The organism is Devosia soli, from assembly GCF_000970455.1.
In the GTDB taxonomy this organism is placed as follows: domain Bacteria; phylum Pseudomonadota; class Alphaproteobacteria; order Rhizobiales; family Devosiaceae; genus Devosia; species Devosia soli.
This window is the reverse complement of the sequence record NZ_LAJG01000022.1, coordinates 1-113162: the sequence shown is the minus strand read 5'-3', so window position 1 is coordinate 113162 and position 113162 is coordinate 1. Positions and strand designations below refer to the sequence as shown.

112 protein-coding genes (1 of these 112 running past the window's edge) are annotated in these 113162 nt (G+C 62.1%); 51 read left to right on the top strand and 61 right to left on the bottom strand.

The window, feature by feature from the left end; all coding sequences use genetic code 11:
* Positions 1–31, bottom strand: partial view of a gamma-glutamyl-gamma-aminobutyrate hydrolase family protein gene (locus VW35_RS11420; RefSeq protein ID WP_046143346.1) — the start only. 737 nt of this gene lie to the left of the window's left edge; only the first 31 of its 768 coding nucleotides appear in the window; it begins with the start codon at positions 29–31; its stop codon lies off the left edge, out of view.
* Positions 32–129: 98 nt separating this feature from the next.
* Here VW35_RS11420 and VW35_RS11415 point away from each other — a divergent pair, with 98 nt between their 5' ends.
* The 4 genes from VW35_RS11415 to phnN all read left to right on the top strand — a co-directional run bounded on the left by VW35_RS11415 (position 130) and on the right by phnN (position 4570).
* Positions 130–1491, top strand: a complete 1362-nt coding sequence (locus VW35_RS11415) for a glutamine synthetase family protein (RefSeq protein WP_046143187.1) — start codon at positions 130–132, stop codon at positions 1489–1491.
* Positions 1491–2795 (top strand): NAD(P)/FAD-dependent oxidoreductase, encoded by a 1305-nt coding sequence (locus tag VW35_RS11410; protein ID WP_046143345.1) that lies wholly within the window; start codon positions 1491–1493, stop codon positions 2793–2795. Before VW35_RS11415 ends, VW35_RS11410 begins: the two co-directional genes overlap by 1 nt.
* A gap of 75 nt (positions 2796–2870) precedes the next feature.
* Entirely contained in the window at positions 2871–4019 is a 1149-nt protein-coding gene (locus tag VW35_RS11405; RefSeq protein ID WP_046143186.1) for an alpha-D-ribose 1-methylphosphonate 5-triphosphate diphosphatase, read from the top strand.
* Entirely contained in the window at positions 4016–4570 is a 555-nt protein-coding gene (gene phnN, locus VW35_RS11400) for a phosphonate metabolism protein/1,5-bisphosphokinase (PRPP-forming) PhnN (protein ID WP_046143185.1), read from the top strand. The genes VW35_RS11405 and phnN overlap by 4 nt, the downstream gene beginning before the upstream one ends.
* 107 nt (positions 4571–4677) lie before the next feature.
* Here the strand turns inward: phnN and phnF are convergent, their stop codons facing one another.
* Positions 4678–5403, bottom strand: a complete 726-nt coding sequence (gene phnF, locus VW35_RS11395; RefSeq protein ID WP_046143184.1) for a phosphonate metabolism transcriptional regulator PhnF — start codon at positions 5401–5403, stop codon at positions 4678–4680.
* Between the two features lie 76 nt (positions 5404–5479).
* Between phnF and phnG the strand changes: the two genes are divergently transcribed.
* The 11 genes from phnG to phnE (VW35_RS11335) all read left to right on the top strand — a co-directional run bounded on the left by phnG (position 5480) and on the right by phnE (VW35_RS11335) (position 15448).
* On the top strand, positions 5480–5935 hold the full coding sequence (gene phnG, locus VW35_RS11390) for a phosphonate C-P lyase system protein PhnG (RefSeq protein ID WP_046143183.1): 456 nt from the start codon (positions 5480–5482) through the stop codon (positions 5933–5935).
* On the top strand, positions 5935–6519 hold the full coding sequence (phnH, locus tag VW35_RS11385; protein WP_046143182.1) for a phosphonate C-P lyase system protein PhnH: 585 nt from the start codon (positions 5935–5937) through the stop codon (positions 6517–6519). Before phnG ends, phnH begins: the two co-directional genes overlap by 1 nt.
* Positions 6520–7602: a carbon-phosphorus lyase complex subunit gene (locus VW35_RS11380; protein ID WP_046143181.1), complete on the top strand. Its 1083-nt coding sequence runs from the start codon at positions 6520–6522 to the stop codon at positions 7600–7602. It begins immediately after the preceding gene.
* Between the two features lie 193 nt (positions 7603–7795).
* Positions 7796–8671: an alpha-D-ribose 1-methylphosphonate 5-phosphate C-P-lyase PhnJ gene (locus VW35_RS11370; protein WP_046143179.1), complete on the top strand. Its 876-nt coding sequence runs from the start codon at positions 7796–7798 to the stop codon at positions 8669–8671.
* Positions 8668–9444, top strand: coding sequence for a phosphonate C-P lyase system protein PhnK (gene phnK / locus VW35_RS11365; RefSeq protein ID WP_046143178.1), 777 nt, complete (start codon positions 8668–8670; stop codon positions 9442–9444). Before VW35_RS11370 ends, phnK begins: the two co-directional genes overlap by 4 nt.
* A 151-nt stretch (positions 9445–9595) precedes the next feature.
* Positions 9596–10297: a phosphonate C-P lyase system protein PhnL gene (phnL, locus tag VW35_RS11360; protein WP_046143177.1), complete on the top strand. Its 702-nt coding sequence runs from the start codon at positions 9596–9598 to the stop codon at positions 10295–10297.
* Positions 10294–10905, top strand: coding sequence for a DapH/DapD/GlmU-related protein (locus tag VW35_RS11355; RefSeq protein ID WP_046143176.1), 612 nt, complete (start codon positions 10294–10296; stop codon positions 10903–10905). Before phnL ends, VW35_RS11355 begins: the two co-directional genes overlap by 4 nt.
* A gap of 276 nt (positions 10906–11181) precedes the next feature.
* On the top strand, positions 11182–12009 hold the full coding sequence (gene phnC / locus VW35_RS11350; protein ID WP_046143175.1) for a phosphonate ABC transporter ATP-binding protein: 828 nt from the start codon (positions 11182–11184) through the stop codon (positions 12007–12009).
* Positions 12010–12071: 62 nt separating this feature from the next.
* A complete protein-coding gene (phnD, locus tag VW35_RS11345) occupies positions 12072–12980 on the top strand; it encodes a phosphonate ABC transporter substrate-binding protein (protein WP_046143174.1) in 909 nt (302 codons plus the stop codon).
* Positions 12981–13130: 150 nt separating this feature from the next.
* Positions 13131–14102, top strand: coding sequence for a phosphonate ABC transporter, permease protein PhnE (gene phnE, locus VW35_RS11340; protein ID WP_046143173.1), 972 nt, complete (start codon positions 13131–13133; stop codon positions 14100–14102).
* A 2-nt stretch (positions 14103–14104) separates the two neighbouring features.
* The gene (gene phnE / locus VW35_RS11335; protein WP_046143172.1) at positions 14105–15448 is read left to right on the top strand and encodes a phosphonate ABC transporter, permease protein PhnE; all 1344 of its coding nucleotides are present in this window, start codon (positions 14105–14107) and stop codon (positions 15446–15448) included.
* Between the two features lie 5 nt (positions 15449–15453).
* On the opposite strand, the gene VW35_RS11330 is transcribed toward phnE (VW35_RS11335), so the two are convergent.
* Complete coding sequence (locus VW35_RS11330; RefSeq protein WP_046143171.1) at positions 15454–16695, bottom strand: ROK family transcriptional regulator; 1242 nt, start codon at positions 16693–16695, stop codon at positions 15454–15456.
* Positions 16696–16933: 238 nt separating this feature from the next.
* Here VW35_RS11330 and VW35_RS11325 point away from each other — a divergent pair, with 238 nt between their 5' ends.
* From VW35_RS11325 to VW35_RS11310, 4 genes are all read left to right on the top strand, one after another.
* Entirely contained in the window at positions 16934–17953 is a 1020-nt protein-coding gene (locus tag VW35_RS11325) for a sugar ABC transporter substrate-binding protein (RefSeq protein ID WP_046143344.1), read from the top strand.
* Between the two features lie 73 nt (positions 17954–18026).
* On the top strand, positions 18027–19103 hold the full coding sequence (locus tag VW35_RS11320) for an ABC transporter permease (protein WP_046143170.1): 1077 nt from the start codon (positions 18027–18029) through the stop codon (positions 19101–19103).
* Positions 19100–19876, top strand: coding sequence for an ATP-binding cassette domain-containing protein (locus VW35_RS11315; RefSeq protein ID WP_046143343.1), 777 nt, complete (start codon positions 19100–19102; stop codon positions 19874–19876). The genes VW35_RS11320 and VW35_RS11315 overlap by 4 nt, the downstream gene beginning before the upstream one ends.
* Positions 19877–20662, top strand: coding sequence for an SDR family NAD(P)-dependent oxidoreductase (locus VW35_RS11310; RefSeq protein ID WP_046143169.1), 786 nt, complete (start codon positions 19877–19879; stop codon positions 20660–20662).
* Here the strand turns inward: VW35_RS11310 and VW35_RS11305 are convergent.
* The 6 genes from VW35_RS11305 to VW35_RS11280 all read right to left on the bottom strand — a co-directional run bounded on the left by VW35_RS11305 (position 20659) and on the right by VW35_RS11280 (position 26907).
* Positions 20659–21249, bottom strand: a complete 591-nt coding sequence (locus VW35_RS11305) for an NAD(P)H-dependent oxidoreductase (RefSeq protein WP_046143168.1) — start codon at positions 21247–21249, stop codon at positions 20659–20661. The genes VW35_RS11310 and VW35_RS11305 overlap by 4 nt on opposite strands.
* Entirely contained in the window at positions 21249–22652 is a 1404-nt protein-coding gene (locus tag VW35_RS11300; RefSeq protein ID WP_425283768.1) for an FAD-binding oxidoreductase, read from the bottom strand. The genes VW35_RS11305 and VW35_RS11300 overlap by 1 nt, the downstream gene beginning before the upstream one ends.
* Positions 22646–23959 (bottom strand): cytosine deaminase, encoded by a 1314-nt coding sequence (locus tag VW35_RS11295; protein ID WP_052951671.1) that lies wholly within the window; start codon positions 23957–23959, stop codon positions 22646–22648. Before VW35_RS11295 ends, VW35_RS11300 begins: the two co-directional genes overlap by 7 nt.
* A gap of 184 nt (positions 23960–24143) precedes the next feature.
* Complete coding sequence (locus tag VW35_RS11290; protein WP_083982693.1) at positions 24144–25013, bottom strand: ABC transporter permease; 870 nt, start codon at positions 25011–25013, stop codon at positions 24144–24146.
* The gene (locus VW35_RS11285) at positions 25010–25774 is read right to left on the bottom strand and encodes an ABC transporter ATP-binding protein (RefSeq protein WP_083982726.1); all 765 of its coding nucleotides are present in this window, start codon (positions 25772–25774) and stop codon (positions 25010–25012) included. Before VW35_RS11285 ends, VW35_RS11290 begins: the two co-directional genes overlap by 4 nt.
* Before the next feature lie 131 nt (positions 25775–25905).
* Positions 25906–26907, bottom strand: a complete 1002-nt coding sequence (locus VW35_RS11280) for an ABC transporter substrate-binding protein (protein ID WP_046143166.1) — start codon at positions 26905–26907, stop codon at positions 25906–25908.
* Positions 26908–27118: 211 nt separating this feature from the next.
* Here VW35_RS11280 and VW35_RS11275 point away from each other — a divergent pair, with 211 nt between their 5' ends.
* From VW35_RS11275 to VW35_RS11265, 3 genes are all read left to right on the top strand, one after another.
* A complete protein-coding gene (locus VW35_RS11275) occupies positions 27119–27508 on the top strand; it encodes a RidA family protein (protein ID WP_046143165.1) in 390 nt (129 codons plus the stop codon).
* A gap of 8 nt (positions 27509–27516) precedes the next feature.
* Positions 27517–28317, top strand: coding sequence for a creatininase family protein (locus VW35_RS11270; protein ID WP_046143164.1), 801 nt, complete (start codon positions 27517–27519; stop codon positions 28315–28317).
* 137 nt (positions 28318–28454) lie between these two features.
* Positions 28455–28697, top strand: coding sequence for a hypothetical protein (locus VW35_RS11265; protein ID WP_046143163.1), 243 nt, complete (start codon positions 28455–28457; stop codon positions 28695–28697).
* Between the two features lie 12 nt (positions 28698–28709).
* Here the strand turns inward: VW35_RS11265 and VW35_RS20630 are convergent, their stop codons facing one another.
* Complete coding sequence (locus VW35_RS20630) at positions 28710–30716, bottom strand: response regulator (RefSeq protein WP_052951670.1); 2007 nt, start codon at positions 30714–30716, stop codon at positions 28710–28712.
* Between the two features lie 273 nt (positions 30717–30989).
* On the opposite strand from VW35_RS20630, the gene VW35_RS11255 reads away from it, so the two are divergent.
* The gene (locus tag VW35_RS11255) at positions 30990–32477 is read left to right on the top strand and encodes a PAS domain S-box protein (protein ID WP_046143338.1); all 1488 of its coding nucleotides are present in this window, start codon (positions 30990–30992) and stop codon (positions 32475–32477) included.
* A gap of 4 nt (positions 32478–32481) precedes the next feature.
* On the opposite strand, the gene VW35_RS11250 is transcribed toward VW35_RS11255, so the two are convergent.
* From VW35_RS11250 to VW35_RS11230, 5 genes are all read right to left on the bottom strand, one after another.
* A complete protein-coding gene (locus tag VW35_RS11250; RefSeq protein ID WP_244465883.1) occupies positions 32482–33183 on the bottom strand; it encodes a DUF2270 domain-containing protein in 702 nt (233 codons plus the stop codon).
* Complete coding sequence (guaD, locus tag VW35_RS11245; RefSeq protein ID WP_046143162.1) at positions 33180–34580, bottom strand: guanine deaminase; 1401 nt, start codon at positions 34578–34580, stop codon at positions 33180–33182. The genes VW35_RS11250 and guaD overlap by 4 nt, the downstream gene beginning before the upstream one ends.
* Before the next feature lie 75 nt (positions 34581–34655).
* On the bottom strand, positions 34656–35615 hold the full coding sequence (locus VW35_RS11240) for an ABC transporter permease (protein WP_046143161.1): 960 nt from the start codon (positions 35613–35615) through the stop codon (positions 34656–34658).
* Positions 35616–35618: 3 nt separating this feature from the next.
* The gene (locus VW35_RS11235; RefSeq protein ID WP_046143160.1) at positions 35619–37139 is read right to left on the bottom strand and encodes a sugar ABC transporter ATP-binding protein; all 1521 of its coding nucleotides are present in this window, start codon (positions 37137–37139) and stop codon (positions 35619–35621) included.
* Between the two features lie 41 nt (positions 37140–37180).
* Positions 37181–38113, bottom strand: a complete 933-nt coding sequence (locus VW35_RS11230) for a substrate-binding domain-containing protein (RefSeq protein ID WP_046143159.1) — start codon at positions 38111–38113, stop codon at positions 37181–37183.
* A gap of 117 nt (positions 38114–38230) precedes the next feature.
* On the opposite strand from VW35_RS11230, the gene VW35_RS11225 reads away from it, so the two are divergent.
* Entirely contained in the window at positions 38231–39682 is a 1452-nt protein-coding gene (locus VW35_RS11225) for a xylulokinase (RefSeq protein WP_046143158.1), read from the top strand.
* Here VW35_RS11225 and VW35_RS11220 read toward each other — a convergent pair.
* Together VW35_RS11220 and VW35_RS11215 are read right to left on the bottom strand one after the other, a co-directional pair.
* On the bottom strand, positions 39679–40503 hold the full coding sequence (locus VW35_RS11220; protein WP_046143157.1) for a DUF1206 domain-containing protein: 825 nt from the start codon (positions 40501–40503) through the stop codon (positions 39679–39681). The genes VW35_RS11225 and VW35_RS11220 overlap by 4 nt on opposite strands.
* A 58-nt stretch (positions 40504–40561) precedes the next feature.
* Complete coding sequence (locus VW35_RS11215; RefSeq protein ID WP_152662565.1) at positions 40562–40816, bottom strand: hypothetical protein; 255 nt, start codon at positions 40814–40816, stop codon at positions 40562–40564.
* Positions 40817–40899: 83 nt separating this feature from the next.
* Between VW35_RS11215 and VW35_RS11210 the strand changes: the two genes are divergently transcribed.
* Both VW35_RS11210 and VW35_RS11205 read left to right on the top strand, forming a co-directional pair.
* Positions 40900–41235, top strand: coding sequence for a hypothetical protein (locus VW35_RS11210; RefSeq protein WP_244465882.1), 336 nt, complete (start codon positions 40900–40902; stop codon positions 41233–41235).
* A 31-nt stretch (positions 41236–41266) separates the two neighbouring features.
* On the top strand, positions 41267–41890 hold the full coding sequence (locus VW35_RS11205; RefSeq protein WP_046143156.1) for a hypothetical protein: 624 nt from the start codon (positions 41267–41269) through the stop codon (positions 41888–41890).
* A 3-nt stretch (positions 41891–41893) separates the two neighbouring features.
* On the opposite strand, the gene VW35_RS11200 is transcribed toward VW35_RS11205, so the two are convergent.
* The 4 genes from VW35_RS11200 to VW35_RS11185 form a co-directional block, all read right to left on the bottom strand.
* Positions 41894–42913, bottom strand: coding sequence for a LacI family DNA-binding transcriptional regulator (locus VW35_RS11200; RefSeq protein ID WP_046143155.1), 1020 nt, complete (start codon positions 42911–42913; stop codon positions 41894–41896).
* A 70-nt stretch (positions 42914–42983) separates the two neighbouring features.
* Entirely contained in the window at positions 42984–43319 is a 336-nt protein-coding gene (locus VW35_RS11195) for a hypothetical protein (protein WP_046143154.1), read from the bottom strand.
* Entirely contained in the window at positions 43316–44203 is an 888-nt protein-coding gene (locus VW35_RS11190; protein WP_046143153.1) for an NAD(P)-dependent oxidoreductase, read from the bottom strand. The genes VW35_RS11195 and VW35_RS11190 overlap by 4 nt, the downstream gene beginning before the upstream one ends.
* Before the next feature lie 20 nt (positions 44204–44223).
* Positions 44224–44973, bottom strand: a complete 750-nt coding sequence (locus tag VW35_RS11185) for an SDR family oxidoreductase (RefSeq protein ID WP_046143152.1) — start codon at positions 44971–44973, stop codon at positions 44224–44226.
* A 93-nt stretch (positions 44974–45066) separates the two neighbouring features.
* Between VW35_RS11185 and VW35_RS11180 the strand changes: the two genes are divergently transcribed.
* Both VW35_RS11180 and VW35_RS11175 read left to right on the top strand, forming a co-directional pair.
* Complete coding sequence (locus VW35_RS11180) at positions 45067–46020, top strand: 2-hydroxyacid dehydrogenase (RefSeq protein WP_046143151.1); 954 nt, start codon at positions 45067–45069, stop codon at positions 46018–46020.
* On the top strand, positions 46017–47054 hold the full coding sequence (locus tag VW35_RS11175; protein ID WP_046143150.1) for an L-idonate 5-dehydrogenase: 1038 nt from the start codon (positions 46017–46019) through the stop codon (positions 47052–47054). The genes VW35_RS11180 and VW35_RS11175 overlap by 4 nt, the downstream gene beginning before the upstream one ends.
* Here VW35_RS11175 and VW35_RS11170 read toward each other — a convergent pair whose 3' ends face one another.
* The 13 genes from VW35_RS11170 to VW35_RS11110 form a co-directional block, all read right to left on the bottom strand.
* Positions 47055–48950, bottom strand: a complete 1896-nt coding sequence (locus VW35_RS11170; RefSeq protein WP_052954037.1) for a LysR family transcriptional regulator — start codon at positions 48948–48950, stop codon at positions 47055–47057. It lies immediately after the preceding gene.
* Between the two features lie 71 nt (positions 48951–49021).
* Complete coding sequence (locus VW35_RS11165) at positions 49022–50635, bottom strand: HAL/PAL/TAL family ammonia-lyase (RefSeq protein ID WP_046143148.1); 1614 nt, start codon at positions 50633–50635, stop codon at positions 49022–49024.
* Between the two features lie 38 nt (positions 50636–50673).
* Entirely contained in the window at positions 50674–51957 is a 1284-nt protein-coding gene (locus VW35_RS11160) for a Zn-dependent hydrolase (protein ID WP_046143147.1), read from the bottom strand.
* Positions 51954–53330, bottom strand: a complete 1377-nt coding sequence (locus VW35_RS11155) for a dihydroorotase (protein WP_046143146.1) — start codon at positions 53328–53330, stop codon at positions 51954–51956. Before VW35_RS11155 ends, VW35_RS11160 begins: the two co-directional genes overlap by 4 nt.
* A complete protein-coding gene (locus VW35_RS20625) occupies positions 53323–53844 on the bottom strand; it encodes a TIGR02444 family protein (protein ID WP_161796898.1) in 522 nt (173 codons plus the stop codon). Before VW35_RS20625 ends, VW35_RS11155 begins: the two co-directional genes overlap by 8 nt.
* Before the next feature lie 10 nt (positions 53845–53854).
* Entirely contained in the window at positions 53855–54844 is a 990-nt protein-coding gene (locus tag VW35_RS11145; RefSeq protein WP_052951667.1) for an ABC transporter ATP-binding protein, read from the bottom strand.
* Positions 54834–55859 (bottom strand): ABC transporter ATP-binding protein, encoded by a 1026-nt coding sequence (locus tag VW35_RS11140; RefSeq protein WP_046143144.1) that lies wholly within the window; start codon positions 55857–55859, stop codon positions 54834–54836. The genes VW35_RS11145 and VW35_RS11140 overlap by 11 nt, the downstream gene beginning before the upstream one ends.
* A 1-nt stretch (position 55860) precedes the next feature.
* Positions 55861–56781, bottom strand: a complete 921-nt coding sequence (locus VW35_RS11135) for an ABC transporter permease (protein WP_052951666.1) — start codon at positions 56779–56781, stop codon at positions 55861–55863.
* Positions 56778–57725, bottom strand: a complete 948-nt coding sequence (locus VW35_RS11130; RefSeq protein WP_046143143.1) for an ABC transporter permease — start codon at positions 57723–57725, stop codon at positions 56778–56780. The genes VW35_RS11135 and VW35_RS11130 overlap by 4 nt, the downstream gene beginning before the upstream one ends.
* Positions 57726–57813: 88 nt before the next feature.
* Positions 57814–58746: an isocitrate lyase/PEP mutase family protein gene (locus VW35_RS11125; RefSeq protein WP_046143142.1), complete on the bottom strand. Its 933-nt coding sequence runs from the start codon at positions 58744–58746 to the stop codon at positions 57814–57816.
* 123 nt (positions 58747–58869) lie between these two features.
* Positions 58870–60489, bottom strand: coding sequence for an ABC transporter substrate-binding protein (locus VW35_RS11120; RefSeq protein ID WP_046143332.1), 1620 nt, complete (start codon positions 60487–60489; stop codon positions 58870–58872).
* Between the two features lie 90 nt (positions 60490–60579).
* A complete protein-coding gene (locus tag VW35_RS11115) occupies positions 60580–61161 on the bottom strand; it encodes a UbiX family flavin prenyltransferase (RefSeq protein WP_046143141.1) in 582 nt (193 codons plus the stop codon).
* A gap of 3 nt (positions 61162–61164) precedes the next feature.
* Complete coding sequence (locus tag VW35_RS11110) at positions 61165–62505, bottom strand: UbiD family decarboxylase (RefSeq protein WP_083982689.1); 1341 nt, start codon at positions 62503–62505, stop codon at positions 61165–61167.
* 421 nt (positions 62506–62926) lie between these two features.
* Between VW35_RS11110 and VW35_RS11105 the strand changes: the two genes are divergently transcribed.
* A complete protein-coding gene (locus VW35_RS11105) occupies positions 62927–63346 on the top strand; it encodes a response regulator (protein WP_046143140.1) in 420 nt (139 codons plus the stop codon).
* A gap of 11 nt (positions 63347–63357) precedes the next feature.
* Here VW35_RS11105 and VW35_RS11100 read toward each other — a convergent pair whose 3' ends face one another.
* From VW35_RS11100 to VW35_RS11090, 3 genes are read right to left on the bottom strand one after another with little or no spacing between them, the layout of a single operon-like run.
* Positions 63358–64050 carry an ABC transporter ATP-binding protein gene (locus VW35_RS11100; protein ID WP_046143139.1) on the bottom strand — a complete coding sequence of 231 codons (693 nt, stop codon included), beginning with the start codon at positions 64048–64050 and terminating at the stop codon, positions 63358–63360.
* On the bottom strand, positions 64047–65279 hold the full coding sequence (locus VW35_RS11095) for an ABC transporter permease (protein WP_244465879.1): 1233 nt from the start codon (positions 65277–65279) through the stop codon (positions 64047–64049). The genes VW35_RS11100 and VW35_RS11095 overlap by 4 nt, the downstream gene beginning before the upstream one ends.
* The gene (locus VW35_RS11090; protein WP_052951665.1) at positions 65254–66306 is read right to left on the bottom strand and encodes an efflux RND transporter periplasmic adaptor subunit; all 1053 of its coding nucleotides are present in this window, start codon (positions 66304–66306) and stop codon (positions 65254–65256) included. The genes VW35_RS11095 and VW35_RS11090 overlap by 26 nt, the downstream gene beginning before the upstream one ends.
* Positions 66307–66420: 114 nt before the next feature.
* Between VW35_RS11090 and VW35_RS11085 the strand changes: the two genes are divergently transcribed.
* The gene (locus VW35_RS11085; protein ID WP_046143137.1) at positions 66421–67047 is read left to right on the top strand and encodes a TetR/AcrR family transcriptional regulator; all 627 of its coding nucleotides are present in this window, start codon (positions 66421–66423) and stop codon (positions 67045–67047) included.
* Here VW35_RS11085 and fni read toward each other — a convergent pair.
* Positions 67044–68060: a type 2 isopentenyl-diphosphate Delta-isomerase gene (gene fni / locus VW35_RS11080; protein ID WP_046143136.1), complete on the bottom strand. Its 1017-nt coding sequence runs from the start codon at positions 68058–68060 to the stop codon at positions 67044–67046. The two genes, VW35_RS11085 and fni, sit on opposite strands and share 4 nt — an antisense overlap.
* A 154-nt stretch (positions 68061–68214) precedes the next feature.
* On the opposite strand from fni, the gene VW35_RS11075 reads away from it, so the two are divergent.
* The 5 genes from VW35_RS11075 to VW35_RS11055 are packed head-to-tail and all read left to right on the top strand — an operon-like array spanning position 68215 to position 72607.
* Positions 68215–69141 carry a polyprenyl synthetase family protein gene (locus tag VW35_RS11075; RefSeq protein ID WP_046143135.1) on the top strand — a complete coding sequence of 309 codons (927 nt, stop codon included), beginning with the start codon at positions 68215–68217 and terminating at the stop codon, positions 69139–69141.
* Positions 69141–70097 (top strand): ABC transporter ATP-binding protein, encoded by a 957-nt coding sequence (locus VW35_RS11070; RefSeq protein WP_046143134.1) that lies wholly within the window; start codon positions 69141–69143, stop codon positions 70095–70097. Before VW35_RS11075 ends, VW35_RS11070 begins: the two co-directional genes overlap by 1 nt.
* Positions 70094–71296: an ABC transporter permease gene (locus VW35_RS11065; RefSeq protein WP_046143133.1), complete on the top strand. Its 1203-nt coding sequence runs from the start codon at positions 70094–70096 to the stop codon at positions 71294–71296. The genes VW35_RS11070 and VW35_RS11065 overlap by 4 nt, the downstream gene beginning before the upstream one ends.
* Before the next feature lie 31 nt (positions 71297–71327).
* Positions 71328–72068, top strand: a complete 741-nt coding sequence (locus tag VW35_RS11060; RefSeq protein WP_200896891.1) for a fatty acid desaturase — start codon at positions 71328–71330, stop codon at positions 72066–72068.
* A 5-nt stretch (positions 72069–72073) separates the two neighbouring features.
* Entirely contained in the window at positions 72074–72607 is a 534-nt protein-coding gene (locus tag VW35_RS11055) for a sterol desaturase family protein (RefSeq protein WP_046143131.1), read from the top strand.
* Here the strand turns inward: VW35_RS11055 and VW35_RS11050 are convergent, their stop codons facing one another.
* The 4 genes from VW35_RS11050 to VW35_RS11035 all read right to left on the bottom strand — a co-directional run bounded on the left by VW35_RS11050 (position 72608) and on the right by VW35_RS11035 (position 76542).
* Entirely contained in the window at positions 72608–73531 is a 924-nt protein-coding gene (locus VW35_RS11050) for a phytoene/squalene synthase family protein (protein ID WP_046143130.1), read from the bottom strand.
* Positions 73528–75021 (bottom strand): phytoene desaturase, encoded by a 1494-nt coding sequence (locus VW35_RS11045; protein WP_046143129.1) that lies wholly within the window; start codon positions 75019–75021, stop codon positions 73528–73530. Before VW35_RS11045 ends, VW35_RS11050 begins: the two co-directional genes overlap by 4 nt.
* Complete coding sequence (crtY, locus tag VW35_RS11040) at positions 75018–76196, bottom strand: lycopene beta-cyclase CrtY (protein ID WP_200896890.1); 1179 nt, start codon at positions 76194–76196, stop codon at positions 75018–75020. The genes VW35_RS11045 and crtY overlap by 4 nt, the downstream gene beginning before the upstream one ends.
* 79 nt (positions 76197–76275) lie before the next feature.
* Positions 76276–76542: a DUF6894 family protein gene (locus VW35_RS11035; protein ID WP_046143128.1), complete on the bottom strand. Its 267-nt coding sequence runs from the start codon at positions 76540–76542 to the stop codon at positions 76276–76278.
* A gap of 201 nt (positions 76543–76743) precedes the next feature.
* Here VW35_RS11035 and VW35_RS11030 point away from each other — a divergent pair, with 201 nt between their 5' ends.
* Positions 76744–77442, top strand: coding sequence for a phosphatase PAP2 family protein (locus VW35_RS11030; RefSeq protein WP_046143127.1), 699 nt, complete (start codon positions 76744–76746; stop codon positions 77440–77442).
* Positions 77443–77564: 122 nt separating this feature from the next.
* Here the strand turns inward: VW35_RS11030 and VW35_RS11025 are convergent, their stop codons facing one another.
* The 5 genes from VW35_RS11025 to VW35_RS11005 all read right to left on the bottom strand — a co-directional run bounded on the left by VW35_RS11025 (position 77565) and on the right by VW35_RS11005 (position 84007).
* Positions 77565–79616, bottom strand: coding sequence for a methyl-accepting chemotaxis protein (locus VW35_RS11025; protein ID WP_046143126.1), 2052 nt, complete (start codon positions 79614–79616; stop codon positions 77565–77567).
* Positions 79617–79729: 113 nt separating this feature from the next.
* Entirely contained in the window at positions 79730–80515 is a 786-nt protein-coding gene (locus VW35_RS11020; RefSeq protein ID WP_046143125.1) for an SDR family oxidoreductase, read from the bottom strand.
* On the bottom strand, positions 80512–81438 hold the full coding sequence (locus VW35_RS11015; protein ID WP_046143124.1) for a dihydrodipicolinate synthase family protein: 927 nt from the start codon (positions 81436–81438) through the stop codon (positions 80512–80514). The genes VW35_RS11020 and VW35_RS11015 overlap by 4 nt, the downstream gene beginning before the upstream one ends.
* 21 nt (positions 81439–81459) lie before the next feature.
* Complete coding sequence (locus VW35_RS11010; protein WP_046143123.1) at positions 81460–82320, bottom strand: amidohydrolase family protein; 861 nt, start codon at positions 82318–82320, stop codon at positions 81460–81462.
* Entirely contained in the window at positions 82313–84007 is a 1695-nt protein-coding gene (locus VW35_RS11005; RefSeq protein WP_046143328.1) for an IlvD/Edd family dehydratase, read from the bottom strand. The genes VW35_RS11010 and VW35_RS11005 overlap by 8 nt, the downstream gene beginning before the upstream one ends.
* A 215-nt stretch (positions 84008–84222) precedes the next feature.
* Here VW35_RS11005 and VW35_RS11000 point away from each other — a divergent pair, with 215 nt between their 5' ends.
* Both VW35_RS11000 and VW35_RS10995 read left to right on the top strand, forming a co-directional pair.
* Positions 84223–85212, top strand: a complete 990-nt coding sequence (locus VW35_RS11000) for a Gfo/Idh/MocA family protein (protein WP_046143122.1) — start codon at positions 84223–84225, stop codon at positions 85210–85212.
* A gap of 33 nt (positions 85213–85245) precedes the next feature.
* A complete protein-coding gene (locus tag VW35_RS10995; protein ID WP_046143121.1) occupies positions 85246–85905 on the top strand; it encodes a GntR family transcriptional regulator in 660 nt (219 codons plus the stop codon).
* Positions 85906–86080: 175 nt separating this feature from the next.
* Here the strand turns inward: VW35_RS10995 and VW35_RS10990 are convergent, their stop codons facing one another.
* Entirely contained in the window at positions 86081–87682 is a 1602-nt protein-coding gene (locus VW35_RS10990; protein ID WP_046143120.1) for a GH39 family glycosyl hydrolase, read from the bottom strand.
* A 308-nt stretch (positions 87683–87990) separates the two neighbouring features.
* Between VW35_RS10990 and VW35_RS10985 the strand changes: the two genes are divergently transcribed.
* The 5 genes from VW35_RS10985 to VW35_RS10965 all read left to right on the top strand — a co-directional run bounded on the left by VW35_RS10985 (position 87991) and on the right by VW35_RS10965 (position 93725).
* Complete coding sequence (locus VW35_RS10985; protein ID WP_046143119.1) at positions 87991–89898, top strand: ABC transporter substrate-binding protein; 1908 nt, start codon at positions 87991–87993, stop codon at positions 89896–89898.
* A 70-nt stretch (positions 89899–89968) separates the two neighbouring features.
* On the top strand, positions 89969–90973 hold the full coding sequence (locus VW35_RS10980; RefSeq protein WP_046143118.1) for an ABC transporter permease: 1005 nt from the start codon (positions 89969–89971) through the stop codon (positions 90971–90973).
* 2 nt (positions 90974–90975) lie between these two features.
* A complete protein-coding gene (locus tag VW35_RS10975) occupies positions 90976–91833 on the top strand; it encodes an ABC transporter permease (RefSeq protein WP_046143117.1) in 858 nt (285 codons plus the stop codon).
* A gap of 3 nt (positions 91834–91836) precedes the next feature.
* Positions 91837–92862 (top strand): ABC transporter ATP-binding protein, encoded by a 1026-nt coding sequence (locus tag VW35_RS10970; RefSeq protein WP_046143116.1) that lies wholly within the window; start codon positions 91837–91839, stop codon positions 92860–92862.
* Complete coding sequence (locus tag VW35_RS10965) at positions 92859–93725, top strand: ABC transporter ATP-binding protein (RefSeq protein ID WP_046143115.1); 867 nt, start codon at positions 92859–92861, stop codon at positions 93723–93725. Before VW35_RS10970 ends, VW35_RS10965 begins: the two co-directional genes overlap by 4 nt.
* A gap of 2 nt (positions 93726–93727) precedes the next feature.
* Here the strand turns inward: VW35_RS10965 and VW35_RS10960 are convergent, their stop codons facing one another.
* The 4 genes from VW35_RS10960 to VW35_RS10945 form a co-directional block, all read right to left on the bottom strand.
* Positions 93728–94234 (bottom strand): hypothetical protein, encoded by a 507-nt coding sequence (locus VW35_RS10960; protein WP_046143114.1) that lies wholly within the window; start codon positions 94232–94234, stop codon positions 93728–93730.
* Positions 94235–94295: 61 nt separating this feature from the next.
* Positions 94296–94940, bottom strand: coding sequence for a DUF1345 domain-containing protein (locus VW35_RS10955; RefSeq protein ID WP_046143113.1), 645 nt, complete (start codon positions 94938–94940; stop codon positions 94296–94298).
* Positions 94941–95007: 67 nt separating this feature from the next.
* Complete coding sequence (locus tag VW35_RS22280; RefSeq protein WP_152662563.1) at positions 95008–95391, bottom strand: hypothetical protein; 384 nt, start codon at positions 95389–95391, stop codon at positions 95008–95010.
* A gap of 145 nt (positions 95392–95536) precedes the next feature.
* Positions 95537–96523, bottom strand: a complete 987-nt coding sequence (locus VW35_RS10945; RefSeq protein ID WP_046143111.1) for an ABC transporter substrate-binding protein — start codon at positions 96521–96523, stop codon at positions 95537–95539.
* 99 nt (positions 96524–96622) lie between these two features.
* Between VW35_RS10945 and VW35_RS10940 the strand changes: the two genes are divergently transcribed.
* The 3 genes from VW35_RS10940 to VW35_RS10930 all read left to right on the top strand — a co-directional run bounded on the left by VW35_RS10940 (position 96623) and on the right by VW35_RS10930 (position 99845).
* On the top strand, positions 96623–97639 hold the full coding sequence (locus VW35_RS10940; RefSeq protein ID WP_200896889.1) for a FecCD family ABC transporter permease: 1017 nt from the start codon (positions 96623–96625) through the stop codon (positions 97637–97639).
* The gene (locus VW35_RS10935) at positions 97636–98676 is read left to right on the top strand and encodes a FecCD family ABC transporter permease (RefSeq protein ID WP_052951663.1); all 1041 of its coding nucleotides are present in this window, start codon (positions 97636–97638) and stop codon (positions 98674–98676) included. The genes VW35_RS10940 and VW35_RS10935 overlap by 4 nt, the downstream gene beginning before the upstream one ends.
* 101 nt (positions 98677–98777) lie before the next feature.
* The gene (locus VW35_RS10930) at positions 98778–99845 is read left to right on the top strand and encodes a glycoside hydrolase family 43 protein (protein WP_046143110.1); all 1068 of its coding nucleotides are present in this window, start codon (positions 98778–98780) and stop codon (positions 99843–99845) included.
* 149 nt (positions 99846–99994) lie between these two features.
* Here the strand turns inward: VW35_RS10930 and VW35_RS20620 are convergent, their stop codons facing one another.
* From VW35_RS20620 to VW35_RS10905, 5 genes are all read right to left on the bottom strand, one after another.
* Positions 99995–101092, bottom strand: a complete 1098-nt coding sequence (locus tag VW35_RS20620; protein ID WP_052951661.1) for a FecR domain-containing protein — start codon at positions 101090–101092, stop codon at positions 99995–99997.
* An 88-nt stretch (positions 101093–101180) separates the two neighbouring features.
* Positions 101181–101690 (bottom strand): hypothetical protein, encoded by a 510-nt coding sequence (locus tag VW35_RS10920; protein WP_046143109.1) that lies wholly within the window; start codon positions 101688–101690, stop codon positions 101181–101183.
* Between the two features lie 285 nt (positions 101691–101975).
* Entirely contained in the window at positions 101976–102245 is a 270-nt protein-coding gene (locus VW35_RS10915) for a helix-turn-helix domain-containing protein (RefSeq protein ID WP_046143108.1), read from the bottom strand.
* Positions 102246–102301: 56 nt separating this feature from the next.
* Entirely contained in the window at positions 102302–102559 is a 258-nt protein-coding gene (locus VW35_RS10910; RefSeq protein ID WP_046143107.1) for a helix-turn-helix domain-containing protein, read from the bottom strand.
* Positions 102560–102645: 86 nt separating this feature from the next.
* Entirely contained in the window at positions 102646–104109 is a 1464-nt protein-coding gene (locus tag VW35_RS10905; protein WP_244465878.1) for a sensor histidine kinase, read from the bottom strand.
* Between VW35_RS10905 and VW35_RS22010 the strand changes: the two genes are divergently transcribed.
* The 5 genes from VW35_RS22010 to VW35_RS10885 all read left to right on the top strand — a co-directional run bounded on the left by VW35_RS22010 (position 104042) and on the right by VW35_RS10885 (position 108068).
* Positions 104042–104227: a hypothetical protein gene (locus VW35_RS22010; protein ID WP_244465895.1), complete on the top strand. Its 186-nt coding sequence runs from the start codon at positions 104042–104044 to the stop codon at positions 104225–104227. The genes VW35_RS10905 and VW35_RS22010 overlap by 68 nt on opposite strands.
* Positions 104228–104237: 10 nt before the next feature.
* Complete coding sequence (locus tag VW35_RS10900) at positions 104238–104813, top strand: response regulator transcription factor (protein WP_152662562.1); 576 nt, start codon at positions 104238–104240, stop codon at positions 104811–104813.
* 200 nt (positions 104814–105013) lie between these two features.
* Positions 105014–107353 carry a flagellin N-terminal helical domain-containing protein gene (locus VW35_RS10895; protein WP_046143105.1) on the top strand — a complete coding sequence of 780 codons (2340 nt, stop codon included), beginning with the start codon at positions 105014–105016 and terminating at the stop codon, positions 107351–107353.
* A gap of 64 nt (positions 107354–107417) precedes the next feature.
* A complete protein-coding gene (locus VW35_RS10890) occupies positions 107418–107819 on the top strand; it encodes a flagellar biosynthesis repressor FlbT (protein WP_046143104.1) in 402 nt (133 codons plus the stop codon).
* Positions 107820–107822: 3 nt separating this feature from the next.
* Positions 107823–108068 (top strand): helix-turn-helix domain-containing protein, encoded by a 246-nt coding sequence (locus tag VW35_RS10885; RefSeq protein ID WP_046143103.1) that lies wholly within the window; start codon positions 107823–107825, stop codon positions 108066–108068.
* A gap of 167 nt (positions 108069–108235) precedes the next feature.
* On the opposite strand, the gene proX is transcribed toward VW35_RS10885, so the two are convergent.
* From proX to VW35_RS10865, 4 genes are all read right to left on the bottom strand, one after another.
* Positions 108236–109252: a glycine betaine/L-proline ABC transporter substrate-binding protein ProX gene (gene proX, locus VW35_RS10880; RefSeq protein ID WP_046143102.1), complete on the bottom strand. Its 1017-nt coding sequence runs from the start codon at positions 109250–109252 to the stop codon at positions 108236–108238.
* Positions 109253–109339: 87 nt separating this feature from the next.
* Positions 109340–110272 (bottom strand): ABC transporter permease, encoded by a 933-nt coding sequence (locus tag VW35_RS10875; protein WP_046143101.1) that lies wholly within the window; start codon positions 110270–110272, stop codon positions 109340–109342.
* A gap of 41 nt (positions 110273–110313) precedes the next feature.
* Positions 110314–111570: a quaternary amine ABC transporter ATP-binding protein gene (locus VW35_RS10870; protein ID WP_046143100.1), complete on the bottom strand. Its 1257-nt coding sequence runs from the start codon at positions 111568–111570 to the stop codon at positions 110314–110316.
* Between the two features lie 393 nt (positions 111571–111963).
* On the bottom strand, positions 111964–113162 hold a 1199-nt coding region (locus tag VW35_RS10865; RefSeq protein WP_046143099.1), incomplete at its 5' end, for a chloride channel protein.

Genomic DNA, 113162 nt, shown 5'->3' with positions numbered 1-113162 from the left:
TAACGCCGATGACCGGCTTTTTCAGCGCCATTCCGCTCTCCCGTTCCGCTTTGCGGCCCGACCGCTTCCCGTAACGCAACCAGGCCTGATAGGGTAAAAACGGAATTCAAGAAAAGTCGACGGATCAACATGAGTAGCCAAGCTACCGCCAACACCGACATCGTTACCTGGCTCGAACAGAACCCGCAGATCGAAGTGCTGCATACCGCCGTGTGCGATCTCAACGGCATCATGCGCGGCAAGCGGCTGCCGATCGATCAGGCGCGGCGCATCGCCGAAAACGGCATTCGCATGCCGCTTTCCATCGTTGGCGTCGACGTCTGGGGCGAGGATATCATCGGCAATCCGATGGTCTATTCGAGCGGCGACGTCGATGGCATCTGCAGCCCCACCGGACGCGGCGCCCTGCCGATCAACTGGACGACGCGGCCAAGCGCCATGATCCCCCTCTGGCTCTTCCAGGACACGCAGACACCCTTTCTCGGCGATCCGCGCCAGGCTCTGGCCCATGTCATTCGCCGCTATGCCGAAATCGGCCTCCGGCCGGTGGTGGCGACCGAGCTTGAATTCTATCTCGTGGATCCAGATGCCGAATCCGCGCAGCCGCCGATCTCGCCCTATACCGGCAAGCGCCTCGATTCCGACGCCATTCTCTCGCTCGATGAGCTCGAGGATTTCGGCGAGTTCTTCCGCGACGTTTATCTGCAATGCGAGCAGCAGAACGTTCCGGCCGATACCGCCGTCGCCGAAAACGGCGTCGGCCAGTTCGAGATCAATCTGCTCCATACCGACGGGTTGAAGGCAGCGGACGACGCGGTGTTGTTTAAGCGCATCGTCAAGGGCGTCGCGCGCAAGCACAAGCTGGTCGCGACCTTCATGGCCAAGCCATACGGCACCCGCTCGGGCAATGGCTTCCACGTCCATTTCAGCCTCAATGATGCAGCCGGCAACAATGTCTTCGACGACGGCACCGAAACCGGCTCCGACGTAATGCTGCACGCGGTCGGCGGGCTGCTCGCGGGGATGGCGGAAACGACCCTGCTTTTTGCGCCGCACTTTAATTCCTATCGGCGCTTGCGTCCCGATACGCATGCGCCGAGCGCCATCTCCTGGGGATACGAAAACCGCACCACCGCGGTTCGCATTCCGGGCGGCAGCCACAAGGCCCGCCGCATCGAGCATCGCGTCTCGGGCGCCGACGCCAATCCTTATCTCGTTCTTGCCGGCGTCCTCGGCGCGGCCCTTGTCGGCATAGAAGATCACATCAAGCCGCCAAAACCCTTCAAGGGACGCGCCTATTCCGAGCGCCTGCCGAAGCTGCCGGCCGACTGGGCCTCGGCGGTCAATGCATTCGAGGACGGCGAGATGGTGCCACGTATTTTCGACCAGACGCTGCAATCGATGTTGCTGGCCTGCAAGCGGCAGGAGATTGCCGGCTTTGCCTCGCAGGTCACCGACCTCGAATTTTCCGCTTATCTCGAGGTGGTATGATGGCCGCAGAAGTCCCTCACGCCAATTCGCCCTACCCGCCAAGCTACTATGCGGCCTCGCGCAACACCATCCGCCAGCCACGGCGCCTCGAAGGCGAGGTCGAAGCCGATATATGCGTCGTGGGCGCGGGCTATTCGGGTCTTTCGACAGCCATTCATCTGGCCGAACACGGTTTCAAGATCGTCATGGTCGAAGCAGCCCAGGTCGGCTGGGGCGCCTCGGGCCGCAATGGCGGACAGGTGGTCAATGGGCTCAATGCCAGCCTCGGCACCATTGGCCGGCGCTATGGCGAAAAGACTGCCGCCTTCGTGGGCGGGATGGTGCAGGAAGGCGCCGGCATCATCTTTGGTTGGGTCGACCGCTACGGCATCAACTGCGATCTCAAGCGCGGCAATATCTATGCTGCCTATACCGCCCAGCACATGAAGGATCTCGCGGCCAAGAAGGCGCTCTGGCAACGCTATGGCATGGACGATCACGAACTGCTCGACCGCGCCGCCATCCGCCAGCACATCGGCTCCGAGGTCTATGAAGGCGGCATGATCGACCATTCGGGCGGCCACATGCACCCGCTCAACCTGGTTCTGGGCGAAGCAAAGGCGCTCGAAACCCTCGGTGGTGTGATTTTCGAACAGTCGCCCATGACAAAACTCGAGCAGGACGCAACCAAGGCTGTGGTTCATACCGAAAAAGGCAGGGTAACGGCCAAGACTGTGGTGGTTTGCGGCAATGCCTATCTGGGCAATGTCGTGCCGGAACTGACGGCGCGCGTCATGCCCGTTTCCACCCAGATGATGGCCACCGCACCGCTCGGCAAAGAGCGCGCGGAGGCGCTACTGCCCACCGGCATGTGCGTCGAAGACGTGCGCTACATCCTCGACTATTTCCGCATCAGTGCCGACTACCGGCTGATCTTTGGTGGCGGCGTCGTCTATGGCGGCACCGATCCGGCGGACGTTGAAGCAAAACTCCGGCCCAATATGGAAAAGGTGTTTCCCCAGCTCAAAGGCGAGCGGGTCGACTTCGCCTGGAGCGGCAATTTCGCTCTGTCCTTTTCGCGCGTGCCGCAGATGGGGCGGCTCGGCAACCGCGTCTATTTCGCCCATGGCTATTCCGGCCATGGCGTGACCGGCTCGCATCTTTTCGGGCGCATCTTGTCAGAGGCCATTCGCGGCGACATGACGCGCTTCGACACCTTTGCCGCCCTTCCCTGGATTCCTTTCCCCGGCGGCAGACTTTTCCGGGCGCAATATTCAACGCTCGGCTCCTGGTGGTATGCGCTCAAGGACAAGCTCGGACTTTGATTGAGCACTGTCGCCGCGCTGTCATGATTGTGGGCTAGCGCGAAGCCCCGAAACGAGAAGTTCAAGGCCAGGATAATGAATCAGATCGGCATCGACGAAACCGAGCTCACCAATGCGCGCGTGGTGCTTGCAGACCAGGTACTGCACGGCGCCGTGGCCATGGCTGGCGGCGTCATCACCGATATCGGCCCGGCCTCGCATCGCGGCACGGATCTCAATGGCGACTATCTGATACCGGGCCTTGTCGAACTTCATACCGACCACCTCGAAACCCATTATGCGCCGCGCCCAAAAGTGCGCTGGAACCCGGTGGCCGCCGTCCAGGCGCATGATGCGCAGATTGCCGCTTCCGGCATCACGACCGTGTTCGACGCCATTCGCGTCGGTATCGACGAGCACGCCGACATGCGCATGGAAGAGCTGCGCATTCTCGCCGATGCCGTGACAGCCGGCGTCACCGCCGGGCGGCTGCGGGCCGAGCATCTCATTCACCTGCGCTGCGAAGTGTCCGCTCCCGATTGTCTCGAGAGTTTTGAGGCGATCATGGATCATCCCCTCGTCCGCCTTGCCTCGCTGATGGACCACGCGCCGGGCCAGCGTCAGTTCGCGAGCCCCGATGCCTACAAGATCTACTACCAGGGCAAGCTCAAGATGAGCGACCAAGCCCTGGCGGAATTCATCGCCCGGCGTTCGTTTGAATCGAGCACCTATGCCGACAAGCACCGTCTGGCGCTGGCCGAACTCAGCGCCTCGCGCGGGATTGCGCTTGCCAGCCACGACGACGCAACCCGCGCCCATGTCGAGGAAGCCAAAAGGCTCGGCATCCGCATCGCCGAATTCCCGACGACATTTGAAGCTGCAGAAGCGTCGCGCGCGGCCGGCATGGCCATCCTCATGGGCGGGCCAAATGTGGTGCGCGGCGGTTCGCATTCGGGCAATGTTTCGGCGCGCGATCTGGCGGCGGCGGGGCTCCTCGATATTTTGTCGTCCGACTATATTCCGTTCTCGATGCTGCAATCGGCATTCTGTCTTGCCGGAGAGGTGCCGGGGATAAGTCTGCCGCAGGCTATCAACATGGTGACAAAGAACCCGGCTGACGCCGCGGGCCTTTCCGATCGCGGCGAAATCGCCATCGGCAAGCGCGCCGACCTTGTGCACCTGCGCATCGAAGACGGTATCCCGATCGTTTTGACCGTCTGGCGGCAGGGCCGCCGCGTCATATGAGCGGGACTTTTGTCGCCGTTGTCGGCTCGAGCGGGGCCGGCAAGGACAGCGTGATGAACTTTGCGCGCGAGCGGCTCGGGCACGAGATCAGCACCGTGCGGCGGGTCGTGACGCGGCCGGCCGATGGCGGCAGCGAGGATCATGAAAGCCTTTCGGAAGCGGAGTTTCTGGCCGCAGAAAGCCGGGGAGACTTCGCGCTGAGCTGGGAGGCACATGGGCTGCACTATGGACTGCCGATCTCGCTCGACCGCGACCTCGGCGAGGGGCGAGTTGTCGTCGCCAATCTGTCCCGGGCGGTTATTCCGGACTTGCTACGGCGCTACCCGACGGCGCTGGTGGTCGAGGTCTGGGCGGAGCCGGAGGTTATCGCGCGGCGGCTGGCTGGGCGCGGGCGGGAAGATGCTGGGGAAATCCGGCGGCGGATGGACCGAAGCGTCGGCGTGAGACTGCCGGCGAGTACGGTGCGAATTGAGAATTCCGGTGCGCTGGAAGTGGCTGGGGAGCAGTTTGTGGGGCTGCTGAGGGACTTGTTGCGGGTGGGTGCTTATTGACCCCCACCTAGCCTCCCCCTGGTAGGGGGAGGGACCGTTCCTTGGCTTACGGGCACCTCGGCAGACTCGATCTGTCCCGCCTTTATGGCGAGGTTAGGAGGCGGCTGTCACACCACCAATTCCATCCGCTCCGCTGGAAAGCGGCTCAGTGCGTAAGACAGCGGATTGCCTTCGGGGTCGGCGTTGACCGCTTCGGAAACCAACACGATGGCGCCGGGGGCGAGGCCAAGGAGGCGGGTTTCTTCGACGTCGGCGTGGCGGGCGGAGATGCGGGTCATGGCGCGGACATAGTCCGGGAAACCGTAGCTTTCGAAGGCGCGGGTGATCGAATTGAGCTCGGTGAGGCGGGCGGCGAAATCTGGAAACTGGCGATAGGCGAGCCAGGTGGTGGAGCGCGAAAGCGGCACGCCATCGGCGAGCGAGACGGCTTCGAGCCGCACGACCTTGGCGCCGGGTTTTAAGCCGAGGGCTTCGGCGACCTGGGCGCTGGCATTGTCGATGCGATCGCCCAAGGTGTTGGTGACCACGGTGTTCGCCTGGCCCTTTAGACCTTCGCGGAATCTGGTGCGCTTGCCGATGGGGTAGCTGAGGCGGCGGATGCTTTTCACGAAAGTGCCTCGGCCTTGTTCGGCGATGACGACGCCTTCTTCAGCCAGCACCGCCAAGGCGTGGCGGACTGTGTGGCGATTGGCGGAAAAGCGTTCGGCGAGAAGGGCTTCGGTAGGAAGTTGGTCGCCATTTGCGAGCTTGCCGCCGACGATGTCGAGGCGGATGGCGTCGGCGATCTGACGCCACAAAGCGACCCCACCCGCGGCTGACTGCGATTTTGTCATTGCACTTTCACACACGAAGCGTAGAGCGGGACTAGTGAGATTAATTGTCTACTTTATTAGACAAATTGAGGCAAGCATGACGAGCGAGATCTCTCCCGAGCAGCGGGCAAGAAAGCGGGCGCTGGATGTTTTGGCGGCGGCGCCGGCCAAGGCGTTGGCCGAACGCTGGGCCGCGTTTGGCGAACAGCCGCAGCATCAGCGTATTCGCGGGCCGGAGACCGGTTTGGTCATGATCCGCGGCCGGGCGGGCGGCGGCGGGGCGCCGTTCAATCTTGGTGAGGCGAGCGTGAGCCTGGCCAGTGTCCGGATTGTAACCGGGGAAGTCGGGCACGGGTATTGCCTGGGGCGCGACCTCGATAAAGCCGAGGCCATCGCGGTGATCGACGCGCTGCGCCAGCGCGATGCCGGTCGGGTGGATGCTGAAATTATCGCGCCTTTGGAGGCACTTGCCGCTAAAGCCGATACAAAGAAGCGCGATGAGGTGGCGGCCACGCGGGTCGATTTCGTCACCATGGTGAGAGGGGATAACTGATGCTGTCCCATGATTTTGGCGCCGGTTTTGCCGATCCGGTGCGCGATGCGCAGGCGGTTTTCAGAGCCATCCTCGACGCCTTCGCGAACCCCGGAACCCCGCAAAACCTGCCCGCAATCGATACTGAGATGGGGAGATTGGGTAGCATTACGTTAACGCTGACCGACCACGACACGGCGATCTGGCTATCGCCGGCGCACGACACGGACGCCGTGCGCGGGTTCGTCGGGTTTCATACCGGAGCCAGCATTGTCGCCGATCCGGCCAAGGCCACCTTTGCGTTTGTGGCGCGCGGCGATGCGCTACCCGATCTCGCTCGGTGCAATCTTGGAACACAGGAATATCCGGACCGCTCGACGACGATCGTCGCCGAAATGTCGGCGCTGAGCGGTGGGTCGCTGCTGGTGCTGCGGGGGCCAGGCATTCGCGACACACAGGAGATTAGCCCCATGGGTCTGCCCGGGGACTTCGTCGCGCAGTGGCGCGAAAACCGCGAACTGTTTCCGCGCGGGATCGACCTGTTGCTGGTGGCCGATGGCAAGGTGATCGGCTTGCCGCGCTCGACCCGGATTGTGGAGGCTTGAATGTACGTTGCTGTTAAGGGCGGCGAGGCCGCTATTGCCAATGCGCATCGCCTGCTGGCGGATCGGCGGCGCGGGGATCGGTCGGTGCCGGCGCTGCGGCTCGACCAGATTGTCGAGCAGCTTGGCCTCGCGGTCGATCGGGCCATGGGCGAGGGTTCGCTTTATGACCGGGAGCTGGCGGCGCTGGCGCTGTTGCAGGCGCGGGGCGATCTGATCGAAGCGATCTTTCTGGTGCGGGCCTATCGCACGACGCTGCCGCGGTTTGGGTATTCGGAGCCGATCGATACCGGGGCGATGAAGATCGAGCGGCGGATATCGGCGACGTTCAAGGACTTGCCGGGCGGGCAGATGCTGGGGCCGACGTTTGATTATACGCACCGGCTGCTGGACCCGAGCATTGTCGGCGAAGATGCCGAAGTGCCGGCGGTTCGCGAGGGAGACGAGGAACAGGCGCCACGGGTGACGGATCTGCTGGGGCGGCAGGGGCTGATCGAGCCGGATGGCGAATTGCCCGAGGGGCACGAGGTTGGCGATCTGACGCGCGAGCCGCTCGATTTTCCTCTGAACCGGGATTTGCGACTGCAGGCGCTCGCGCGCGGCGACGAGGGCTTTCTGCTGGCGCTCGGCTATTCGACGCAGCGCGGCTATGGGCGGACGCATCCCTTTGTCGGCGAAATCCGCATTGGCGAGGTGGAGGTCGAATTCGACATTCCCGAACTGGGCTTTGCGGTGAGCCTGGGACGCGTTCGCGTGACCGAGTGCCAGATGGTCAATCAGTTCAAGGGCTCCGCAGAAATCCCGCCGCAGTTTACGCGCGGCTATGGGCTGGTGTTTGGGCAGGCGGAGCGCAAGGCGATGGCTATGTCGCTGGTCGATCGGGCGCTGCGGGCCAAGGAGTTTGGCGAAGATATTACGGCGCCGGCACAGGACGAAGAGTTCGTCATTTCGCACTCGGACAATGTGCAGGCGACGGGGTTCGTCGAGCATCTCAAACTCCCGCACTATGTGGATTTCCAGGCGGAGTTGGATTTGATCCGGCGGATGCGGGCGGAGTTTGAGGGGAAGCAGGAGGCGGCGGAGTGATGTTCGTTTTCCAGAATGCCGGCCCTTCCTCCGCCGACACCACCGGGCTTGTCCCGGTGGTCCATGGGATGTGGAAGCACCCGATGGATTGCCGGGACAAGCCCGGCAATGACGAAGAAGGGGAGGTTTCGTGGGTAGCAAACAGAGGTAGCCGCTTTCGCGGGAATGACACCGTGATGTTGGGAGTAGTCCAATGAAAGCCGTCGCGAATTACAATTTTGCTTATCTCGACGAGCAGACCAAGCGGATGATCCGGCGGGCTATTTTGAAGGCTGTCGCCATTCCTGGCTATCAGGTGCCATTCTCGTCGCGCGAAATGCCGATGCCTTATGGTTGGGGCACGGGCGGGGTGCAGGTGACGGCGTCGATCATTGGGCCGGACGATGTGCTCAAGGTCATCGACCAGGGGGCGGATGATACGACCAATGCGGTGAGTATCAGAGCGTTCTTTGCCAAGGTGGCGCGGGTCGCGACGACGACGCATACTGCCGAGGCAACGATCATTCAGACGCGGCATCGTATTCCGGAGCGGAAGCTCGAGGCGGGGCAGATCCTGGTTTATCAGGTGCCTATCCCCGAGCCGCTGCGCTTTCTCGAGCCGCGGGAAACCGAGACGCGAAAAATGCATGCGCTCGAGGAATATGGGCTGATGCATGTCAAGCTCTATGAGGACATTGCGCGGCATGGGCGGATTGCGACGACCTATGCTTATCCGGTCAAGGTCGAGGGGCGGTACGTGATGGATCCGAGCCCGACGCCGAAATTCGATAATCCGAAAATGCATCGGAGCGAAGCGCTGCAGCTGTTTGGGGCCGGGCGTGAGCACCGGATTTATGCGGTGCCGCCGCATACAGATGTCGTGAGCCTCGATTTCGAGGATCATCCTTTTGAGATCCAGCATTTCGAGGAGCCCTGTGCGCTGTGTGGGGCGGAGGGGGTCTATCTCGACGAGGTCATTTTGGATGACCGGGGCGGGCATATGTATGTGTGCTCGGATACCGACCACTGCGAGGAGCGGCGGGACGCGGGGTTTGTTGGGGTTCTGGGGATGCAGGAGGCTGCGGAATGAGCGACGAACCGCTGCTCAAGGTTAAGAACCTGACGAAATATTACGGCGCGCGACTTGGTTGTGCCGATGTCAATTTCGAGCTTTATCCGGGCGAAGTGCTGGCTATCGTTGGCGAGAGTGGGTCGGGGAAGACGACGTTGCTCAGTACGCTTTCGGCAAATCTCGAACCGACGTCGGGCGAGGCGCTTTACCGGATGCGGGATGAGAGCTGGCGCAATATTTATGAGCTTTCCGAAGCCGAGCGGCGGTTTCTGACGCGGACGGATTGGGGCTTTGTGCATCAGAACCCGGCCGATGGGCTGCGGATGACGGTATCGGCGGGTGCCAATGTCGGTGAGCGGCTGATGGCGGTTGGGGATCGGCATTATGGCCGCATTCGCGACACGGCGCTGGATTGGCTGGGGCGCGTGGAGATTGCGGCAGATCGGATCGACGATCAGCCGCGCTCGTTTTCGGGCGGGATGCGGCAGCGGTTGCAGATTGCGCGGAATTTGGTGACCGGGCCGCGGCTCGTGTTCATGGATGAGCCGACGGGTGGGCTCGATGTGTCGGTGCAGGCGCGGCTGCTGGATTTGTTGCGGCAGCTAGTTGGGGAGCTTGGGCTTTCGGCGATTGTCGTGACGCATGACCTAGCGGTGGCGCGGCTCTTATCGCATCGGATGATGGTGATGAAGGGTGGGCATGTGATCGAAGCCGGGCTCACCGACCGGGTGCTCGATGATCCCCGCGAGCCTTATACGCAGTTGCTGGTCAGTTCGATCCTGCAGGTTTGAGCATATCAGTTTCTAGCACCGGCCTGCGCCTCCCCCTCGACGGGGGAGGTTGGGAGGAGGTGCGGGAGCCCGGATATCGTGGCTCTCATCCCCCCTCCCTGACCCTCCCCGCATGGGGGAGGGTGTCGACTGACACATCGGAGTTCGAAAAATGACCGCTCTATCCGTCAGAAATCTGGCGAAGACTTTCACCATGCACCTTCGTGGAGGCCTCAGCCTGCCGGTGGTGGAGAATGTAACCTTTGCGGTCAGTGCCGGCGAATGCGTTGTGCTGGGTGGGCCATCGGGGGCGGGGAAGTCGTCCATTTTGAAGATGGTCTATGGAAATTATGGGGTCGATCGCGGCGCGGTGATGATCGCGCATGACGGCGCCTTGGTGGATTTGGCGAGTGCCGATCCGCGTACGGTGCTGACTTTGCGGCGCGATGCGATCGGCTATGTGAGCCAGTTTTTGCGGACGGTGCCTCGGGTTTCGACGATCGATGTCGTGGCGGAGCCGCTGGTGGTGCGTGGGGTCGATAAGGCCGAGGCGCAGCGGCGAGCGGGGGAAATGCTGGCGCAGCTCAATCTGCCGGAGCGGCTATGGGAGCTGCCGCCGGCGACGTTTTCGGGCGGTGAGCAGCAGCGGGTCAATATTGCGCGCGGTTTTATCACGCATCACCCGGTGCTGTTGCTCGACGAACCGACGGCGTCGCTCGATGCGGCCAACCGCGCCGTGGTGGTCGGCATGATCGCGCAGAAGAAACGCGAAGGGGTCGCGATGCTCGGGATTTTCCACGATGAAGAGGTTCGGGCGGAGGTGGCGGATCGGATCGTCGATGTGACGGGCTTTGCGCCGAAGGTGGCCGCATGACCCGGCTTGGCGACACACCATCTATTCATCCGACGGCGCAGGTGAGGGATTCCGAACTCGGGCGTTATGTCGAGATCGGAGCGGGCTCGCATGTGAGCCGGTCCAAGATCGGCGACTATTCCTATTGCGTCGAGAACACGCAGATCGCTTACGCGGACATCGGAAAATTCGCCAATATCGCGAGCCATGTGCGGATTTATGCGTCCATGCATCCGATGGAGCGGGCTTCGCTCCATCACTTTACCTATCGCTCGGCCTGGTACTTTGAGGGCGAGGAGGACGACCAGGACTTTTTCGACTGGCGCGCCAGCAATGGCATTCGCATCGGGCACGATACCTGGATCGGGCATGGGGCGGTGGTCATGCCGGGGGTGACGATCGGCAATGGGGCCATCATCGGGTCCAATGCCGTGGTGACCAAGGACGTGGCAGATTTTGCCATTGCCGTGGGTGTGCCGGCGCGGACGATCAGGCAGCGGTTTTCCGATGATGTGGCGTCAAGGCTCGATGCGATGAAGTGGTGGGATTGGAGCCACGAGAAACTGCATCAGGCGCTGCCGGATTTTAGGGCGCTGGGGATCGAGGCGTTTTTGGAGAAGTATGAGTGACCCCCACCTAGCCTCCTCCCCTCAAATTGCTCCACTGGAGCAATTTGCCCTACGGGACGTTTTGGAGCCTGGTAGGGGGAGGGATCTGGTCGGTGGCTCACTGACGTTAAGGCAAGCTCGATGCGTCCCTCCCCCTACCAGGGGGAGGTCGGGTGGGGGATTGCGCGCCAACCCACGGCGCACCGGTGAATAGTCATGGAACCGTCACCGATCATACATGGGGGCGTTACACGCGCGCTTTAGGTGATCCCCATCTGAAATGGCTGGGGCGCCGACATGCTCAAGATTTCGCACGTTACACGACGCTTCGGTGACAAGGTCGCCGTCGATGATGTGACGCTCGAGATCCCGCAAGGGCAGATGGTGGGCATTATCGGCCGCTCGGGCGCCGGCAAGTCGACGCTCTTGCGCATGATCAACCGGCTCAACGATGTGTCGTCGGGTTATATCGATTATGACGGGGTGCGCACCTCGGAGCTCAAGGGCAAGGCGCTGCGGGCCTGGCAGCGCGATTGCGCCATGATCTTCCAGCAGTTCAACCTCGTGCCGCGGCTCGATGTCATCACCAATGTGATGCTAGGGCGCCTCAACGGCCGCAATCCCGTGCTGAATCTCCTCCAGGTGTTTTCGCCGGACGAGCAGTTCGAAGCGTTGAAAGCGCTGGAGCGGCTCGATATCGCGCAGACCGCGACGCAATGGGCGCAGACGCTTTCCGGTGGGCAGCAACAGCGCGTCGCGATTGCGCGGGCGCTGATGCAGAAGCCGAAGATGATCCTAGCCGACGAGCCGATCGCCTCGCTCGATCCGCGTAATGCGCAGATCGTCATGGATAGCCTGCGCGACATCAATGCCGAAGGCATCACCGTCATCACCAATCTCCACACGCTCGATACGGCGCGCGCTTATTGCGAGCGGATCGTCGGCATGGCCGCGGGCAAGGTGGTGTTCGACGGCACGCCCGACGAGCTGACGACCGATGTCGCTCGCACAATCTATGGCGCCGATGGCTTGAAGGAGGCCTTTTCCGAAAGCCTGACCTCAACCGCGATTGCGCCGGTAAGCATCCTGCCGCGCACGCCGACCAACGCGCAGCAGGCACCCTGAAACTCGGCCCCTTTTTCAAGAAAGCCGAGATTACCCAAACGCGTCACCAAAGGAGACCTCCCGTGTCCGCGATCCGTAAACTGCTTCTTGCTTCCGTCGCGCTTTCCATGTCGACCGCAGCCTTTGCCCAGGACGGCCTCGTCCTCCGCATCGGCCTTGATGGCGGCGAAAACGAAGCTGACCAGCTCCGCCGTTCCGAATGCGTTGCCGAGCCGCTGAAGGCTGCAACCGGCGCTACCGAGGTCCAGTTCTTCCCATCGCCGGACTATAACGGCGTGATCCAGGGCCTTCTCGGCGGCACCATCGACATCGCCATCATGGGCGCTTCGTCCTATGCCGCGATCTACCTGCAGGATCCGGAAGCCGTTGACCCGGTTCTGACCACGCAGCAGGAAGACGGTTCGACGGGCTACCACACGATCATGGTTGCACGCTCGGATTCGGGCATCACCGATCTGGCTTCGACCAAGGGCAAGAAGCTCGGCTTTGCCGATCCGGACTCCACCTCGGGCTACCTGATCCCGTCCGTCGCCCTGCCGGCCGACCTCGGCATGCCGATCGCTGAATTCTACAGCGAAACCGGCTTTGGCGGCGGCCACGAAAACCTCGTGCTCGGCGTTCTCGACGGCACTTGGGACGTTGGCACCACTTTCGGTTCGGGCCAGGGCGACTTCTCGGAGGGGTATACCTCCGGCAACCTCCGCATCATGGTCGACAAGGGCCTCCTCGACATGGACGACCTCGTCGAAGTCTGGCAGTCGCCGATCATCCCGAACGGCCCGCTGATGGTGTCGAACAAGCTGCCCGCCGACATCAAGGAAAAGGTCACCGCCATGTTCAAGGCGCTGCCCGAGACCGATTTCGAATGCTTCGATGCATTCACCGCCGGCGGCTACACCAACTTCGTCGACGCCGACCAGACCATGTACCAGACGATCATCGACGCCCGTAAGTCAGTTATCGGCGGCTGATTTTTTGATCTTTAGCCGCGGTCGCAAACTGCCACCGCGGCTTTCACACATGCGATGTCTTCCCCGCGCAGGCGGGGATCCATCCTGAAATCTCAAGATGGGCCCCGGCCTTCGCCGGGGTGACATCCAGTTGGTGGGGGCGCCGCGCCTATGGCAGACATCGGTCATCAATCCGGACTTTCGCCCGCCGGCGAAACTATCCTGCGGCATTATCGCAGCCAGGTGATGACGCGCCGGGTCTATTCGGTGATCGCCGTCCTCGGCATCATCATCGCGCTCTTCGCGGCGATGAGCTATGCCAATGCGGCGAACTCGGGGAAGTTCTTTGAACGCCTTCCCTATATGTTCGACTTCATCAAGAATTTTCTGCCGCGCGATCCGTTCGAGATCTTTCGCGCCATGTTCGGCCTCGAGTCACCCTTTTTCGATGGCTCGGCCAAATATGACTACACCTCGTCCAACATCTATTTGACCGACAGCTTCTACATCCCGAACTTCGTTTATCAGCTGTTGGTGACGGTCAATATCGCCGTGGTCTCGACCATTATCGGCGGGTCGCTCGCCTTTGTGCTCTGCTTTTTTGCCGCGACCAATCTCGTTGGCGCGGGACCGGTGCGCTGGGTGGTGCGGCGCATCATGGAAATCTTCCGCGCCTTTCCCGAAATCGTCGTGGCCGGACTTCTTACTGCCGTCCTTTCCATCGGGCCGATCGCGGCGATTGCGGCGGTGTCGCTGCATACGATCGGCGCGCTCGGGAAGCTGTTTTTCGAAGTCGTCGAGAATGCCGACATGAAGCCCGATGAGGGGTTGAAGTCGGTGGGGGCGAGCTGGCTCGAGCGCGTGCGCTTTGCCATCGTCCCGCAGGTCATGCCCAATTTCGTCTCCTATGCCCTCTTGCGCACCGAGATCAATGTGCGCGCTTCGACAATCATCGGCGCGGTGGGTGGCGGCGGGATCGGCGAAGTGTTTCGCCTCTCGATCGGGCGCGATTATGCGGCTCAGACCTATGCCATCATCATCCTGCTGCTCGTCACCATCATCGCCATCGACCAGTTTTCGGGCTGGCTGCGGCGGCGCCTAGTGGGTGACCAGAGCTTTGATTTCGGAAAGGCGAGCGTTTAAAAATGTCGGCGATCAGTGCTGCCGAGCGCGCTCGGCTCGAAAACAAGTTCCCCGAGGTGTTCAAGACCTCGTTCTTCAAGCGCCATGGCCTTGTGTTCGGCATTGCGCTGACGCTGGCCTATCTCGTTTTCTGCTGGTTTTTCTTCAATGTCGGCCCTGCCCTTTCCAACGGCAAATGGGACCGCGCTTCTATTTATGTGCAGGACTGGTTCTCATGGCGCGCCCAGCCGCGGCTGCGCTTTGGCGAGGATGGCGTCGTCACGCCCCAATGGTCGAGCCGGGCCCAGTATCCGGCTAATGCCACGATCGACTGGCTGACCCCGAATGCCGATGGCAGCATGACTGTTACCTTCGGTAGTCAGGCCGACCGGCTCGACATCACGACGCAGCAGGTCGATGTCTATCTCAATGGCGAAGTCTGGCCCGTGACGATCACGGCGGATGCGGCGCTGGCGCCTGAAGGCGCGCCGGCAGCGATCCAGCAGGATCGGCAGAAGGTGGTTGTTGATTTCGGGTTCGAAGGGCAGGCCGAGATCCGCGCCAACCAAGTTGCGGTGCAGCGCCGGTTCTTCGGCTGGGCCAATTTCCTTTACGATCCGAAATCCCCGCTCTGGGGTCACGATCTCTTCTCGACCATCGGGCTGATCCTTTCGGGCGACCGGATCAATCCCGAAATGAGCAATGCAAGCTATGTGCTTGACCAGTGGCTCAACAACCAGGCCTGGCAGCATGGCGACATTCTCGTCAAACTGCTCCAGACCCTGGTCATGGCGTTTGTCGGCACGCTGCTTGCGACCCTCCTCGCCTTCCCGCTTGCCTTTATTGCGGCGCGGACCATCACGCCCAACCGGGCGGCCAACTGGGGGATGAAGCGGTTCTTCGACTTCATCCGCTCTGTCGACATGCTGATCTGGGCGCTGTTTTTTACTCGCGGCTTCGGGCCAGGGCCAATCCCGGGGATCGCCGCGATATTCCTCACCGATACCGGGGCGCTCGGAAAAGTCTATGCCGAGGCGCTGGAAAACGTCGACGACAAGCAGCGCGAGGGCATGAAGTCAGTCGGCGCCAGCCCCGCCGCCGTCAACCGCTATGGCGTCGTGCCGCAGGTGGCGCCGGTGTTCGTATCGCAGTCGCTCTACTTCTGGGAATCCAACACCCGTTCGGCCACCGTTATCGGTGCAGTCGGCGCCGGCGGGATCGGCCTGAAACTGCTCGAAGCCATGGGCACCAATTCCGACTGGGACAAGGTTGCCTATATGGTGCTGCTGATCCTTTTCGTCGTCTTCCTGTTCGACAATCTTTCCAACGCTATCCGCTCGCGGCTGATCGGACCGGGAGCGCATTGAGCCGATCAGGAGCGTGCGCTGAACGGATTGTCCTTGAAGAGAACTTCGCGATCCTGGGTAAAATTGGCAAGGAGCGGAATGGCCGCGCCGCCGAGGGCACGGGCGCTGGTGCCCAACGTGCCTTCGACGATCGTAAAGGCCGATAGCCCCTGTCGATTGCTCTCCCCGAGTGCATCGCGCGTCGCCCCGATGATCCGCGCGCGCACGGCAGAAGGCACGGCGCCATCGATGACGACGGTCTCGACATCGATTACCGCAACGGCCGAGAGGATGGCATTGGCAAGATGATGGGCCACCTGCCCGATCCACCGATCGAGCGCCGGACCAAGATCGTCGCCCCAATCGTCGGGGGATTGCCAGAGAATCTCGGCACGGCGACCCTGCCGGATGAGTTCACGCTCGAGCACATAGATCGAGGCGACATTCATCAATTGCGCCGCGTGCCCGCCCTGTCCCGATCCTGCCGGCATCGACCCCAGGGCGCCGGCATTGTTGGTGCGGCCCGGAAACAGATGCCCATTGAAGACGAGCCCGCCGCCAATGAACGAGCCGATGAAGATATAGAGATAATCGACATATTCGGCGCCGCGGCCGAACATCAACTCGGCCGCGCAGGCTGCGGTGATGTCGTTGTAGAAATAGACCGGCCAGGGACAGGTTTTGGCCAAGTCGGCGCGAATGTCGGTCTTGCGCCAGACATCGATGTCTTCGCGCGGCGCCCCTATTTCCTCGGGCCAGGTCCACATCTCATAGGGGGAGGCGATGCCGAGCCCGGTCACGCGCGCCAGCACTTCCGCGGGCAGGTTCGCCTGGAGATCGGCGAGGCCCTTCTCGGTGAACGCCCGGATGATGGCGGGCGTGGGATAGGCATAGGTCTGGTGAAGAAAACGCTGCACCTCTCCAGTGAAGTTGATCAGCGATAGATCGACGCTCCGGCGCCCGATCTTGAGGCCGATCGAATAGGCGCCTTCTGGATTGAGCGAATAGGGGACCGAAGGCTGGCCGACCTTGCCACGCACTACCGCCTCGCGCCGCAAGAGCCCATCGTCTTCGAGCTGATTGGCGATGATGGAAATTGTTTGGGGCGAGAGCCCGGTCATGCGGGCGATATCGGCCTTTGGCAGGCTGCCGTGGCGGCGTACCAGCGATAGCACCAGGCGCTCGTTGTAAAGCCGCACGCCGCTCTGGTTCGTGCCGCGGCTGAGGTCGTCCGACCGCCCCCTGATCGTCCTGACGGCGCCAGCCACTTAATCTACCTCCGCCTGCTGCTACCCCCGCCTATCGCAGGTTGTGTCAAAATGCCAGCGGCTCTGCCGCTATCAAACGTCAGCATTTGCCGCCCTGTCAATTAATAAATCCATCGGATTAATTTATTGACAGGCGCTTTTGAGCGTGATGATCATCGCCTTCAAGCAGGGCGGGAGGAGACCGAGACCTGCTGAGCTGGCCCGACCGGACAAACCGGCGCGCCCAGGAGGAGAACACATGAACAGGTTATTCAAAGCCGCTGCAGCGGCCGCCTTGCTGTGCACTCTCGTAGGCGGAACTGCTGCCTATGCACAGGATATCGTGGGACTGATCACCAAGACGGAAGGCAATCCCTTCTTCGTCAAGATGCGCGAAGGCGCTGAAGCCAAAGCCAAGGAACTCGGCCTCGAGCTGCGCACGTTCGCGGGCGATTTCGATGGCGACAACGAAAGCCAGATCGCGGCCATCGAGAGCCTGATCGCCGCCGGCGCCAAAGGCTTTGCCATCGTGCCCTCGGATTCCTCGGCTATCGTGCCGACCATCCAGCAGGCGCGCGATGCCGGGCTCCTCGTCATCGTGCTCGATACCCCTCTCGATCCCATGGACGCGGCGGACGCGACCTTTGCAACCGACAATCGCCAGGCCGGCCGGCTCATCGGCCAATGGGCTGCCGGCACGCTGGGCGACAAGGCTGCCGATGCCAAGATCGCCTTCCTCGACCTTGCCACCAACCAGCCCACGGTCGACTACCTGCGCGACCAAGGGTTCATGGAAGGCTTCGGGATCGATGTGAAGGACCCGAACAAATATGGCGATGAAGACGATGCCCGCATCTGCGGCCATGAAGTGACCGCCGGCTCCGAAGAAGGCGGCGTCACCGCCATGGAAACGCTGCTGCAGCGCTGCCCGGACATCAATGTCGTTTATGCCATCAACGAACCGGCCGCAGCGGGCGGCTATCAGGCGCTGCAGGCAGCCGGGGTGGAGAATGTGCTGATCGTTGCTGTCGATGGCGGTTGCCCGGGCGTTCAAAACGTCAAGGACGGAATCATCGGCGCCACGGCGCAACAGTATCCGCTCGACATGGCCTCGCTTGCTATGGAGGCGATCGCCAAGTTCGCCAAGGATGGCACCAAGCCTGAAGTCGATCCCAAGCTCGGTTTCTATGACACGGGCGCGCGCCTCGTGACCGACAAGCCGGTGGCGGGTGTGGAATCGATCGACACCGCCGAAGGCGCCAAGCTCTGCTGGGGCTAAGTCCCATTCTCCCCTCCCCGGCCCTTTGTCGGGGAGGGTTCTGTTCAGACCCAATCCAGCGGAGAGCCTCGGCATGAGCGATGACGCCACCGGTTCGGCCACGGCGGAGCGCGGCCTCGGCAATGCCAGTCACGGCGTTGCCAGTTTCGATGAGGACGCCCCAAGCCCCCTGCGCCGCATCCAGCAGTTCTTTCACCAGAATCCCACCGCCATCCCGGCGATCATCCTGATCGTCGCCGTGGTCATCTTCGCCTTCGTCACCGGCGGCAAGTTCTTCGGCGCGCTCAATCTTTCGCTGATCCTGGCGCAGGTGACGCTGATCGCCCTTCTGGGCACGGCGCAGACGCTCGTGATCATCACCGCTGGCATCGATCTTTCCGTCGGTGCCATCATGGTTCTGTCTTCGATCATCATGGGCAAGCTCGCGGTCGACTATCAGGTGCCCGTCGTCCTGGCCTTTCCCATCGGTCTCCTGACCGGCCTTCTCTGTGGCCTTGCCAATGGCATCCTCGTGACGGCGCTCAAGCTGCCGCCCTTCATCGTGACGCTCGGCACCTGGAGCATCTATGGCGCCCTGATCACGCTTGTTTCCAACGCCGCGACGATCCGCTCACAGGCGCTCGACCAGTTTGCGCCCTTTCTCAAGTCCATGGGGGCGCGCATACCCGTCGGGGGCGGTGCCTTCCTGATGTATGGCTCGATCCTGATGATCGCCGTCGCGGCGCTCGTCTGGTATATGCTAAGCCGCACTGCCTTCGGGCGCCACGTCTACGCCATCGGCGACGATTCCAATGCGGCCCGGCTTTCGGGCATCCAGGTCAACCACACGCTCGTCGGCGTCTATGCGATTGCCGGGCTCCTTTGCGGCATTGCCGGCTGGGTGCTCATCGGTCGCGTCGGTGCCGTTTCGCCTCTCGGCAACCAGACGGCAAACCTTGACGCGATCACCGCTGTGGTTATCGGCGGAACGTCGCTTTTTGGCGGGCGCGGCTCGATCGTCGGCACGCTCTTCGGTGCGCTGATTGTCGGGGTCTTTGATTCGGGCCTGTCGCTGACCGGCGTCGATCCGCTCTGGCGGCAGTTGACCGTTGGCGCGCTGATCATCATCGCCGTTGCTATCGATCAATGGATCCGGAGGGTTTCGGCATGAGCGAACCCGTACTCGAGGCCCGTGGCCTCACCAAGCGCTATGGCCGCGTCGTGGCGCTCGACAATGCCGATTTCGATCTTCGGGAAAACGAGATCCTGGGGGTCATCGGCGACAATGGCGCTGGCAAATCGACCCTGATCAAGGCGCTCTGCGGCGCCGTCGTGCCCGATGGCGGCGAAATCCGGCTCGGGGGCAAGACGGTGTCCTTCCGCTCGCCGCTCGAAGCCCGGCTTGCCGGGATCGAGACCGTCTATCAGGACCTGGCGCTCTCTCCGGCCCTCTCGATTGCGGACAACATGTTCCTGGGCCGGGAACTGAGAAAACCAGGCATCATGGGATCGGTGTTTCGGGGGCTCGACCGCACGAAGATGCAAAAGATCGCCCGGGAAAAGCTCTCGGAACTGGGGCTGATGACCATCCAGAACATCAACCAGGCCGTGGAAACCCTCTCCGGTGGCCAGCGCCAGGGGGTAGCCGTGGCGCGGGCAGCGGCCTTTGGCAGCCGCGTCGTCATCATGGACGAGCCGACGGCGGCCCTTGGGGTCAAGGAAAGCCGCCGGGTGCTCGAACTCATGCTCGACGTCAAGCGGCGCGGGCTGCCGATCGTCCTTATTTCGCACAACATGCCCCATGTCTTCGAGGTCGCCGACCGCATCCATATCCACCGCCTCGGCAAGCGCATCGCCGTAATCAACCCCAGGGATTTCTCGATGTCCGATGCAGTGGCCATCATGACCGGCGCCATGAAACCTCCGGCGGGCGTGGAGGCCTAGATGGATCTGGGACTAAAGGGCAAAGTCGCCGTCATCACCGGCGGCACGGTCGGCATCGGCCTGGCGGTGGCCGAGGGCTTGGCGGCCGAAGGCGCACATGTCGTGCTTGTCGGCCGAAAGGCGGATCGCGCACATGAGGAAGCGACGCGCATTGCCGGACTGCACGGCGTCGAGGCGATTGCCATTCCCGCCGATATCGCAACGAGTGCCGGATGCGATGCTGTCATAGCGGGGGCCAGCGAGAAATTCGGCGGCGTCGATATCCTGATCAACAATGCCGGCACCGGATCGAACGAGACCATCGAGGAGGCCGAAGACGCCAAGTGGCAGTTTTATTGGGACCTGCACGTGATGGCCGCGGTGCGCCTTGCCCGCGGCTTTGTGCCGACCATGCGCCAGCGCGGCGGCGGGGTCGTCCTCAACAATGCTTCGATCTGCGCCGTGCAGCCGCTTTGGTATGAGCCGATCTACAACACCACCAAGGCAGCCTTGATGATGTTTTCAAAAACGCTCGCCAATGAGGTGGTCAAGGATAATATCCGGGTCAACACAATCAATCCCGGCCTCGTCCTCACGCCCGATTGGGTCAAGACGGCCAAGCAGATTGCCGGGGAAAGCGGGTATGAAGCTCATCTCCAATCGGTCGCCGACGAGGCGGGCGGCATGAAGCGCTTCGCAACGCCTGAGGAACTGGCGAACTTCTTCGTCTTTCTCTGCTCGAACAAGGCGAGCTACTCGACCGGCTCGACCTATTTCGTCGATGGCGGCTGGCTCAAGACCGTCTAGAAGGCCGCCATGCGGTTTCGCACTTGCCCGAGAAAGCCTTTGAGGCCGGCCGGGGTCACATTGTTCATGTCGTAAAGCGCGAGATAATCGGGCCGGGTGCGGAACGTCGCCCAGCCCCAGCGCATGGCGATGCGCCGCGGCGGATCGCCCATGACCCATGTGCGCCAGCGATTGCCGCCATAGGTGGTGACAAAGGCGACCTTCTTGATGTTGGTGAGGCATGGCACGAGCTTGCCGCGGTCCCCACCGCCTTCCATGGTGAAGGACACGCCGGGCACGAAGATGCGATCAAAATAGCCTTTTAGGATGGCAGGATAGCCATAGTTCCAGACCGGATGGACGATGACGAGGGCTTCGGCGGCCTGTAGCCGATCGACATAGGGTTTTATCGAAGGAGTAAGGTTGCCCGGCACGTCATGATAGGCAAGGCGCTCTTCGCGCGTGAGGACGGGGGTAAAACCATCCGCATAAAGATCGAGCGCATCGACCTCATGCTCGGCGCTCTGCAATCCCTCGATCGCCGTGCGAAAAAGCGTTCGATTGAAGCTTGTCTCGACCGGATGAGCATGGATGACGTGAACGCGCATCAGGCGGCATGCACCGGATTAAGACCATCGAAGAGCCAAGCCTTGCCGGAGGAAAAATCGAAATCCGGGTTTTCCCAGGCGATCATCTTGCCGGGGTTGAGAATGCCCTTGGGGTCCGCTTCCTTCTTGAACTCCAACTGCTTCTGGTCCGTCCGCTTCATCCCGCCCTCTTCGAGCGTAAACCGGTGCGGATTGAAGACGTCGCAGCCGTTTTCCTCGTGGATGCGAATGATCTCTTCGAGCCGTTCCTCGCTCGTGTAGCGCACCATCGGCAGGCCGGCATAGGTGATCAGTCCATCCTGCCGCGTCATCTCGATATGCATGGGCAATTCGTCGCCCAGAATGTCGACGATTTTTTTGACATGTTCCAGCGTCGGATAGCGTGTCTGGAGATATGTGATCGACGGATCGACCTTGAGCGCGCGCAAGGTCGTATGGTTCCAGGCGAGCTCATAGATCGGCGGCAGGCGCTTCAATTCTTCATCGCTTGCCTTGTCGGCGCGATAAAGCATTTCGCCCTTGTGATGCGCGACAAAGAGCGCCAGCGCTTCGACCGAAACCGGGGCGACCATGATCAGGACAACCGATTGCCCTTCCTTGATATAGGGCTTGTGGCGGTTGAAGAACGCTTCCGGAATTGGCGCGGCACAGGGCGAGAGTTCCTTGAGGAGTATCCCGTCTTGCCGCGCGAGCTTTTCGGAAAACGCTGCCGCCTCCATGAAATCGTCGAAGCCGACCATGACGTCGATCCAGTCATGCGCCTCGGTCAGCGGCATCTCCGCTTCGACGATGATGCCATTGGTGCCATAGGCGTGCGCGACCTTCAAAATATCTTCGCCGACAAGATCGAGCTCCCGCGGCTCCGCCTCGCAGGTGATGATCTTCAAACCAAGAATAGAACCCAGGGCCCGCAACCCACCCCAGCGGATCGACCCGACCCCGCCCGAGCCGCCAGCGATGAAGCCACCGAGGGAGGCCATGCGATAGGTCGAAGGATGAAACCGCAGCTCGCCGCCCACTGCCGCCTTGGTCTCGTGATCGAGCTTTTCGAGCACCGCGCCAGCTTGCGCCCGCACGCGATCCTTCTTGATGTCGAGCACCTTATCCATGTTCATCAAGTTGAGCATCGCCCCGCCCGAAAGCGGCATGGCCTGCCCATAATTGCCCGTGCCCGCCCCACGCGGCGTAATCGCCACGCCATGCTTGAACGCAGCGCGCAGCACGGTCTTCACTTCCTCATTGCTGCGTGGCGACACCACCACCTCGGCCGTCACATGGTCGAGCTTGGCCTTGAGCACGGGCGAATACCAATAATGGTCGCGGCTGCGCTGCTGCACGATGCGCGGATTGTCTTCTTGCGGAATGTCGCCGAGTTCGGCGCGGAAAGCGGCAATGCTCATGATTGGCCCATCAAGTCGTCAAGTTCACGATAATCGGGAAGGGTGGTGTCGATCGCCTGTCCGGCACGGATGACGGTGCGGTCGACCTGGGGCCGCGACATCAGTTCGGTCCAGCTGCGCCCCTTGAAGAGAACGAGGTCGGCCGGCGCCCCTGCCGCCAGTTCACCCTTGTAACCAAAGCCGGCAATGGCAGCCGGATCGGCCGAGACCACCCGCGCCCAGCCAAAAGCTTCAGCTTGCGGATGATCGAAATGCAAAATCCGCGCCCCCTCGCGAAACACTTCAAAGCCGTCGAGATCGCCATAGGCGTAAAAGGGGTCGCGCGTATTGTCCGAGGCGATGGCAACTTTAACGCCCGCCGCCTTGAGTTCATTGACGAGAGTGACGCCGCGCCAGCGCGGTGTCCGCACGCCGTCACTATTGTCGCGATCTTGCAGATACATGTTGCACATCGGCAGCGAGACCACGGCAATCCCCGCGCGCGCCACCTTATCGATGACGCGTTTGGCCGTTTCGTCGTCCTGAACGGCGAGCGAACAACAATGCCCCGCTGTCACCGAACCGGTAAAGCCGCTTTCGATGACTGCATCGGCGAGGCATTCGAGCGCATTAGCTGCCGGGTCCGGACTCTCGTCGGTGTGGAGATCGATATCGAGCCCGAGCGTGCCCGCAATCTCCACTAACTTCCGCATGATCAGCGGATTGTCCGGATGCACAGCAGTGGAGCCGCCAAGGATGCCGCCCGCCGCCTTGGTCGCTTTCGCGACGGCCCGAAGCTTGTCCGCATCAAGGATCGTATCCGGACCCATGAGGCCGGCGCCCTGGAGTTCAATCCGCCCGGCCCAGCGCGCGCGCATGGCTGAAAAAACGTCCCAGGTGATTTCGTGCTGCGGCGGCGCCATGTCGAGATGGGTGCGGATCGCTGCCGTCCCATGCGCATAGGCACAGCGCAGCGAAAAATCCATGCGCCGCTCGACGTCCCTCGCGGCCCAATTGGCTTCGCGATCGGCGAGCACGGCCAGCAACGCTCCCATCCAGGTGCCGTCCGGGTTTTCCTTTCGCGGCCAGATGTGTCCCTTGTCGAGATGGGTATGAAGATCAACCAAGGCAGGCAGGACGATATCGCCGCGCATGTCGATCTTTTGTGGCACGGTCGCCGACCCTGCCGTCCCGATCGCGACGATCTTGCCGTCGGCGATCGAGAGATCGACCTTTCTGAGCGCACCCGAAGCAGGCTCGCCCACGACCGAAGCCGGCACGCCGGCATTGACGATGGCATAGTGGCCATGGGCCGGAACCGACAAACTCAAAGCCGATACCTCCCCGCCAGCACGGACGCCAGCCGTCCACGCAATCTGGCAAGATCGAGAAGGCGTCCTTCCCCCTTCACCCAGGAAAGAGGTGCCGGAGCGTCATTGCCGGGCGGAACATCCACACTCGGCGGGATAGGGAGCGGCGCCGCCCATCCCATGAAGATTGCTTGTACGTTCACCTTCAATTCTCCCGCTTGAGCGCGCTTTCGTGCCAGCGATGCAGCATGGCCCAGGAAATCAGCGAAGTCAGCGTGAAGATCGCGACGCCCGTCACCATGAGCAGCACCAGCGCCGCATAAAGCCGCGGATAATTGAGGCGATAGCCGGATTCGAGCAGACGAAATGCCAGCCCCGACCCCTTGCCGGCCGAACCCGCCGCGAACTCGGCGACGACTGCAGCGATCAGCGAAAGACCGCCACCGATCCTGAGGCCCGCGGCGAAATAGGGTAGCGACGAGGGCAGTTTGAGATGGATCAGCGTCTGCCAGCGGCTCGCGCCATAAAGCTCGAAGAGGTTGAGAAGGTTATGGTCGACGCTTTTGAGCCCGGCGACCATGTTCGAAAGGATCGGAAAAAAGGCGACGACGAAGGCGCAGGTCAGCAGCGCTGATTGCGTATCGGGCATGTAGATGATGAGGAGCGGCGCGATGGCGATCATCGGCGTCACTTGCAGGATCACCGCGAAAGGAAACAGCGCAAGTTCGATCCAGCGGCTCTGCACCAGGATGATGGCGAGGCCGACCCCGCCGATAAGCGCGATCCCGAGCGCCATCATGGTGATCCGCAGGGTGACGAGCAGCGATGGCGCGAGCGTGCCCCAATCAGTAAAGAGCGCATTCACCACATCGAGCGGCGCCGGCATTATATAGCGCGGCACCTGGTTGATCATGATATGCGCCTGCCAGGCGGCGATGGCGAGCAGCACCATGAAGACCGGCACGACGATCGACAAGACGCGCTCGCCGACGCTCGAGCGGCTGACCGGAATGACGACCTGGCTGTCGGTGCCGGCCTCGGTCGAGGCCTTGTCGAAGGAAACGGCGTCGCTCATCTGGCCTGGGCTCCCCGCATGATGGCTTCCTGAAGCGCGCGCGACACGGTGTCCGTCGTCGCGCGATATTCTTCGGAAGTGCGATAATGTTCGTCGCGCACTGCCGAGGTTTCAAGCGGCAGGTCGGCATAGACCTGGCCGGGCCGGGCCCGCATGACGACGATGCGATTGCTCAGAAACGCGCTTTCGAACACCGAGTGCGTCACGAAGATCACCGTGATGCCGGTTTCGCGCCAAAGCCGCAGCACGTCGTCATTGAGCTTCTGGCGCGTGATTTCATCGAGCGCCGCAAAAGGCTCATCCATCAGCAAAAGCTTTGGCTTGGTCACCAGCGCCCGCGCGATCGAGACGCGCATCTTCATGCCTCCCGAAAGCTCGCGCGGATAGGATTTGGTGAAATCGGCAAGACCGACGGAAGCCAGGACTTCCATGATCGCAGGATGGGCATCGGCCTTGGAAACACCGCGCAGGCGCAGCGGCAGATAGACATTGCCCCACACCGTCTGCCAGGGCATCAGCGTCGGCTCCTGGAACACGAAACCGACATCGCCTTCCGGCAGGCCCTTCTTGCTGATCTTGGACGATGGCCAGTCGATCGTGCCCGAACTCGGCGCGCCGAGGCCGGCGATGATGCGCAAGGCCGTCGATTTGCCGCAACCGGAAGGGCCGAGCAGGCTCAAAAACTCGCCGCGCTGCACATCGAGCGACATGTCCTTGAGCGCCAGAGTGCCGTTTGAAAAGAGCTTGCCGACATGTCGCATCGACACGACAAGCTGGGAAGCGTTGGATGGCGCCGCTGTTGCTGGCGCGGAAATCGTCAGGTCAGTCAAAGCAATCGCCCATTCTAGGGTCGGAGCGGCGCGGACGACATGCCCGCGCCGGGATCGGGATTTTACTTGAAGAGGTCGACGCCAAGACCCTGGCAGACATATTCGGTCGTATAGGCCTGGGTGACATCGATCCCGGCTTCGAAGACGCCGGCGGTGACCATGGAGTCGTAGAAAGTTTTCCAGCCTTCATCGGTCATGCAGCCGATGCCCTTGGTTTCGGCATCGCCGGAAACGGCAATCCCATATTCCTTCATCTTCTCGATGCCATAGGCGATCTGGTCGTCGGTCATTTCGGGATTGTCGGCCTTGATCAGGTCGTTGGCGGCTTTGTTGTCGCCATAAAGGTAATTGGACCAGCCGATGATCGTGGCCTCAACGAAGCGCTTGGCGATATCGGGATGCTCGTCCACCCAGGGCTTCATCGCTTCAATCGTCGTCGAATAAGGCGCATAGCCATTGTCGGCGAGGAGCCAGACATCGGGCGCAAAGCCGGCTTCACGTTCGATGGCCAGCGGCTCGGACGTCAGGTAGCCCTGCTGGATCGCCATGTCGTCGGCAAGGAAAGAGGCGGGATTGAACTGGTAGGGTTCGTATTTTTCGTCGACGAATTCGGGCCATTTCGACTTCATCCAGGTGAAGTAGCCGGTAAACCCATCAGCACTGAGGATATATTTGCTGGCGCCGGCGAGTTCGGGGAAGGTCGCGAACTTGCCCGGATGCGACATCAGGATCTGGGGATCCTTCTGGAAGATCGCGGCCAGCGTGATGGTCGGAATGCCTTCCTTGACCGCGTTGATCGCGCCGGTGGCGCCGCCCATGTAGAATTGCACCTGACCCGAAACAAGCATCGGCCGGCCCGGCGATTGCGGCCCGCCCTGCATAATGGTGACGTCGAGTCCGTATTTTTCGTAAGTGCCGTCGGCCACGGCTTGGTAGTAGCCGCCATGTTCGGCCTGGGCGAGCCAATTGGTCGCGAAGGTGACCTTGTCGAGTTCCTGGGCCGAGACCTGCGTCGCGGCGAGCGCCATGACGGCGACGATCGTCGATTTGAGTGTTGCGTGCATCTGCTGCGTTCCCTGTGCCCCGTTTCCCGGGCTTGATGAGTTGGACGATCTCCTTCGCCCTGACCTCCACCATTCCGCATCGCCGGGCCAAATGGAACTCAAAAAATAGGCAGCCGAAAAGAATGCCTGCTATGCATGCAGAAAATTCATTTTGGGTCTGGTCAAGCGCTTTACTGCTGACTAGCATTCCCCGCGCAAGCTTTGGATAACCATGATCACCGCGCTCAGCCCCCAGGACATCCACCCGCCTTTTGCGCCCTATAGCCATGGCATCGTCGTGCCACCCGGCCAGCGCTTGGTTTTATGCTCAGGGCAGCTCGGGATCGCGGCAGACAGGACGGTCCCGCCAGATTGTGCCGGACAAACAAAACTCTGCTTTGAAAATATCGCGGCTATCCTGCGCGAAGCCGGGCTCGGCCTTGAACACATCATCCGCATCAATGCCTATGTCACCGGGCGCGAGCACCTGCCCGACTATATGGGTGTGCGGAACGCACTTTTTGCCGCGCCCTATCCCGCCTCGACGCTGATGATCGTCTCCGGCTTCGCCCGGCCCGAATTCGTCGTCGAGATCGAAGTCATCGCCGCCGGCCCCGCCTGAGGAATTTTATGATGCGCAAGATCTGGTGGACCGATTTTTCGGCCAGCGAATTCGAAGGGATTGACCCGGAAAAGACCATTGCCATCCTGCCCATCGCGGCGGTGGAGCAGCATGGCCCGCACCTGCCGGTGGGCACCGATACGATCATCAATACCTCGATGCTCGAACTTCTGGCCGAACGGGCGCCCGCCGATCTCGACCTGCGCATCCTGCCGGTTCAGGCGATCGGCAAATCCAACGAACATATCTGGGCCAAGGGCACCATCACCCACACGGCCACCAACCTGATCGATGGCTGGACGCAGATCGGCCTTGAAATTGCCCGTGCCGGCGTGAAGAAACTGATCTTCATCAACTCTCACGGCGGCAACGAAGAAATCATGGGCATCGTCGCGCGCGAGCTGCGGGTTCGCGCCGGCATGCTCGCGGTCAAGAGCGGCTGGCGCTTCACCCCGCCCGATGTCCTGACCGATCTCGAACGGCGTCACGGCATCCATGGCGGGGATTCGGAGACTTCGCTCGTTCTTCACTTCAAGCCGCATCTGGTCGACATGACCAAGGCGCAGAATTTTGTGTCGATCGCGGCGCGGGACGAGCAGCAGTTTCAGTATCTGCGCCCCACCGGCGCCTTTGGCCATGTCTATGCCTGGATCGCCTCGGACATCAATCCATCGGGCGCTGTCGGCGACGCGAGCGCCGCAACGGCCGAAAAAGGGCGCGTGATTGCCGAAGCCAATATCGCAGGCATGATAAATGTGCTGCGTGAGATGGTCGCGATGCCGCTGCCGGGAAAAGCAGCGGACAACTGAGCGGCAGCGACCAGCTCTCCAAAAGATCAGCGCCGCTGCGTCCTGCTCAAGCCGACGACCGGAGCGTTTTTGGCACGAGGACGTTAGCCTCGACACGCCAGGCATTGTCTGTGCCCTGGCAGCAAGAGGAGGCTCCAATGGCCGTCTATACGAGCAATGAAGACCACCAGCCCAAGGGCGACCACAACCGGCGCCTGGCGCTTGGCATGGACATCGCGGTTTTTGCCGCCGAAGCCGGGCTGACCCAGGAACAGGTGCACGACTACGAATTCAGCGCCATCGACCACGAATTCGATGCGGCAGTGGCCGAAAAGTATGAAGCTGCACTCGAACGGCTCGAAGCCAACCCACCCGCGACACAGCGCGTGCGCAATCAGTAAGGCCGGCGCGCTTTAGCGATGGCGGTCGAGGGAGACGACATTGCCCTCGTCCACCACGCGATTGGCGATGGCTTCGAGAAGCGTCTCGCGGACAAAGGGCTTTGCCAGTACCCGGAACTGCGAGGCGGCGCCCTTTTCGAGTTGATCGCTATAGCCCGTCATCAGGACAATGCTGAGATCGGGCCGCAGCTCGGCAGCTCGCCGGGCAAATTCGAACCCTGACATGCCCGGCATCGTGATGTCGGTCACAAGCGTATCGAAGGATTGGGCTTTTAGGCGCTCGAGCCCTTCGGCGCCGGAATGAGCCATATCGACATGAGCGACAGTTCCTTCCAAGAAGGCGGCAACGCCATGGGCAACGATCGGATCGTCGTCGACGACAAGCACCCTTTGCCCACGCGCCGGACGGCGAACGATCGGGACCGCTGGGGTTTCTGTCTCGACTGCCGGCAGCAGCAGATGGATGGCCGTGCCCGCGCCCGGTACGCTCGCTGCAAAGGCCGTGCCGCCGAAACGGCGCACGAAGCTATAGACCTGGCTAAGGCCAAGACCGGAAGAGGTTGCGCCCTTGGTCGTGAAAAACGGATCAAAGATCCTGGCCATGTGCTCCGCCTCGATGCCACGGCCGGTATCAGCGAGCATGATGTGGACATGGCGCCCGCGCACGCCCTGGGCTAGACGCTCGGCACGCTCGACATTCTTGACGGAAAATTTGAGCTTGCCGCCGCGCGGCATGGCATCCTGCGCATTTGACGCCAGATTGACGAGGGCAATTTCGAGCGCCTGCGGATCGACCTTGATCGGCCAGACGCGGGGGTCGAGATCGCGTTCGAGTACGATGTCGTCGCGCATGGTCTGGGCGATGAGGGCCGCAAGGTCCGCGTAGCGATCCTGCAGGCGCAAGACTTCCGATCCCGTATCGCTGCGCCGGGTGAAGCCGGAAAGCCGCTGCACCGACGACTTGGCCCGCTCAAGCGACTCGCGCATGAGACCGACAACCTGGGCAAAGCGCGCTTCATCGGTGCGGCGGCGTTCGAGCTGGTCGAGCCCTGCCTGAATGCCCATGAGGAGATTGTTGAAATCGTGAGCCAGCCCACCGGCAAGCTTGCTCAGCGCATCGAACCGATGGCTGCTAGCAACGATCTCGGACTGGTGACGGCGATAGGCCAGCTCGCGCCGAAGCAGGACGGCGGCGAGAAGGCTGAAGGCGACAGCGATGATGCCGCTCGCAAGAACGATCCAGAAATCGAGGCGCTCGCTGGCATTATATGCGGCGACCGGCATGCCGACCACGGCGTGCCAAGACGTGCCTTCGATTGCGACCTTATCGGTGCGATAGCCCGCATCCTCCAACGCAACCGCAGATGCTGAGATGGCGGTCGGACCTCCAGCAATGGCCTGGCCGGCGCCATCGACAAGACGCGCCTCCCACCCTGGCTGGAGAGCCGTATTGTCGAGCGTATGTTCGAGCGAGGACGGGCGGATGACGGCGGAGAGAACATAGACGAGCTTGCCATCGCGGATGATCGGAACGCGCAAGGCAAAACCCGGTTTGCCGGCGGGACCGGTGACCATCTCGCCGACCTGCGGATCAAGGTCGTCGACCACCTTCTGGTGGCTCGCAAGATCGATGACGGTATGCGTTGCGACGGCGGGCGGCGGCGACACGAAAAGCAGATGGCCAGCCGGATCGCTGACGCGAACGCTCGACCAATCGGGCAGGCGCACGCGCAGACGCTCGACGATATCGGAAAAGCTGGCTGTATCGATCGGCGGATCGAGGCGCGGGCTCTCCGCCAGCATCGCAAGCAACTGCTCCTGGGTGTAGAGTTCGCGCTCAATTGCGATAGCCGCCCGCCCGGCCGCTCTGCGCAATTGTTCATCAAGGCGCTGCTGTTCGGCGCGCTGATTGGATGGAATGAGAAGCGTCGCGAGAACGACCAGCGGGGTTATGGCTGCAAGGACGAGGAGGGCCAAAGAGCGCAAGCTCGAATAAAACCCGCCCGCTGGCATCTTCATGGTGCTCGACCTTCGCCCGAAATGCCGCTGCCGCGAACTTGACGGCGCAGATTATGGTTAACCCCGAGCGGTTTGCAACGTTTATCGCGTGAGCTGCAGGTTTCCCCACTGGATCTCGAGAGGGGTTTATGAGGCCAGCCCAGCGGCATCCTCCAAGAGCAAAGATGGAGCCTGCAAAGTGCGCGATGGCGCGCCCGCCTAAGGTTGCCCGCTCGATAAATTCATCGGCGCACAATGGCGCAGCAGGCGGTTGCAGGTTATAGCTGGCGCGCCATGAACAAGAACCAAGAACGCATCGAAGTCGAGCTGCACAAGTCCGCAGCGTCCAACGACCCATTCGCAGCAGCGGTGCGGGCGACGCGCATGCCGATGCTGATTACCGACCCGGACCAGCCCGACAATCCCATCGTGTTTCTCAACGACGCTTTCACCAAGCTCACGGGATATACGCGCGACGAGGTTTTGGGCAAGAACTGCCGCTTTCTTCAGGGCGCGGCCACCAATGCCGATGACGTGACGCGCGTGCGCAACGCCATTGCGCGGCGCGAGCCGATCGAAATCGACCTGCTGAATTATCGCAAGGACGGGTCGAGCTTTTGGAATCGGCTGCTGATCAGCCCAGTTTTCGATGAAAATGGCCACCTGACCTATTTCTTCGCCTCCCAGTTCGACGTCAGCCCGGATCGTAACCGGCTCGCCGAACTGCAGATGTCGCAGGGGGAATTGGAGTCCGAAGTCGAGCGGCGCATGCTTGACGTGACGGCCGCCGAAGCCCGCCTGCGGTTCATTCTCCAGGCAGCTGGGATGGGCGTCTGGACGCTCGATCTCAAATCGAAGCGGCTGGTCGTATCGGCCCGCTTCAAGGCCATTTTCGGCCGGGCGCCGGGCGAAAGTTTCAGCTTTGACCAGATGCTGGCCGCCTTCGACGAGACCCATCGCCTCGCCTGGCAGCAGGCCCATGACCGTGCCGTCGAAACCGGCGAGGAAGTTGTGGTCGAATGCCGCCTCGAGACCCCGCTTGGCGAAAGCCGCTGGGTGGAGTTGCGCGGCCAGGTGAGCCACGATCTCGTCGACGAAGCGGCGATCATGTCCGGCGTTGGCCTAGACATCACGGAACGCAAGGAAGCCGAGGAGCATCGCAAGCTGCTTGCTCGCGAGCTCAGCCACCGTGTCAAGAACACATTGGCGACGGCGCAAGCCGTGTTTGTGCAATCGCTGAAATCCGCCGAAAGCGTCGAGGATGCGCAGTCGCGCGCGCTTGGCCGCGTCCAGGCTCTGGCCAGTGCGCAGGATCTGCTGACCCAGGAAGGCTGGAGCAGCGCCACCTTGCGCGATGTCGTCGAAAAAAGCATCTTCCCGTTTCACACCGGCAATATTCGCGTCGCCGGGCCGCGCCTGATGCTCGGCGCCAAGGCGGTGTCGACGCTTTCGCTGGCGCTGCACGAGCTGGCGACAAATTCGGTCAAATATGGCTCGCTTTCCACCGAAAACGGCTCGGTGACGATCACATGGACGCTTGAACAGGGCGACGAGCCATCGCTGCACTTTTATTGGAGCGAAATGGGCGGCCCCAAGGTGGAGCCACCAAAGCGCCGGGGTTTCGGTTCGCGGGTTGTCGAGCAGATCGTCCAGGCCGAACTCAAAGGCCATGCCGCGATCGAATTCCGGCCCGATGGCCTGAAATATGAAATCCTCGCCCCGGTATCCGCCCTGATCGACGACTTCGACCCCTATTCCGGGCGCCCAACCGCAAGCAACTGAGCATCTATACCCTGACTTCGTCACCACCGCGCTCGCGGCTTGAATAGGCGACAAAGAGCAGGACGGCATAGAAGACGGCGACGATCCCAACCATGAACCAGCCCGGCACCGGGCCGGTCGACGCCTGCGCGACCAGCGTAGCGACCGGACGGACGGGATCGAGATGCACGCCCGATTGAAGATCGGGCGAGGCGATCTTGAGAAGCCAGGCCAAAAGCAGGATCAGGAACATCCAGATGTAGTTGCGCCTCAGGCGCCGCCCCATGGCGCGCCAGAAGGTGATGCGGAATCGTGGATGCTTGAGATCCTGCGCCAGCATCTGCAGCCACGGCTCGGCCCCCGCCTGGGGCTCTGGGCCAAAGAACTGCGCGAAATAGTGGCGCTCGAACTGGCGCACGCGCATGCGATAGACATCGAAGAACCGATAGCGCCGGGCTTCTACGCCGAGAAGCAGCATGAGGATAACCATGGCAAAGAGCACGAGGCCATGGTGGGCGCTCGGCGTCGACAGGGTCACCGAGAGCATGGCCGCCATGACCGTGATCGCCCAATTGGTCGTGAGATCGAGCCGCGAGCGCCAGTAATTCATGCGGCCCATCTCGGCGCGATAATAGTGGATCATCGCATTGGTCGCCTCGGCCTGGCTTTGCGGCAGGGTGGCAAGGGCGACCGGGTTCATGATCGGGGTGGAATCGGGACCGGTCATCTGGTGGGACCATCCGCAATGGCCGCTGTGCCGGCGACTTCATAGCCATCGACGAAGACGGACGATATATTGGCGCGGGTGGCGCCATGGATGATCTTTTCAAAGATCGCCTCGGGCGCAACCGTTTCAAAAAGGCGTATGCCGCCCGCGCGTGCACTGGCGTCGATCAGGACCACATCGAAGCGGCAACCCTTTTCCAGCCGTCCCACCGGCAGGTCGAGCACATCGGCGCCGCCGGCGGTCGCCAGGTGAAAAGCAGTGACGAGATCGACGGCAGAATTGGGCCGGCCGCGCCGGTCTTTGGGCAGCGCCGGATCGACGCCTTCTTCGAGCATGCGCGACGACCGGACGGTTGTGAGGCACGCGTCGAACATCGAACGGGAGGGACCACCCGAAATGTCCGTACCGAGCCCGACACGGACCTGGCGCTCGAGCGCCTCGCGCAGCGGAAAAACGCTATTGGCAAAATAGATATTGGAAAGGGCACAATGCGCGACGCCCGAGCCGCGGCTCGACACCCGATCCATATCGGTGTTGTCGAGGAAATTGGCGTGGGCAAGGACGGTGTGGCGGGTCAGGAGCCCAAAGCCGTCCAGCGCCTCGGCATCGGTCTTGCCGAAGCGGGAAAGGGCATGGCCATGGGCCCAATCGCTTTCCGAACAATGGGTCTGGATATGGCAGCCATACTCGCGCGCAAGCGCCCCAAGCCCTTCCAAGGCAGCTTCCGAACATGACGGCGTAAAGCGTGGCGTGACAACCGGCAGGACGCGCCCTTCCCCATTATCAGGATGGGAGCGGATGTGATCGATGACGGCGCGCGTGCCCTCTATCGCCGTTTCGGCATCGGCGTCGCGATAATAATCAGGGCACGAGGCCGGATCGTCCATAGCGACCTTGCCGACCAACGCCCGCTGGCCAAGCTCGAGGCAGAGATCGGCCAGAAGCGCGCTGGCTTCGACATGCTGGGTGGCGAAGTAAAGCGCGGTGGTCGTGCCATTGGCCAGCAGGTCTTCGACAAGGACGCGATAGCGCTTTTCGGCCAGATCGAGATCGGCATATTGGGCTTCGAGCGGAAAAGTATAGGCGTTGAGCCAGACTTCGAGCGGCTTATCGAGTGCAAGGCCCAGTTGCGGATATTGCGGGGCGTGGACATGGAGATCGACAAAGCCGGGCAGGCCATAGGTGCCTCGCGGGAGGCGGAGGATCCGCTCGCCCATAGCGGCTTCGGCCATACTGCGTTCCGGCGCGTCCGGGCCAAGCACATCGATGATGCGGCCCTCGTCATCGAGGATGATCAGCGTATCGAAAAGAACGGCAAGGGTGCCGACTGTCGGCGCGTGGAAAAAATCGCCGAGGATGGCGCGACCGCGCAGGCTTGAACGACGGGCCTTGCTCATGACTGACTCTCGGCGGCTTGGGGAACGACGTTTAGTGCCATGAGCTTACGACTGCTCCCAATACCGGTTCAATCTCTAGCGGCGCTTCTGGCCGAGCGAGCCTGCACCGACGGCAACGAGGATCAGCGCGCCGACAAGGACCTGGCGGATATAGCTATCGACGCTCAACTGGGTGAGGCCATTGTCGAGGACACCGAGCACGATGACGCCGACGACGGTGGCAAGAATGCGCGGTTCGCCGTGTCGGCTCATGGTGGTGCCGAGAAAAACCGCGGCGATGGCATTGAGCATGAGGCCACTGCCCTGGACCGGATTGGCCGACGCAACGCGGCTCGCATACATGAGGCCTCCCGCGGCGGCGGCGAGGCCGGTCAGCGAGAAGGCGATGAGGCGTAGACGCTTGACGGCGATGCCGCTCAGATGCGCCGCTTCCATATTGCCGCCCATGGCGTAAAGGCGGCGGCCAAAGGTGGTTTGTTCAAGAAGGATCCAGACAACGAGGATCACGAGAATCGCGATGATCGAGAGATTAGGAAGGCTCACGGCGACACCGCCCCAGTCGCCGAGCGGAATGCCACCGCGCGCGAAATTGCCGAAGTCTTCGGGGATGGCGCGACCCGAAATGGTCTTGCCGCCGCTGACGACGAAGGCGAGGCCGGAAAACATGGTCATGGTCGCAAGCGTCGCGATGAAGGGCAGGATGCCGACGAGGCTGACCATGGCGCCATTGAAGGCACCACCGAGAAGGCCGACGGCGAGCGCAATCGAAACCGCCGCCCAGATCGGTTGACCGGCGGCCATCATCAGGGCGGCGACGATGCCGGCAAGGCTAGCGGCGGAGCCGACCGAAAGATCGAAATCGCCCATGACCATGACGACCGTCATGCCGGCGGCGACCACCATGAGCATGGAAGTCTGCTGGGTGATGTTGAGCCAGTTGCGCGCGGTGGGGAACGTGGCGGGCAGCATGACGGAGAAGAAGACGAGGATGGCGACGAAGCCGATCAGGGTGCCGTAGCGGCGAATGAAGACCATGTCTTAGGCAACCATGCCGGTGGTCCGGCCATAACAGAGATTGACGAGATCGTCTTCACCCAGACCTGCGGCGTCGACAATGGTGGTGATGGTGCCATCGCGCATGATGGCGATGCGATCGCAGATGCCGATGAGTTCGGGAAGGTCCGACGAGACGAGGATGACGCCTGCGCCCTTGGCGGTGCGTTCGCGGATGATGGAATAGATGTCGAACTTGGCGCCGACATCGACGCCGCGGGTCGGTTCTTCGAGAAGCAATAGGCGGGGATCACCAGCGACCGCCTTGGCGAAGACGACTTTTTGCTGATTACCACCGCTGAGTTCAATGACGTCCTGGGCCGGGCCGACGGCTTTGAGGCGCATATTGGCGCCGAGATCGGCGGCGAAGCGCTTTTCACGGCCGGGCGTCAACCAGGTACCGGCGCGGCTCTGCCGCTTCAAATGGGCGAGCGTGATGTTCTGGTAAATGGGCCGGCGCATGACGAGGCCTTCGGCGCGGCGCTCGCGCGGCACATAGGCGACGCCGCTTTGCCAGGCGGCAGCAGGGGAAGCGGGCGCGTAGGGGGCATTGTCGAGGGACATTGTGCCGGACGTGACGCGGAAATCTCCGAAGATGGCGCGGATGAGTTCGCCTTGGCCAGAACCCGAGAGGCCGGCAATGCCCAGTACTTCGCCCGCGCGAAGAGAGAAGCTGGTGGGTTTGAGGCCCAGCGTGGCAAGGTTGGTGGCGGCAAAAACAGTCGTGTCGCGTGGCTCGGCGACGGCCTTTGGATAGGCTTCCTCCACCTTGCGGCCAATCATCAGGGCGACGAGATCGTCGTGGGTAATGTTGGCCAAGGCGCCGCTATCGATCGAGCGTCCGTCGCGGAGCACCGTCGCCTTATCGCAAAGGGCCATGACCTCGTCGAGGCGATGGGAGACGTAGAGGACTGAACTGCCCGAGGCGCGGATTTCGCGGAGCACGCGGAAGAGGCGCTGGCTTTCGTCCGCCGTCAGCGCGGCGGTCGGCTCGTCCATAACGTAGAGTTTGGCGTCATCCAGCAGCGCGGCGGAAATGCGGACAAGCATCTGATCGCCGAGGCCGAGTTCACCAAGGTTCTGGCGCGGATCGATGTGGTCGATGCCGAGACGGTCGAGGGCGCGCTGGGCCTGCCGATTCAACTCCACCCAATCGACCAGGATGCTGGCGCGGCGTGGATAGCGGCGGCCCATAAAAATGTTTTCGGCGACCGAGAGGGTCGGCACGACGTTGAATTCTTGGTGGATGAAGCGCAGGCCCAGGCGATAGGCAGCCTTGGTCGACTCGATCGTGACCGGGGCGCCATCGATGGCGATGTGGGCCGTGTCCGGGGCGACGACACCGGCAAGGATCTTGATCAGCGTCGATTTGCCGGCGCCGTTTTCGCCCATCAGCGCGTGAATTTCGCCCGGCGCGACGACGAGACTGGCCCCGGACAGCGCCGGGATGCCGGCATAGGCCTTGGTGACGGAGGTGGCGGATAAAAGTGGAACGGGAGAGGCCATGATGGGCCCCTCCCCTAGCGGATTTTCGGACAAAAGACCAATTACTCGGTGGCGTTGGCCTTGGTGATCAGCTTCGTCGGCACGTAGGTGACCGACTGCAGGATCTCCTCGCCAGCCAGCACGCGGGCGACGGCATCGGCGGTGGCAGCGCCGATCCCCGAAAAATCCTGGGCGACCGAGGCTTCGAAATTACCGCCGGCGGCAATGGCCTCGCGGGCCTGGGGATTGGCGTCGATGCCGGTGATGACGATGCCTTCGCCGGAGCGACCGGCATCTTCGATGGCCTGCAGCGCGCCGAGGGCCGGCTGATCCCATGCGGCCCAGACCGCTTTGATGCTGCCCGGCTCGGGATTGGCCGACAGGATCGCTTCCATCTTGGCGCGGCTATCGGCAATGCCGCCATCGGAGACGTCGGGCGTCACGCGATCGAGCACCTTGATATCTGGATAATTGCCAAAGACCGCATCAGCCACGACGCCACGCACCTGCACCGGCGGGAAGGCCTCGAACACGAACATGACGACATTGCCTTCACCCTTGATGCGATCGGCAACATAGGTCGAGGTTTCGGCGGCCATGGCATAGCCATTGGAGGTTACATTGGTAACAAGCAGCGGATCAGCGCCCGCATCCATGCCGAAGACCGGAATGCCGGCATCCTTGGCGGCCTGGAGACCGGCAGTGACCTGGGTCGGGTCGACATTGATGACGATGGCATCGACGTTCTGGACCACGAGATCTTCGATGCGGCTGATGACTGCGGCGACGTCGCCGGCCGTGTCGATGACATTGACGTCCCAGTCGTTTTCGTCGGCGACGGCCTGGAAGGCCTCGACATAAAACTGAGTGCCGGGCTGAGCCATATAGGGCGTAACGATTGCGACCTTGGCCTGCGCGAAGGCAGCGCCTGTGCCCAGAGCCGTGGTGGCGAGAAGAATCCCGGCCAGAGCCAGAGTGGATTTATTGAGCGACACGGATGAGCCCTCCTGCTATCTCCGCCAGCGGGGCAGCGGGCGGTTGTTTTCCTTGTGCTTCAAGGCACTATAAGGGGCGCATGCCGGACAGCAAGCGGGATTTGGGGGAGAACGGGCATGGATTTCTGCCTGATCGGGATCGATGTCGGAACGACGGCGACCAAGGCGACGCTGATCGATGGAAGCGGCCGGCAATTGGCGGGCTTCGAGCATCCCCACCCCACGCTGCGCAGCGTTCCCGGCATGGCCGAACAGCGGCCGGACGATTGGCTCGAAGGCGTCTTCGGCGCGCTCGGCCATTTTTCGGGAGTGGTCGACCCCTCCCGCGTAATCGGCATCGGACTGACTTCGCAGGTCAATTCCCATGTTTTTGTCGATGCCCGCGGAGATGCGCTGCGGCCGGCGATCACCTGGCAAGATACCCGGGCGGCCGAGGATGCATCCCTTCTTGATCGACAGGTGAGTGCCGAGCAAAAGACAGTTTGGTTCGGTGGGCCGGTTCCGATCGATGCGAGCCATGCGCTCTCGCGCATGGCCTTCGTGGCACGAACCGAGCCACAGAACTGGGCCGCGACGCGGCATGTGTTGCTGCCCAAGGATTTCGTGGCTCTCAAGCTTACAGGCGAAGTAGCCAGCGATGCCATCGCCGCGGTCGGGCTGGTCGACACGGATGGCGCCTATGTGAAGTCGCTCCTTGCGCTCGTGCCGGGCGCGGCCGGCAAGCTGCCAGCTCTTTTCCCGTTCCAGCACATCGTGGGCAGGATTGCTTCGGACCGGCCCTTCGCAGGAACACCCGTCATGGTCGGCGCGATGGATGCCTGGGCCGGCATGTTCGGGTGTGGCGTCGTTGATGATGGCGATGCGATGTATCAATCGGGCACCAGCGAGATTCCGGGTATCGTTTCGGACACGGTTGTTCCTACCCCCGGCGTGATCCTCTTCCCGCCCTATGACGGCATCCGTATGCATGCGGCGCCCACCCAATCGGGCGGCGCTTCGATGACCTGGCTTTCAAACCTTCTCGGCCGCACCCCGGCAGAACTGATCGAGCGGACAGCCGGCGTGATGCCGGAGATGACGACGCCCATCTTTCTGCCGCACCTGGCGGGAGAACGTGCGCCGGTCTGGGATGCCGGCTCGCGCGGCGTCTTCGCGCGGGTCGACGCCAATGCGGGGCCCGAGCAAGTGACCCTGGCCGTGATGGAGGGGGTGGCACATTCCGTACGCTGGGCGTTCGAAACGCTACAAAATTCTGCAGCCGTCGATCCGGATATAATCAATATCAGCGGGGGCGGTGCACGGTCCGACCTTTGGTGCCAGATCCGTGCCGACGTGCTTGGCAAGCCGCTGAGGCGAACAGACATCCCGGCAGCCGCCGCCCTCGGCGCCGCCATTATTGCAGGTGTCGGCAGCGGCGCATTTGCCTCATTGAGCGCGGCGGTGCGCAACCTCGTCCGGTTCGATCGGACCTTTACGCCAAACCTCTCCCGCAAAGCGTTTTACGCAGAGCGCTTCGGGCACTACCGAGCGCTCTACGAAGATCTCAAAGCCTTCAACCGGCGCTTTTAGCCAACCGGCACATGTAGCCCGCGCGGCGCGGAGGGCATGTTTGGCGCGTCGATGTGGCGGTAACGCGCCTGGATAATGCCATAGATGCCGAAAGCGATGAGCCCGAGCGCCATGATCGCATAGAGCCAATTGCCGAAAGGCAGCTGGTGGAAGTAATCGAGCGCCTCGCGAATGCCACCAGCCTGTTCGGGCGAGACGGTGAAAGCGGCATAGACGACGAAGCCGCCGATAACGGCGATGACGAGGCCGCGTGCGATAAGCCCGAAGCGCGACACCTGTACCAGGAAATCATTGTGCGCCGGCAGCGAGAGGCGATGCTGGAATTTCCCGCTTGCCCCATACCAGATCTGCACCATGCCCGCCGCCACGATGCCGGCGCCGGCAATGCCCAGCAGGAACGGCCCGAAAGGCTGCTGCATGAGCCAGGCCGAGGCATTTTCTTCACCATTACCACCACCGCTACTACCGCCGCCTTGCCAGGCAAGACGCGCCGCCGTCAGCAAGAGGAAGATATTGGCGCCGGCACTGATGAGGTTGCCGGAGCGGGCCATCAGGCCCTTGGGACTGTCATCTTCGTGGTCGGCGTTGAGAAAGCCCTGCGCCAGCTTCCACAAAACATAGCCCAGAAGGCCAATGGCGATGAGGCCAAGGACAATGCGACCAAACGGCAAACCAAGAAGGCTCGAAAGCGCGCTATTGGTATCCTCGGAGCCGCCGCCCCAGAAGGCAGAGGCGAGCGTCAAAATACCCAGCAGGCCATAGACGACGCCACGGGCGCCATAACCAAAGCGGGCGAGCGTTTCGAATTTCTGGTCGGGCATCTCGATCTCCTTGCTGATCGAGCAACGGAAGATGACAGCGCTCGTTCCCTCTAAACCGTCAAACCGATCCTTTGATGCGGTCGATGATCTGGCTCAGCATGCGCTGGCCCTCATCGCTAAAGACGAAGCGCTGCTCCTTGACGGAACCGAGCCCCATTTTGGTCAGTTCGTCGACGGCTGCGGGATCGGCACGATGGCCAGCGCCATCCGCCGTAGTGACGCTGGTGATTGCATCGCCGCTTTCCAGCTGATGGTAGGCGGCGAAGGCAAAGACGGCGAGTGCCTTGTCGGTAAGGTCTTTCAAGGTGGTCACCGGTCTCTCCATAGCAGTGTGTGCTGCCTAGGAACGGCAGGGCGGACCTCGCGTTCCCCTCGATCTTTAATCGCGGGGCCGCGTTGAGAATTTCATCGCATGACCACAAGAGCCCGCTACGGACCCCCGACGGCCGCTATATCATCGTGCGTGGCCGGCTGTGGCGGTCCACGAACCCTCGCCTTGCCGAGCCGGAGCGCGAGCGCCTGGTCAAAAGCCTGATGGAAGCGAGGCGACAAGTGCGATCGAAGGACCCGCAGCTACGGGCCGATGCCCGTGCGGCAGTTGACGCGGCAAAACGCGGCCTCGGCGAGCGTGGCCCCGTTTGGTGGACGGACGGCGCACCGGATTATAACCGCAAGCTTGCCAGGAACACGCCCTATGCCGACTGGTTTGCCGCGCGCGAGAAAGAGATTTGAACCGGATTCGCCGCGCGCCTATTTAGTCACCATGGCCAAGAGTAAACCCAAACTGACGCCCAAATATATCGCCGAATGGCCCTTGCCGGGCAGCGCGACGCTAGGATCGTCGGTCAGGGCACGCGGCATCGCTCTCGAAATCCGAGCCAAGCTTCCCGCGGCGGCGAAGAAACATCTCGACGTGTCCGGCACGAGCCTGGTGCTCGCCATGCCCGAAGGACTTGAGACCGAATTTAACAGGGCATCGGCTGTTGTCGCGGCGCAGATCGGCGGGGTGAGCGACTATCCCGTCATTCCGCGCGAGGTCGAAGACATCTTATCGATCAAGACCAGCGAGCGGCATCGCTGGCTCAAGGACGGACGCCTGCCGAGCGCTGGAACGAGAACAGTGAAGCTGCGTGGCCGGGCGAGGAAGATCACCTTTCATGTCTTTGATCCACGGGTGATCGAAGACATCCTCAACGACGACCGCATCGAAACCTGGCGCGAAGAGGACGCAATCACCAAGGCCGAAAATCGGCGCAATGCACTCTGGAAGGCCAAATTGAAGCGGGCCGAAGCGCGTGCTGCCTCCGAAAAACCGAAGCCTGGCCCGGAAGACGCCCCACGCCTGGCCGGCTGGGAGGAATTCGAGCGCGAAGGCCTGTTGCGCTGACGCTCAGCGCGGTGCCGAGGCGCGGACGAGAAGCTGGGGCTCCAGCCTTGCCGACCAAGCGGCGGCACCGGTTTCAAGCCCGAGCGCTTGAAGCACGATATCGGCCGCCTGCCGCCCGATGCGTTCCGGAAACGGATCGATGGTGGTGATCGGCGGCACAGAGATTTGGGCAACTTCATAATTACCGAAGCCGGCGATAGCGATCTGCCCTGGAACATCGACGCCCATGCGCTGGCATTCGGTGAGCGCTCCGAAGGCGACGAGATCGGAGACGCAGACAATAGCGTCGGTGTCGGGGGCATACTCCAACAATGTCCGGGTGGCGATGGCGCCTTCGCGCATGGATACCGGCGCCTTGCCGGCATCAACAAGGCGCGTGACGTCCATGCCGCGGCGTTTGACTGCAGCGACAAAGCCAGCGCGGCGGTCCGCGCCGCGGAAGTCTCCCCCTGCCTCACCGCCAACAAAGGCAATGCGGCGGCGGCCGCTGGTGACCAGATGGTCGACCAGCATGGCAGCGGCATCGGCATTGGAGAAGCCGACCACGTGGCCGATTGGTTCAGACGGAAGATCCCAGGTTTCGATGACTGGAATACCGGCGCTTTGGAGCAGACGCCGGCAACGCGGGGTGTGTTGACCACCCGTTACCACAATGGCTTCGGGGCGTCGGCGGAGGAGCTGTTCGACGAGGATCTCTTCCTGCTCGATATCGTAATCGGTGTAGCCAAGGAGCGGCTGCAGGCCGTGCGCTTTCAACCCATCGGAGAGGCCGCGGACGGTGTCAGCAAAGTTGGCGTTGTTGATCGAGGGAATGGTGACCGCAACAAAGCCGGTGCGCTGCTGGCGAAGATTGGCGGCGGTGCTGTCGAAAACATAGCCGAGCTCCTCGACAGCCTGACGAATAGCGTCGCGCGTCTGGGCATTGACCGAAGTGCCATCGCGCAAGGCACGGCTGACGGTCATGGGCGAAACGCCGACCTTGCGGGCAATGTCCTGCATAGTCGGCGGTTTGCGTGGCGGCATCAGCGGTTCCGGAAAGGGTTTTTGGCGGCGGCCAAATGATCAGGGCGCGTCGTGCCGGACAAGCGCAATCTCAGAGTTCTTCGTAGTCTTCGGCGTCCATCACGTGGTGGTGGATACGGCCGGTGAAGAAGCGGGCAAGGACGCTTTCGGTGGCAGCGCGTGCCTTGGTGCGAACGGGGCTAGCAAGTGCGGCATCGACCGCGGCCACATCGGGATAGGAGACCGCAAGGATCATGGGGAATTCCGGCGCGCCGTCGTCGCGCTTGACGGCGTAACTAACGCGAACCGAGAGCGCGCCGGGAAACTGCTTCCAGAGCGGCAGGATTTCGGCGGTGACGGCGGTGCGAAAGGCCGCTTCCTGGCCTTCATGCACCTGGCCTTCGAAAAGGGCGTAGCGGGTGATCACTGAAACTTCTCCTTATTGGGGCCGCGGAAAAATTCCATCAGCGCGGCCTGGTCTTCGCCGCCCAGACCGGCTGCGGTCAGCAGGCGGTGGATTTCGGCCGCAAGGGCCGTCAGCGGCATGGTGATCTGGGTCTGGCGCGCGAGTTCGCGGGCGCCGTCGAGGTCCTTGACCATGTTGTCGATGCGGCCGGTGCGGCGATAATCGCGGGCGGCAAAACGGGGCATATATTCCTGGAGCAGTGCGCTATCGGCGCGGCCGCCCTTGAGCGCGGCGGGGATGCGCTCGACATTGACGCCCGCGGCTTCAGCCAGCGCCGTGGCTTCGGCAACGGCCATGAAGCCGAGGCCGCAGAGAACCTGATTGAGGATTTTGGTCGTCTGACCGGTGCCGACATCGCCCATATGGGTCTGATTGGAAGCGACGTGGGAGAGGATTTCCTGGGCCTCACGCACATCGGCCTCGGCGCCACCTTGCATCAGGGTGAGCTGGCCGATTTCGGCTTTGGGCGCGCCGCCGGAGAGTGGGCTATCGACCCAGCGGAGGCCCATTTCCCTAGCTTCGGCGGCGAGAGCGCGCGTGGCTTCGGGGTCGATGGAAGACATGTCGATGATGAGAAGACCCGGCGCGGCGCCTGCGGCGATGCCGTTTGGTCCGAAGACAGCAGCGCGGACGATGTGTGGGGCGTTGAGGCTGAGGATGACGGCACGTGCGCCTTGCGCAAGTGCGCTGGCGCTGGCGGCAGCCGTGGCGCCCTTGGCAACGAGATCGACGACCTTTTGCGCGTCGAGATCGAAGACTTTTAGCGCCGTGCCGGTGGTCGCCAGACGCGCGCCGATGGCGCCGCCCATGGCGCCGGCGCCGACAAGACCGATGTGACCTGTCATGAAATCCTCCTCAGGCGGGCTTAGAGCGATGCGGTGATGCCGCCATCGACGTAAAGCGTGTGGCCGTTGACGAAGCTCGAGGCCGGCGAGGCGAGGAAAATGCAGGCGCCGACCAGTTCCTCGACATTGCCCCAGCGGCCGGCAGGGGTACGCTTTTCGAGCCAGGCGGAAAAATCCTTGTCGGCGACAAGCGCAGCATTGAGCGGGGTATCGAAATAGCCCGGCGCGATGGCGTTGCATTGGAGGCCATATTTGGCCCAATCGGTGCACATGCCCTTGGTGAGATTGCCGACGGCGCCCTTGGTGGCCGTATAGGGCGCGATGGAAGGGCGAGCGAGAGCGGTCTGGACGCTGGCGATATTGATGATCTTGCCGGCACGGCGGGTAATCATGTGGCGTGCGCAGGCCTGGCCGACATTGAAGACGCTGGCGACATTGGTCTGCAGGAGGCGCGTAAAAGCGTCGGCGGGAAAATCTTCGAGCGGGGCGCGAAACTGCATGCCGGCATTGTTGACAAGGATGTCGATGGCGCCGGTTTCGGCCTCGAAGGCATCGACGGCTGCGCGGGCAGCGGCGTGATCGGTAACGTCAAAGGCGAGGGTCGTGGCACCGGGAATTTGGCGGGCGGCTTCGGCGAGCTTGGCCTCGTCGCGCCCATTGAGGACGACGCTGGCGCCGGCTTCTGCAAGACCCTTGGCAAGCGCGAGACCAATACCCTGCGAGGATCCCGTCACCAAGGCGCGGCGGCCGGTGAGATCAAAAATCTGCATGGGTCACTCCTTCAAGAAACGGGCTCGACAAATGCCACTGCCTCTGTTTTGTTATCGATAACATTTTCTGTCAAGCCGTAAAGCCTGCCTGTCATGACCAAGCCGCATATCCTGCAAATGGGGCCTTATCCCGAATGGGATCAGGTGCCGCTCGACGCTGCCTTCACCGTCCACCGCTATTTTGAAGCCGCCGACAAACCGGCCCTTTTCGCGGCGGTTGGCAAGGATATTCGAGGCATCGCGACGCGCGGCGAGCTGGGTGCCAGTGCCGAGATCATTGCGGCCCTGCCCAATCTCGAAGTGATCAGCGTCTATGGCGTCGGATATGACGCGGTCGATCTCAATGCCTGTTGGGCGCGCGGCATTCGCGTCAGCAATACGCCCGATGTGCTCACCAAGGACGTGGCCGATCTCGGCGTTGCGATGATGCTGGCGCTCTCGCGCGGGATGATCGGCGCCGAGACCTGGGTGCGGGACGGATCATGGGCAGCTAAGGGGCTTTATCCGCTCAAGAGCCGGGTCTGGGGCAAGAAGGCCGGCGTGCTCGGCCTCGGGCGCATCGGCTTTGAAGTCGCCAAACGTCTGCAGGGTTTTGATCTCGACATTTCCTACAGTGACGTATCCGCAAAGGACTTCGCGCCAGAGCCCTGGCAGTTTGTCGCCGATCCCGTAGCGCTGGCGACAGAGGTCGATTTCCTCTTCGTCACTCTCGCCGCCTCAGCTGCGACGCGGCACATCGTGGGCAAAGAGGTGATCGAAGCACTCGGCTCCGAGGGCATGTTGATCAACATTTCCCGCGCCTCCAACATCGATGAAGACGCGCTGCTGACGGCGCTTGAAACCAAGGCGCTTGGTTCGGCGGCACTCGATGTGTTCGAAGGCGAACCGAAACTCAACCCGCGGTTTCTGGGTCTCGACAATGTGCTGCTGCAGCCGCACCATGCCTCGGGTACGGTGGAAACCCGTAAGGCCATGGGCCAATTGCTGCGCGACAACCTCACCGCCCACTTTGCGGGCCGCGATCTTCTCACACCGGTGCTCTCATGAAAGCCATTGTCATTCATGCTGCCAAGGATCTGCGCGTTGAAGATCGCCCCGTGGAAAAGCCCGGTCCCGGCGAGGTTTCGCTACGGCTGGCAACCGGCGGGGTCTGCGGCTCGGACCTGCACTATTACAACCATGGCGGCTTCGGCACGGTAAAACTGCGCGAGCCGATGGTGCTCGGCCATGAGGTTTCGGCCTTTGTCGAAGAGCTTGGCGAGGGCGTGACGGGGCTTGAGCGCGGGCAGTTGGTCGCCGTGTCGCCATCCCGGCCCTGCGGCCATTGCCGCTATTGCCAGGAAGGGCTGCAGAACCAGTGCCTCAATATGCGGTTTTATGGTTCGGCCATGCCCTTCCCTCACATTCAGGGCGCATTCCGCGAGCAGCTGGTCGCACTGGCGAGTCAGTGCGTGGTCGCCGATGGGCTCAGCGCCGGTGAAGCTGCCATGGCTGAACCGCTGGCGGTGACGCTGCATGCGACGCGCCGCGCGGGACAAGTCTTCGGCAAGCGCGTGCTGGTGACCGGGTGCGGCCCCATTGGCGTGCTCTCGATCCTTGCGGCCCGCCGCGCAGGTGCCGCCGAAATCGTGGCGACCGACCTCTCGGATTTCACTCTCGCCATTGCCAAGGCTGCTGGCGCTGATCGCGTGATCAACACGGCCAAGGAGCCCGAGGGCCTTTCGCCTTATGGCGCCGACAAGGGCTATTTTGACGTGCTCTATGAATGCTCCGGTGCGGCCCCTGCCCTCGCTTCGGGCATCGGCGCCTTGCGGCCGCGTGGAATCATCCTGCAGTTGGGCCTCGGTGGCGACATGACCATCCCGATGCAGATGCTGACCTCCAAGGAACTGGACCTGCGCGGCTCCTTCCGCTTCCACGAGGAATTTGCCATCGGCGTCGAGTTGATGCGGAAAAAGCTGATCGACGTAAAGCCGCTGATCACCCATTCTGTGCCGCTCGATGAAGCGGAGTCTGCATTCAAGCTGGCCTCGGATCGCTCCTCGGCCATGAAGGCGCAGATCACCTTCGCCACGGCCTGATCAGTCTTCCGGCATTTCGACCGTGGCAGTGCGCCCCGGTCGGAACACCCGGACGAATTCCTGCACGATGATGCGCTCGGCTTCCGAGAGTTCGCGATCGGCGGAGAAGATGACCGATAGCGCGCCGGAGAGTTCCTCGTGACGGATCGGCACGGCGATCAGATTGCCAGCCTCGATATCGGCCCGCACCGATGACGGCGGCAAGATGGTGCAGAGGTGGGCTTGGCGCACCATGGCGATGGCCAGCGCCAGCGAGCCGACTTCAACCACCGTCTTGAGGCGCAGGCCGCGTTCGCGGGCGGCATCGGCAAAGCTCTGATGGATGCTGAGATGCTGACGGCCGAGAACGAGCGGCAGTGCCACCGTCTCTTCGATACCCAATTCCTTGCGGCCACCGAAACTGATCGCGGGATTGCCGATGACGCAGAGCGGCTCGGTAGGACCGAGGCGAATGCGCGCAACCTGCGCCTGCACCATGCCGACGAGCGCCAGGTTGAGATCGCCCGACCTTACATGCTCGTGGAGCATGGTGTTGGAGCTTTCAACGATCTGCAACCGCCAGTCCGGGTGGCGCGCATGGATGCGCGTCATGACATGGGCGATCTTTTCGGTGAGGACACTATCGTGACCAGAGCTCGGCAATGTGCCGATGGTGACGCGCGCTTCCGAATGTGCGGCAATGTCATGGGCCTTGCGGACGATCCAATCCTGCCGCTCTTCGATGACGACAGTTTGCGCGCGGACGTCCTCACCGCGCGGGGAGAGGCTCGTCCCCTCCTCGGTGCGCTGGAGCAATGGCGCGCCGATGGCCTCTTCCATTTGAGAAATGTGCTTGGATGCCGACGATTGGGCCGTATTGGCGACGCGCGCAGCAGCGGAGATGCTGCCGGTCTGGGCGACGAGATTGAAGAGATGGATCTGGCGCGTGGTGAGGCGCGGCGTGAAGACGGCGCTGTTTTCGGCGACGAGGTTGCGCCGCATGGCTTCGAGAAACGCCTTGCCATAGGATCCGGCGGCCCCGTCGGTTTCGCCATAAATCGAGGAAACAAAGCCCGGGAAAAAGGGAACTTCCTCGTGGCGAGCGAGGCCGAGCCGGCGCGGCATGAAATTGGCGGGCATCAGAAGACGCGTCTGCGGCTGGTCGCGCAGAATGGCCGAGACCTGTGCCGGCTCTTCGTCCCGATACCGCAAACGATCGGCAAAGCCGTGTTCGGTGGCAAAACGCGTCATGGCATCGACGATTTCCCGCCGCATGCGGAGGAGCGTCACGCGCTCGTCGGGCTGGAATGTGTCGACTCGGCTTCCTTTATTGCCGACGACAATCCAGGGGTCGTCGTAAAGATGGACGGCCTGGCCACTCACCGTCGAAGCGGTGCCGTAAAAAATACGGAGCTGGCCGGATTTGTCGGGCAGGCGCTCGCTTTGGGCAAGCCCGGTGGGATCGCCAATATCTTCGTCATCAAGCCCAGAAAAATGCCAATCGACCAGCAATTCCGGCGCCGTCTCGATCATCTCCTGCGAGGTGCGCAGCAGGGCTTTTGACACCCGGCCGATGGCAAAGTTCAGGTCGAGATGAACGGAGAGCTTGACCATGCGCCGGCCAGGCGCAAACCGCGCCTGGCGCGTGTGCTGCTCAAGGTAAAGCAGGTGCGCGCCCGTGCGGAACAGCCAGAAGGCGGCCGGCAGAAGATCAAGCCCGGCGCCGCGGCGCTCGAAGAGTTTGAGACCAAGGCGTTCTTCGAGATTGTGGAGGGCAATGCTGAGGGCGGACGGGGTCTGGCCGAGGTCTTTCGCCGCATCGGCAAGGCGGGGGGATTGGCAGGCCAGCACGAACTTTGACAACAGGGAAAGTTCGAAGCCAGCCTTATCCATAAGGGGCAGCATAGAGCCGGCCATGGTCGTACTCAAGCTCGCCAGCAGTCGAGGATGGGAGCGAGGCCCGCGTCGGGCGCGGGCCTCAAATGGGCTTAGTTTAGCGCGCCGACGGCGCCTTCGGCAGCGGCGAGAACGCCGCCTTCGGTGAGGAGCTTGATCATCGGGACGATCTGATCCTGCATATAGCCATCCTGCTCCTGGAGCGGGACGACATCGGACACGGCGTCATAGATCGCTTGGGTGCCTGCGCCGAGGGCGAATTGGCCAAGCGCATCGCGGGTGAGGAAGATCGCCTTGGTGGCAAGGAGGCATTCGACGGCAACGATTTTTGGCATGTTGCTCAAGACCTGCTGCGCCTTGCGGCAGGACCAGGCGGCCATCGAGACGTGATCTTCCTGGCTCGACTTGGTCGGTATGGTATCGGCGACAGATGGGAAAGCCAGGGTCTTGTTTTCCGAAGCGACGGCGGCGGCCGCGGTCGAAAGGATGCCATAGCCATAGTTGAGGCCGATGGGGCGGCCGGCGAGGTTGGGCGGCAGGCCATAGTTGAGCGTCGTGTCGCAGAGCGCAAAGAGGCGGCGCTCGGAAATATTGCCGATTTCGATGAGCGCGATGGCGAGGATATCCATGGCAAAGGCGATGGGCTCGCAGTGGAAATTGCCGCCCGAGAGGAATTCGAGCGCGCCGGCCTCATTCCAGAATACCAGCGGATTGTCGGTCGCGGCATTGAGCTCGCGCGTCATCAGCGTCTTGGCGTGTTCGAGTTGGTCGCGGCACGAGCCATGGACCTGCGGCAGGCAGCGGAAGGAATACTGATCCTGAACGCGAGCGTGGTGGACGGGATGGAGGATATCGTCTTCGAGGCGTACGGCGCGGGAGGATTCCGAGGTACGGCGCGAGCCCTTGATCATGCGGCGCACGTTTTCGGCAGCATTGATCTGGCCCGGCTGCTTGCGCACTTCGTGAATGCGCGCATCGAACGCGGCCTGTTCGCCGCGGATGGCTTCAAGGCTGAGCGAGCCGATGGCATCGACCGTCTTCATCAGTTGCTCGGCATCCCAGATGGTGAGCGAGCCCATGCCGGCGCAGAGGCTGTTGCCATTGATGAGGGCGAGGCAGTCCTTGGCCTTGAGATCGAACTTGGTCGGCGAAATGCCGGCGAGTTCGAGTGCTTTGGGGGCGGACATGCGTTCGCCCTTGTACCAGGCTTCGGCCTTTTCGTAGCCAATCAGCACCGAGACCATATGGGCGAGCGGGGCGAGATCGCCCGAAGCGCCGACCGAACCCTGGATCGGCACGACCGGATGGACGCCATTGTTGAGCATGGCGACGAGACGATCGACGACTTCGATGCGGAGGCCCGAAACGCCGACGCAGAAGGCATTAATGCGCACGGCCATCATGGCGCGCACGATCTCTTCCGAGGCCGGATCGCCCATGCCCGAGCAGTGCGAGAGCACGATATTGAGCTGGAACTGCTCATTATCGGCCTGGTTGATCTTATAGTCCTTGAGCTTGCCGACGCCGGTATTGAAGCCATAGGTGGCCGGGGCATTTTCGGTGAGCCAGTTTTCCTCGATATAGGCGCGCTTCTTGACAATCTCGGCGCGGGCCTCGGGGGCCAGCTCGACCTTGACGCCTTCGCGGGCGATGCGGACGACCTGCTCGATGGTGAGGCTATTGCCGTCGAGGATGATACTGCTCATTCTTTTATTCCTAAGTGGGGGCGCTGTTGCGCCAAAAGTCAGGCCGCGGGGGCGAGCGGCTTTTGATCGAGGGTTGACAGGGTCAGCGCCAAAACGTCGGCGGCGCGGGCGATGGATTCGGTGTCGGTCCACTCTTCGGGGGCATGGCTGATGCCGCTCTTGGAAGGCACGAAAATCATGGCGGCCGGGGCGATGCGCGCGACGAACGCTGCGTCATGACCGGCGCCGGACGCGAGCGGGCGGGTGGTAAGGCCATGGACTTCGGCGGCCTCGCGGATGATGCCCTGGAGGCGCTGATCGCAAAGGACAGCGAATGTGCGGCTCAGGCGCTCGGTTGCGGCAACGCGGCAGCCTTCGGCCGTGGCAGCGTTCTGAGCCAGCGTATCGATGGCAGCGAGATAGTCGTCCATGGCCGCATCGTTTTCGGCGCGAATATCGACGATCGCTTCGGCAGCGCCCGGCACGACATTGGCGCCATTGGGCTCGAATTTGATGACGCCGATGGTGGCGGTGAAGTGCCCCCTGCCCTTTTCGGCCTCGCTACGGGCGGCATCGCGGAGCGACAGCAGGAGCCGGGACATCGCCATGCCGGCATCTGCGCGCATGTTCATCGGCACGGTGCCGGCGTGACCGGCCTCGCCTTCGAGGCGGAGGCGGACGCGGGCGATGCCGGCAATGCCGCTGACGACGCCAAGCGGAATGGCTTCGGCTTCCAGGACCGGGCCCTGCTCGATGTGAATTTCAACGAAGGCTGCGACATCGGAATGAAGCTTGCCGCCGAGGCGCGCGGGGTCGCCGCCAATGCGGGTGATGGCCGTGTCGAGCCGTTCCTGATCTGGGCCGATCATGGCGAGGTGATCCGGCGCCAGTGCCCCAACCATGCCGCGGCTGCCGATGCAGGAAAGGCCCCATTCGCTTGGTTCTTCGGCGAGGAAATCGACGAGATCGATCGAATGTTTTGGCGTGTAGCCGGCTTCCCGCATTGCGCGGATGGCAGCAAGGCCAGAGAGAATGCCAGCAATGCCGTCGAAACGGCCGCCACTCGGCACAGTGTCGCTGTGCGAGCCAGTCATCAGGGCCGGGGCGGACGCATCCATGCCCTGCCAGCGGCCAATGAGATTCCCGGCGGCGTCGATACTCGTGGAAAGGCCTTCTTCGGCGAAGCGCTTGGAGAGGTAATCGCGACCCTTCAGGAACATGGGCGTGAAGGATCGCCGCGTCCAGGGTTTGCCGGGCTCGGTGAGCGCCGCCAGCGCGTCGAGATCGCGCTGGAGCTGGTAGCGATCCACCTTGAGCGGGGTGTTGGTGCCGGGGAGATTCATGCCGCGATCGCCGGGGTGACGCGGTTGGGCTTGACGAAGCGCCCATTGCCGGGCTGCGCCAAAACATTGGTGCCATCAAAGACGAGATCGCCGCGGAGGAATGTCGCGACAGGCGCGTGACGGATGAGGCGGCCTTCATAAGGGCTCCAGCCGACGACGTTGTGGCCGCTGGCCGCGGGATCATAATAGCGCGGGCGCTCGGTGAAGACGGCGAAGTCGGCATCGAGACCAAGGCCGAAACCGCCCTTCTGGTCGGCAATGCGGAAGAGGCGCGCCGGGTTGGAGGCCAGGAGTTTTGCCGCATGGGTGAGCGGCAGGTTGCGATCGGCGAGGCCATCGAGGAGAAGGCTCGGCAGCACTTCAAGGCTCGGCATGCCCGAGGCGTTTTCGAGCATGACCGGGGACGACTTGCGCTCGATGCCCCAGGAAACGTGGTCGGTCGAGACGATGGTGATGTGGCCGGCGGCCAGATGCTGCCAGAGTTTTTCGCGTTCAGCGGCCGAGCGGATCGGCGGATTGCACTTGGCGCGGCCGAGCATGCGCGAGACGTCTTCTTCTTCGCTACAGACGAGATAGTGGATGCAGGCTTCGATGGTCGCATCGACGCCTTGGGCGCGATAGGCCTGGGCAATGTCGTAACCGCGGCCGACCGAGCAGTGGACGATATGTGCGGAAGCGCCAGTTGCCTGGGCGATCTCGTAGACTTCAGCGATGGCGAGGGTTTCGGCGATCGGCGGGCGGGATTCGCCATGGGTGCGATAATCGGTGCGGCCCGTTGCCTTGATGGCCTCGCTCCAGACCTGAACGCATTCATCGTTCTCGTTGTGGACGCCGGCGATCAGGCCGGTCTTGGCGACCTCGGTAAAGGCGGCATGGAGCAGCGGCGTCGGGATGCGCGGGAAACGGGTAGAGTCGGTGTTGAAGGTCGAGAACTTGAAGGAAGCCGCACCGGCTTCGGCCATTTCGGCGATATGGATCGGGCCATGCGCCGGATTGATCGTACCATAGAGCGCGAAATCGACGCGGGCCTGTTCGCCGGCACTGCGGGCCTTTTCACGGATCATGTCGCCGGTCGAAATCAAGAGGCCGGCGTCATAGGGCATGTCGACGATGGTGGTGACACCGCCGGCGGCGGCCGAACGCGTCGACCAGATGAAATCTTCCTGATCCTTTTGCGAGCGCGAATGGACCTGGCCGTCGATAACGCCGGGGAGCACGATGGCGTCGCCGAAATCGTGGACATCTTTTGCCGCAGGCGCCGTGCCCGAACCGAGCATCGCGATCTTGCCATCGCGCACCGCTGCAAAGCCGCGCTCGACAATGCCGTCTTCGCCGACGAACCGGCCCTGGATGACTGTATCGAAATCACTCACGATTTTTGCTCCGTTCAATCCAGCGCCACGACCGGCGCACCTCGGCATCATAGGCGATATCGAAGGTCTGCAAGAACCGCGTGGCCATGTCGTTGGGCACGCCGCGCAGCGCGAGATAATGGCCGGCCGCCATGCCGCCTTCCCCGCCTGCAGGCGGGAAGGCTTCGGCGAGCCGCTGGACATGCAGGCGCTCGGCTTCGAGTTCGAGGCGCTTGATGTCGTCGCGTAGCGCCTGTTCGGATGGCGCGGTAAAACGCCCCTTCATGGCCTGGCGGGCGCGGCGGAGCGGTTCGATGGCGGCTGCGCGCCAGTCTTCGCTCTCGATCACCAACGCATCGAGATTTTCCGCCGCAATGCCGTGGCCGACGCGGTCGGCAATGCAGAGCACCAAGAGCAGCGGTACATCGACATCGCACCGCTCCTGCAGGTCGAGGCAGGCGCGGCCGAGCGCGGCGTCGCGATAGGCGGCGCACATGTCGGGCCATACGCGCTGGAGAAAGCCGGGATTGCTCATCGTCTTATCCTCAGGCCGCCATGCCGGGGGCCGGCTCGTCATGGGGATGATGGCACGCGACCATCTGGCCACCTGGCGCAGGCTGCAGGGTTGGGACGACTTGGGCACAGATGTCGGTGGCGCGCGGACACCGGCTGCGGAAGGCGCACCCGCCTTGCGGCCGATTGCGTGACGGCATCACGGTGCGCTTGCCATCGGGCTCGATCTTTCGAGTGGCATCGACCACCGGCACGGCTTCAAGCAATGTGCGCGTATAGGGATGCGCCGGACGGGTGTAGATCTGTGGGCCGGTGCCGATCTCTACGATGCGGCCCATGTAAAGCACGGCCACGCGGTCGCTGACATTTTTGACGACCGCGAGGTCATGCGAGATGAAGATCAGCGCGAGATTACGGTTTTCACGGATGTCCTGCAGCAGGTTGATGACCTGCGCCTGTACCGACACGTCGAGCGAAGCGACAGGTTCGTCGCAGACGATGAGTTCGGGCTCGACCGCGAGCGAGCGGGCAATGGCGATGCGCTGGCATTGGCCGCCGGAAAACTGATGCGGCTTGCGCCCGGCAACGAGGTCGATGTCGAAGCCGACATCGGCGAGAGCGGACTGCACGCGCGTCTTGCGTTCGCTGGCAGGCTTGCCCTGAATGACGAGACCCTCGGCAACGATGTCCTCGACATTGCGGCGCGGGTTGAAGGACGAGAGCGGGTCCTGGAAAATCATCTGCAGGCGATCGCGCATGCGGCGCATGTCTTCGCTTGGCAAGGTGATGAGGTCTTGGCCCTTGTAGCGCACCGAACCCTTGGCCGTCGTGTTGGCACTGGGCAGGAGGCGCAGGAGCGCGCGGCCGATCGTGGTCTTGCCGCTGCCGCTTTCGCCCACGAGGCCTAAGGTTTCCCCTGCCCCGACGGTGAAGGAAACGTCGTCGACCGCCTTCATTTCCTTGCCGGCGCGCGTGAAGCTGACCGAGAGGTTCTGGACCTCGAGAATGGCGTCACTGGACATGAGCAACCTCCTGCTGCGCCGGGCGCGGCAGTTCTGCCAGCGGGAAGTGGCAGGCAAAGCGATGGTCGGGGTGAATGCCGGCCGACATCGGTGGCATCACCTCATGGCAGATGGCCTGAGCCGACGGGCAGCGCGGCGCGAAAGGGCAACCGGCAGGACGATTGGCAAGGTTGGGCGGCTGGCCGGGAATGGTGCGGAGCCGCGTGTGTGCCGGCTGGTCCATCGCCGGCATGGCCGACAGCAGTGCCTCGGTATAGCGATGGCGCGGATTGCGGAAAACTTCGGCGGTCGGCCCATATTCGACGACATTGCCGCCATAGAGCACGAGGATTTCGTCCGTGCGGCCGGCGACGACGCCGAGATTGTGCGAGACGAGGATCATCGACATTTGTCGCTCGGCCTGGATCGTCTGGAGCAGGTCCAGCACTTCCTTTTGCACGGTGACATCGAGCGCCGTCGTTGCCTCGTCGGCGATCAGCAGATCAGGCTGGCAGATGAGCGCGGCCGCGATCATGATGCGCTGCTTCATGCCGCCCGAGAACTGGTGCGGATAATAATCGTAGCAGTCCTCCGGGTCGGGAAGACCGACGAAGGAAAGGAGCTCGATGGCGCGGGACCGGGCCTCGGCCTTGCTCAGGCCCATATGGATGCAGCCGGCCTCCTCGATCTGCCGCCCGATCTGGACGAAAGGATTGAGCGAGGTCATCGGGTTTTGGAAGACGATGCCGACTTTGCGGCCGATGAGCCGGGCACGATCCCTCGGCTTGAGCGCAAGCAGGTCCTGCCCTTCGAGTTCGATCCGGCCCATGGTCTTGAGGCCCTTTGGGGCGATCCCCATGATGGCCTTGACCAGCATGGACTTGCCGGCGCCCGATTCACCGACGATGCCCAGAGCGCGGCGGGGCGCGAGGGTGAAGTTAATGTCCTGCAAGATTTGCAAGGGACCGGAGACAGAGTCCATCTCGCAGGTCATGGCGGCGCAGGAGAGGATCGGGCGAGTGGCTTCGGAATACATCTCAGCTCTCCCGCTCGCGATTGTTGAGACGCTGGGCGAGATAGTCGCCGATGGTGTTGAAGGCATAGACGGTCAAGACGATGGCGAGCACGGGCCCGACGATGAGGATGGGGAAGCGGCTCAGAAGGTCGGTGGAGCTGGCGATCATGCCACCCCAGCTCGGTGCGGGCGCAGGAATGCCGTAGCCGAGAAAGCTCAGCGAGCCTTCGGTGATGATCAGGCCCGCCATCAGCGTCGGCATGACGGCGGTGAGAGCCGGAATGAGATTGGGCAGGATTTCCTTGAGGAGGATACGGCCATCGGTGGCACCCATGGCGCGGGCGGCAAGCACATAGTCGCGGTTACTCTGCGAGATGACGCCGGCCTTGGCGACGCGGGCATAGGTGCCGATATCGAAAATACCGAGGACTACAATGATGGTGACGACTGACGGACCGGTGACGGCGACGAAGGCCAGCACGACCAGCGTCGAGGGCATGGCGGCAAGCGCATTGGCGAAGAGATCGATCGCACGCTCGAAAATGCCGCGATAATAGCCCGCGAGCATGCCGAGCAGCAGTCCGGCGACAAGGGCAATTGTCGTCGAGATGGCGACGATCATCATCGAGGTCCGCGCGCCATAGAGCACGCGGGAAAAGATGCTGCGGCCGATATCGTCGGTGCCAAGGAGGCCATTGAGCGACCATTCCGGCAGGGCCGAAAAATCGCCATAAGGCAGTTTCGGGCTGACGAGACCGGGGATGAAATCGACAAAGAGCGCGATCAGTACCAGAAGGACGAGAAAGATCGCGGCCAGCATTTCGAAGGGTGAGGCGCCGGGCAGTTTGAGGCGGCTCGACCAGGGCATGGCGTGGCGCACGATCTCGCCGAGCTTGGCATCCGGGCCAGGCTTGAAGACGGGGGAATTACCGACATCGGTCATGATACTTTCACCCGCGGGTCGATGAGCGCATAGCCGAGATCGACCAGCATGAAGACGATGACGAAGATGACGACGGTGAGCGACAGGATGGCCTGGACCAGCGGAATGTCATGGCTCTTGACGGCGCTCAGGATGGTCCAGCCGATGCCGGGCACGGCGAAATAGCTTTCGACGACGAAGGAACCGGCGAGCATATAGGTCAGCGACAGGCCCATGACCGTTAGAATTTGCGGCATCGCCGGCCGCAGGGCGTGATGGAAGAGGATGTAACCGAGCGGCAGGCCCTTGGCGCGGGCGACGGCGATATAGTCTTCCTGCAGCGTCGTGACGAATTCGTTGCGCGCCACGCGGTAAAGATACGCCGTCTGGTGCATGCTGAGACAAAGGACCGGCAGCGCCACATACCAGAGGTTGGCCACGGGATTTTCGGTGAACTTGGCCCAGCCGGTCGCCGGGAACCAGCGCAACACCATGGCAAAGAGATAAGAGAACAAAACCACGATGACGAAGGTCGGGACGGCGAGGAGTACCGTCGAGATCGAGCGCATGACTTTGTCGCCAAGCTTGTTTGGGTGGCTGGCGGTATACATGGCGATTGGAATGCCGATCAGCGACACGGCCATCGCGAGAAACGCGATTTCGAAGGTCACGGCCGCGCGTTCGAGGACAACGCCGAGGATGGGTTGCTGGCTGAAAAGGGTTACGCCCAGATCGCCGCGAAGGAGATCGCCGAGCCAAGAGAGATACCGCTGCCAGACTGGAAGGTCATAGCCATATTGGGCATTGAGAGCCGCGATCTGCTCGGGCGTTGCATAGTCACCAAGGATCAGCTGTGCTGCCGAGCCGGGGGCAAGGCTTGAAAGAGCTGTCGCGCTGAAGGTGACCAACAGGAAGACGAGAACGCCGGTGATCAATCGCGTCGATATGGCCCTGAAATAGGGCATTGCGCTGTTAAGCACGTCAGTTCCCTTTCCTGTTCCAGCGGCGAGTTTTGACACCCACCGCCACCTTTGCATTCAAGATGAGCGGCGCTCAGATGCGCTTCCACTCTTCTTCCGCATCCATCCAGCCGATGTCGCGTTCGAGGAGGTTCCGCTGCTCTTCCTTGGTGTAGCCACCCATGTCGTGCTCGTCGGAATAGCGGGTGCTCTGCTCGGCAAAGACGCGCTTGCCGAAATCCATCATCCCATACATCGAGCCCTTTTCGAGGTAGTGCATGGTGACGAGGTTGAAGCCGAGCGCGCCGATATCGTCGAGCTCGACGAATGGCTTGCCATTGACCCAGGCGATGTCGCCGAACATCTTCCAGCCCGGTAGAGCGGCGTTGACCTTCTGGCACTCTTCGAGCGTACGGAGGCCATGGACATAGGTCATCTCAGCACCCAGTTCCTCGGCCTTGACGCAGCGCTCGATGGCATCGTCGAGGCCCTTTTCGAGCTTGGATTCGGTGCGGGCGATGACGACGCAATCGGTGTCGGCGCAGGCATCGAGCGCTGCCTTGATCTTGGCGAGCCAGAGTTCCTGGGAGATTACGGGATGCTCGATATTGCCATCGAGCTTGCCTTCGAGCGTTGCCTTTTCCATGGCGCGGCCGAAGCGGGCATAGCCGCGCTCGTTGGGCGTATCTTCGAGCAGGATCGCGGCAGCGCCGGCCTTGGCGAGGCGCCGGCAGGTGCGATAGGCCTGGGCCACGTCACCAAAACAATCATCGGCGTCGATGATCAGCGGGAGCGGGGAGTAATCGGAAATGCGGTCGGTGGCCCAGACCAGCTCTTCCTGGTTATGCAGGCCCATATCCGGCACGCCCGACATCGAAAAGCCGAGCGAAGCGCCCGAGAGCAGGATGGCTTCGAAACCAGCCATTTCCGCAGCCTTGGCCGAGTAGCAATCCCACACGCAAGGAGTGAAGACCTGCTTCTCGCCGAACAGCTGGCGGAAGGTTTTTCTGGGGCGTTTGTCGAACATGAGATGACCTTCAGGGTGTCATTGGGCGGCGCAGGTTTGCGCCTGATCGAGGGCCGGTGCCGCGGGGAGGCGCGGCACCGTTTGCTCCGTCACGAGGGAGGGACGGGGCGGTGTGGCTAGAGCTTATTTCGCAGCGCAGGCGTCTTCACAGACGTAAAGATACTGCTTCTGCAAGATGCCGCCATTGGACGGCACGATACCGCCGGTATTGTCGCGGAGCAGCAGGTAGCGCGTTTCCGAGCCAAAGATGTAGAGCGGCAGGTCTTCCGCAATCACCTTCTGCACGTCGGTGTAGGCAGCCTTGACCTCGGCCTCGTCCATCGTGGCATTGGCGGCATTGAGATAGCCATCCATCGCTTCGCTCGAATACTTGCCCCAGTTGTCGACGCCACCGGTCTTCAAGAGGTTCGAGATGATCGGCTCGGCGCCATTGGCCACGAGCACGCCACCATCGACGCAGAGGTCGAAATTGACCTGGGTCTGGCACTGCGGCTTGAGCATGGCCTGATCGACCAGTTCGAGCTCGACTTCGACGTTTTCATAGGCCGACAGCACCTGCTGCAGATACGAAGCCAGACGCTTGAGGTCCGAATTCGAATAGGTGACGAGCTTCATCTTGAACGGCTTGCCGTCGGCAGCCAGTTCGTTGAAGAGCTCCTGCGCCTTTTCCGGATCGTAGGTCGGCAGGGTATATTCGGTCTGGTAGTAGGGCGAGGCATCGGTGAAGTAGTTGGTCGGGGTCACATAGCCATCGACCTGCGTATAGGCCTGCATCAGGCGGGCCGGATCGACGGCGTGATAGAAGGCTTCGCGCGCGCGGTGATCGGTGAAGCTGCCGGCAACCTGGTTGAAATAGGCGCGATAAAGGCCCGGGATCGGGATCTCATGCGTCGTCACACCGGGCGCTTCGGCATTGGCGCCGAACTGGTAGGGATAGCCCGCCATCATCTGGGCGCCGCCCTGAACCACAGTCGAGATACGGCTGTTGGTTTCCGGGATGATCGCGAATTTCAGCGTATCGAGATAGGGGCGCGGCTGGTCCCAATAGTCCGGGTTGCGCTTGAACGAGAGCGAAATGCCCTGATCCCAGCTTTCGAAAAGGAACGGGCCAGCGCCAACCGGCTTGATCGCGGCCTTATCCGTACCCGCAGCCTCGAGCGCTGCGGGCGAGGCGACGAATGGCGCGGATTGGGCAAGCGTCGAACCAAAATTGCGGTTGGCGGTCGGCAGGGTGATTTCGATGGTCAGCGGGTCGATGATCTTGACGCCATCGATCCAGGACGAAACGAAAGGTTGCGCCGGAGCCAGGGTATCGGGATTGGCGGCGCGCTTCCAGTTGTAGACTACGGCTTCGGCATCATAGGCATTGCCGTCGGTGAATTTGACGTTGGGGCGCAGTTTCAGCGTCCACACCGTGGCGTCGTCGCTCGTTAGGCTCTCGGCCATGCCGCCCTGCACCTTGCTGTCGAGATCGACATAGACCAGAAAGCCATAGACAGCGTCGAGCTGGTCCATCGGGCCACCCGGGAAGGTGCCCGAGGTGATGGCCGGATCCCAGCTCTTGATATCCGAGCCGGCGATGATGGTCATTTCCCCGCCGCTCACGGCCTGTTCGTCGGCCTGGGCGAAGGCGCTGCTGGTCATGCCGGTCAAAACAGAGGTGCCGAGCAGAGCGAGGGCAAGCGCAGCGGCTCGGCCCATCCGGGCGGCGCGCGACTTGCTGATGGTCGTCAGATTGTTCATGTGTTTCTCCATTTTTTTGGCTCCCTTTCTCCAGAGGAAGCCCGTTCCCTTATTCGTGCTGGCTGAGGCGGCCAGCGGACGCGTCCCTGACTAGCTCGGACCTCCTTCTTTCCATCGGCGCACACTGGGGTGGTCGAGATCGAAAAGGTCCAGAGCGCGGCCCACCGTCTGGCTCACCAGATCGTCGAGCGTCTTCGGACGGGTATAGAAGCTGGGCACGGGCGGCATGATAATCGCCCCGCTGCGCGTTGCCGTGTCCATCAACGCGATGTGACCGGCATGAAGCGGCGTCTCGCGCACCATCAGGACAAGCTTGCGACGCTCCTTGAGGCAAACGTCGGCGGCCCGCGAAATGAGATCATCGGAATAGCAATGCGCCACCGCGCTCAGCGTCTTGATCGAGCACGGGGCGACCAGCATGCCTTCGCACTTGAACGAGCCGGAGGCGACCGCCGCACCGATATCCTTGTGTGGATAGGTGACATCAGCCAGGGCGCGGATTTCCTCGGCGGAACCGACGACACCCTCTTCCATCGCCGTACGCACGCCGGCGCTCGACATGATGAGATGGGTTTCGATGCCCTCGATTTGGCGCAGCATCTTGAGCGCCTGCACGCCGTAGCAAGCGCCGGAGGCCCCGGTAATCGCAACGATCATGCGGCGTTTTTGCATGGTTCAGCGCCCCTTGGAGTGGGCGCGGGCCAGAACGGCGCGCATGCGGTCATAAGAGGCTTCCGGCGGCAGGGCTTTATCAAAGCCTTCCTTGCGGTCGGATTGTCGAATGGTCGCGTCATAACCAATCTTGGCGACCATGCCGCCCGATTCCTGCGGCTCGGAACGATCGGCCGGCAGATCGGTGACGATCAGCACATCGCGCTCGGCGCGCATGCGGGTCGATTTGGCGAGTTCCACAGCCTCGGTGTCCCACGGGTCGACATCGCTATCGACGATGGTGATGTTCTTGATGATGCTGACAGCGCCCCAGCAGATCGCCATGGCCCGGCGCGCCTGGCCGGGACGCGGATTGTGGATCTGCACCACGACATTGTTGCGGCCCGAACCGGACGCCGTGACCGCGACTTCGCCGACATTGTGGATCGAGCGCGAAAGCTGGGCCTTGAGGCTCGCGGCAATCGGGATGGCACCGAGATAGATGTGCTCGGCATGGTAGCCGGGCTCGATGACCTGGAACATCGCATCTTGCCGCCGCGTCATGCGGTGGAAAGTGGCGAGAACGCCGACGCCGTAATCCTCGTACATGCCGTGATATTCCGAGACATAGCCCTCTTCGATGGGCTTGTCGGCATGGATAAACCCTTCGAGGACGATCTCGGCATCGGCCGGCACCAGGATGTCATTGGTGAGGCATTTTGTGACCCGCACCGGCGCGCCAAGAAGCGCTCCTGCGCAATGCATTTCGTCGTCGCCCAGCCCGAGATAAAGGCAAGCGGCGAGCTGAATGGCCGGATGTGCACCCAGAACCACGGCGAAGGGCAAGGGCTTGCCCAGGGCAGAGGCCCTGCGCGCCATGATCGCAAGGTGATGGTTCGGCGCTATGCCGATCAGCGCTTCGGTCGGGCTCAGGATCTTGAGGCGCGCGTAGGAGGCATTGCCGAGCCCGGTCTCGGGATCGACGGCAACCATCATTCCGGCGCTGATATAAGGGCCGGTTTCCTTAGCAAAGAAGGTCGGGACCGGCAGGCGCGCCAGAACGCCATCGGCGAAGTCCAGTTGCTGTACCGGCGCATTCTCGACCAAAATGGGCGGAACCGGCTTCTTGACCGATGCCAGGAGCGCCTCCTGGATGGCTTTGGGCTCAACACCCAGAGCCATCGCAATGCGGTTGCGATCCGACAGCAGATTTCCAAAGACAGGGAGTTCCGAACCCTTGATCTTTTTGGCGACGACAGCCTTTGTGTCATGGGTTAGCGACAGCAGCGCCGAAAGGTCGAAATGCGGATCGACTTCTTCTTCGACGACCACGAGCTCGCTTTGCTTTGCCAATTGGTCGAGCATCGGCCGGCAGGACTGGTCCCCGGACAAGACTGAATCCTGACGCTGGTCCAGGACGGAAACTGTCGCCTCTTGGGAGGAACTGGCCAGCACGGGAAACCTCGAACACTACTGTCTATTTCCTGAGCATGCGTCTCCTTCAGTTGCGTGAGTAGTCAGAAAGCCCTTAATTAGGGCATCGTACATTTTTAGGTCCTTCTAGCCTTTCGTCGTTGGCTTGCGTGGGCTAGTCAGACTATTGTATTGGAACTCCTCCGCTTTTCAGCTTTTCCGTCTCCACCCCACTCAGAGCTTGCGCCTCGGTCGATCTACGTTTCGCTTGGCCGAATGTGCCAGCGTCGCAAAAACCGGAAAAATCTGCGGAACCGCGACAGGGGGTTTGGTGTTTTGTCGTGTTGGGAAATGAACGCTGGGCGGCACATCGATGGATAAGCAACGTATTTTGGTCGTCGATGACGAATTGCTCATCGCTGTGTTTCTCGAAGAAACGCTCCTCGACGCAGGGTACGATGTAACGATAGCCACCGGCGGCGAGGGTGCTCTTCGCGCCATTGCCGCACAACGGTGCGATGCCATTATCACAGACATCCGCATGCCCGGCATGAACGGCTGGGACCTCGCCAACCGCGCCCGGCTCGACAACGAGCACCTCCCTGTCATTTATGTCAGCGGCGATAGCGCCAGTGATTGGGTCAGCCGCGGCGTCAGCGGCAGCGTGATGATCGCCAAACCTTTCGAGGGCAAGACCCTGGTCGACGCCCTTGCCGATCTCTTGAGCCGGGTATCGGTCGATAGCTTCCCGATGCATAAACGCCACGCTGAAGGTCTCGCCGCCCAGGCCTAAGCCTCTGGCTGCTAGGCGCGCTCTCGACCCATCTCGGCCCGACCGTCGACGACGCAAATTTGCCTGCGGCAGATCTCGGCGATCTTCTCGTCATGCGTTGAGATCAGAAACGTCGTTTTTTCGCGCCCGTTGATCTCCCCGATCAGGTCCATGACCTGCATTGCCGACTCGCGATCGAGATTACCGGTCGGCTCGTCGGCCAGCACCAGCTCTGGCTGGTTCATCAGGGCCCGGGCGATGGCGACGCGCTGCTTCTGTCCGCCGGACAGTTTGGTCGCGAGATAATCCATTCGATGTTCAAGCCCAACGCGGACGAGCAGCTCCCGTCCCCGCTCGCGCGCCTCGCGGGTTTCTCGGCCCGCTTCGACTGCTGCGGGAAAGATGACGTTTTCGAGCGCGGTGAAATCGGGCAGGAGGTGATGGAATTGGAAAACGAAGCCGATGTGGCGATTGCGAAACTCGGTCAGGTCCCGGTCGCTGGCCGTAGTCAAATCCTCACCCAGCATGCGATGACTGCCCGACGTTGGACGCATCAACGTCCCGAGGATCGTCAAGAGCGTACTCTTGCCCGAACCCGATGGGCCGAGGAGTGCAGCGAGTTCTCCCGTTTCGAGGTCGAGATCGAGCCCCTTCAGAACACGTGTTTCCGCTTCGCCTTCGCCGTAGGTCTTGACGAGGTTCCTGACTTCGACAAGCGCGGTCATTGGCCGATCACCGAGACCGGATCGACCCGTGCTGCGGCGCGCGCCGGTAGGATCGAGGCGAGGACAGCGCCAATGGCCGTCAGCGCAATGGCAAGGCCATAGGCGCCCTGGCGCACATCGACCGGCAGACCGCCGGGCGGCGCCAGTTCGGGCACCGGAAAGGGCAACAGCGACGCATAGCCGAGCCCAGCCCCGATCAGGCCACCAAAGACGCCGATGAGGGCGCCTTGCAGTACGAAGACGAAGATGACGAAGCCGCGGCTGGCGCCCATGGCGCGCATGATCCCGATCTCGGGCCGCCGCCGATAAGTCGAGAGCAACAGGGCGCTCGCCACGCCGATGATGATGGTGATGAGCGCAAACGCCTTGATGAGATTGCCCGAGCTCGCCTGAGCCCTGAGCCCGTCGAGCAATTGTGCATTGCCCTCGGTCCAGGGTGTCGCCTTGAGCCCAGTCTCGGCAGCGATGCGCTCGGCCATGGCGGGCGCCTGATTGAGATCGGCCAGCTTGATCTCGACCCTAGAAATCCCCTGTGGCAGGTTGAATAATGTTCGGGCTGTCGCGAGACTGACAATGGCCGAGCGGGCATCGAGCGCTTCGACACCCAGCTCGAAAATGCCGCTGATCACCACGGCACGTTCGACCCCCTGGTCCGATTGCAGGCGCACGACCTGTCCCACCCCGACACCCAGATCGTCGGCAAGCTTTGATCCAAGGATGACGGTGGAGTTGGAGAGATCGGTCGAGCCCGATTTCAGGGCCTTCTCGATATTGGCGATAGCCGAGACCTTATCCGTTTCGACGCCGGTGACGCTCACGGGCGCGGTGACGACGCCGCGCACGAGAAAGCCATTGCCGACGATCTGCTGTGACGTCACGGCGACACCGGGCATGGCATCGATCAGCGGCAAGAACGCGTCCGCCGTGCGCAATTGCTGGCGCTGATTGGTGGCGCGTTGCTCGACAACGAGCGCTTCGACCCCTTCGGGCATCAGCGAGACCGGATCGCGCGACGGCGCCTCGATTGTGACATGGGCGATATCGCCGACCGTGCGCTGGACAAGAAACACGGCAAGCCCGCCAATGAGCGCACTCATGAAGATGAAGACAAAAACCCCAACCGCGACGCCGGCGATCAAAAGACCAGTCTGCGTCTTGTTGGCCGTGAGGTAGCGAAAGGCGATCTTGAGGCCATAGAGCATGCTATTGCGCCACCACGCTCTGGCCATCTGCGATGCCTGTCGGGTCAACGATGACGGCGTCGCCCTCCTCGAGCCCTTCCGTAACGATGACCCGGTCAGCGGGCCAGTCGGAAAAAGTCACCTGCCGGTTTGTGGCCTTGCCGTTTTCGAGGACAAGCACATGGCTCTCCGCGCCATCGTTCACGATGGCCCCGCGCGGCACGGTCAGCGCATTGGGCGTTTCCGAGACAATGACATTGGCGTTGACCGTCAGCCCCACCGGCAGGTCGACCGGCTCGTCAAAGGCAATCTTGATGGCCCGTCCGCCGGTCGCGGGATCGACGCGGGGCGCGGCGAACACCACCGAACCCTTGCGCGCCACGGTTTCGCCGACCGGCTTCAACAGCGCCGGCAACCCATCGGTGATTCGGGAGGAATAAAGCTCGTCGACATCGGTTTCGACGAGCAGGTCCGTCAGGTCAGCGATCTGGAAAAGTTCTGCCTGCGGATCGACGAGCTGGCCGCGATCGATCGATCGGGAAAGCACGACTCCATCGAGCGGCGCACGGACGGTGTATTGATCGAGCTGGCTTTTGGCCTGGTCGAGCGCGGCGTGTAACCGCGCAACCTCATTGGTCGCGGCAGCCAGGGCCAGTTCGGCATCCTCGCGCGAAGAACGCGGAGCATTGTCGCCGAGCGCCACGGCGCGATCAAAAGTCGCCTGGGCCTGCGCCTGCCGCACCATACCCGCTTCAAGCGCCGCCTGCGCCTGCTCGACAACGCTTTTGGGCTGGGCAGTATCGAGCACAACGAGTGTATCGTTTTCTGCAATCACGTCGCCCTCTTCGGCCATCACCTCCATGGCCTGCCCCGAGACCGACGATCGCACGGGCACCGATTCTCGCGCCGCCACACGCCCATTGACCGCCAAAACCTGTGTGAAAGGGCCGGACTTCATGACCTCGACGGCGACGGTTGTGGGTTTTGTCTCCCAAGGGCGTTCGATAGCGCCATAGGCGATCGCCGCGACAATGCAGATCACAACCAGGATTTTCCACCAGGACCACCGGCGCATCCGAAAGACCCTCTTTGGTTGTGAACTGGCCATTTTCTATCTCATTTGATATACAAAATCCAGTACGGTAGCCAAAGCGTTTTGGATCTGAACGATCTGTGGGAGCCCAGAAATATGCCCAGAACCAAAGGCAGCCGTGACCGCGCATTCGCGGAAAAGCGGAATGCGCTCATCGGACTGGCGCGCGCTTTATTGTCCTCGCCAGCGGGGCGTAATGCAAGCTGGCGCGAGATCGCTGCGGCCTGCAGCGTGTCGGTTTCGACCATGAACCACTATTTTGCCGACCGCGGCTCGCTGGTCGCGGCGATCGTGGAATTGGCCGAAAGCGAGGGCGCGCCCTACCTGGCCATGACGCGCGAGCCCTCGGGCCCTTTCGCACAATCCATTGCCGACCTCGTCTTTATGATCGCGCAAGGCTTCACCCATGGCGTCCTCGCCTTGCAGGTGATCGGCCTTGGCGAAGGCTTTTCAGCGCCTGGCGCTGCAAAAGCCTATCTCGGGCATCACCTCGAGCCGGTGCTCGGCGCCATCGCCACACGGCTCGAGCGCCATGTCGCGCTGGGCGAAATGGTCGATACCGACGTTCGTTTTGCAGCGATTGCGCTACTCTCGCCGCTGCTCGTCGCCCATCTTCATCAGTCAAGCCTGGGCGGCAGCCAGAGCCATCCCATGTCGCTTGCCGATTTCGGCACGCATCACGCGGCCGCGTTCGTGCGCGCCTATCGGACGGAAAATGCCTAAAGGTCGATCAAGCGCGCACGGCCCAGCGCGGCAAGATTGGCCGACTGCGTGCAAAAACAGGCGACCCTCAATTGTGCGATCGTCAGGCGCAGGCTGGCGATGACGCCATCGGGCGATTCCGTCGCGGCCTTGAGGATGCCGGCAGCCTGGCCCACGACATTGGCGCCGAGCCGGATGGCTTTGGCCACATCGATCCCGTCTCGAATGCCGCCCGAGCCGATGATCACCGCGTCAGGGCAGTGTTCACGAACGCTTTTGATGGCTGTGGCCGTGGGGATGCCCCAATCGACGAAGGCTCGGGCAATGGCTGCCTGCTCAGGCGTGCGCGCTCGCGCTGCTTCAACCGCCGCCCAACTGGTGCCACCGGCCCCGGCGACATCGATCACGGCGACGCCTGCCTCACGGAGCCGTCGCGCCAGCGGTCCTGAAATGCCGGCGCCGACCTCTTTCACGACGATCGGCGCACCCAGCGTTCGAGCCAGGGTTTCGATCTTATTCAACAGCCCGCGCCAATCGCGATCGCCTTCGGGTTGCACGGCTTCCTGGAGGGGGTTGAGATGAATGATGAGCGCATCAGCCCCGATCATCTCGATGGCACGCCGCGCCTGGTCGACGCCGAAGCCAAGGTTGAGCTGGGCCGCACCGAAATTGCCGAGAAGCGGAATATCGGGCGCCAGTCGGCGCAGTTCAGCGCCGAGACCCGCATTTTCCCGCGCTTCGATGGCAATACGCTGCGAGCCGACGGCGAGGGCAATACCGAGCTCCTGGCAGGCAATGGCGATATTGCGGTTGATGTCTTCTGCCCGCGCCGGTCCGCCGGTCATGGAGCTGACGAGCAGCGGCGCGTTGATCCGTTTGCCCAGAAAATCCGTAGAAAGATCTATCTCGTCCATGTGGAGCTCAGGGAGGGCGACGTGCTCGAACGTAATGTCGTCAAAGCCTGTGCGCGCCCGCGACGTGCCTTTTCCGCTCAAGACCACGTCGAGATGTTCGTTCTTCCGATCGTGCAGCAACGAGGCCCCCTACCAGCCGGGTCCTCTGCGGCCCCGTCCCACACTAGCATCGGGCGCGCGAATGGCGACGCCTCCTTTGCCAATCTTGTTCGTTTACGCAGTGGACTGCGTTTCGGTTCAATGTTTATGTTCACTCGCCCACGGGACCAGATCGATGACGTTGCGTAGTGCCTCAATCGACTTCCAGCCTGCCGACAGCGTCTCCTATGCTGACGTTGCTTCAGTGCGCGAGGCCGTCGAGGAGCGTCTGCAGGCTCACGTGACCACCCTGCCCGGCGTGCCGGATAATCTCCAGGGCGCCATTCGCCACGCGCTTCTGGGCAAAAGCAAGCGGATCCGGCCGGTTCTGCTTTATCTCATTGCCGACCCGGCAACCCGCCATCGTGATGCCGCGCTCGATCTCGGCTGCGCTGTGGAAATGGTGCACACCGCTTCCCTCATTCTCGATGATCTTCCCTGTATGGACGACGCGGCAATGCGGCGCCAGCGGCCGACGACGCATATCGCTTTCGGCCAGGCCACGGCGATTTTGTCGGCCATCGCCATGCTGACGCGTGCATTTGGCATCATCGCCGAGCTCGAAAGCGTGCCCGAAAAAACGCGGGTAAAACTCTCGACGCTGCTCTCGGACGCCATCGGCTGGGATGGCCTCGTTGCCGGCCAGGAGATCGACGTCAATGGCCGTCATCAATTGACCAGCGCCGACAAGATCGAGGAGCTGAACTGGCTCAAGACCGGCGTGCTTTTCGTTGCCGCTGCCGAAATGGGTGCCGTGCTGCGTGGTCTCGATGAGCCGCGCGTCGATGCCGTCCGCCGCTTCGCGCGCCACTTCGGCGTTGCCTTCCAGACAGCCGACGATCTGATCGATCGCAACGGCTCGGCCGGAGAAGCCGGCAAGGATGTGCAAAAGGATGGCGACAAGGCAACTCTGGTATCGCTCTTTGGCGCAAGTCAGGCGCACCTCACGTGCCAGGAGCATCTTGCCCATGCCGAGCAGGCTTTGATCGACAGCGGCGTCAACGCTGCGCCGATCCGCGAAATGATGCAGCGCCTTTTCGCGACGCGAAAGGCCGTGGCCTGATGAATCAAGCGCCTGCGGCCCTGCGCGTAGCGGGATTGAAAATCCGCTACGGCCGCCGCGAGGTGCTACGCGGTCTCGAGCTCGACATCGCCAAGGGCGAGATTTTCGGGCTTTTGGGTCCGAATGGCGCGGGCAAGACCACCTTGATCCGCACCATCTGCGGACGCATCACGCCGGCGGAAGGCGCCATCACCATCATGGGTCGGCCGATCAGCCGGCAGACGTTGCGCCGCATCGGCCTCGTGCCGCAGGACATCGCGCTTTATCCTCACCTAACGGCGCGCGAAAATCTCGAAGTCTTCGGCCGCCTGTCGGGTTTGAGCCGGAGCGACACCGAAAAGGCCATCGCCTGGGCAAGCGAAGCCGCCGACATCAAGGCGCGGCTCGGCGACAGGATCGAAATCCTCTCCGGCGGCTGGAAGCGGCGCGTCAATATTGCCGCCGCCATCCTGCACCAACCGGACCTGCTCATCCTCGATGAACCGACCGTGGGTGTCGATGTTGACGCCCGCAATGGCCTTCATGATGTCATCCATGAATTGAGCAATGCCGGCATGGGAGTGCTTCTCGCCACCCACGATCTCGACCAGGCCGAAATGCTCTGCGCACGCGTCGGCTTTCTCCGCAATGGCGTCATCGCCCCGCAGGGCAATCCGCGCCGGCTGATCGACGAGACCTTCAAGGGCCAGCGCGAGATCATCATCGAATTGCGCCAGCATCCGACACCGCATCAGGCCAATGCCCTCAAGACCAGTGGCTTTGCCTCGTCCAACGGCAATCTGAGCTGGTCGATGATCGGCAGGGATGCCGAGCGCTCGGCACGCGATCTCTCCGAAGCGTTCGAGCGGGCAGGTCTTGTCACGCGCGAAGTCCGCTTCCGTGAGCCCGGTCTTGACAGCCTCTTTGTCCACCTTTCACGTGACGCAACCGTGGCAAAGGAGGGCAGCGCCGGATGATCTTGGCCATGTTGCGCGTCATGGCCCTGAGCCTCGTGCGCGATCGGGGTGCACTGGCCATGGCCTTCGTGCTGCCGCCGACGATTTTCGTGATCTTTGCAGCCATTTTTTCCGGCACCAGCGGCGACGAATTGCGCCTGCAGGTGGCGCTGGGCGTTGCCACGCCGTCTACGCTGACCGAGCGCCTCGAAACGGCATTGCGCGATGAGCCGTCATTGCGGCTGCTGCCTGGCACTGCATCGAGCCCCGAGGCCGTGATCCGGCTCGTCGAAAGCGGCCAGGCCGATGTCGGCGTCATGTTGGCCGCAGACCTCAACGCAACGACGACGTCGCCGGTCACCATCTTCGTCGATCCCGGAAAACTCATGGCGGGCGCCATTCTTTCGGGGCAGGTTCAGCGCCTGATCGGCCTTGAAATGCCTGATCTTGCGCTGTCGCGCACGGCGCCGGACATCAGCTCCATCGTCGGCGGCTTCACCCCCGAGCAATCGGCTCGTCTTGCCGCAGCGATCGAGCAGCTGGCCGCGAATGGGGCCGACGCCAGCGGACAGGCGAACCTTGTGGCGACCGAGACCGTTGGGCCACAGGGCGGCTCGGGCGCTTCGGTCACCTATTATGCCGGCGCCGTAGCCATCCTCTTTCTCCTGTTCTCGGCGATGCAGAGTTCGGCAACGCTGATCGAAGAGCGCAGCTCCGGCATTGTCGATCGCGTTGCCGTCGGCCCGGCGGGGACCGACGTCGTGGTGCTCGGCAAGTTTTTATTCCTGACGCTTCAGGGAATTATCCAGGTGGCGCTGATCTTTACGGTCGCTGCCCTGGTTTATCGCGTCGATGTCGTCAACCATCTCGGCCTGTGGCTTCTGACCTCGATCGCCGCGGCCTTCGCGGCTGCAGGACTCGGTCTTGCCGTTGCGGCCGCCTGCACCACCAAGCAGCAGGCGCAGACGATTTCGACCTTCGTTGTCCTGGTCTGCTCGGCGATCGGCGGCTCCATGGTGCCGCGTTTCATGATGCCGCCATGGTTGCAGGATATCGGCTGGTTTACGCCCAATGCCTGGACGATCGAAGCCTATCATGGCGTCTTGTGGCGCGGTGAAGGCTTGCTCGACCTGATCCCGGAATTGGCATGGCTCATTGCGCTCGGATCCATCGGCGCGCTCCTGGCACTGCTGGTTTCACGGTGGCGTTTGCGGCTCTAAGGGTAGCATTATGGTAACATCGAGCAGGGATTTGCGACTTTCCGCTAAAGATACGGCAACAGGCCTCGTCTTTGCGGCGCTCATCATCCTTGCCTGGGTCACCGTTCACATCAGTGCCATCTTCTTCATCGACTGGACGCAAGACGGACTTTGGCTTGCCGCCCCATTCGTCATCATTCTCCAGTGCTGGCTGAGCGTTGGCATGTTCATCATCGCCCACGATTCCATGCATGGCACGCTCGCCCCACAACTGCCCTGGCTCAACAAGGCCATCGGCCGCTTTTGCGTCTTCGTCTATGCCGGGTTCTCGTATGAAAAACTCTATGAGAACCACCACGCCCATCATCGCAATGCCGGCACCGAGGACGATCCGGATTTCGACGCCGAGCATTCATCGAGCTTCTGGCCGTGGTATTTTAAATTCTTCCGCCATTATTTCGGCTGGCGCGAATTCGGCATCCTCACTGTCGCGGTCGTCGCTTACCTGATCATTCTTCAGGAGCGCTTTCCCACCATGCTGGTGTTCTGGGCGCTGCCGGCCATCCTGTCCTCGCTGCAACTCTTCTACTTCGGGACCTATCGGCCGCACCGGATCGACGAGACGCCATTTGCCGACCGGCACCGTGCGCGCAGCAACGACTTTTCGCCGCTGATGTCTTTGCTGACCTGCTTTCATTTCGGCTATCATCATGAGCATCACGACGCGCCGTGGGTGCCGTGGTGGAAGCTGCCGGCCCATCGCCAGACGGTGTTGCGTGCGAATTTGAGTTAGAACCGATGATCGATACCGTCCTCTATTATCTCGTCCCCACGCTTCTCGTTCTCGGCACCGTGGTCTTCATGGAGTGGTTCGCTGCCTGGTCGCATGAGCACATCATGCATGGCTGGGGCTGGGGCTGGCACAAGTCCCATCATGAGCCCCATGACGAAGCGCTCGAGGAAAACGATCTTTATGCCGTCATCTTCGGCATCTTCGCGGTTTTTCTGTTCTGGGTCGGCGCGACCATCTTCTGGCCGGTCTGGTGGATCGCCATCGGCATTTCGATCTATGGGATTCTCTATTTTTTCTTCCATGACGGGCTGGTGCACCAGCGCTGGCCGTTCAAATACATCCCGCGCAAGGGTTATCTGAAGCGGGTCTACCAGGCCCACCGCCTGCATCACGCCGTAGAAGGGCGCGATGGCTGCGTTTCCTTCGGCTTCGTTTATGCCGAGCCTGTCGACAAGCTCGTCAAGAAACTGCACGGCAACAAGAATGGCTTCGATCAGAGCGCGCTCAAGGACGACGACCAGAGACCGGCCGCTCACTGATCAAGGACGCTGCCAAAGCCCGGTGCGCGGCTTGCCGGGCTTGACGAAACGCGTCGCAGCGACATCGCCGAGCGCCAGCGACAAAAGACCGATCTTTTCCGCCTTGGTGGTCGAAACGCGCTGTTCCCAGGCCGAGGGGCCACCCTGGCGCAGCTTGGCGCCGATTGCGCGATAAACGCGCCGGGCGGCACCGATGGCCCAGGCCGAGCGCGGCGGCAGTGATGCCATGCCGAGATAGGCCGAGGCATAATAGGTTTCGGCAAGATCCAGGAGCTCGAGGGCTGCAGCATGCAGCGCCAGCCATTGCGCCCGGTTCTCGGGATCGATCACCGCAATGCCATGCCGCTTGAGAATTTCTCTTGGCACATAAACACGCCCGACGCGGGCATCGTCGACGACGTCGCGGGCAATATTGGTCAGCTGAAAGGCAAGGCCGAGGTCGGACGCCCGGTCGAGCACCTTTGGGTCCCGCACGCCCATGATCATCGCCATCATGACGCCGACGACACCGGCCACGTGATAGCAATATTCGAGCGTATCTCCGATGGTCTCATAATGCCGGTCGGCGACATCCATTTCGAAACCGGCGAGTAGTTCCTGCGGATGGCGCGGGGGAATCTGATGGCGCTCGACGACGCGCCGCAGGGCTTCAAAGACCGGGTCACTTGTCACCTCGCCCGCGAGGGCAGAGGCGGTTTGGGCGCGCAAAAGATCGAGCCGCTGCTGTTGGCCAGTGCGGAAATCGGCTTCCTGGGCATGGCCCAGGGTCTGTCCGTCGACGACGTCGTCGCAATGGCGGCACCAGGCATAGAGCATGACGGCGTCGTCGCGCGTTTGCTTGTCAAAGAGTTTTGCCGCGGCGGCAAAACTTTGCGAGCCCTGGGCGATGGCGACCTCGCTATTGGCAACGACGGCGTCGCTCATGCCTTGGCGTCCTCGATCATCAACCCGGCCGTGGCCTTGGCCGAGCCGACGACACCGGGAATGCCGGCGCCCGGATGGGTGCCGGCCCCGACGATATAGAGGTTGGAAATATCGTCGTCGCGGTTATGCGGACGGAACCAGGCGCTCTGGGTCAAGATCGGCTCGACCGAAAAGGCTGAGCCCAGATGCGCATTGAGTTCGCTGCGGAAGTCGAACGGGGTGAAATGGCGCACCGTGACGAGATCGTCGAGGAGGCCGGGGATATAACGATCGTTGAGATATTTGAGGATCCGGTCGCGATATTTGGGACCCTGCACGTCCCAGTCTATATCGGCTGTGCCAAGATGAGGGACGGGAGAAAGCACATAATAGGCGCTCGACCCCGGAGGCGCGAGGCTGTCGTCGGTCACCGAAGGAGCATGCAGATAAAGCGAGAAATCGTCCGCAAGGCCATCGGCGCCGAAAATCTCGGAGATCAGCTCGCGATAGCGGGGCCCGAACAGCACCATATGGTGCTTGAGTTCGGGATGCTGGGTCTTGAGGCCGAAGTAAACCACGAAGAGCGACATCGAAAAGCGTTTTGCTTCGAGGGATTTGGCGTTGGCTTCACCCCGCGCGGTTCCGCGCAGCATGTGCTTATAGGTGTGAACGACGTCGGCATTGGAAGCGATCTGGTCAAAGACGTGACGATCGCCGCTTTTGAGCACCAGCGCCTTGGCCCGGTCGCCCTCGATCTCGATGCGGTCGATCTCGGCATTGAGATAAACTTTTCCACCCAGATCTTCGAAGAGCTTGACCATGCCGGCAATCAGCGCGCCTGTTCCGCCCTTGGCGAACCAGACCCCGCCCTTGCGCTCGAGCGCATGGATCAGGGCATAGATCGACGAAGTCTGGAACGGATTGCCCCCGACCAGCAGCGAATGGAAGCTGAAGGCCTGGCGGAGCTGGTCGTCCTTGATGAACTGGCTGACCTTGGAATAGACGCTGCGATGGCTCTCGAGGCGCACCAGCTGCGGCGCTGCCTTGATCATCGACCAGAAATTGAGGAACGGCACCGTGCCGAGCTTTTCATAGCCTTCGCGATAAAGGTCTTCCGAATAGCGCAGGAACCGGTGATAGCCCTCGACGTCTTCAGGCGACTTGGCGCGGATCTGCCGGTCGATCTCGTCCTGATCATTGGCATAGTCGAACCGATAGCCGTCTTCCCAACAGAGCTGGTAGAATGGCTTGACCGGCAGGAGCGTCACATAGTCGGAAATCTTGCGGCCCGAAAGCGCCCAGAGCTGTTCGAGGCAATCGGGATCGGTGATGACCGTCGGGCCGGCGTCGAAGGTAAAGCCATCGTCAGAATAGACATAGGCACGCCCACCGGGCTTGTCGCGCTTTTCAAACAGCGAGGTCTGGATGCCAGCACTCTGCAACCGAATGGCCAGGGCAAGTCCGCCGAAGCCGGCGCCGATGACGGCGGCTGTCCTTTGTGGGCTGGTCACGCTTTTTTCGCTTTCAGCAATGGCGCTTCCCTGAGGCAGGCAAGGGCACGTTGGATAGGGACGGGAGGCTTCCCGATAAGGATGCGAGCGATGTCGCCGAGTGTACTACGTCCGGCATAGAACCTTTCGATCACTGGTTGCGGCAATTTATAGAACCGCTGCAGGACGAGGTGCCGTCGCTCGGGCGCGGCAGCGCGGAAAAGCATCCGATTGAGCAGCCGGTAAAAGCCCTGCTCCCGGTGGCGCATCCTGGCATGGTCGCGGATGGCGCGGGCCAGCGTGACGCTTGAAGCGGGCCAGTTTCCGGCAACGAGGTTGGCGATGCGTACGGCTTCAGGCAGGCTATAGCCGGTTGTGGGATGAAAGAGCCCTGCCCGCATGCCGGCCTGCGGGATATCGACCGGCTTATCGGCCCAGAAGCGCTCGAAATCATGGGCGAGCGCAATCGGCAAGACGCCATTTTCCTCCCGAACGACCTGGCGGATCGACCAGCCCTGCGCTTCGGCATAACGGGCGATATCGCCGGCGAGAGCCTGAAGGTCGAGCGCCTCGCCATCGGAGTAGCGCGTGTCTTCGATGAGCACGCGGGTCGGGGAAAAGGGAAGAAGGTAAATGAAGCGATAGCCATCGCGCTGGTCCACCGAAGCATCCATGATCACCGGGTCGGACAGCCCATGGGGCTCTTCGAGCTCGACTTCGAGACCGACGAATTTCTGGTAGCCCAGAACCAGGGCATCGCTCGGGGTATAGCCGCGCGTATCGATGACGGCGGCTGCAGCAATGCTCCGGCCATCGGCAAGCGTGACGCTTTCAGGTGCAAGGTCCCTGACCTTTGCGCCGGCCACGACCTCGACATTTGCCATCGCCGCGATCGCTGATGCCACCGAGGCCGATGTCAAGCTTGCATAGCCCGATCCGAGATGGCGTCTGAGCTTTTGAAAGCGAACCGCTTGCCCGGTCCAGCGATGCGCGATCAGCGGCGCCAGCCACTCAAGATCCGCCTCGTTCACATCGGCCAGGTGGAACGACCAGGTATGTTCGCCGAATGGCTCTGACGATCCTTCAAGAAGAATGATTTTCTGCTCAGGATGCAGCCGGGTGAGCCGTGCCGCAATCAAGGCGCTTGCAAGACCCGCTCCTGCGCAAACGAGCGGTCTTTCGATATCAGCTGGCAAAGCGGCACTCGTTTTCGTGACTAGGCCGCGCCATGCTAACGATATTTTCAGCCGGCGTAGAGGGGCATAGTGCCGCGTTTCAAGAGGATTTCGGCAGGTCGGGCTCGGCTGGGGTTTCGGCTTCACCCTCCACGCGGGCAACATAAGGCACGCGCGCCAAAAGCACCCGGCCTTCGTCCTCGATCATGAATTCGCCGCTGACCGGCTCCTCGGCCAGCGCTACCGCACCCTTGGCGGCAAAGGCGGCCTCTTCGATCGCCTCATGAAGCGAGGTAAGTTTCAGGCCCTCGATATCGACTTCGTTCTGATTGTCTTGACTGCGATGATTGAAAAAGAACCGTGGCATGGCGGCACCTCCTTGGCGGATGGCCTAACGAAGCCGGACTCACCCCGGTTCCCGAGGGGAAACACGACGTGATTGCCCGAGAACCAAGCGGCGATTTGCCGCCGCGCACAAGGCAACTTCCATCCTTGGCCAGTGTTGCTAGAACACTTTGGCCAAAACGCGCGGGAAAAATCCTGCGCCAGGCAATGTCATGAGGGTGAAATGATCGCGATCAGCCGGGCACGCAAACGGACCTATATCGGGCTTGGCTTCGTTGCGCTCCTTGTTGGCGCTTTCGGGCTCGTCGCCGAAGATGTAGCCGAAGGCGAGACCAGCGATTTCGACAAGGCCGTGCTGCTCGCCTTTCGTGTGCCGGGGAACCCGCTTGAGCCGATCGGACCGGGCTGGCTTCCCGAAGCGGTTCGCGACATCACAGCGCTCGGCTCCTATAGCGTCCTCACCATTCTCGTGAGCCTGGTGGTGCTGCAATTGATTCTCGTCGGGCGGCGGTCGACAGCGCTGCTCGTCGTCATCTCGGTTGTGGGCGGCGCTATTGTCAGCACGGTTCTCAAGACGCTTTTCGACCGGCCCCGCCCGGACCTGACCGCCGTGACCGAGGTGTTTACCGCAAGCTTTCCGTCGGGCCATTCGCTGACCTCGGCCGTAACTTATCTCACCATCGGCGCCATTCTTTCGGGCACGACGCGATCGCCATCGATGCGCATTTTCTACTTTGCGGCGGCCGCCTTCATCACCTTCATCGTCGGCATCACCCGGCTCTATCTGGGCGTCCATTACCCCACCGACGTCATCGGTGGCTGGTGTCTCGGGGCGGCCTGGGCGCTTGGCTGCTTCGTCATCGGCGATGCCCTGAAGCGAAAGGGCAGCTTCGACAAGGGCCAGCATCCGGCGATCAGCTGAGCGGAGCATATTCCTGGAACGTGATTGACTTGGCGCTGTGTTGGCCGCCAGCCTAGGCCTAACGAAAAGCGGCGCCGTCCAGTCTTGGAGGGCGTCGCTTCTGCTGGCCGCAAAGGCCGAGACTAGAACGCGCTCCAGTCATCCTTGAGCGCGGCACTGCCGTGGCGGACGAAGGCTCGGGCGGCGGACGTAGCCTTTTGCTGCAGGGTCTTGACTGGATTGGCTCGCGGCGCGGAGCGTTCGCCGTGGCCAAGATCCGCGATGCGGAACTGATCGACGATCCGATCGAGATCACTGGCGCGGGCCTCGGTCTGCTCGATGGCGGCGTTGGTTTCTTCTACCAGCGCCGCATTATGCTGGGTCATCTCATCCATCTGCCGCACCGCAACGGAGACTTCGGCGATGGCGGAAGACTGTTCCTTGCTGGCGCCGGCGATTGAGCGCATGAGCGCTGAATTGGTCTCGACGGCATCAAGGATCAGCTTGAGTTTGGCGGCCGCATTGGCAACGAGCCGGCTGCCTTCGCCCACTTCGCTCGCGGACTGTTCGATCAGCGCCTTGACCTCGGACGAGGCTTCCGCCGCCGATTGGGCAAGCCGGCGAACTTCGACGGCCACCACGGCAAAACCCTTGCCCGCCTCCCCCGCACGCGCCGCTTCGACCGAAGCGTTGAGGGCGAGGAGGTTGGTCTGGAAGGCAATGTCGTCGATCATTCCGATGATCGAGGAAATCTTGCCCGACGAGGTGGTGATCCGCTCCATTGCGCCGGTCGCAAGCTGCATGACCCTGCCGCCATCGCTTGCCAGCTGGGCCGAAGCCATGGTGGAAGCCGCCGCATCCTCGGCGCGCTTGGCGTTGTCGACCACCGTGCTCGAGAGCTGTTCGATCGAGGCCGAGGTTTGTTCGATCGCCGCCGCCTGCTTGGTGGTGCGCTCGGAAAGGTCGTTGGCGCCGGCGAGGATTTCGCCCGTCGCCGATTTAAGTGCCCGCGAGGTTTCGCGCAGCTGACCCATGACGCTCGTCAGATTATCGGCAACCGCATTGGTGTCGGTCTTGAGCCGATCAAGCGCGCCGCGATAAGAGCCGGTGATGCGCTGGGTGAGGTCGGTGCGCGCAAGGGCCGAGAGCACCTGTCCCGATTCGGTGAAGGCCGTTTCGATGGTTTCGACCATGCCGTTGAAATTGGCGGCGATCCGCGCAATGTCGGCATCGTCGAACCGGCTTTGGATGCGCCGCGAAAAATCGCCATCGACTGCGCCGCGCACCACTTCGTCGAATTCGGCCTGGAAGCGATCCATGGTTTGCGCGCGTGCCGCGGCGTGGCGGGCCCTTTCGGCTTCCTCGGCGCCGAGCGCGGCGACGCGCTCGCCATTGTCCCGGAATACGGCAACGGCCTTGGCCATGTCGCCGATCTCGTCACGGCGGCCCGCAAAGGGAATGTCGCTCGTCAGGTCCCCACCGGCAAGGCCAGTCATCCTTTCGGTGATCCTGGCGATCGGCCGGGCCACCGAGCGGCTCCCGAAGATGGCAGCCGCGATCAGGACCAGGACCGCCAGCGCGCCCATTATTTCGTTGACGAGCGTCGTCAGGTCGCGCCGCTCGTCCGCAGCCGTATTGGCTTCTATCGAGAGCGTCGTTGCGGCCTGCGTTACCTCCTCGGTGAGGCGCATCATGGTGTCGGTCAGCGTCCCCATGCCCGCCTCGATCTCGGTCAGCTGTTCGCCGAGTCCGATAGTGGCAGGGGTCCCCTGCGCCGCGATGGCGGCCTTTCGATTATCAGCCAGTGCATCGAGCTGGGTGGCGTATTGGGTGAGGCTTTCGAGCACGGTTGCCGACTTGGCGAGATTTTCCGGCTTGGTCATCAGACCGCGCGCGTCGGTCACGAAGGTGACGAGACGCTCGCTGGCGCTGGCCTCGGCGGCCGTTGCTGCCTCGATATCGGCAGGGGTCGAGGCGTTGCGCAAATTGGCGCCAACGATTTGCACATCGCGCAAGGCGATGCTGGCATTGAGCATGAGGCGACGTATTTCGAGCTGTCGCTCCTGGAAGGCATCCGCCTCCTTGGTCAGGTTAGTCCCCACGATCGTGGCGGCAACCATTCCAGCGACGACGACGATGCCAATAACGGACGCCAAGGCGAGCTTGGCTCCAAGCTTGAGAGCAGGCAATGACATAAAAACACCTGGAGAGGATACGGAGGCACCTCTGCCTCCGTATTTCTACGAGGTGTACGCCGACATGGTTAATCGATTGCTCCTGGCGGCCGGCCGCCGAAGCGCTTGGCGCTTCAAATACTCCTGATCATGCCGCCGTCGATGCGGACGAGACTGCCCACGATATAGGAGGCGCGCTCGCTGGCGAGAAAGGCGACGACATCGGCAAGTTCTTCGGGCCGCCCATAGCGACCTGCCGGGATGGTGGCGATCGACTGGGTCCGGACCTCCTCCACCGACTTTTGCAGCCGCTTGGCATTGGCCGCGTCGAGTTCGTCGATTCGTTCGGTGTGGATGCGGCCCTGAACGACGACATTGACAGTGACGTTGTCTGCGGCAACCTCGGCGGCAAGGGTCTTGCTCCAGCCCACGAGCGATTGGCGCAGCGCATTGGAAATAGCAAGACGCGGGATCGGGGACTCGACGCCGGACGATGTCAGGGTGATGATCCGGCCCCACTTGCGGGCGCGCATGCCCGGCAATAGCGCCTGGGTGATGCTCATCAGGGGCGCGATCATGGTGCCGAACGCCTTGGTATAGTCCGAGACGGGCAAGCTGGCTGCTTCGCCCGGTGGGGGTCCGCCAGAATTGTTGATCAGGATATCGGCGCCGCCGTCTTTGAGCAGCGCGGCAACGAAGGCATCGACCGAGGCGGTATCGGCAAGATCGAGCGACAGCGCGCTTATCGTGCCGCCGAGAGTTTTGTCGACCTTGCCGTCAAGGGCTGCGATGGCGTCGACCGAGCGGGCCCCGCCGATGACATGGGCGCCTTCATTGGCAAGGGCGATGGCCGTTGCGGCGCCAAGGCCTTTGCTGGCGCCGAGGACGACCGCGCGCTTGCCTTCCAATCCGAGTTTCATGCGCCGATCTCCGCGAGGCGTTTGGCCTGCCGGGCGAGCAGGCGTTCGACATCGATTATGTCGAGTTTTGAAAGACTTGCACCAGGTTTGCGCAGCGCGCCAGAGGAAATGACGCCGCGCTTGGCAAGCACGTATTTTCGCGAGGCAAGACCAATCCCCTGCTGCTGCTCATAGCGCGCAAGGGGAAGGTAGGCGTCAAAGATATCGTGGGCGCGATCGATATCGCCCTTGGCGTAGTTTTCGACGACGCCGACCATCATTTCCGGATAGCAAAAACCGGTCATGGCGCCATCGGCACCGCGGGCCATCTCCTCGGGCAGGAACAGTCCGCCATTACCGCAAAGGATTGAGATCCTTCGCGTTTCGCCCTTCTCGCTCGACGCGCGAAGGGCGGTGATCTTGGAAAGGCCCGGCCAATCTTCATGCTTGAGCATGACGCAGGTGGGGACGTCTTTGATGATTCGGTCGATGACCTTTGGTGCGATGGTAACATTGGTTGTCAGGGGATAGTCCTGAAGGACCCACGGCGTCTTGCCGAGGGCGTCGCCGACCGAGGCGTAAAAACCATAGGCCTGGTCGTCGGTTTTGGTGGTCCATGGCGGGGCGACCATGACGCCGGCGGCGCCCATTTCCATAACGGAATCAGCGAGTTCGCGCATCGGGGCGAGACCGGGAGCAGTGACGCCGACGACGACGGGAACCTTGGCCCGGGCAATGACGCGGCGGGCGATTTCCTTGGATTCCTCGGAGGTGAGTTTTGGCGCCTCCCCGAGCTGGCCGAGGATGGTGAGACCGGTGACGCCCTTTTCCTCATAGAAGTCGACCATGCGGTCAACGCTTGTCCAATCGACGTCGCCATTCTCCAAAAATGGTGTAACAGCAATGACATAGACGCCTTTGGCAGCTTCGGTAAGAAGGGGCATGAGACAGCTCCGGATAGCGTTTCAGTGCGAAAAATAGAGGGTTTCAGCATTGCCGGCAAAGACGGCGCTGTGATGATCGGCAGGGATGGCCGCAAGGCTGAGCGCGACGAGATCATCGTCTTCGGGGACCGATGCGAAGAGTTCGGTATGCGGCCAGTCCGAACCCCAAAGGACGCGGTTCGGGCAGCATTCCGTTAGCATCGAGACGCAAGACCTGTAAAAATGGTGACCTGGCGCATCGGCGAGGCGATATGGCGCTGAAACCTTGACATAGATCCGGCCGGTTTCGAGGGCGCGGGTGAGATCGCTCAATGCATCGCCGGGCCGATCGAGCGGGATGAAGGCAAGGTGATCGATGACCCCGGCGATATCATGTCGCGCGGTCAATTCGGCGACGGCGGCAATGGCTTCGGGGCCGACCTGGAACTGGGCGTGCCAACCGAGGGCGCGGATGCGGGGGGCGAGGTCGACAAAGGCATCAAAGCCGATGCCGGATTTATTGCGGAGGTTGAACCGGACGCCGCGGACACCGAGCCTATCAAGGCGACGGAGTTCGGCATCGTTGGTGTCGGGTGGGATAACGACAATGCCGCGGAGGCGCTCGCCATGGCCGGCAAGGGCGGTGAGGAGAACGCGATTGTCGAGGCCATAGACGCTGGGCTGCACGAGAACGCCGCGGGCGACCCCAAAGGTGTCGGCGAGGGCGAGCCAGTTGTCCACCGTCAGCATCTGCGGCGTATAGCTTCGCGGACTTGCCAACGGCGCTTCGCGGGCAAAAACATGGAAGTGGGCGTCGCAGGTGTTTTGCGGCAGGTGCAGATTGCCCGGATTGCGCAGCGGACGCGGCGGCAGGCAGAGCGGGGCGTCGAGGACGTCAGCCATTGTCTTGGGCGGCCATCAGGAAATCGAAATCGAGACCGTCATCGGCCTGGGTGACGTGTCGATCATAGAGCTGGGCATAGCCGCGGGGCGGCGATACGCGGGGCGGCGGCAGGGCGGCCATGCGGGCATCGAGTTCGGCGGCGTCGACCAGCAGATCGAGGCGACGGCGCGGAACGTCGAGGCGGATGCGATCGCCGGTGCGGACAGCTGCGAGCGGGCCGCCATCGGCGGATTCGGGGGTGATGTGCAAGACGACGGTACCGAAGGCAGTGCCGCTCATGCGGGCGTCGGAAAGGCGCACCATGTCTTTCACCCCCTGGCGGGCGAGATGACGCGGAATGGGGATATAGCCGGCTTCGGGCATGCCGGGCGCGCCCTTGGGGCCGGCATTGCGGAGAACGAGGACGTCGTCGGCGGCGATGGTCGGGTCTTCGAGACGCTCGGTCATATCCTGGACCGAATTGAAGACGACGGCGCGCCCTTCATGGACCTGCAGTTCCGGATCGGCAGCCGAATGTTTTATCACCGCGCCGCGCGGGGCAAGGTTGCCGGAGAGAACGGCGATGGCGCCGGAAGCGGAAATCGGGTTGTCCCGCGGCCGGATGATCTGCTCTTCGTGGCGCGAGGGCAGATGGTTGACGGCGTCTCCCAAAATGCCGCCGAAGGCGCGGGGGGCGGAGAGGTCAAGAAGATCGGTCAATTCCGAAAGAAGGCGCGGCACGCCGCCAGCGGCGTGGAATTCGCCCATATAGCCGCTGCCTGATGGCTTGAGGTCGACAAGCACCGGGACCTGCTGGCCGATCCGGTCGAACTCGGCCATGTCGAGCTTTTTGCCCAGGCGCCCGTAGATCGCGGCGAGATGGACGACGGCATTGGTGGAGCCACCGAGAGCCTGGAGCGTTACGAGGCCATTGCGGAGCGCTTGAGGCGTCAGAACCTCGGCCGTGGTGAGGCTCGTTTCGGTCATCGCGACGGCAGCGCGGCCGGTTTCTTCGGCAAGACGGAACCGCTCGGATGAGGTGGCGGGGGCAGAGCCGGACATGGGCAGCGCAAGGCCCATGGCTTCAACGAGCGCTGCCATGGTCGATGCCGTGCCCATGACGGTGCAGGTGCCGACCGAACTGGCGAGGCGCCCATTGATCTCGCCGATTTCGGCTTCGTCGATGGTATCGGCACGAAACTGCGCCCAAAGCCGGCGGCAATCGGTGCAGGCGCCAAGACGTTCGCCGCGATGATTGCCGGTATCCATCGGGCCGGTGGGCAGGATGATGGCAGGCACTTCGCTCGAGGCGGCAGCCATGACCTGGGCTGGAATTGTCTTGTCGCAGCCCCCGATCAGGATGACCGAATCCATGGGCTGGGCCCGCACCATTTCCTCGGTTTCCATGGCCATGAGATTGCGCAGGAACATCGAGGTGGGTGCAGCAAAGCTTTCATGGATGGACATGGTCGGAAAAACCATGGGCATGCCACCGGCCAGCATGACGCCGCGCTTGGCCGCTTCGATGAGCTGCGGGACGTTGCCATGGCAGGGATTATAGTCGGAATAGGTATTGGCGATGCCGACAATGGGGCGATCGAGCGCATCGTCGGAATAGCCCATGGCCTTGATGAAAGCCTTGCGGAGAAACAGGGAAAAATCCTGGTCGCCATAGCTCGTCAAACGTCTGCGAAGCCCGCGCGTCACCATTATCCTCCCAGCCGCGAAGGGCGCGGCACCTTGAGGTCATTCCTACAGCCATTTGAATTATTGTCAATAATATGGGGCTGTAAAGTGCGAGAAATGCCTAGGCGGTAGGCTCGAATGCGCTTAAAGTCAGCCAAATCAGGCCCATCGCCAATAATCTGGGCGAAAGCGGTTCGATGTAAATTATTGACAAGAGGCATGAAGTGCGCGTTGGAATGGTGGGGGCAGGTTGGGTTACGCAATATCACCTGCCGGGCTGGGCGGCGCTCGAGGATGTCGAGGTAGTGGCCCTCTGCGACCCCGATGCCAAGGCGCTGCATGCGCGGGCCGACCAGTTCGGGATCAGCGGGCGCCATGCGAGCCTTGACGCCATGCTGGCCCACGAAAAGCTCGATGCGCTCGATATCGCGACGCCGCGCCAGTTTCACGCCGCCAATGTGCGGATGGGCGCAGCCGGCGGGCTGCCGATGCTGTGCCAGAAGCCGCTCGGCGTCGACCTTGAAGAGGCAGAGGCTTTGGTCGGAGAGGTGGGCAATAGCGTGCGGCTGATGGTGCACGAGAACTGGCGGTTCCGGCCCTATTATCGGCAATTGCGCGAATGGCTGGCCGAGGACGTCGTAGGCGAGATCGTCTCGGTCCGGCTCGATTTTCATTCGAGCGGCATGATCCCCGGCAGTGATGACCAGCGCCCGGCGCTCGTGCGGCAGCCGTTCTTTCGCGTCGAACAAAGACTGCTGGTGATGGAAGTGCTCATCCATCACCTCGACACGCTGCGCGCGCTGCTCGGCGAATTCGACCTTCATGCCGCGCGGCTCAACCGCAGCAATGATGAAATCCGGGGCGAAGACAGCGCTATCCTCGGGCTCACCCGCCGCACCGATGGCGTGCCGCTCATCGTCTCCGGCAATCTGGCGGTGCATGGTGCGCCGCCAGCGCCGGCGGACCAATTGTGGATCTTTGGCTCCAAAGGAACGGTGCATCTTGATGGCACGATATTGCGCCTCTTCGGGCCGGACCCGCGCGAAACAAAATTCGATGCCGGCACGAGCTATCAGGCCGCCTATGATGGGGCGATCGCCCACTTCGTGGCGCGGCTGCGCGATGGCCAACCGTTTGAAACAAGCGCCATCGACAATCTCGAAACGCTGCGCCTCGTGGAAGCCGCCTATCGCGTGAGTGGATTTAAACCGGCCGGCACTATCTGATAGAAGGCAGGAGAACCGGCTCCGGGGCTTTTCATGGCTGACACCATCGACCACAGCGATCTCGACCACGAAGGCATTGCCCGCGCGCTCGAAGAGGACATCATTTTCGGCCGGCTGGCGCCAGGCGCCCGGCTGACCGAGGATTCGCTCCTCTCGCGCTTTCCCGTAACCCGGCATTTCGTGCGGCAGGCCCTTGTGCAGCTCGAGCAGATGGGCATCGTCGTGCGCGAGCGGAACAAGGGCGCCATGGTGCGCACCCTGACCCCGGACGAAGTGCGCCAGATCTACGAAGTACGCGAACTGGTGCAGCGGCAGGCCGCGCTGATGATCCCGCTCCCAGCGCCGCAGGCGCTGATCGATGAACTGCTCGATATCCATCGCGAGCACGGCGAGCACATCGAATCTGGGTTTCTCCGCGGCGTGCACGAGACCAATGACCGCTTTCACCTCAAGCTTTTCGGGGCCTGCGGCAACAAGTATCTCGTCCAGACAATCGAACTCTATATGCGCTACAGCCTGCCGGTGCGCGCCAACTCGATGGCCGACCGCGCCGCGCTCGATATTTCTCATAGTCAGCACCGGCTGATGATCGACATGCTGGGTGGGCGGGATAATTGGCTGCTCGCGCAGTTGTGCGTGGATCATCTGCAGCCGTCGAAACGGCGCTATATCGGGCTGGTGGATGCTGGGTAGTTGCTGCGGCCGTTGATCCGGCCGCGGTGTCATTCCCGCGGAAGCGGAAATCTCTTCTGGTGCTCGAAACACAGATCCCTGCTGTCACGCGGATGACACCACGGGTGGCGTGAGTCCGGTTTGGAGTGTGAGAAGCACCCCGCCCCTTGGGAGGTCTCGGCGGGGTGCGTGCGCATCAGTAATCGATGCGCAGTAGCGAGACGCCTTGGCGCGGCAGGTGAGTCGTCAGGGTCGCGGAGCCGTTCGAGGCGTCGACCGTGTCAGTTTCGAGGACGGCCAATTGGCCCGAGGCTTCGAGTTTCTTGTAGTCTTCGCCCGTGACCGTCTGGGGAGAACCCATGGCTTTCCAGACGCCGAAGGAATTGGAGTGGTCCTTATCCATCCGGTAGTGGGTCAGCTTGTGGCTGCCCGGCTTGAGATGGTCGATGGTGACCGTCACATTGGCGGCGCCGTCTTCGACGTCGTCATCGTGATAATTCCAGACAAGGATCGAGACGCCCATGTCGTCGCGGGTTGCGACAGCGTTGACGTCGGGCTGATCGCGGATGCCGTGCTCCATGATCTGCTGGATGTCGATGGCGTGGTCGGATTTGGCCTCGACCCACTCGCCCTTCAATTTGCCGAGCATGCGGAAGCCGTTGAGCACGGCCTTGTCGACGCCATTGGTCGCCATATCGCGAAAACCGTCGAACCATGGCTGGTCTTCGAAGAGGAAGGCCCATGTGACGGCGCCTTCGATCTCGATGCCGGCGCGCTGGCTGAGTTCATAGGTGCGGATCATGCTTTCGACGATATAGGCGCCATAAAGGGGCCCGTTGCGATAGCCGTTTTGCGGATGGACGCGAGCCGAGCAGGCGGCGCAGCCTTCGGGGTCGGATTCGCCGATGACCGTGGGCAGATGTCTTAGGGTCGGGAATTCGTTGACGATGGCAAGGTTTGCCTCGATATCGCGCAGCTGCTTGTGAAGGCCCATGCGGACATGGTCTTTCCAGATCACCGGATTGCCCTTGGCATGGAAGGCGATGAAATCGATCGGGGCGTTTTCGGCGACGACATAGCCGAGGAATTCGCGGAGGAACGCCTGGGCCTTGGGGTTGTTGAAGGCGCCGCAGGTGTGCGGGCCACCGACGCGGGCGCCGGGTATGGCTGATTTCACGGCCTTCGCGGAGACGACATACATGTCAAAGAATTCGCGGACGGTGCCTTTCCAATAGGCGCCATCGGGCTCGTTCCAGACTTCCCACGGCCAGGCGCGGACTTTTTCTTCGCCATAGCGATCGGCGAGGTGGCGGGCCCAGGCGTGGATGAGATCGCCCCACTTTTTCAGGTCTTTCGGCGGGGAGGCCCAGCCAGTGGTGATCTTGGCATAGGCGTCATTGAGCGCCCAGGAATGGCGGTAGGGGCCGGTATCGGCGGAGAGGGCTTCGGGAGTGAAGCCGATCTGGATCAGCGGAATATTGCCGGCTTCGACATAGGCGTCGAAAATGCCGTCCATGATTGTCCAGTCGTAGACCGGGTTGCCGTTCGCGTCTTCGGTATAGGCGTTGGTCGAACCCCATTTGAGGGCATATTTGCCATCGCCCGATGTCAGAAGATTGTGGGTGCGGATGCGGGGCGGCTCGGGGCTCAGTTCGGTGAATTCCCGTAGCAGCTTCTTGCCATTGGCGGTGTCCGTATAGTTGGGCTCGTCATAGCCCCACCAGTTCCACAATGGCCGATAAGCGCCGCGGCTCGCGCCAGCATCCACGTCGATGCGGACGTCATAAGTCGCTGTCATCTGAGATCTCCCACCCTTTTTGGTGCATTGATTGCATGGGTCGCATGCTATCGGCATCATGATCTTTGTCAATAATACTGACGGACGATCAGGGTATTTTAGCGAAAAAGCGCCGTCACGCAGGCTATCGGCACTGTTTTTGTCGATAATCCTGTTGCCCTAGCCGGAAAAATTGTCAATAAAGATGCAAGGCCGGGCCGCGGGAGGACTGCGTGCGGCGCCGTGTCGAGACGAGGGAGGCGATAAGCCGAACCGTTCGGGTTCAGCGAGGTCGCTGTCCGCTTCGGCGGGCATCAGGAGGAACGACCATGCTTATCAAGAGGCTGGCTGCAGCCGCGCTTGCCATCGCCGCGATGGCGGTGCCGGCGGTTGCCCAGGATTTTATTGCGGGCATTCCCCGCAACGAGGCGCTGATCATCCAGGGGCCGGCGGCGCAGAATGCCGAGTGGTTCAATCTCTGGGCGCCGGGCGGTGGTTCGACCACCAATGGCAACCAGCAGCTCTCGGCCGATACGCTCTGGTGGATCAACCCCGAAGGCACGGGCGACGCGGCCTGGACCAATGCGCTGGCGGCCGACAAGCCGCAATATAATGACGATTTCACCCAGATGACCGTCAAGCTCAAGGAAGGGATCTTCTGGAGCGACGGCGTCGAATTCACCGCCGACGACGTCAAATATACCGTCGATACGCAGATCGCTCATCCCGGCATGGGGTGGAGCGCGCCGTTCACCGTCAACGTCGAAAGCGTCGAGGTACCGGACCGCAATACTGTGGTCTTTAATCTCAAAGAACCGAATTCGCGTTTCCATACGCTCTTCACCGTGCGCTGGAATGCCGCTTGGATCATGCCCAAGCACGTGTTCGAAAAGGTCGAGGACCCGCTGGCCTATTCGGCCAATCCACCGGTCTCACTTTCGGCCTATGTGCTCCATAGCTATGACAAGGCCGGCAATTGGGCCATCTGGAAGCTGCGCGACGACTGGCAGCGCACCTCGATCGGCATGGGCCTGACCGAGGCGCCAGAGGTCAAATATGTGGTTTATCGCAATGCCGGTAACCCCGACGCCCGCGTCATCGAACAGATGAACCACAATCTCGACGTGATCAACGACATTGCGCCCGAGGGCATGTTCACCATCGCCCGCGACGCGGCCGATACGACGGCCTACTGGTTCGATGGTTTTCCGTTTGCCCACCCCGATCCGACGCTGCCATCGGTGCTGTTCAACCACCAGGTGGCACCCTTTGAGAACAAGGATGTCCGCTGGGCACTGGCGCTGATGATCGACATTCGCGCCGTCGCTATGGGCTCCTACCGCGGTGCAGCCAACCTTGCGGCGCTCTCGACCCCGCCGACTGGCACGTCGATCACCGACTATTACGAGCCGATGCAGGACTGGCTGACGAGCTTTACGCTCGACACCGGCACGCGCCAGATCACGCCCTATGATCCGACAGTTGCCGAACAGGTGGCAGCGCTCGTCCGGCCGCAATGGGGCGACCAGATTCCGAGCGATCCTGAGCAATTAAAGCGCATGTTCGGCTTTGGCTGGTGGAAGCAGGACCTGCAGGCTGCAACGGAATTGCTGCAGAAGGCGGGTTTTACCAAGAACGGCAACCAGTGGATGAAGCCCGATGGCACCCCGTTCACCATCAAGCTGATGGTTGAGGGCGACAACATCCCGACGCTGGCGCGCGCCGGCACCATCATTGCCCAGCAGTGGTCGATGGAAGGCATCCAGACCACCATAGACGTCGCCGGCCCGACCTGGGGCCAGCGCCTCGGACCGGGTGATTTCCAGGTCGCTATCGGCTGGACGGTCGAAACCTGGGGCGGACATCCCGACCTCAGCTTCTTCCTCGAAAGCTACCATTCTGATTTCATCAAGCCACTTGGTGAGATCCAGCCGCCGCGCAACCTGCAGCGCTGGACGGATGAACGGCTCGACGCGCTGATCGAAGCCAACCGCAAGGTCAGCTTCGACTCGCCCGAAGTCGTTCAGCTGGGCATGGACTATCTCAAGCTCGCCGTCGAAGAGATGCCGTTCATTCCCTTGATGGCCTACAACAAGTTCGCCCCGTTCGACACCACCTACTGGACCGGTTACCCAAGCGCGGCCAACCCCTATGCCGCTTCGGGTCCCTTCTGGAGCAACCTGCGCTACATGATCGTAGCGCTGGAAGCCAATCCAAGCGCTCCCGCCGCGCAATAGTCCCTCCCGGTGGGCGGGGCGTCAGCTCCGCCCGCTCCCGGCTTTTTCACTCCGAGAGTAGCTCAGGCAGATGGACGGCTTTTCAAAATATCTCGCGCAGCGCTTGTTCCAGTTCTTCCTGGTGCTGTTTCTCGGCATCTCGCTGACCTTCCTCATCACCAAGCTGTCGCCCGTCGATCCGGTCGAGCAATCGGTCTCGCTGATGACGAGTTTCGGCGCCACCGATCCGCGCGCCGTCGAGCTGATGCGCGAGGCGCTGGCCGAACTCTATGGCCTCCAAGGCTCGCTTTTCGAGCAATACATCAACTTCTGGAGCCGGATCATCGTGGGCGACTTCGGCCCGTCGCTCTCCTCCTTCCCGACCCCGGTGATGTCGCTGATCATGGCGGCGCTGCCCTGGACGGTGGGCCTGCTCCTCCAGGCGCTGATCATCAGCTGGTGCCTCGGCAATCTCCTCGGCGCGCTTGCAGGCTATTATCGCTCGAACATGCTGCTCAAGCTTTCGGGGGCGCTGGTCATGGCGCTCCATCCGGTGCCAGCCTATATCATCGGCCTCGTCCTGTTGCTGCTGTTCGGCTTCATCTGGCCCATCCTGCCAATTTCGGGCGGGGCGCAGATGAACCTGCCCCCGAGCTTTTCCTTCGACTATATCCGCTCGCTGATCCTCCACGGCACGCTGCCGGCGCTGACGCTGGTGCTGGGTGGCATCGGCAGCTGGTTCATCTCCATGCGCTCGCTCGCCTCCAATATCGTCACCGACGATCATGTCGTTTATGCCGAACTCGCCGGCGTCTCCTCGGGCAAGATCTTTTCCCAATATGTGGCGCGCAATGCGCTCCTGCCTCAATTGACGGGCCTGGCGCTCAGCCTCGGCGGCGTCTTCGGCGGCGCCGTCATCACCGAGTTCGTCTATAATTATCCCGGCGTCGGGCGGCTGCTCATTCAAGGCATCTATCGCGGCGATTATTCGCTGGTCCTGGGCGTGACCACCATTTCGATCGTCGCCGTAGCCGTCGCCGTCCTCATCATCGACCTTCTCTATCCCCTCATCGACCCCCGCGTGAGGCTCGGCTGACCATGTTGAAAGTTCTCCGCGACCTTCTCGTCTACAATCGCGAATTCGCCATCGGCTTCGTCCTGACCGTCGGCATTTTCCTTTTTGCGCTGGCGCATTTCTGGGCGCCGATGCCGGATAGCGCCATCTATCTCCTGCCGCCCGACATGCCGCCTTCGGCGCAATATTGGTTCGGCACCACCTCGCGCGGGCAAGACGTGCTCTGGCAGATGAGCTCGGCCATCTGGAACACCATGCTTTTCGGGCTGACCGTAACGGTCATCAGCCGGCTGCTCGCCGTCATCGTCGGCATGGTTTCGGGCTATCTCGGAGGGCGATGGGATCAGTTCCTGATGACGATCAACGATACGATGATCGCGCTGCCCAATATTCCCATCCTCTTGCTCGTTTATTTCGTGATGCGCGACTCGATGAGCTGGCCGGTGCTGGCGGCAACGGCGGCGCTGCTCGGCTGGAACTACGATGCGCGCCTCATCCGCTCGGTGACGCTGAGCCTGCGGAACCGCGAATTCACCCGCCACGCCGTTTTTGCCGGCATGAGCGTGCCGCAGATTCTCGTCCGCCAGCACCTGCCCTATGTGATGCCGGTCATTTTCTTTACGGCGATGAACAATCTGATCTGGGCCATCGGCATCGAAGTGACGCTGTCGGTGCTCGGCTTTTCCGACGTCAACCGGCCGACCATCGGCGGCATGATCTATTGGGCCAACCAGCACCAGGCGATCATTGCCGGCATCTGGTGGTGGATCGCCTTTCCGATCATCGCGGTGGTGCTGCTTTTCCTGGGGCTCTTTCTCCTCGCCATTTCGGTCAACGAATATATCGACCCCCGCAGTCGCCTCAGCCGGATGGGAGCGTGAACCATGCTTGCAGTTGTTGAAACCAAGCCGGCCAGCGTCGAGGCGAAACCGGTGCTGCGGGTGGAAGGCCTCAAGGCCTATTATCAGATGAACTATTTCGGCGTGCGCCGCGAAGTGCGGGCCGTCGATGATATTTCCCTGACCATCAAGCGTAACGAAATCTACGGGATCGCCGGGGAGTCCTCGTCCGGAAAATCCTCGCTGATCAAGACCATAGCCGGGGCGATTACGCCGCCGCTGCGCGTTGTCGAAGGTTCGGTGAAATTCGACTTCGGGGGCAAGGAACTCGATGTTTATGCCGAGCGCCCGGCGATGAAGGCGGCGCGCTGGAAGCATCTGTCCTACGTGATGCAGGGCTCGATGAACGTCCTCAACCCCGTGCGTAAGGTCAAGCACGCCTTTCACGACTTTGCCTTCAAGCACATGGGGCTTTCGGAGCAGGATTTTCGGGCAAGGGTGGAAAGCCATCTCCAGCGCATCGGGCTCGATCCGCGCGTATTGGAAGCCTATCCGCACCAGCTTTCGGGCGGCATGCGGCAGCGCCTGACGATCGGGCTCGCCACCGTGTGCGAACCCGAATTCATTATTGCCGACGAGCCGACGACGGCGCTCGACGTCCTCGTGCAGCAGGACGTCCTGGCGCTGATCAAGGAGGTGCAGCAGCGCCTCGGCTCTTCGATCATCTTTGTGACCCATGACATGACCGTGCACGCCGCGATCGCCGACCGGATCGGTATCGTCTATGCCGGGCGGCTCGTCGAAGAGGGGCCGACCATCGATGTGTTCGAGCGGCCGCAACACCCCTATACGGCGCATCTAATCGCCAGCTTGCCGCGGATCGGGGACACCAAGAAACGCATCGCGCTGCCGGGAAAACCGCCGAACCTTGCGGACCCGCCGAGTGGATGCCGGTTCCATCCGCGCTGTCCGCTTGCGATCGACAAATGCACAAGGGAAAATCCGCCGCTGGTGCCGCGCCAGACGGGACGCGTCGCCTGCTGGCGCGCCGGGGAGGTGGAGGCGGCATGACCACGCTTCTCGAACTCGACCATATCAACAAGGACTATCGCATCCGCGGCTTTCTCGACCGCTCGACGCTTCATGCCGTCAAGGACGTCAGCTTTTCCCTGGAGGTCGAAAAGCCGGAAATCTTTACCATTGTCGGGGAGTCGGGCAGCGGCAAGACGACGACGGCGCGCATGATTTTGGGCAACGAAACGCCGACCAGCGGGCACTTGCGCTTCATGGGCGAAGATGTCGCCGCCATCCGCAGCCGCGCGGAGCGGCTAAAATTCATGGCGCGGGTGCAGCCCATTTTCCAAAACCCGTTCGAAGCCTTCAACCCGCTGACGACGCTCGACTATTTCCTTTTCGCTACGGCAAAGCGGTTTCTGGGGCTGAAGGATCAGGCAAACATCGAGGCGGCAACGGACAGGGCGCTCAACCATGTCGGGCTTTCCTTGGCCGAAGTGCGGGGCCGCTATTCGCACGAACTTTCGGGCGGGCAATTGCAGCGCATCGCCGTGGCACGGGCGCTGATCCCCGAGCCGAAACTCATCGTCGCCGACGAACCGGTATCGATGGTCGATGCGTCGCTGCGCATGTCGATCGTCAATCTCTTCCGCGACCTGCGCGACACCCTGGGCGTCTCGATCATCTACATCACCCATGACCTCTCGACGGCCTACTATATCTCGGACCGGGTGATCATCATGCATCGCGGCGATGTGGTTGAGGCGGGGGACGCCAAGACGGTGCTGGGACACCCCCAGCACGCCTATTCGCGGGCCCTGCGCGAGGCAGTTTTGCCGCCCGACCCGGTCGCGGCGCGCCGGATCATCGCACAGCGGATGGCCTCGGCCAAGGCGGCCGAAGCGCGGCAGCCGGGATAGCGCTATTGCGCGCAGGCGGCCCGGTCTTCGCGATCGCCGCGCTCGAGGCAGGTGCATTGCGCTTCAAACACCGCCGCTTCGTCCTCCGTCAGCTTGCCGCCGCGCAGGAGGAGCTCGAGCTGGGAGCGGCAGAGCTGGGCTTCGACCGATTGCGGCGACGCCTCGCTGACCTTGACCGTTCGGGACGAGGTTTCGCAGCGATAAGGCAGGAAGGTGCTGGCGGCGCCAAAATTCATCATCTCGAAGGTGATGGCGTTGGCGATCTCCAGCTCCTGGTCCGACTGCGGACAGATGCCGACTTGCGCGGTGCAACCATTGGCGATGAAATTCTCGTTCTGGGCGAGAAAATTGTAATTGATGTTGTCCGAGCCATAGGTTTCGAGCGCCCTGCCCCAGGCTTCGGCAAAGCCGCGGCATTTTTCGGCGGGCCAGGATGTTTCCTCTGCCGCAGGAGTGCCGATGCCGGCGAGGATGAGGGCGATCGCGAAAAGAATTTTCTGCAGTTTCAATGATCCTCGAACGATGTGACGCGAGCGCTTTTAAGTGCCGGACTTGGCAAGAAAAAGTCGGTTAGCTCTGGCCGCCGAGAATGTTGATGGCATAGGCGAGGATGCCGATATTGAAGGCGAAGGCGGCCATGGTGTGGACGAGGACGACGCGGCGGAAGCGGCTGTTCTCGATGCTGACGTCGGAGGTCTGGAATGTCATGCCGAGCGTGAAGCTGAAATAGAAGAAGTCCCAATAGTCGGGCGTCGGGCGCTTGGGAAAGTCGAGCCCGCCGCGATCCTGTCCGTCGTCCTGCCCATAATAGAGGTGGGCATAGTGGAGCCCGAAAACGACATTGGCAAAGAGCCAGGAGAGCGCCAGGGTCACCAGCACCAGCGGAATTTCGCCGGCCGGACTTTTCGTATCTCCCACAAGCGTGCCGATGGCGACGAGGATGACGAGCACGATCACGAGCGTGATGGCGAGGAGCCCCGCCCGGTTGGTGTCATTTGCCGCGGCGCTGCGGCGCATGTCTTCGGCGCCATGTCCGGTGATGCGCACAAGGCTGACAAAGAAGACGATGCAGGCGCCATCGAAACCCACGAGCAGCGCTTCGGAGGGCGAGAGGCCGCCAAGGCCCGACAGGAGCGTGACAAGGATCAGCGCCACCGCAAAGGCGATGAACCGCGGCGGCGCGACATGGGCGCGAAGCTGATCCATCAGGGCCATGGCGGCATGCTCCTTCTTTCCGGCCTGGCTTCAGCCCCGGGCACTTTCGGCCTCGAGCTCGGCCCAATCAAGTTTGGCTTCGAGCACTTTTTTGCGCAACGCGACCGCTTCCCCTCCCCCTGCGCCATTGTCCCCCCGGGCCGGGATCGGTGCGAGCGGCATGATGCTGGCGGACCGCGTCCGCCTCGGGCGTCCGGACGCCGGCGATCTCTTGGAGACCGATGCCATAGGCTTCCGATCGCGCCCAAACGACCTCGTCATTGACCGGCGCGACGAAGAGCGTCAGCGCGAGGCGTGGATCGAGCGTCCATTCGGGGTGAAACGGCAGGAAGGCAATCGCCGCTCCACCAAGCGCGAGGAGCGATGGATAGCGCAAGGACAGCCGCCCCGCGAGACTCGACAGCAAGGCTGCTCCAAAGAGCAGCATGATGGTCCAATCAAATGTCTCCATGCGCGCTGACATGCTCCAGCCGGTGCCGAACCAGCCGCGCAATGTGGCACAAGCACCCCGCCTTGTCGCGCGCCAACGAAGGCAATTCGGCGTCGCTGCATGGCGCACCGCTCCGCCGCGATAACCGGTGGCCTGATGGGCCGATTTACCTGATCGTCTCGGCGATCTTTTCAAGGACGATGCGGGCGGCAGTCGGGCCTGCATTGAAGAAGAAGGGATCGAAATCGACTTCGACAGCCTGGCCGGATGCTACGGCAGACAGGGTTGGCCAGAGCGGCGCTTGGGTGATGACGTTCAGGCCATCGCCGCGGCCGGCATAAAAGATCCAGTCGGCATCTGCCCGATCGAGCAGTTCGGTGCTGATGTCTTCCGAGGTTTTCGAAAAATCCTGGCTTTCGGGGCGGACGAGGCCCATGTCCTCGGCAATGCTGCCGGCAAAGGACGAGACGCCGAAAATGCGGGTGCGATCGCCGGTCGACTGCAGGAAGGAGACCGTAGGAACAGGGTCGCCGAGCCTTGCGGCAAAGGCGTCTGCATCGGCATGGTACTGGTCGAGAAAAGCCTCTGCCGCCTCGCGCCGCCCGAGCGCATCGGCGGCCAGGAGGTAAATGACCTTCCAGTTGACGCCCGTCGCGTTGGTGGCAACGGTCGGCGCGATTTTGGAGAGCATCTCATATTGCGCGCGTTCTTCCGGAGCATCTCCGGCAGCGTTGACGAGGATCAGGTCCGGCCGCGCTTCTGCAAGGGCCTCGAGGTCGATCTCGAGCCGCAGCCCGAGATCGATCACCGTCTCGAACTGGTCCGCAAGCGCGGGATAGGCCGCAACCAGATAAGGATCGACGAGCCCGGCCTGGCCGGTGCCGCGGGTCGTGGCGATGGGCACGACGCCGACCGCCAGGGCGCTATCGAACTGGCCGGTCGAAAGGATCGCCACGCGCTTGGGTTCGCTTGTGAGCGTCGTTTCGCCAAGCACATGCTTGATGGTGCGCGGGAAGACGCCGTCTGGCTGATCGCTGCCATGGCCAACAAGGGCGCGCGGCGCCGTATAACTTGCCTCCTGCGCCAAGCCCGGCAGGCACAGCGCCAGAAACCCAATGGAAACCGCGGCAAGGCCGCGCAAAGAAAACCGCATGATCGAGCGCCCAAATGTAGCAAGCCCGACACTGTTATGATAAGGAGAGTTTCATAGTCAACTTATTCTCATTGGCCCTTGTTTCTTCCTGCCACTCCCATGATGCCAGCGCGCACGCTGCGGTTGCGGCGGACCCTGGGCCTTGCTGGGCTCTCGGTACTGCTGATAATTCTGGTGCTCGCGAGCATCGGCGTCGGCGCCCGGCCCATTGGGCCCGATGCGGTCTGGCGCGCCCTGACACTGCCCGATGGCGGGCGCGACGCAATCATCGTCTGGCAATTGCGCCTGCCCCGAACACTGCTCGGCATTCTGGTCGGGATTGGCCTTGGGCTGAGCGGCGCTTTGATGCAGGCGCTGACGCGCAACCCTCTCGCCGCCCCAGGCCTCCTCGGCATCAATGCCGGCGCGGCCTTCCTCGTCGTCATGGCCATTGCCTTTTTCGGCATCACCGATTTTTCGGCCTATGTCTGGTTTGCCATGGCCGGATGTGCCGGGACGGCGGCGCTGGTCTATCGGCTCAGCGGCCAGTTCGGCTCATCCGTGCAGCAGGTGCGGTTGATCCTTGCCGGCGCCGCTATTTCCGCCTGCCTTGGCGCGGCGACCGGAATCATCACGCTCTACAATGCCCAGACCTTCGATTCCTATCGCTTCTGGGTCGTCGGCTCGCTGCAGAACCGGACGCCCGAGGTTGCCTTCCAGGTCCTGCCGATCATTGCCATCGGCGCGGTCTTGGCCGTTGCGCTCGGTGGCCGGCTCAATGCAATGGCGCTCGGCGACGATATGGGGCGGGCCCTGGGGCTGCGCATCGGGCAGGTTCGGGCGCTGAGCATGATCGCCATGACGCTTCTCTGCGGCGGTTCGACTGCGGCCGCCGGGCCCGTGGGCTTTATCGGGCTGATGGTGCCGCATGCGGTGCGGCTGATCGTCGGGCCCGATTGGCGATGGGTCCTGCCCTATAGCGTCCTGGCCGGCCCCGTGATCGTCCTTGGCAGCGACATCGTCGGACGTATCATCGCTCCGCCGGGGGAGCTCGAGGTGGGTATCGTCACCGCCTTTTTGGGCGCACCAGTGCTCCTTTTGCTGGTGCTCCGCGCCGATCGGCCGGGGCGGGCATGAACGATATCCGTCGCGTCTGGCGCCCGATGGACAGGATTTCCCTGCCCTATCACCGGCGCTCCCTCTGGGTGGTCGCCATCGCCTTTGCCGTCACGATCGCGCTCATCATCGCCACGCTGCTCACCGGCGAATTCACGCTGTCGCCCCGCGGCGTGCTCGATGCGCTGACCGGGCGGCAGAGCGATGATCTCGCCAATCTCGTCGTCCTCGAACTGCGCCTGCCGCGCATTCTCGCCTGCCTGCTCGTCGGCGCCACCCTGGGGCTTTCCGGCGCCATCTTTCAGGGCATGGCGCGCAATCCCCTTGCCAGCCCCGACGTCGTCGGGTTCACGACCGGCGCAGCCACGGGCGTACTGGTATTGCTGCTCGTCGAGGGGTTCGCCGTCACCGCGAGCCTGTCGATCGGCGCCATGATCGGGGGCTTTGGCACGGCGCTCCTCGTTTATCTCCTCGCCCTGCGTCGCGGCATCCATGGGCAAAGGTTGATCCTTGTCGGCATTGCCGTCGGCGCCATGCTCGCCGCGCTCAATGCCTATCTCATCACCCGGGCCGAACTCGAATCGGCCCAGGCCGCGCGCATCTGGATGCATGGCAGCCTCAATGGCGTGAGCTGGCCGCAGGTCCTGCCGCTCGTTTTCTGGACGGCCTTGCTGGTGCCGATCGCCCTTGCCCTTTCGCGCCGCCTTGGCCTATTGGAACTGGGCGACGAACTGGCAGCTTCGCTCGGTCTTTCGCTTCATCGCGCCAAGGCGCAGCTGATCGTTGTTTCGATAATGCTCGCTGCCGTCGCCATTTCCGTCGGCGGGCCGATCGGTTTCATCGCCCTTGCGGCGCCGCAACTGGCGCAACGGCTTGCCCGCACCGGTGGCGTCTCGCTCCTGCCCTCCGCAGCGCTGGGCGCGAGCTTGCTTCTTGGCGCCGATCTGCTGGCGCAGCGCATGCTCGCGCCTTTCCAGATTCCGGTCGGCCTCCTGACCGGCGCCCTTGGCGGCGCTTATCTGCTCTATCTCCTGGCGCGAGACTGGCAGCGCCGGTGAGCGCCGAAAGCGGATTGACTTCCTCTCCTGACCCTCGACACTCGGGGGGCAGACGAGGTGCGGTCAAGCGCCCCTGATCGATCAATCCGTGGGAGGTCCGCATGCAATCGCTATCGAGGCTTTTGACGCTCATCCTGCTCTCAGCCAGCGCCGCACTGAGTGGCGCCCAAGCCGAGGAGCCCGCTGCGGCTCCAACTCTGGGCGACACAGGCGTGCCCGGCGCGGACCCCAGCATCATCAGCACCGAGGATGGCTTTGTTTCCGTCGAATCCCGGCGGGGCCAGGCGCTGATCGTGCGCGTGGCGCCGAGCCTTGACGCGCTTTGGTCGGTGCGCGGGGTGCGGATCTGGTTCGATCGGGAGCGCCTGGGAGAAGTCTGGGCGCCCGAAATCGTCTTCCGCGACGGCGAGTATCGCGTCTATTTCGCCGCCGGCGTGGGCAGCGACCACCGCATGTATGAAATCGCCTCCAAAAAACCCGATGCCGATTACGGGCCAGCGAAGGAGATCGCGCTGCCCGAGGACAAATGGGCCATCGATGGATTGCCCTTTGCCTACGATGGGGCCGACTATTTCGTCTGGTCGGGATGGCAGGGCGACACCGATATTCGCCAGGACATCTTCATCACCCGCCTCGATGCCGCGGGCCAGCCGCAGGGCGAGCGGGTGCGGATCTCCTCGCCCGACCGGGCATGGGAAAACGTCGCGGGCGAAACCCCATCGATCAATGAAGGCCCGCAACCCATCCGCGATCCGGACGGACGGCTTCATATCGTCTATTCGGCCAATGGTTCGTGGGGCGCCAATTATTGCCTCGCCGACCTGCGGCTCAGGGAAGATGGCGATCCGATGGATGCCAGTGCCTGGAGCAAATCGGACGGATGTCTTTTTGGCGCGAATGAAGCGACGCTTGCCGAAGGTGGAACGCTGGCAAAGAAAGCGAAGGGCGTAGGGCACCATAGCTTCATTTTGCCGGATGGCGCGCCAGAAGAGGCGAGCGCGGAAAGAACCGCGCCATTCTTATATCACGGCGTTCCTGCGGACTTGGAGCCGTCCAACTTCTGGGCGGCGCGCATGTGGTATGTCGGCACGTATGAATGGATGCCTGACGTCCGCTATGGCTCCGGCGGGGACGGCGATACCGGCTGGAGCCTTCGCTTTTCCGATTAAATTGCTGGCGATGACACGATGTCAGGCTGCAGATGCCTGGCTGAACTGCTGCCAGGCTTGAAACTTGCGGCAAGCGGCATAAAGAATAAGGCGGGAAACTTGCTCAGGCCCCCCGTGCTCCTCTTCGGCCTAGCCCTTTGAGCATTGGCTCACTTTTTGCCCGGCCCGCCGCCCTTGTCGTCGTGATCGCCACCGGGTCCCTTGTCATCGGATCCTTTGTCCTCGTGGCCCGATCCGCCGCCCTTGTCGTCGTGACCACCACCAGAGCCCTTGTCACCCGGCCCCTTGTCCTCGTGGCCCGATCCGCCGCCCTTGTCCTCATGCCCGGCTCCGCCGCCCTTGTCGTCGTTGTTCCCGCCTGGTCCACCGCCGCCGGGGCCACTGCCATTTCCGCCGGGGCCATTGCCATTGCTGCCAGGTCCGTTGCCATTGCTGCCGGGGCCTTTTTCGCCAGGCCCGTTCCCCTTGCCGCCGGGACCGTTCCCGCCATTGCCCGGGCCGTTGCCGTTATTGCCAGGGCCGTTGCCGTTATTGCCAGGACGATTACCGCCATTGCCATTATTGGCCGTGGTACTGTTGCTGTTTGAGCCATTCCCGGCGGCCGCATTGGAATTCGAATTTCCAGTGCCGACACTGGTGGTCGGGGCGGGTGTGACGCGCGGCTGCGCGGCCGGAGCCGGCGGCGCCGGGGCATCGGCAGGAGCCGGCACGACGCTCGCCGCAGAAATGGGCGCCTCTTCCGAACTCGATACCTGCTGGCCCGCCTCGACGCTGACCTGGGCATTGGTTTGTTCGTCTTCGACCTCGACCGTGCCCCGCGCCACCGTCACTGTGGACGCGACGGCAGACGATTGTACCGTAAACGCCGTGCCTTTGACGACGGCAACGAGAAACGGCGTCTGCACCGCAAAATGCTGGACATTGCGCGCTTCGGCATCGATCCCCACCGTGCCTTCATGATTATAGACGGTGGTGAAACCGGACTGGTCGGAAATCTGCGCTGTCGTATCGGGGCCGATTTCGATCGTCTCGGCGCCGCGCACGAAGGTGGCGCGCGCACCAGGCGCACTCTTGATGACGCGATCATCGGACACGACGCTGCCTTTGACGATCTGCGTCCAGGCCCCGTTCTCAAGCGCAAAGACGCCGCCGCGCAGGCGGACTGCCGTCCACTCATCCGCCACTGCGGTAGACACCGAGAGCAGGGCAGCCACCGAGACGGCGATCGCAGCGACAATTTTTTGCACGGTAAGCTCCCAAAGGCGTCATGTTCAACGCATTGGGGACAGTGGCGAACGCCTGCCTACGAAAGCCTTAACCGGGCATCACAATTGATCAAAAAGTGTGCAGCAATCCAGCCATCGCCTTATGCCCCGCGGGACCGCCATCGAGATCGTGGCTATAGCGATAGTCGGCGCGGAACAACCATCCGCCGCCGACATCTGCGTCAAGGCTTGCGCCGACCGAGAGAAACGTGCCGGTCTTGATGCTGTAACCCGCGCCAGCCACGGCAAAGACGCTGAGCGTGTCGGTCAGTGCATACCCGCCCCGGAACAGCCCCTCCAGCGCCAGATCACCACTGGTTGCGGCAAGGACCTGCGCTTCGAGACCGAACAGCAGATCTGCGGCCGGATAAGTGTTGCCGATGACGGCGGATAGACCCAGTCCGTCCTCTGCGCCATGGACATAGCCGGTCAGAATACCGGCATAAAAGCCGCCTTGTCCCTGTGGCGCGTAATCGCTCGGCAGGGGCGGCAGATCGGGGAGTGCCGGCATGGGGCCGGCAAAGGCTGCGCCGACGGAGGAAAGCGTCAGGCACGCAAGAGAAACGGCAAAGCGCAGCATCGTAAAAACCCTTATGACGCAGACAACTTCCGCTTTTATGGTTACGGCCAGCTTAACGCCGGACGCCCTGCGCCTCGCAAAATGCGGCGACATCGGCTTATGCCGTATGCAAAGCCAGTCCTCGTTGCGGCTTTATCTCGCACCTGGGCATTTTGCTGGGCTACTCTCGATTGCGTGGTCCGAAGTGGCCTATGGCTTCCGAACCTTGCTTCATACGCCCGATCGCCCCGACCAGGGTCAAGCTGCGCAAAGGGCCCGGTCGTCAAAAGGCGAAAAACAAAAAAGCTATTCGACGACTTTCGGGCGCCGGCCGGCCTTAAGGGGCTTGGGTTTTGGCTCTTCAGCGCTCGGGGGAGCGAAGAGTTCGGCGATGGAGACGCCGAGGGCGGTGGCGATCTTGTCGAGAATACCGATGGAGGGGTTTTCCATCATCCGCTCGAGCCGGCTGACATAGGTACGGTCGACCTCGGCGAGCTCGGCCAGACGCTCCTGCGAAAGCGTCTGGCCCACGCGCAACCGGCGCATGTTCCAGGCAACAAGTTCGCGACTGTCCATGAAGGCTCCGACTCTTTCGTCGGGCGGAAATTATACAATCAGACGTTGCGATGCAATCAGCCGCTGCGCTTCAAAGCCAGGCGGCCGGCAGCGTTCTCGGCCGTCTCGAAGAGGTCGTGCGGGGCAATATTCAAGGCAGCGGACAGGAGGTCGATGGTGTCGAGATCGACGTCGAGCCTACCTTCCTCGAGCGCACGGAGACTTGCTTCGGACCAGCCGAGGCCTTTGGCGAACAGGGCAGCATCAAGACCCTGCGCCTGGCGAAGCCGCTGGACGTTCTGCCCCAACAAAGCGGCTGCCGATAACTGCTTCATGCCCACGTCCGAATCAAAATCTTTCCTGATGATAGGACTTTAGCGGCATCACGAGAGGGATGACGGGGGTATTAAGATAGTCTTAACTACCTCTTTCGGTGTAAGGGAAAACCGATACCTTTCCGGTTCGGCAGGTCGATAATGGTGGCGCCGAGGAGGCTTGCGGCACCAGCGACGATCCTGAGCCCAAGGCCCCCACGGCTTGAATCATGGTCGGATCCGGCGGCGAATTGGTCGGTGACGATGATCTCGATCTTCTCATCGCCCGCCTCGATCAGGATCGAGACGGAGCCGCCTTCGGGTGTCAGGCGGATGGCATTGTCGAGGTAGTTCGAGAGCACCTGAAACAGCAAGTCGCCATCTGATTCGATGACGAGATCGGTCTCCGGCCAATCGAGCGCGAGGCCGCGCCGCTGTGCCTGCGGCTGATAGAGGGCATGGAGCCTCTGCAGGATGCCGCCGAGGGCTACGGGCGCCATCTCCGGTTGGACATCTCCGGTATCGAGACGAGCATATGTGAGAATGCGGGAAAGGAGATCGGAGGCAAGGGTGCCCAATTGCCGGACACGATCGAGCGCACCCTCAAGCACGGCAGCGTCCGGCGTTTTGCCCAAACCGGCAACGGTCAGATTGATCGCTTCGAGCGGCTGGCGAATGTCGTGGCCGATGGAGCGCACGAGATGGCGCTGCAGTTCATAGGCCTTTTCGAGCTCGGCGGTACGCTGGGCGACAAGCGCCTCGAGCCGCTGGGCGGCTTCCTGGCGCTCGGTGGTGGCGGCGCCGACGAGAAGCGCGGCGATGGCCATGATCAGCAGCGGTGCAGACAGCGCGCCGACCGTGTTGGGATCGCCAAAAAGCATGGCCACGGCTGGCGTAACGATACCGGTGATCAACACGGCACCGGCTGCCTCCTCGAAACCGCCGCGCAGGGCAAGGATAAGCGCGGGCGGGATGACCAGATACCAGAGATTGGCACCAATGCTCGGCCCTAGGGCGCCGAGCAGCGCCGCAAGCCCGATAATAGCGGCTTGCAGCACAAAGACCTTGGGACGCGGCCAACGCCAGCGCTCCATGTGTTGCCTCGTCAGGGCCATCAGGGCCGGAATGAGCATCGGCGGCACCATGACGGCACCAAGCGCGTCGCCCAGCCACCAGGCATCGGCAAGCATCAGCGCCTGGCCGCCCGTCATGTTTCCGGCGAGCTGATGCAGGGCGAGGCCGCTGGCCGTTGCAACGCTGGCAGCGACAACAGCAATGGCAATGAACCACTGAACGTCCGCCCAGCTGCGGAAAGGCACCGAAACCCGGGCGACATGCCGGAGGAAAAGCCCGGCCCCGCCATAAACGGCGTAGAGGCGGATGCCATGGATGATGGGTTCAAAGTCGAAAACGACATCGACCCCAAGCGTCTGGCGCACCGATGGGAGGGCAAGAGAAAGATTGGCCAGAAGCGGCACGAGGCGCAGCCAGCCGGGAACGGCCATGATCATAGCCAAAGTGACGCCGGCCGGTAAAAACCAGACACTTGAATATGTCTTAAAAACCGTCAATATATCGCCGATGCGAAACGCAATAAGCCATATCGCCGCAAGAAGAATGGCGACCGCAATTTCCCCTACTATTTTATCGGCGATGCTGCGGTTTGCTATTTGGTCGGCTCGTGCATAAAAATTTGATTTTGGTCGACGATCATCTTCTCTTCGCCGATGCCGTGAAATTCATGCTGGAATCCGCCAGCACCGGCATTGAAGCGCAGGTTTTTTCGTCGCTGACGAGCGCGCTGAACCATCTCTCTACCGACGCGGTGGTAGACTTGGCGCTGGTCGACTTTGCGATGCCCGGTGTCAGCGGCCTCGAAGCGCTCGACGCCATCGCCGCCAGGCGGCCTGGCCTTCCGGTCGCGTTTCTTTCCGGCCTCGATGATCCGCTCCTCGCGGCCGAGGCGCTCAATCGCGGTGCGCAGGGCTGGCTCTCAAAGAGCATGGCGGCCGAGGCACTCAGCAATGCGCTACGGATCCTGCTCTCCGGGGAGCGCTTCGTGCCGGTAGATCTACTGTTGCGCCAGCACTCGACTGTGCTGACCCTGCGCGAGCAGCAGGTCGCAGAATTGCTGGCGCGCGGCCTCACGGACAAAGAGATTGCCGCGCATTTGTCGGTCCAGGTCGGCACCGTGAAGGTGCATGTCAAAAGTCTTCTGCGCAAGTTCGGTACCGCCAACCGCACCCAGTTCGCGCTGCGCTACCGCGGCGCCTGATTTTTCCGATTTTTCTGTTGTTTGCCTTCGTGCTCTCCCCAACGCGCGAAGGTGACCCTTGGTTGATGGCCCAAAAATTTGCTTGCTTAATTGTAGGTCTATTTGCATCATTAACGCGCTTTTAATGTGATGCGTACAATCCTCTGATTTGTAAAGGGCTGCATGAAGCGGCTCATTTTTCCAGAAGGAAAGCACCACACATGGGTTCCGATGTTTCTCTCTCGAAGGCCGTTCGCTCGAACCTTCTGAGCCTCCAGAATACCGCCTCGATGATGGACAAGACGCAGTCGCGCCTTGCTACCGGTAACAAGGTGAATTCTGCCCTCGACAATCCGTCGAACTTCTTCACGGCATCGGCGCTCAACAGCCGTGCTGCCGACATGAGCAATCTGCTCGACTCGATGGCCTCGGGCATCAAGGTCATCGAAGCCGCCTCGAACGGCATCACCGCGATCACCAAGAACGTCGAATCTATGCAGTCGACCCTGCGTCAGGCTCGCCAGGACAAGTCGTTTCAGACCGGTACCTACGATGTGACTGACGCTTCGACCATCAAGGTCAATGGCGGGCAGTTTGGCACCGAAACCGAAATCAAGCTGCAGGAAGCGACCGGTGGCGTAAAGGCAAAGCTGACCACTCAGGCTATCTATAACAATCCGACACTCGCAGCAGGCGAGACCGTCGGCGCCCAGACGATTGTCAACTATGACGCTTCGCTCGATGGCAAGGCGCTCAAGGTCGACGGTATCGATCTCGGCACTATCACCAACGGTACTCCTACCGACGGCACTACCTATCGTGATGCGGTACAGACTGCGCTCAACGGCAAATTCGGAACTGGCAAGTACGCGACTTCCTTCGCCGGCGGTAAGCTCTCTATCTCTTCGACAGATGCGAGCAAGGCGTCTCCAGCCGTTGAGTTTGCTGGCGGTGTCACCATGGCGACTCAGGGCTCCGTCTCGTTTGTCTACGATAGCCATGGTCCTGGCACGGTCACGGTTGGCGGCGAGCAGGTCGATGCAGGCACAGATTTCGAGAGCTTCGTCACCAACCTGCAAGCCAAGGCAAAAGACGGCGGTTATACAGTCGTCTCCGATTCCACGACCAAGAAGATCACGCTGACGTCCACCGGCTGGACAACTGGCGCTGGTTCGGAACCGCAAATCACGGGCCTGACTGAAGAGACGGCCGCTATCAATGATATGACCATCACGAAGGGTGCTGCTAACAACGGCTTCACCGTCAAGGCCGCTGGTGCGGGCTATTCGGATGCTCAGGTTGATCTCAGTACAGCTGGTCTCACCGATGCTGACGTCAAGGCTCGGGTCGAGGCTGCGTTGACAGCGGCTGGTTGGACTGGTTACTCCGCCACTGCCACTGGTACCGACCTCAAAATCGAGTCAACGACCAAGGGTGCTCGCCCTGCCGTCAACATCGATCTATCGGCAAACAGCAAGGTTGGTTCCTCAAACGACGCTGCCCCCAAGGATGGCATCGCCGGTATCAAGAACAAGACCGTTACTCAGGGCACCGCTGGCGTCTACACCGAAACCAAGGATGCGGCTTCGGACAAGTTCAAGGTTACATATGGGGACGTGTCTGCCGACCTCAATGTCGTTGCCGGTACACAGGAGCAGCGCACCAAGAGCATTAACGATCAGCTCAAGGCTGCTGGCATCACTGGCGTAACCGCGTCTTTCGATAGTGCAGGTCGTCTTAGCCTTGAGGCAACCGACGCCGAAGCCAAGACCTTGGCAATCTCCGGCGAGAACAGCACTTTCTTCGGTACAGACACTGTTGCAACCGGCAAGGCTGCCGTCTCGGGCTACAATGCCACCAACACGGTCGATAAGTTCGTTGAAGAGATCAATCGCTCGTTCGAAGGCAAGCTCCGCGCTTCCAATGACAACGGCAAGCTGCGTATCGAAAACCTGTCGACGCAGGAACTGAAGGTCTCGTTCGACAAGGACGGCATCGGTGCAGGTTCCCCGACCTCGCACACGATCACCGGCAACACGGTCCGTGCCAACCTGTCCAAGCAGTTCAATGAACTGCGCGACCAGCTCGACAAGCTCGCTGATGACTCGTCCTTCAACGGGATCAACCTGCTCCGTGGCGACAAGCTGAAGATCACCTTCAACGAAAGCGGCTCGTCCGCTATCGACATCCAGGCCAAGGATGCCAACGGCAATGTTCGCGGCATCAACGCTGCCAACATGAGCATCTCCAGCCTGATGGCTGAAGACCTGGACACCGATGAAGGCATCGATCAGCTGCTTTCGACGCTGTCCTCGGCTCTGACTGAACTCCGCTCGCAGGCTTCGACCTTCGGGTCAAACCTGTCGTCGGTCGAAAACCGTCAGTCGTTCACCAAGAACATGATCAACACGCTCGAAACCGGCGCGTCGAACCTGACCTTGGCCGACACCAACGAAGAAGCTGCGAACCTTCTGGCTCTTCAGACCCGTCAGCAGCTGTCGTCTTCTGCTCTGTCGATGGCCAGCCAGCAGGACCAGGCTGTTCTGCAGCTCCTGCGTTAATCGCAAAAAGCAAGCATTTCGGGGGCGGCGGTGTCGCCCCCGGCCTTACCCAGAAGGAAAGACGATGGCGCTCAAACTCACAGTCAAGCCCGGCGAGACGTTCTTTATCGGAACCGCCGAAGTCAGCGTGCAGTGCGATGCGATCGTCAATGTCCTGGTGGGCGGTCATGCGCCCATTTTACGCTCCGACGACCATATTGCCGAGGCGGAGGCCAAGACGCCCGCCCTGCGCCTGCGCTATGCGGTCCAGCAGATGTATCTGACCGGCGATATTCCGGGTCACCACATCAATTACTTCGAAGCTGCCCAGGCGCTCCTCGCCGAAGCGCCGCAGCATGCGGGTCTGGTGGCCGAGGTCAATGGACTGCTGATCAGCGGTTCGACCTACAAGGCGATCAAGCTCCTCAAAGTTCTGTCCAATCCCGAGCTGACCGAAACCCGGGCCAAGCTCAAGCTGGTGGGTTGAGGCATGACGCTCCCTGCCCGCAACACGGCCAATGGCGACGCCGCTTCGAATACCGCCTTGCGCATTGCGCGCAATGTTCAACGCTTGCGCGGCGAGCGGCACATGTCCCTTGCCATCCTGGCGCTGCGCACCGGCTGGCCGCTGGCCCGTATCGAGGCGATCGAGGCGGGTGCCGAGGATTTCCTGCTCGACGATATCGACCGTCTGGCCGAGGCTTTGCTGGTCAGCCCGGCGCAACTTTTCGCCTGAGCGGCGCCTCGACGGAAATCGGCCCCGCGCCCAAAAACTCGCGAACGCGCTCCGCTGGTCGCTGCCCAATTCCCGAGAGGGCCTAGCGGCTCATATCTAACCCGGCTGCCATAGCCCCGCTCGTTGTGAGACGGCCGGGTCGCGCCCGGCCGTCGAAACATGTGCGATCAGGAGGCGGAACGCGCCGCTTCGAGCCAGCCGTCGACTTTTTCACGATTGTCCGCGATCCAGGCTGCTGCCTGGGCCTCGATGTCATCGTCGCCCGCATTCATTGCCGCGTTCTGCGCGAAAATATCGGAGAGAGGGATTTCGACCGACTGCAACAGCGTGCGCGCGGCGGGATTGTCCGCAAGGAAGGCCGAATTGACCACGGGAACAATGTCATTGGCCGGGAAGCCCAGCATGCACGGATCGTTGACGCAGCCCGCAACGCCATCGAGCGTCGCCGCATCGGCAAGGCTCATGTCGGGCAGGTCGACCTCGGGCACCTCGATCCACTCGACATCTTCGCCCGGCACCAGTTCGTTGACGGTCCAGTTCGGGGTCCAGGTGTAAAAGAGGATGTTTTCGCCCCCCTGGTAAGCGGCGACAGCGTCAGCCATCGAGGCGGCATAGCCGGCCTTGATGGTGTTGACGTGGTCGCGCAGCCCATAGGCGTCCATGTGGTGTTCGATGTTGATCTCGCAGCCCCAGCCCGGCGGGCAGGCGACCATGTCGGCCTTGCCGTCGCCATTGCGGTCGAAGGCTGCCTTGACGTCGTCGCGCTTGAAATCTTCAAGCGACTTGATGCCAAACTCCTCGATGGCGGACTTGTTGACGAGATAACCCTCGAGCGCACCGCCCTTGGCCACGGCGCCGACGATCTCGGCGCTACCTTCGAACACGGGCTTGTAGGTATTGTGCAGGGGGAACCAGCCATTGACCCAGAGGTCCATGTCGCCCTGCGAGACCGCCTGGTAGAAGGGCGGGTTGTCGAGCGTCGTCGGGCCCTCGACGCTGTAGCCGAGCTCCTCGAAGAGCTGCTTGAAGATTTGGGCGTGGAACCAGCCGGTATCCCAGGTGGCCTGGGCCATGTTGATGGTCTTGCCCTCGCCCGGCTGTTCCTGGGCGATGGCGGGGCTCACAAGGCCTGTGGCCAAAGTGAGGGCGAGAAGGGTTTTCGGCACGGTGTTGAGACGGAACATTGCTGCTTTTGTCTCCTTTGCTTTGGTGTTCAAAGGTCCGCCGGGTGGCGGAAGAATGTGGGGAGGAAGCTCCCCGGCGATGCAGCGTCAGGACGCTGCCTTCCCGGTCGCCGCCGGCGCCGTGCTGGCACCAGGACGGAACATGGAAACAAGGGTTTTGCGCAGCGACACGGTCTCGACCTTGCCCTGTTCGCCCAGCCCCTGGGTGATGCGATCAAGGATAATGGCGAGGATGACGATGCCGATGCCGCCCGCCGTTGCGCCGCCGACATCGAGGCGCCCGAGGCCGGTATTGACGACGAGGCCGAGACCACCCGCGCCGATCAGCGCGGCGATGACGACCATGGAGAGCGCCAGCATCAGGGTCTGGTTAAGACCCGCCATGATGGTGCGCATGGCGAGCGGCAACTGCACCTCGAACAGCATCTGCAAGGGTGTCGAGCCAAAGGCTTCGGCCGCCTCGATGAGGTCGCCGCGCACATTGCGGATACCGAGATTGGTGAGGCGCACGATGGGCGGCAGCGCGAAGATGATGGTGGCGATAATGCCCGGGGCCATGCCAACGCCGAACAGCATGACGATGGGCACGAGATAAACAAAGCTCGGAATGGTCTGCATCACGTCGAGCGTTGGACGCAGCACCTTCCAGGTGGTGTCGTTGCGCGCCGCCAAAATACCGAGCGGAATGCCGATGACGGCGCAGAACACCACGGCGGTGATGATCATGGCGAGCGTCGTCATGGTTTCGGGCCAGAGCCCGATCATGTCGATGAAGGCAAGGCCGATCAGCGTAAAGATGGCAATGCCGCGGCCGGCATATTTGAGCGCCAGGAGCGCCAGCACGGCCGTGACGACCAGCATGGGCACGAAGGCGAAGAAGGCATCGAGGCCGTTCAGCACCTGGGTGATGGGAACCTGCACCGCGCGGAAGAAGGGCCGGAAATTGGGCACCAGCCAGCCGCGCACGAGCGCATTGATCCAGTCGTCAAAGGGAATGACGAGAATATCGGACGGGCTCATCGCACGTCTCCTTTATCGAAATTGGGCGAACCGGGTCGCGCTCAGGGCGTGGCGGCGGGGGACGGCTGCGTCTTGTCGGTGGATAGCGGCGTCGAACCATCCTCGCTGACGACCGGCTCGGCCGAAAGCTGGGCGAAGACCGCCTCGGGTTCGACCACCCCGACCAGCCGGTTGCCAGCGTCGGTCACGGCGATGGGCAGGCCGGAACTGGCAGGACCATAAAGATCGGCCAGTTGCGTATCGGCATTGGTGGTCGAGAATTCGGTGATCAGCACATCGGCGAGCGGCACGTCGACCGGCCCGCTGTCGCGGTCGGCGGCGGCGGCCTGCTGATAGGTGACGACGCCGGCGATGTCGTCGCCGTCCATGACGAAGACGGCATTGCGGTTCTCTTCTTCCATGGTCCGCATGGCGTCGCCCGCCGTGTCCGAGCCGAGCTGCACGGTGGCCGCTTCGCGCGCCACGGTCTCGGCTGTGAAGACGCGGCCACGGTCGATATCGGCGACGAAGGCGGCGACGTAATCGTCGGCCGGGCTCGACACGATATCCTGCGCCGTGCCGATCTGGACGATGCGACCATCCTTCATGATGGCGATCTTGTTGCCCAGCAGCAGCGCTTCGTTAAGATCGTGCGTGATGAAGATGATGGTTTTCTTCAGCGTCTTCTGGAGCGCCAGCAACTCATCCTGCATTTCGCGCCGGATCAATGGGTCGAGCGCACCAAAAGGCTCGTCCATGAGCAGGATCTGCGGATCGGTGGCAAGGCCACGCGCAAGGCCAACGCGCTGCTGCATGCCGCCGGAGAGATCAGACGGCTTGCTGTCTGCCCACGACGAGAGACCGACCTGTTCAAGAGCCTTTCGTGCCCGCGCATGTCGTTGTTCGGCGGGTACGCCCTTGATCTTGAGGCCGTAAGCCGCGTTTTCGAGGATAGTACGATGGGGGAACAGGGCAAAATGCTGAAAAACCATCGCGATTTTTTGCCTGCGGATATCACGGAGCTTGCCGGAACCGCAGGAGGCGACATCGTCCGCGTCGATCAGGATTTGCCCGCTGGTCGGACGGATCAGTCCATTGAGCATCCGCACCAGCGTCGACTTGCCGGACCCGGACAAGCCCATCACGACAAAAATCTCACCTTCCTCGACATCGAACGAGGCGTCCTGCACCCCGACCGTCTGGCCGGTGGTCTTGAGGATGTTTTCCTTGCTGTGCCCACTCTGAAGAAGGCGCAGGGCCTCGTCGGGCCTATTCCCAAAAATCTTGAAGACGTTCTGAACCTTTAACTTGACGGCCATGCCACCTCATAAATGCTTTTCGCATGAATAAAGAATAACGCTCTCTAATATTGTCGGGCGTTAAATGAATAAAAAGGAATACCCACCCCAATCCATGTGGATTTTGATGAACCTTCCTGAGCGATTTCGATGTTGATATAACGATATGGCAGCAGGAATGACATTTCAACCGCAAAAAGGACAAAATGTGAATTTCTGAGGATTCAAGCGTGATTTTGCCTGGCGCCGGCGAGCTGCAGTTCATCTGGAAATGATCAAGCAAATACTGGCGCCCAGAGCCTTGGCGGCGAGCATGCGAGGTCGAGTTTTGGCAGACCTTCGAGCAGAGGACTTGTCACGTTGGGACCGTCCGCTGCCCAAGCCCATCCTGGCAACGCTGGTGACATCTTCCCGTTACCGGGTCAGGTCGGCGCGGTTCTTTTCGAGCTCTTGGGAATAGCGTCGGAGCAGGTGTGCTTCGGTCAGTGTGCCGATGACATCCCGGCCGGCGAGGTCAGACACGACGACCAGGGCATCCGCATTATGTTTCTCGAACAATAGCTCGGCGTCCCTGGCGTTGAGCGCAGGATGCAGCATGGCATCCTTTTGGCGGAGCAGGCTCGACACCAAGGCGGTCTCGTCGACGCCTTCGCCATAGGCTTCCGCGACATCGATCATGCCCGCATAGCGACGATCGGCATCGAGGGCGATGACGCGCGTTGCCGCGCCCAGGGGGTAAAGCCGCCGAAATTCCTTGATGCCGAGCTGGTCGGAAACGGATTTGACGTCGCGGCGCATCATCTTGCCGACCGTGAGGTTGCGCATCCATCCGACATCATGGGCGCTACGGATGGTTTCGCCCCGCAAGTGGAAGCGCCAGGTGGTGAAGGAATAGCCGAATGTTTCCCGCACCAGCATGGACGATGCCACCGCTGCCACAAGCACGGCCGAGGTCAAGGGCAGGCTGCCGGACGTTTCGAGAGCAAGGAAGGCCATGGTGAGCGGACCGCCGACAATGGCGGCGGCAAGGCCGGCCATGCCGACCAGCATGGGCACGCTCGGATCCGGAAACAGTGCGGGGTCGATCCAAAGGGCCAGCCAGTAGAAGATCTGCCCAAGAAGCGCTCCGAGGAAGAGGGACGCGAAAAACAGTCCGCCCCGGAATCCGGAGCCAAGAGAAATGGCGGAAGCACAGATTTTCAAGACGATGACGGCCGCGGCAACGGCAAGCGGCAGCGGTGGATTTGCGAAAGCGTCCTCCACCGCGCCATGTCCGGCCGACAGGACCGCAGGACTGACGAGAGCGAGGCCGCCGATCATGAGCCCGCCAACGATCGGACGCAGCCAAGACGGGATGCGCAGGTTTGAAAACACCTGCTCGACCAATCCGACAAGCCGCATGAGCACAATGCCGAGGCCGCCGCTCAGAAGGCCGCACAGTACGATGAGGGCGACCTGTGGCACGCCGATCGAGGCGGCATGAGAAATGGAAACGATAGGCTCCCCATGCCCAAAAACCCCAGCAACCAGCACGGCAGCGATGGAGGCGGCGACGACCGGCGCGAGCGTCGCGATAGTGTAGGTACCGATAATCAACTCGAACGCGTAAAAGG

Bases quoted from the DNA above. Each gene is read 5' to 3' on its own strand.
- VW35_RS11415 (WP_046143187.1), top strand. From the start codon at position 130: ATGAGTAGCCAAGCTACCGCCAACACCGACATCGTTACCTGGCTCGAA.
- VW35_RS11410 (WP_046143345.1), top strand. From the start codon at position 1,491: ATGGCCGCAGAAGTCCCTCACGCCAATTCGCCCTACCCGCCAAGCTAC.
- VW35_RS11405 (WP_046143186.1), top strand. From the start codon at position 2,871: ATGAATCAGATCGGCATCGACGAAACCGAGCTCACCAATGCGCGCGTG.
- phnN (WP_046143185.1), top strand. From the start codon at position 4,016: ATGAGCGGGACTTTTGTCGCCGTTGTCGGCTCGAGCGGGGCCGGCAAG.
- phnF (WP_046143184.1), bottom strand. From the start codon at position 5,403: ATGACAAAATCGCAGTCAGCCGCGGGTGGGGTCGCTTTGTGGCGTCAG.
- phnG (WP_046143183.1), top strand. From the start codon at position 5,480: ATGACGAGCGAGATCTCTCCCGAGCAGCGGGCAAGAAAGCGGGCGCTG.
- phnH (WP_046143182.1), top strand. From the start codon at position 5,935: ATGCTGTCCCATGATTTTGGCGCCGGTTTTGCCGATCCGGTGCGCGAT.
- VW35_RS11380 (WP_046143181.1), top strand. From the start codon at position 6,520: ATGTACGTTGCTGTTAAGGGCGGCGAGGCCGCTATTGCCAATGCGCAT.
- VW35_RS11370 (WP_046143179.1), top strand. From the start codon at position 7,796: ATGAAAGCCGTCGCGAATTACAATTTTGCTTATCTCGACGAGCAGACC.
- phnK (WP_046143178.1), top strand. From the start codon at position 8,668: ATGAGCGACGAACCGCTGCTCAAGGTTAAGAACCTGACGAAATATTAC.
- phnL (WP_046143177.1), top strand. From the start codon at position 9,596: ATGACCGCTCTATCCGTCAGAAATCTGGCGAAGACTTTCACCATGCAC.
- VW35_RS11355 (WP_046143176.1), top strand. From the start codon at position 10,294: ATGACCCGGCTTGGCGACACACCATCTATTCATCCGACGGCGCAGGTG.
- phnC (WP_046143175.1), top strand. From the start codon at position 11,182: ATGCTCAAGATTTCGCACGTTACACGACGCTTCGGTGACAAGGTCGCC.
- phnE (WP_046143173.1), top strand. From the start codon at position 13,131: ATGGCAGACATCGGTCATCAATCCGGACTTTCGCCCGCCGGCGAAACT.
- phnE (WP_046143172.1), top strand. From the start codon at position 14,105: ATGTCGGCGATCAGTGCTGCCGAGCGCGCTCGGCTCGAAAACAAGTTC.
- VW35_RS11325 (WP_046143344.1), top strand. From the start codon at position 16,934: ATGAACAGGTTATTCAAAGCCGCTGCAGCGGCCGCCTTGCTGTGCACT.
- VW35_RS11320 (WP_046143170.1), top strand. From the start codon at position 18,027: ATGAGCGATGACGCCACCGGTTCGGCCACGGCGGAGCGCGGCCTCGGC.
- VW35_RS11315 (WP_046143343.1), top strand. From the start codon at position 19,100: ATGAGCGAACCCGTACTCGAGGCCCGTGGCCTCACCAAGCGCTATGGC.
- VW35_RS11310 (WP_046143169.1), top strand. From the start codon at position 19,877: ATGGATCTGGGACTAAAGGGCAAAGTCGCCGTCATCACCGGCGGCACG.
- VW35_RS11305 (WP_046143168.1), bottom strand. From the start codon at position 21,249: ATGCGCGTTCACGTCATCCATGCTCATCCGGTCGAGACAAGCTTCAAT.
- VW35_RS11290 (WP_083982693.1), bottom strand. From the start codon at position 25,013: ATGAGCGACGCCGTTTCCTTCGACAAGGCCTCGACCGAGGCCGGCACC.
- VW35_RS11285 (WP_083982726.1), bottom strand. From the start codon at position 25,774: ATGCGACATGTCGGCAAGCTCTTTTCAAACGGCACTCTGGCGCTCAAG.
- VW35_RS11280 (WP_046143166.1), bottom strand. From the start codon at position 26,907: ATGCACGCAACACTCAAATCGACGATCGTCGCCGTCATGGCGCTCGCC.
- VW35_RS11275 (WP_046143165.1), top strand. From the start codon at position 27,119: ATGATCACCGCGCTCAGCCCCCAGGACATCCACCCGCCTTTTGCGCCC.
- VW35_RS11270 (WP_046143164.1), top strand. From the start codon at position 27,517: ATGATGCGCAAGATCTGGTGGACCGATTTTTCGGCCAGCGAATTCGAA.
- VW35_RS11265 (WP_046143163.1), top strand. From the start codon at position 28,455: ATGGCCGTCTATACGAGCAATGAAGACCACCAGCCCAAGGGCGACCAC.
- VW35_RS20630 (WP_052951670.1), bottom strand. From the start codon at position 30,716: ATGAAGATGCCAGCGGGCGGGTTTTATTCGAGCTTGCGCTCTTTGGCC.
- VW35_RS11255 (WP_046143338.1), top strand. From the start codon at position 30,990: ATGAACAAGAACCAAGAACGCATCGAAGTCGAGCTGCACAAGTCCGCA.
- VW35_RS11250 (WP_244465883.1), bottom strand. From the start codon at position 33,183: ATGACCGGTCCCGATTCCACCCCGATCATGAACCCGGTCGCCCTTGCC.
- guaD (WP_046143162.1), bottom strand. From the start codon at position 34,580: ATGAGCAAGGCCCGTCGTTCAAGCCTGCGCGGTCGCGCCATCCTCGGC.
- VW35_RS11240 (WP_046143161.1), bottom strand. From the start codon at position 35,615: ATGGTCTTCATTCGCCGCTACGGCACCCTGATCGGCTTCGTCGCCATC.
- VW35_RS11235 (WP_046143160.1), bottom strand. From the start codon at position 37,139: ATGGCCTCTCCCGTTCCACTTTTATCCGCCACCTCCGTCACCAAGGCC.
- VW35_RS11225 (WP_046143158.1), top strand. From the start codon at position 38,231: ATGGATTTCTGCCTGATCGGGATCGATGTCGGAACGACGGCGACCAAG.
- VW35_RS11220 (WP_046143157.1), bottom strand. From the start codon at position 40,503: ATGCCCGACCAGAAATTCGAAACGCTCGCCCGCTTTGGTTATGGCGCC.
- VW35_RS11205 (WP_046143156.1), top strand. From the start codon at position 41,267: ATGGCCAAGAGTAAACCCAAACTGACGCCCAAATATATCGCCGAATGG.
- VW35_RS11200 (WP_046143155.1), bottom strand. From the start codon at position 42,913: ATGCCGCCACGCAAACCGCCGACTATGCAGGACATTGCCCGCAAGGTC.
- VW35_RS11190 (WP_046143153.1), bottom strand. From the start codon at position 44,203: ATGACAGGTCACATCGGTCTTGTCGGCGCCGGCGCCATGGGCGGCGCC.
- VW35_RS11185 (WP_046143152.1), bottom strand. From the start codon at position 44,973: ATGCAGATTTTTGATCTCACCGGCCGCCGCGCCTTGGTGACGGGATCC.
- VW35_RS11180 (WP_046143151.1), top strand. From the start codon at position 45,067: ATGACCAAGCCGCATATCCTGCAAATGGGGCCTTATCCCGAATGGGAT.
- VW35_RS11175 (WP_046143150.1), top strand. From the start codon at position 46,017: ATGAAAGCCATTGTCATTCATGCTGCCAAGGATCTGCGCGTTGAAGAT.
- VW35_RS11170 (WP_052954037.1), bottom strand. From the start codon at position 48,950: ATGGCCGGCTCTATGCTGCCCCTTATGGATAAGGCTGGCTTCGAACTT.
- VW35_RS11165 (WP_046143148.1), bottom strand. From the start codon at position 50,635: ATGAGCAGTATCATCCTCGACGGCAATAGCCTCACCATCGAGCAGGTC.
- VW35_RS11160 (WP_046143147.1), bottom strand. From the start codon at position 51,957: ATGAATCTCCCCGGCACCAACACCCCGCTCAAGGTGGATCGCTACCAG.
- VW35_RS20625 (WP_161796898.1), bottom strand. From the start codon at position 53,844: ATGAGCAATCCCGGCTTTCTCCAGCGCGTATGGCCCGACATGTGCGCC.
- VW35_RS11145 (WP_052951667.1), bottom strand. From the start codon at position 54,844: ATGTCCAGTGACGCCATTCTCGAGGTCCAGAACCTCTCGGTCAGCTTC.
- VW35_RS11140 (WP_046143144.1), bottom strand. From the start codon at position 55,859: ATGTATTCCGAAGCCACTCGCCCGATCCTCTCCTGCGCCGCCATGACC.
- VW35_RS11135 (WP_052951666.1), bottom strand. From the start codon at position 56,781: ATGACCGATGTCGGTAATTCCCCCGTCTTCAAGCCTGGCCCGGATGCC.
- VW35_RS11130 (WP_046143143.1), bottom strand. From the start codon at position 57,725: ATGCCCTATTTCAGGGCCATATCGACGCGATTGATCACCGGCGTTCTC.
- VW35_RS11125 (WP_046143142.1), bottom strand. From the start codon at position 58,746: ATGTTCGACAAACGCCCCAGAAAAACCTTCCGCCAGCTGTTCGGCGAG.
- VW35_RS11120 (WP_046143332.1), bottom strand. From the start codon at position 60,489: ATGAACAATCTGACGACCATCAGCAAGTCGCGCGCCGCCCGGATGGGC.
- VW35_RS11115 (WP_046143141.1), bottom strand. From the start codon at position 61,161: ATGCAAAAACGCCGCATGATCGTTGCGATTACCGGGGCCTCCGGCGCT.
- VW35_RS11110 (WP_083982689.1), bottom strand. From the start codon at position 62,505: ATGCTCGACCAATTGGCAAAGCAAAGCGAGCTCGTGGTCGTCGAAGAA.
- VW35_RS11105 (WP_046143140.1), top strand. From the start codon at position 62,927: ATGGATAAGCAACGTATTTTGGTCGTCGATGACGAATTGCTCATCGCT.
- VW35_RS11100 (WP_046143139.1), bottom strand. From the start codon at position 64,050: ATGACCGCGCTTGTCGAAGTCAGGAACCTCGTCAAGACCTACGGCGAA.
- VW35_RS11095 (WP_244465879.1), bottom strand. From the start codon at position 65,279: ATGGCCAGAGCGTGGTGGCGCAATAGCATGCTCTATGGCCTCAAGATC.
- VW35_RS11090 (WP_052951665.1), bottom strand. From the start codon at position 66,306: ATGCGCCGGTGGTCCTGGTGGAAAATCCTGGTTGTGATCTGCATTGTC.
- VW35_RS11085 (WP_046143137.1), top strand. From the start codon at position 66,421: ATGCCCAGAACCAAAGGCAGCCGTGACCGCGCATTCGCGGAAAAGCGG.
- VW35_RS11075 (WP_046143135.1), top strand. From the start codon at position 68,215: ATGACGTTGCGTAGTGCCTCAATCGACTTCCAGCCTGCCGACAGCGTC.
- VW35_RS11070 (WP_046143134.1), top strand. From the start codon at position 69,141: ATGAATCAAGCGCCTGCGGCCCTGCGCGTAGCGGGATTGAAAATCCGC.
- VW35_RS11065 (WP_046143133.1), top strand. From the start codon at position 70,094: ATGATCTTGGCCATGTTGCGCGTCATGGCCCTGAGCCTCGTGCGCGAT.
- VW35_RS11055 (WP_046143131.1), top strand. From the start codon at position 72,074: ATGATCGATACCGTCCTCTATTATCTCGTCCCCACGCTTCTCGTTCTC.
- VW35_RS11050 (WP_046143130.1), bottom strand. From the start codon at position 73,531: ATGAGCGACGCCGTCGTTGCCAATAGCGAGGTCGCCATCGCCCAGGGC.
- VW35_RS11035 (WP_046143128.1), bottom strand. From the start codon at position 76,542: ATGCCACGGTTCTTTTTCAATCATCGCAGTCAAGACAATCAGAACGAA.
- VW35_RS11030 (WP_046143127.1), top strand. From the start codon at position 76,744: ATGATCGCGATCAGCCGGGCACGCAAACGGACCTATATCGGGCTTGGC.
- VW35_RS11025 (WP_046143126.1), bottom strand. From the start codon at position 79,616: ATGTCATTGCCTGCTCTCAAGCTTGGAGCCAAGCTCGCCTTGGCGTCC.
- VW35_RS11020 (WP_046143125.1), bottom strand. From the start codon at position 80,515: ATGAAACTCGGATTGGAAGGCAAGCGCGCGGTCGTCCTCGGCGCCAGC.
- VW35_RS11015 (WP_046143124.1), bottom strand. From the start codon at position 81,438: ATGCCCCTTCTTACCGAAGCTGCCAAAGGCGTCTATGTCATTGCTGTT.
- VW35_RS11010 (WP_046143123.1), bottom strand. From the start codon at position 82,320: ATGGCTGACGTCCTCGACGCCCCGCTCTGCCTGCCGCCGCGTCCGCTG.
- VW35_RS11000 (WP_046143122.1), top strand. From the start codon at position 84,223: ATGGTGGGGGCAGGTTGGGTTACGCAATATCACCTGCCGGGCTGGGCG.
- VW35_RS10995 (WP_046143121.1), top strand. From the start codon at position 85,246: ATGGCTGACACCATCGACCACAGCGATCTCGACCACGAAGGCATTGCC.
- VW35_RS10990 (WP_046143120.1), bottom strand. From the start codon at position 87,682: ATGACAGCGACTTATGACGTCCGCATCGACGTGGATGCTGGCGCGAGC.
- VW35_RS10985 (WP_046143119.1), top strand. From the start codon at position 87,991: ATGCTTATCAAGAGGCTGGCTGCAGCCGCGCTTGCCATCGCCGCGATG.
- VW35_RS10980 (WP_046143118.1), top strand. From the start codon at position 89,969: ATGGACGGCTTTTCAAAATATCTCGCGCAGCGCTTGTTCCAGTTCTTC.
- VW35_RS10975 (WP_046143117.1), top strand. From the start codon at position 90,976: ATGTTGAAAGTTCTCCGCGACCTTCTCGTCTACAATCGCGAATTCGCC.
- VW35_RS10970 (WP_046143116.1), top strand. From the start codon at position 91,837: ATGCTTGCAGTTGTTGAAACCAAGCCGGCCAGCGTCGAGGCGAAACCG.
- VW35_RS10965 (WP_046143115.1), top strand. From the start codon at position 92,859: ATGACCACGCTTCTCGAACTCGACCATATCAACAAGGACTATCGCATC.
- VW35_RS10955 (WP_046143113.1), bottom strand. From the start codon at position 94,940: ATGGCCCTGATGGATCAGCTTCGCGCCCATGTCGCGCCGCCGCGGTTC.
- VW35_RS22280 (WP_152662563.1), bottom strand. From the start codon at position 95,391: ATGGAGACATTTGATTGGACCATCATGCTGCTCTTTGGAGCAGCCTTG.
- VW35_RS10945 (WP_046143111.1), bottom strand. From the start codon at position 96,523: ATGCGGTTTTCTTTGCGCGGCCTTGCCGCGGTTTCCATTGGGTTTCTG.
- VW35_RS10940 (WP_200896889.1), top strand. From the start codon at position 96,623: ATGATGCCAGCGCGCACGCTGCGGTTGCGGCGGACCCTGGGCCTTGCT.
- VW35_RS10935 (WP_052951663.1), top strand. From the start codon at position 97,636: ATGAACGATATCCGTCGCGTCTGGCGCCCGATGGACAGGATTTCCCTG.
- VW35_RS10930 (WP_046143110.1), top strand. From the start codon at position 98,778: ATGCAATCGCTATCGAGGCTTTTGACGCTCATCCTGCTCTCAGCCAGC.
- VW35_RS10920 (WP_046143109.1), bottom strand. From the start codon at position 101,690: ATGCTGCGCTTTGCCGTTTCTCTTGCGTGCCTGACGCTTTCCTCCGTC.
- VW35_RS10915 (WP_046143108.1), bottom strand. From the start codon at position 102,245: ATGGACAGTCGCGAACTTGTTGCCTGGAACATGCGCCGGTTGCGCGTG.
- VW35_RS10910 (WP_046143107.1), bottom strand. From the start codon at position 102,559: ATGAAGCAGTTATCGGCAGCCGCTTTGTTGGGGCAGAACGTCCAGCGG.
- VW35_RS22010 (WP_244465895.1), top strand. From the start codon at position 104,042: ATGATCATAGCCAAAGTGACGCCGGCCGGTAAAAACCAGACACTTGAA.
- VW35_RS10895 (WP_046143105.1), top strand. From the start codon at position 105,014: ATGGGTTCCGATGTTTCTCTCTCGAAGGCCGTTCGCTCGAACCTTCTG.
- VW35_RS10890 (WP_046143104.1), top strand. From the start codon at position 107,418: ATGGCGCTCAAACTCACAGTCAAGCCCGGCGAGACGTTCTTTATCGGA.
- VW35_RS10885 (WP_046143103.1), top strand. From the start codon at position 107,823: ATGACGCTCCCTGCCCGCAACACGGCCAATGGCGACGCCGCTTCGAAT.
- proX (WP_046143102.1), bottom strand. From the start codon at position 109,252: ATGTTCCGTCTCAACACCGTGCCGAAAACCCTTCTCGCCCTCACTTTG.
- VW35_RS10875 (WP_046143101.1), bottom strand. From the start codon at position 110,272: ATGAGCCCGTCCGATATTCTCGTCATTCCCTTTGACGACTGGATCAAT.
- VW35_RS10870 (WP_046143100.1), bottom strand. From the start codon at position 111,570: ATGGCCGTCAAGTTAAAGGTTCAGAACGTCTTCAAGATTTTTGGGAAT.